89 protein-coding genes, 2 tRNA genes and 1 rRNA gene (1 of these 92 running past the window's edge) are annotated in these 115,343 nt (G+C 37.8%); 43 read left to right on the plus strand and 49 right to left on the minus strand.

What is annotated here, in order from left to right:
* Positions 1-9 precede the first annotated feature (9 nt).
* Together rrf and H4J75_RS03970 are read left to right on the plus strand one after the other, a co-directional pair.
* Positions 10-124 (plus strand): 5S ribosomal RNA (gene rrf / locus H4J75_RS03965).
* 91 nt (positions 125-215) lie between these two features.
* Positions 216-300: transfer RNA gene (locus tag H4J75_RS03970), tRNA-Tyr, on the plus strand.
* Between the two features lie 43 nt (positions 301-343).
* On the opposite strand, the gene H4J75_RS03975 is transcribed toward H4J75_RS03970, so the two are convergent.
* Complete coding sequence (locus tag H4J75_RS03975; protein WP_182221409.1) at positions 344-1,975, minus strand: tetratricopeptide repeat-containing response regulator; 1,632 nt, start codon at positions 1,973-1,975, stop codon at positions 344-346.
* 213 nt (positions 1,976-2,188) lie between these two features.
* Between H4J75_RS03975 and H4J75_RS03980 the strand changes: the two genes are divergently transcribed.
* On the plus strand, positions 2,189-3,565 hold the full coding sequence (locus tag H4J75_RS03980; protein ID WP_070375253.1) for a DEAD/DEAH box helicase: 1,377 nt from the start codon (positions 2,189-2,191) through the stop codon (positions 3,563-3,565).
* A 23-nt stretch (positions 3,566-3,588) separates the two neighbouring features.
* On the opposite strand, the gene H4J75_RS03985 is transcribed toward H4J75_RS03980, so the two are convergent.
* On the minus strand, positions 3,589-4,044 hold the full coding sequence (locus tag H4J75_RS03985) for a YaiI/YqxD family protein (RefSeq protein WP_070375252.1): 456 nt from the start codon (positions 4,042-4,044) through the stop codon (positions 3,589-3,591).
* Between the two features lie 166 nt (positions 4,045-4,210).
* On the opposite strand from H4J75_RS03985, the gene H4J75_RS03990 reads away from it, so the two are divergent.
* From H4J75_RS03990 to H4J75_RS04000, 3 genes are read left to right on the plus strand one after another with little or no spacing between them, the layout of a single operon-like run.
* Positions 4,211-4,687 (plus strand): acyl-CoA thioesterase, encoded by a 477-nt coding sequence (locus tag H4J75_RS03990; RefSeq protein WP_070375251.1) that lies wholly within the window; start codon positions 4,211-4,213, stop codon positions 4,685-4,687.
* A 35-nt stretch (positions 4,688-4,722) separates the two neighbouring features.
* Positions 4,723-5,130, plus strand: a complete 408-nt coding sequence (locus H4J75_RS03995) for a DUF2750 domain-containing protein (protein WP_070375250.1) — start codon at positions 4,723-4,725, stop codon at positions 5,128-5,130.
* A 4-nt stretch (positions 5,131-5,134) separates the two neighbouring features.
* Positions 5,135-6,388, plus strand: a complete 1,254-nt coding sequence (locus H4J75_RS04000) for a DEAD/DEAH box helicase (protein WP_182221410.1) — start codon at positions 5,135-5,137, stop codon at positions 6,386-6,388.
* A gap of 91 nt (positions 6,389-6,479) precedes the next feature.
* On the opposite strand, the gene H4J75_RS04005 is transcribed toward H4J75_RS04000, so the two are convergent.
* Positions 6,480-7,130 (minus strand): thiol:disulfide interchange protein DsbA/DsbL, encoded by a 651-nt coding sequence (locus H4J75_RS04005; protein ID WP_182215277.1) that lies wholly within the window; start codon positions 7,128-7,130, stop codon positions 6,480-6,482.
* A gap of 118 nt (positions 7,131-7,248) precedes the next feature.
* A complete protein-coding gene (locus H4J75_RS04010) occupies positions 7,249-7,413 on the minus strand; it encodes a hypothetical protein (protein ID WP_182221411.1) in 165 nt (54 codons plus the stop codon).
* 110 nt (positions 7,414-7,523) lie between these two features.
* Between H4J75_RS04010 and H4J75_RS04015 the strand changes: the two genes are divergently transcribed.
* The 4 genes from H4J75_RS04015 (at position 7,524) to H4J75_RS04030 (ending at position 11,817) form a co-directional block, all read left to right on the plus strand.
* The gene (locus H4J75_RS04015; protein ID WP_182215281.1) at positions 7,524-8,450 is read left to right on the plus strand and encodes a LysR substrate-binding domain-containing protein; all 927 of its coding nucleotides are present in this window, start codon (positions 7,524-7,526) and stop codon (positions 8,448-8,450) included.
* 38 nt (positions 8,451-8,488) lie between these two features.
* Complete coding sequence (locus H4J75_RS04020) at positions 8,489-9,889, plus strand: sigma-54 dependent transcriptional regulator (protein ID WP_182221412.1); 1,401 nt, start codon at positions 8,489-8,491, stop codon at positions 9,887-9,889.
* A complete protein-coding gene (locus H4J75_RS04025) occupies positions 9,870-11,171 on the plus strand; it encodes a PAS domain-containing sensor histidine kinase (protein ID WP_182221413.1) in 1,302 nt (433 codons plus the stop codon). The genes H4J75_RS04020 and H4J75_RS04025 overlap by 20 nt, the downstream gene beginning before the upstream one ends.
* Positions 11,172-11,346: 175 nt before the next feature.
* Positions 11,347-11,817, plus strand: a complete 471-nt coding sequence (locus tag H4J75_RS04030; RefSeq protein ID WP_182221414.1) for a cytochrome c — start codon at positions 11,347-11,349, stop codon at positions 11,815-11,817.
* A 136-nt stretch (positions 11,818-11,953) separates the two neighbouring features.
* Here H4J75_RS04030 and H4J75_RS04035 read toward each other — a convergent pair whose 3' ends face one another.
* Complete coding sequence (locus tag H4J75_RS04035) at positions 11,954-12,646, minus strand: cytochrome b/b6 domain-containing protein (RefSeq protein WP_220465231.1); 693 nt, start codon at positions 12,644-12,646, stop codon at positions 11,954-11,956.
* 239 nt (positions 12,647-12,885) lie between these two features.
* Between H4J75_RS04035 and H4J75_RS04040 the strand changes: the two genes are divergently transcribed.
* The 5 genes from H4J75_RS04040 (at position 12,886) to H4J75_RS04060 (ending at position 20,699) form a co-directional block, all read left to right on the plus strand.
* The gene (locus H4J75_RS04040) at positions 12,886-14,133 is read left to right on the plus strand and encodes an HlyD family efflux transporter periplasmic adaptor subunit (protein ID WP_182221415.1); all 1,248 of its coding nucleotides are present in this window, start codon (positions 12,886-12,888) and stop codon (positions 14,131-14,133) included.
* Between the two features lie 31 nt (positions 14,134-14,164).
* Positions 14,165-14,869, plus strand: coding sequence for an ABC transporter ATP-binding protein (locus H4J75_RS04045; RefSeq protein WP_182221416.1), 705 nt, complete (start codon positions 14,165-14,167; stop codon positions 14,867-14,869).
* Between the two features lie 196 nt (positions 14,870-15,065).
* A complete protein-coding gene (locus H4J75_RS04050; protein ID WP_182221417.1) occupies positions 15,066-17,474 on the plus strand; it encodes an ABC transporter permease in 2,409 nt (802 codons plus the stop codon).
* A complete protein-coding gene (locus H4J75_RS04055) occupies positions 17,474-19,927 on the plus strand; it encodes an ABC transporter permease (protein ID WP_182221418.1) in 2,454 nt (817 codons plus the stop codon). Before H4J75_RS04050 ends, H4J75_RS04055 begins: the two co-directional genes overlap by 1 nt.
* 118 nt (positions 19,928-20,045) lie before the next feature.
* Entirely contained in the window at positions 20,046-20,699 is a 654-nt protein-coding gene (locus tag H4J75_RS04060) for a hypothetical protein (RefSeq protein WP_182221419.1), read from the plus strand.
* Positions 20,700-21,157: 458 nt separating this feature from the next.
* Here the strand turns inward: H4J75_RS04060 and H4J75_RS04065 are convergent, their stop codons facing one another.
* The 5 genes from H4J75_RS04065 to H4J75_RS04085 all read right to left on the minus strand — a co-directional run bounded on the left by H4J75_RS04065 (position 21,158) and on the right by H4J75_RS04085 (position 25,979).
* A complete protein-coding gene (locus tag H4J75_RS04065) occupies positions 21,158-21,589 on the minus strand; it encodes a hypothetical protein (protein WP_182221420.1) in 432 nt (143 codons plus the stop codon).
* Positions 21,590-21,834: 245 nt separating this feature from the next.
* Positions 21,835-23,691: a M61 family metallopeptidase gene (locus H4J75_RS04070; protein WP_182221421.1), complete on the minus strand. Its 1,857-nt coding sequence runs from the start codon at positions 23,689-23,691 to the stop codon at positions 21,835-21,837.
* 138 nt (positions 23,692-23,829) lie between these two features.
* Positions 23,830-24,774, minus strand: a complete 945-nt coding sequence (gene pip, locus H4J75_RS04075) for a prolyl aminopeptidase (protein ID WP_182221422.1) — start codon at positions 24,772-24,774, stop codon at positions 23,830-23,832.
* A gap of 65 nt (positions 24,775-24,839) precedes the next feature.
* Positions 24,840-25,625: a CPBP family intramembrane glutamic endopeptidase gene (locus H4J75_RS04080; RefSeq protein ID WP_182221423.1), complete on the minus strand. Its 786-nt coding sequence runs from the start codon at positions 25,623-25,625 to the stop codon at positions 24,840-24,842.
* Between the two features lie 138 nt (positions 25,626-25,763).
* Positions 25,764-25,979 carry a cysteine-rich CWC family protein gene (locus H4J75_RS04085; RefSeq protein WP_182221424.1) on the minus strand — a complete coding sequence of 72 codons (216 nt, stop codon included), beginning with the start codon at positions 25,977-25,979 and terminating at the stop codon, positions 25,764-25,766.
* Between the two features lie 189 nt (positions 25,980-26,168).
* On the opposite strand from H4J75_RS04085, the gene H4J75_RS04090 reads away from it, so the two are divergent.
* Both H4J75_RS04090 and H4J75_RS04095 read left to right on the plus strand, forming a co-directional pair.
* Positions 26,169-29,165, plus strand: a complete 2,997-nt coding sequence (locus H4J75_RS04090; protein WP_182221425.1) for a DUF3857 domain-containing protein — start codon at positions 26,169-26,171, stop codon at positions 29,163-29,165.
* A 26-nt stretch (positions 29,166-29,191) separates the two neighbouring features.
* Positions 29,192-30,100: a sensor domain-containing diguanylate cyclase gene (locus H4J75_RS04095; RefSeq protein ID WP_182221426.1), complete on the plus strand. Its 909-nt coding sequence runs from the start codon at positions 29,192-29,194 to the stop codon at positions 30,098-30,100.
* Positions 30,101-30,217: 117 nt separating this feature from the next.
* Here H4J75_RS04095 and H4J75_RS04100 read toward each other — a convergent pair whose 3' ends face one another.
* Positions 30,218-31,402 carry an NAD(P)/FAD-dependent oxidoreductase gene (locus H4J75_RS04100; RefSeq protein ID WP_259366356.1) on the minus strand — a complete coding sequence of 395 codons (1,185 nt, stop codon included), beginning with the start codon at positions 31,400-31,402 and terminating at the stop codon, positions 30,218-30,220.
* 245 nt (positions 31,403-31,647) lie between these two features.
* Here H4J75_RS04100 and H4J75_RS04105 point away from each other — a divergent pair, with 245 nt between their 5' ends.
* Both H4J75_RS04105 and H4J75_RS04110 read left to right on the plus strand, forming a co-directional pair.
* Complete coding sequence (locus H4J75_RS04105) at positions 31,648-33,153, plus strand: hypothetical protein (RefSeq protein ID WP_182221427.1); 1,506 nt, start codon at positions 31,648-31,650, stop codon at positions 33,151-33,153.
* On the plus strand, positions 33,153-33,455 hold the full coding sequence (locus H4J75_RS04110) for a winged helix-turn-helix domain-containing protein (protein ID WP_182221428.1): 303 nt from the start codon (positions 33,153-33,155) through the stop codon (positions 33,453-33,455). The genes H4J75_RS04105 and H4J75_RS04110 overlap by 1 nt, the downstream gene beginning before the upstream one ends.
* 74 nt (positions 33,456-33,529) lie before the next feature.
* On the opposite strand, the gene ftnA is transcribed toward H4J75_RS04110, so the two are convergent.
* From ftnA to prlC, 7 genes are all read right to left on the minus strand, one after another.
* Positions 33,530-34,057 (minus strand): non-heme ferritin, encoded by a 528-nt coding sequence (gene ftnA / locus H4J75_RS04115; protein ID WP_182215314.1) that lies wholly within the window; start codon positions 34,055-34,057, stop codon positions 33,530-33,532.
* A 149-nt stretch (positions 34,058-34,206) separates the two neighbouring features.
* Positions 34,207-34,680: a peroxiredoxin gene (locus H4J75_RS04120; RefSeq protein ID WP_182215316.1), complete on the minus strand. Its 474-nt coding sequence runs from the start codon at positions 34,678-34,680 to the stop codon at positions 34,207-34,209.
* Between the two features lie 20 nt (positions 34,681-34,700).
* The gene (locus H4J75_RS04125) at positions 34,701-34,874 is read right to left on the minus strand and encodes a hypothetical protein (protein WP_182215318.1); all 174 of its coding nucleotides are present in this window, start codon (positions 34,872-34,874) and stop codon (positions 34,701-34,703) included.
* Between the two features lie 111 nt (positions 34,875-34,985).
* Positions 34,986-36,932 (minus strand): methyl-accepting chemotaxis protein, encoded by a 1,947-nt coding sequence (locus H4J75_RS04130; RefSeq protein WP_182221429.1) that lies wholly within the window; start codon positions 36,930-36,932, stop codon positions 34,986-34,988.
* 239 nt (positions 36,933-37,171) lie between these two features.
* Positions 37,172-37,960 (minus strand): class I SAM-dependent methyltransferase, encoded by a 789-nt coding sequence (locus tag H4J75_RS04135; protein WP_182215390.1) that lies wholly within the window; start codon positions 37,958-37,960, stop codon positions 37,172-37,174.
* Positions 37,961-37,965: 5 nt separating this feature from the next.
* A complete protein-coding gene (locus tag H4J75_RS04140) occupies positions 37,966-38,673 on the minus strand; it encodes a DNA-3-methyladenine glycosylase I (protein ID WP_182215325.1) in 708 nt (235 codons plus the stop codon).
* 16 nt (positions 38,674-38,689) lie between these two features.
* Positions 38,690-40,735: an oligopeptidase A gene (prlC, locus tag H4J75_RS04145; RefSeq protein WP_182221430.1), complete on the minus strand. Its 2,046-nt coding sequence runs from the start codon at positions 40,733-40,735 to the stop codon at positions 38,690-38,692.
* Between the two features lie 322 nt (positions 40,736-41,057).
* On the opposite strand from prlC, the gene H4J75_RS04150 reads away from it, so the two are divergent.
* Together H4J75_RS04150 and gorA are read left to right on the plus strand one after the other, a co-directional pair.
* Entirely contained in the window at positions 41,058-45,584 is a 4,527-nt protein-coding gene (locus H4J75_RS04150; RefSeq protein WP_182221431.1) for an EAL domain-containing protein, read from the plus strand.
* A gap of 67 nt (positions 45,585-45,651) precedes the next feature.
* Positions 45,652-47,007: a glutathione-disulfide reductase gene (gene gorA, locus H4J75_RS04155; protein WP_182215330.1), complete on the plus strand. Its 1,356-nt coding sequence runs from the start codon at positions 45,652-45,654 to the stop codon at positions 47,005-47,007.
* Between the two features lie 100 nt (positions 47,008-47,107).
* Here gorA and H4J75_RS04160 read toward each other — a convergent pair whose 3' ends face one another.
* Positions 47,108-49,135: a methyl-accepting chemotaxis protein gene (locus tag H4J75_RS04160; RefSeq protein ID WP_182221432.1), complete on the minus strand. Its 2,028-nt coding sequence runs from the start codon at positions 49,133-49,135 to the stop codon at positions 47,108-47,110.
* Between the two features lie 825 nt (positions 49,136-49,960).
* Between H4J75_RS04160 and polA the strand changes: the two genes are divergently transcribed.
* A complete protein-coding gene (polA, locus tag H4J75_RS04165) occupies positions 49,961-52,720 on the plus strand; it encodes a DNA polymerase I (protein ID WP_182221433.1) in 2,760 nt (919 codons plus the stop codon).
* Between the two features lie 302 nt (positions 52,721-53,022).
* Here polA and H4J75_RS04170 read toward each other — a convergent pair whose 3' ends face one another.
* Positions 53,023-53,205: a hypothetical protein gene (locus tag H4J75_RS04170; protein ID WP_220465239.1), complete on the minus strand. Its 183-nt coding sequence runs from the start codon at positions 53,203-53,205 to the stop codon at positions 53,023-53,025.
* 23 nt (positions 53,206-53,228) lie between these two features.
* Positions 53,229-54,095 carry an SPFH domain-containing protein gene (locus tag H4J75_RS04175; protein WP_070375218.1) on the minus strand — a complete coding sequence of 289 codons (867 nt, stop codon included), beginning with the start codon at positions 54,093-54,095 and terminating at the stop codon, positions 53,229-53,231.
* Between the two features lie 539 nt (positions 54,096-54,634).
* Between H4J75_RS04175 and H4J75_RS04180 the strand changes: the two genes are divergently transcribed.
* The 3 genes from H4J75_RS04180 (at position 54,635) to H4J75_RS04190 (ending at position 60,003) form a co-directional block, all read left to right on the plus strand.
* Positions 54,635-57,484: a pitrilysin family protein gene (locus tag H4J75_RS04180; protein WP_259366357.1), complete on the plus strand. Its 2,850-nt coding sequence runs from the start codon at positions 54,635-54,637 to the stop codon at positions 57,482-57,484.
* 307 nt (positions 57,485-57,791) lie between these two features.
* On the plus strand, positions 57,792-58,265 hold the full coding sequence (gene greB, locus H4J75_RS04185) for a transcription elongation factor GreB (protein ID WP_182172396.1): 474 nt from the start codon (positions 57,792-57,794) through the stop codon (positions 58,263-58,265).
* A gap of 202 nt (positions 58,266-58,467) precedes the next feature.
* The gene (locus tag H4J75_RS04190; protein ID WP_182215337.1) at positions 58,468-60,003 is read left to right on the plus strand and encodes a PAS domain-containing methyl-accepting chemotaxis protein; all 1,536 of its coding nucleotides are present in this window, start codon (positions 58,468-58,470) and stop codon (positions 60,001-60,003) included.
* Between the two features lie 223 nt (positions 60,004-60,226).
* Here H4J75_RS04190 and H4J75_RS04195 read toward each other — a convergent pair whose 3' ends face one another.
* Positions 60,227-62,503 (minus strand): EAL domain-containing protein, encoded by a 2,277-nt coding sequence (locus tag H4J75_RS04195; RefSeq protein ID WP_182221434.1) that lies wholly within the window; start codon positions 62,501-62,503, stop codon positions 60,227-60,229.
* An 88-nt stretch (positions 62,504-62,591) separates the two neighbouring features.
* Positions 62,592-63,449 carry a peptidylprolyl isomerase gene (locus tag H4J75_RS04200; RefSeq protein ID WP_182221435.1) on the minus strand — a complete coding sequence of 286 codons (858 nt, stop codon included), beginning with the start codon at positions 63,447-63,449 and terminating at the stop codon, positions 62,592-62,594.
* Positions 63,450-63,564: 115 nt separating this feature from the next.
* Here H4J75_RS04200 and H4J75_RS04205 point away from each other — a divergent pair, with 115 nt between their 5' ends.
* Positions 63,565-64,275, plus strand: a complete 711-nt coding sequence (locus H4J75_RS04205; protein WP_182215342.1) for a DUF445 family protein — start codon at positions 63,565-63,567, stop codon at positions 64,273-64,275.
* A 256-nt stretch (positions 64,276-64,531) separates the two neighbouring features.
* Positions 64,532-65,719 carry an amino acid aminotransferase gene (locus H4J75_RS04210; RefSeq protein WP_182221436.1) on the plus strand — a complete coding sequence of 396 codons (1,188 nt, stop codon included), beginning with the start codon at positions 64,532-64,534 and terminating at the stop codon, positions 65,717-65,719.
* Positions 65,720-65,840: 121 nt separating this feature from the next.
* On the opposite strand, the gene H4J75_RS04215 is transcribed toward H4J75_RS04210, so the two are convergent.
* Positions 65,841-66,452: a DUF952 domain-containing protein gene (locus tag H4J75_RS04215; protein WP_182215344.1), complete on the minus strand. Its 612-nt coding sequence runs from the start codon at positions 66,450-66,452 to the stop codon at positions 65,841-65,843.
* A gap of 213 nt (positions 66,453-66,665) precedes the next feature.
* On the opposite strand from H4J75_RS04215, the gene glpE reads away from it, so the two are divergent.
* A complete protein-coding gene (gene glpE, locus H4J75_RS04220) occupies positions 66,666-66,995 on the plus strand; it encodes a thiosulfate sulfurtransferase GlpE (RefSeq protein ID WP_083277969.1) in 330 nt (109 codons plus the stop codon).
* A 13-nt stretch (positions 66,996-67,008) separates the two neighbouring features.
* Entirely contained in the window at positions 67,009-67,881 is an 873-nt protein-coding gene (gene glpG / locus H4J75_RS04225) for a rhomboid family intramembrane serine protease GlpG (protein WP_182221437.1), read from the plus strand.
* A gap of 61 nt (positions 67,882-67,942) precedes the next feature.
* Here glpG and H4J75_RS04230 read toward each other — a convergent pair whose 3' ends face one another.
* Positions 67,943-68,335: a flagellar basal body-associated protein FliL gene (locus H4J75_RS04230; RefSeq protein WP_182215347.1), complete on the minus strand. Its 393-nt coding sequence runs from the start codon at positions 68,333-68,335 to the stop codon at positions 67,943-67,945.
* 308 nt (positions 68,336-68,643) lie between these two features.
* Here H4J75_RS04230 and H4J75_RS04235 point away from each other — a divergent pair, with 308 nt between their 5' ends.
* Together H4J75_RS04235 and ubiA are read left to right on the plus strand one after the other, a co-directional pair.
* A complete protein-coding gene (locus H4J75_RS04235; protein ID WP_182215348.1) occupies positions 68,644-69,225 on the plus strand; it encodes a chorismate lyase in 582 nt (193 codons plus the stop codon).
* Between the two features lie 37 nt (positions 69,226-69,262).
* The gene (ubiA, locus tag H4J75_RS04240; protein WP_182215350.1) at positions 69,263-70,126 is read left to right on the plus strand and encodes a 4-hydroxybenzoate octaprenyltransferase; all 864 of its coding nucleotides are present in this window, start codon (positions 69,263-69,265) and stop codon (positions 70,124-70,126) included.
* A gap of 103 nt (positions 70,127-70,229) precedes the next feature.
* On the opposite strand, the gene plsB is transcribed toward ubiA, so the two are convergent.
* The gene (plsB, locus tag H4J75_RS04245) at positions 70,230-72,671 is read right to left on the minus strand and encodes a glycerol-3-phosphate 1-O-acyltransferase PlsB (protein ID WP_182221438.1); all 2,442 of its coding nucleotides are present in this window, start codon (positions 72,669-72,671) and stop codon (positions 70,230-70,232) included.
* Positions 72,672-72,809: 138 nt separating this feature from the next.
* Between plsB and H4J75_RS04250 the strand changes: the two genes are divergently transcribed.
* From H4J75_RS04250 to H4J75_RS04260, 3 genes are all read left to right on the plus strand, one after another.
* Positions 72,810-73,283 carry an NYN domain-containing protein gene (locus H4J75_RS04250; RefSeq protein WP_182221539.1) on the plus strand — a complete coding sequence of 158 codons (474 nt, stop codon included), beginning with the start codon at positions 72,810-72,812 and terminating at the stop codon, positions 73,281-73,283.
* Positions 73,284-73,457: 174 nt separating this feature from the next.
* Positions 73,458-74,456 carry a WD40 repeat domain-containing protein gene (locus H4J75_RS04255; protein ID WP_182221439.1) on the plus strand — a complete coding sequence of 333 codons (999 nt, stop codon included), beginning with the start codon at positions 73,458-73,460 and terminating at the stop codon, positions 74,454-74,456.
* A 31-nt stretch (positions 74,457-74,487) separates the two neighbouring features.
* Positions 74,488-74,871, plus strand: a complete 384-nt coding sequence (locus H4J75_RS04260; protein WP_182221440.1) for a PAS domain-containing protein — start codon at positions 74,488-74,490, stop codon at positions 74,869-74,871.
* A 42-nt stretch (positions 74,872-74,913) separates the two neighbouring features.
* Here the strand turns inward: H4J75_RS04260 and H4J75_RS20375 are convergent, their stop codons facing one another.
* Together H4J75_RS20375 and H4J75_RS04270 are read right to left on the minus strand one after the other, a co-directional pair.
* Entirely contained in the window at positions 74,914-75,444 is a 531-nt protein-coding gene (locus H4J75_RS20375; protein ID WP_182221441.1) for a type II secretion system protein, read from the minus strand.
* Between the two features lie 259 nt (positions 75,445-75,703).
* Positions 75,704-77,146, minus strand: a complete 1,443-nt coding sequence (locus tag H4J75_RS04270) for a response regulator (RefSeq protein ID WP_182221442.1) — start codon at positions 77,144-77,146, stop codon at positions 75,704-75,706.
* 286 nt (positions 77,147-77,432) lie between these two features.
* Between H4J75_RS04270 and H4J75_RS04275 the strand changes: the two genes are divergently transcribed.
* The 3 genes from H4J75_RS04275 to H4J75_RS04285 are packed head-to-tail and all read left to right on the plus strand — an operon-like array spanning position 77,433 to position 79,351.
* Positions 77,433-78,041, plus strand: a complete 609-nt coding sequence (locus tag H4J75_RS04275; protein ID WP_182215360.1) for an energy transducer TonB — start codon at positions 77,433-77,435, stop codon at positions 78,039-78,041.
* A gap of 9 nt (positions 78,042-78,050) precedes the next feature.
* The gene (locus tag H4J75_RS04280; protein ID WP_182221443.1) at positions 78,051-78,647 is read left to right on the plus strand and encodes a sigma-70 family RNA polymerase sigma factor; all 597 of its coding nucleotides are present in this window, start codon (positions 78,051-78,053) and stop codon (positions 78,645-78,647) included.
* Positions 78,644-79,351: an energy transducer TonB gene (locus H4J75_RS04285; protein WP_182221444.1), complete on the plus strand. Its 708-nt coding sequence runs from the start codon at positions 78,644-78,646 to the stop codon at positions 79,349-79,351. Before H4J75_RS04280 ends, H4J75_RS04285 begins: the two co-directional genes overlap by 4 nt.
* A 150-nt stretch (positions 79,352-79,501) precedes the next feature.
* Here H4J75_RS04285 and H4J75_RS04290 read toward each other — a convergent pair whose 3' ends face one another.
* Positions 79,502-81,835, minus strand: a complete 2,334-nt coding sequence (locus H4J75_RS04290) for a fatty acid cis/trans isomerase (RefSeq protein WP_182221445.1) — start codon at positions 81,833-81,835, stop codon at positions 79,502-79,504.
* 354 nt (positions 81,836-82,189) lie between these two features.
* Here H4J75_RS04290 and H4J75_RS04295 point away from each other — a divergent pair, with 354 nt between their 5' ends.
* A complete protein-coding gene (locus H4J75_RS04295; RefSeq protein ID WP_182215367.1) occupies positions 82,190-82,597 on the plus strand; it encodes a GFA family protein in 408 nt (135 codons plus the stop codon).
* 77 nt (positions 82,598-82,674) lie between these two features.
* Here H4J75_RS04295 and H4J75_RS04300 read toward each other — a convergent pair whose 3' ends face one another.
* From H4J75_RS04300 to H4J75_RS04325, 6 genes are all read right to left on the minus strand, one after another.
* On the minus strand, positions 82,675-83,733 hold the full coding sequence (locus H4J75_RS04300; RefSeq protein WP_182221446.1) for a WD40 repeat domain-containing protein: 1,059 nt from the start codon (positions 83,731-83,733) through the stop codon (positions 82,675-82,677).
* 13 nt (positions 83,734-83,746) lie between these two features.
* Complete coding sequence (locus H4J75_RS04305; protein ID WP_182215370.1) at positions 83,747-84,490, minus strand: S9 family peptidase; 744 nt, start codon at positions 84,488-84,490, stop codon at positions 83,747-83,749.
* A gap of 149 nt (positions 84,491-84,639) precedes the next feature.
* A complete protein-coding gene (locus tag H4J75_RS04310) occupies positions 84,640-85,284 on the minus strand; it encodes an NTP transferase domain-containing protein (protein WP_182215372.1) in 645 nt (214 codons plus the stop codon).
* A 24-nt stretch (positions 85,285-85,308) separates the two neighbouring features.
* Positions 85,309-86,331, minus strand: a complete 1,023-nt coding sequence (locus H4J75_RS04315; protein WP_182215373.1) for an XdhC family protein — start codon at positions 86,329-86,331, stop codon at positions 85,309-85,311.
* Between the two features lie 90 nt (positions 86,332-86,421).
* Positions 86,422-88,599, minus strand: a complete 2,178-nt coding sequence (locus tag H4J75_RS04320; RefSeq protein ID WP_182215375.1) for a xanthine dehydrogenase family protein molybdopterin-binding subunit — start codon at positions 88,597-88,599, stop codon at positions 86,422-86,424.
* 1 nt (position 88,600) lies between these two features.
* Positions 88,601-89,068 (minus strand): (2Fe-2S)-binding protein, encoded by a 468-nt coding sequence (locus tag H4J75_RS04325; protein ID WP_259364808.1) that lies wholly within the window; start codon positions 89,066-89,068, stop codon positions 88,601-88,603.
* Between the two features lie 211 nt (positions 89,069-89,279).
* Between H4J75_RS04325 and H4J75_RS04330 the strand changes: the two genes are divergently transcribed.
* Complete coding sequence (locus H4J75_RS04330; protein ID WP_182215377.1) at positions 89,280-90,263, plus strand: ABC transporter substrate-binding protein; 984 nt, start codon at positions 89,280-89,282, stop codon at positions 90,261-90,263.
* A 5-nt stretch (positions 90,264-90,268) separates the two neighbouring features.
* Positions 90,269-92,674 carry an ATP-binding protein gene (locus H4J75_RS04335; RefSeq protein WP_182221447.1) on the plus strand — a complete coding sequence of 802 codons (2,406 nt, stop codon included), beginning with the start codon at positions 90,269-90,271 and terminating at the stop codon, positions 92,672-92,674.
* 75 nt (positions 92,675-92,749) lie between these two features.
* On the opposite strand, the gene H4J75_RS04340 is transcribed toward H4J75_RS04335, so the two are convergent.
* The 3 genes from H4J75_RS04340 to H4J75_RS04350 form a co-directional block, all read right to left on the minus strand.
* On the minus strand, positions 92,750-93,787 hold the full coding sequence (locus H4J75_RS04340; protein ID WP_259366358.1) for a GGDEF domain-containing protein: 1,038 nt from the start codon (positions 93,785-93,787) through the stop codon (positions 92,750-92,752).
* A 117-nt stretch (positions 93,788-93,904) separates the two neighbouring features.
* Positions 93,905-95,914, minus strand: coding sequence for a tetratricopeptide repeat-containing sulfotransferase family protein (locus tag H4J75_RS04345; RefSeq protein WP_182221448.1), 2,010 nt, complete (start codon positions 95,912-95,914; stop codon positions 93,905-93,907).
* 130 nt (positions 95,915-96,044) lie between these two features.
* On the minus strand, positions 96,045-98,699 hold the full coding sequence (locus H4J75_RS04350; RefSeq protein WP_182215382.1) for a TonB-dependent receptor: 2,655 nt from the start codon (positions 98,697-98,699) through the stop codon (positions 96,045-96,047).
* 255 nt (positions 98,700-98,954) lie between these two features.
* Here H4J75_RS04350 and H4J75_RS04355 point away from each other — a divergent pair, with 255 nt between their 5' ends.
* Positions 98,955-100,910 carry a choline BCCT transporter BetT gene (locus H4J75_RS04355; RefSeq protein ID WP_182215383.1) on the plus strand — a complete coding sequence of 652 codons (1,956 nt, stop codon included), beginning with the start codon at positions 98,955-98,957 and terminating at the stop codon, positions 100,908-100,910.
* Positions 100,911-100,942: 32 nt separating this feature from the next.
* Here the strand turns inward: H4J75_RS04355 and H4J75_RS04360 are convergent, their stop codons facing one another.
* Entirely contained in the window at positions 100,943-101,446 is a 504-nt protein-coding gene (locus tag H4J75_RS04360; protein ID WP_182221449.1) for a MarR family winged helix-turn-helix transcriptional regulator, read from the minus strand.
* 920 nt (positions 101,447-102,366) lie between these two features.
* A tRNA-His gene (locus H4J75_RS04365) sits at positions 102,367-102,442 on the minus strand.
* A gap of 234 nt (positions 102,443-102,676) precedes the next feature.
* Here H4J75_RS04365 and H4J75_RS04370 point away from each other — a divergent pair.
* Positions 102,677-103,234, plus strand: a complete 558-nt coding sequence (locus H4J75_RS04370; RefSeq protein ID WP_182180442.1) for a DUF1285 domain-containing protein — start codon at positions 102,677-102,679, stop codon at positions 103,232-103,234.
* 49 nt (positions 103,235-103,283) lie between these two features.
* On the opposite strand, the gene hemN is transcribed toward H4J75_RS04370, so the two are convergent.
* The 7 genes from hemN to H4J75_RS04405 form a co-directional block, all read right to left on the minus strand.
* The gene (gene hemN, locus H4J75_RS04375) at positions 103,284-104,654 is read right to left on the minus strand and encodes an oxygen-independent coproporphyrinogen III oxidase (RefSeq protein ID WP_182221450.1); all 1,371 of its coding nucleotides are present in this window, start codon (positions 104,652-104,654) and stop codon (positions 103,284-103,286) included.
* A gap of 168 nt (positions 104,655-104,822) precedes the next feature.
* Positions 104,823-105,314: a DUF2489 domain-containing protein gene (locus H4J75_RS04380; RefSeq protein WP_182221451.1), complete on the minus strand. Its 492-nt coding sequence runs from the start codon at positions 105,312-105,314 to the stop codon at positions 104,823-104,825.
* Positions 105,315-105,323: 9 nt separating this feature from the next.
* Complete coding sequence (gene yihI / locus H4J75_RS04385; protein ID WP_182221452.1) at positions 105,324-105,911, minus strand: Der GTPase-activating protein YihI; 588 nt, start codon at positions 105,909-105,911, stop codon at positions 105,324-105,326.
* 773 nt (positions 105,912-106,684) lie between these two features.
* Positions 106,685-107,209, minus strand: coding sequence for a VOC family protein (locus H4J75_RS04390; protein WP_070375174.1), 525 nt, complete (start codon positions 107,207-107,209; stop codon positions 106,685-106,687).
* 126 nt (positions 107,210-107,335) lie between these two features.
* Complete coding sequence (locus tag H4J75_RS04395) at positions 107,336-109,153, minus strand: M61 family metallopeptidase (protein ID WP_182221453.1); 1,818 nt, start codon at positions 109,151-109,153, stop codon at positions 107,336-107,338.
* 124 nt (positions 109,154-109,277) lie between these two features.
* On the minus strand, positions 109,278-110,138 hold the full coding sequence (purU, locus tag H4J75_RS04400; RefSeq protein WP_083277966.1) for a formyltetrahydrofolate deformylase: 861 nt from the start codon (positions 110,136-110,138) through the stop codon (positions 109,278-109,280).
* Between the two features lie 113 nt (positions 110,139-110,251).
* Complete coding sequence (locus tag H4J75_RS04405; RefSeq protein ID WP_182221454.1) at positions 110,252-110,506, minus strand: VF530 family DNA-binding protein; 255 nt, start codon at positions 110,504-110,506, stop codon at positions 110,252-110,254.
* 162 nt (positions 110,507-110,668) lie between these two features.
* On the opposite strand from H4J75_RS04405, the gene H4J75_RS04410 reads away from it, so the two are divergent.
* Positions 110,669-112,549, plus strand: coding sequence for a methyl-accepting chemotaxis protein (locus H4J75_RS04410; RefSeq protein WP_182221455.1), 1,881 nt, complete (start codon positions 110,669-110,671; stop codon positions 112,547-112,549).
* 96 nt (positions 112,550-112,645) lie between these two features.
* Here the strand turns inward: H4J75_RS04410 and H4J75_RS04415 are convergent, their stop codons facing one another.
* Both H4J75_RS04415 and H4J75_RS04420 read right to left on the minus strand, forming a co-directional pair.
* Positions 112,646-113,374, minus strand: a complete 729-nt coding sequence (locus tag H4J75_RS04415) for a glutathione peroxidase (protein WP_182221456.1) — start codon at positions 113,372-113,374, stop codon at positions 112,646-112,648.
* 181 nt (positions 113,375-113,555) lie between these two features.
* Positions 113,556-115,343, minus strand: partial view of an ATP-binding protein gene (locus tag H4J75_RS04420; RefSeq protein ID WP_182221457.1) — the 3' portion only. 1,422 nt of this gene lie beyond the right edge of the window; 1,788 of the gene's 3,210 nt are visible here — the last part of the coding sequence; its start codon lies beyond the right edge, outside the window; its stop codon occupies positions 113,556-113,558.

Genomic DNA, 115,343 nt, shown 5'->3' on the forward strand with positions numbered 1-115,343 from the left:
ACCTTTTTGTCTAGCGACAATAGCACTGTGGCACCACCTGATCCCATTCCGAACTCAGAAGTGAAACGCAGTAGCGCCGATGGTAGTGTGGGAGTTCCCATGTGAGAGTAGGACATTGCTAGGCTCCTAATTAAGTTTAATAATAACCACTTAAATGGTATTGTTAAGCGGCTGTTTAAGATGATACAACTAACAAGTTGAATTATCGGCCCCGTGGAGGGGTTCCCGAGTGGCCAAAGGGACCAGATTGTAAATCTGATGGCTCAGCCTTCGGTGGTTCGAATCCACCTCCCTCCACCACTTTATTCAAACATAAATCCTTACTATTTAATAATATTAGCGCTTAGCTAATTTTTATCATATCTGAATACTTATCACTTAACTTTTTAAACCTAATATAAAACTCACTATTAGAATCGATCAAGGTTAATGCTTTAATTAATATCTCAGCCTGTGCTAGATCGCCAACCCTCTCATTATCTTTTTCAAACGAAACAAGTAACACTTGCAATAAATTCAACTTAATCCCAGTGTGATTAGGAAAATGAACCAGTGCATCATTGAGTTTATCAATCGCCAGACTGTATTTATGCTTCTTATATAGACTAACACCTAACTCTAATGCGCTTTGTGCCGCAATCCTTTCATGGTCAGAATAAGGCTTATCTGCAATAGTGTTTATTTGTGTCAGTATTGGGGAATTATCTTGATTTACATGAGCTAGCTCAGTTAGTAGGTTATCAGCATAAGACTTCTTTCCCATAGCCATGAGTGATTTGGCTATTGCAATTGTACCTACTGATGATATTTGATGTTTACAGTTTATTAGTAACAACTCAGCTTCTTTTAGTGCTTCTTTAGCAAGCCTTGGATCTTTAATTTTATCATACAACCTTGCTGCTAATAATTTACTATGAATCTTAATCTCTATGGTATTAAAGTCCCTGACCATATCAGTAAGTAATTTAAAAGCTTTGTTACTTAGTCTGCGTGATTTTTGAGGTTCTAGATCTGTCATGGACTCAAGTAGCGCTTCGACAAAATGTAAGGTGTTATCAGGTTTTCTATGAACAGAGTGAAAGGCAAGCGCTGCAGTTTTAGCAAAAGCTTGTGTTGCTTTATCGAAGTTCTGATTTGTTAAACATAAGTCTGCATATTTCTCTAGACGTGGTACAGAAAGAGGTGAAACAACCAAAGCATTTTCTAAAATTGCTTCTGCTAACAGAGGTTCTTTATTTAATTGGTAGGTATTGGCTAGCCAATCGTAAGCTGACAAATAAAGTGGATTATTTTCTATTACCGTATTAAAACAATCAGCGGCCAAGTTATAATCATGATCGAGTAATGCTATCTTTCCTAGGCCAATTGCCGCCCACTGACAATTAGGAGAACAAGCGTAAGTCTCGTAAATATCTCGGGCCCTATCAAATTGTTTTAACTCAAAGTATTGTCTAGATTGAATTCCTAAACATTCATTTTTATAAATTGAATTTATGGAGATAATATCTTGGCATAATGAAATAACTTGTTGGGAGTCGTTGTTATCCATAGCGTTATATATATCAAGCATAGCTGTTTTTTTAGCGAAACATCGCGCTAATCGAATGTTAAGATCGTTAAGTGTATATGGCTTAGCAAGGTATTCATCGGGTTTATGTTCGAGGGCAGCTAACACCATAGCTTGTGACACCTCAGCGGTTATCATAACGATAGCGCAATGACGTGAGATAAACTTTTTAGACCTTAATTCTTCAAGAATATGTTGACCATTTTTTTTATCTTCGCCCAGGTCATAACCTAATAATATAACGTCAAACTGAATTTTTTCACAAAGTATTAATACATCTGAGGCGCGGTTACTCGTATCAACACTAAGAGCACCAAGCGTGTAAGCGAATAATTTCAATGCATCACGTGATTGGCTGATACTTTCAACGATTAAAAAACGCATCTTGCTGTATGCAATCTTGTTCATAAACTCCCTTGAATATTCTTTTATCTGTAGAGACTTTTAGCGGAATTAAAACCACTTGTCTAGCTTTGCAACTGACAATAATTAAATATTAGGATATATAGCTTATTTGCTTGCAGATAACCCTTCTCGTAATTGCACTTATAATAGCTATACTGTATTCTGCAACGCCGCTGTACATTGGCTAACTTCCACTTTTTATAAAGAGATTTATCTATGGGTTTTACCTCGTTGGGCTTATCTGCCCCGATTCAAAAAGCGATTGCTGAAAAAGGTTATACCGAACCATCACCAATTCAAGCACAAGCAATTCCCGCCGTACTAAGTGGGAAAGATGTCATGGCAGCAGCACAGACGGGAACCGGTAAAACAGCAGGGTTTACACTACCAATATTAGAACGTTTATCAGGTGGCAACAAGCCACAGGCTAATCAAGTACGCACACTAATCTTAACGCCAACACGAGAGTTAGCGGCACAGATATATGAAAATGTTGAAATGTACGGTAAGTACTTACCTTTAACTGCGACAGTGGTCTTTGGTGGTGTGAAAATTAATCCACAAATGATGCGCCTTCGCCAAGGTGTCGATATATTGGTGGCAACACCAGGAAGATTGCTTGATTTATATAATCAAAAAGCAGTCAGCTTTAAGCAACTTGAAATACTAGTGTTAGATGAAGCGGACCGTATGTTAGATATGGGCTTTCTTCGCGATATTAAAAAGGTATTATCGGTCTTACCTAAGCAACGTCAGAATCTTTTATTCTCTGCAACCTTTTCAGAAGATATCCGTGATCTTGCGCGAGGGTTAGTAAATAATCCTGTTGAGATCTCTGTTAGCCCACGAAATACCACCGCTGAAAAAGTTGAACAGGTAATTTATCCTGTTGATAAAAAGAAAAAGCCAGCCTTGTTAACAGCACTCATTAAAGATAATGAATGGCCACAGGTCTTAGTGTTTATGAAAACTAAACATGGAGCAAATAAGTTAACCAAACAATTAGAGGCTGAAGGTATAAGAGCAGCGGCTATTCATGGTAATAAAAGTCAAGGAGCTAGAACTAAAGCATTAGCTAACTTTAAAGATGGTACAGTGAATGTTTTAGTTGCTACCGATATTGCAGCGCGCGGTATTGATATTGACCAGTTACCACAAGTTGTTAACTTTGAATTACCTAACGTTGCAGAAGATTATGTTCATAGAATCGGTAGAACTGGTCGAGCGGGTGCAAGTGGTAAAGCGGTTTCATTAGTCTGTTCAGAAGAAATTGATTTATTAAACGATGTAGAGCATTTAATTCAAACCCATATACCTCGTGAAATAGTGCCAGGATTTGAACCTTTTAATTTTTTATTAGAATCACGTCCTTTAAGACCTTTAAAAGCAAATAAGCCTAAAAAAGCAAAAACTGAACATCATGACGGACAACGTTCTGCCGATAATGCACGAGGTCATAAGCCGCAAAGTAAAAATCCTCGTCATAGAAATGACAGTAACGCGAATAAAGATTCGAATGCAGGTGGTCGTCGTAAAAACCCAGCAAGTACAGCACCAAAAAGTAATAGCGACCCATACTCTGCGTCACGCTAGTTTAGAAAATTAAATTAGGGCTCTTAATGAGCCTTATTTAATTTTGCTAATAGTTGATCTAAGTTATTTGCAAATGCCTGTCTGTCAGCTTGACTGATCGGGGGTGCACCGCCAGTTTGAATACCGCTAGAACGTAAAGTATCCATAAAGTCACGCATGTTGAGTCTTTGCCTGATGTTACTCTCGGTATAAAGTTCGCCACGAGGGTTTAGGGCTAAACAGCCTTTCTCTACAGCTTCTGCTGCTAAGGGAATATCTGCTGTGATCACTAAATCATGCTTTGCTGAACGCTTAACTATTTCATCATCGGCAACATCAAAACCAGCATTAACCTGTATAAAAGAAATAAATTTTGAGGGTGGCGTTTTAATGAAATGATTAGCGACTAAGATTGTTTCAATCTTTGCACGTTCAGCAGCACGAAATAATATTTCTTTAATAACAGTTGGACAAGCGTCGGCATCGACCCAAATTTTCATTATATTCCCTATTACATTTATTTTTTGCACTCGTTAGGTGCAAACTATTGCTATTTTAATCTGATGATTGCTGTTATACCTAATAGATTTCAGATAATAATATATATACCAAGCTGGAACGATACCTGCTTAGTACGATAAAAATATTTAACAAGAGAGTTAACCAATGAACAAACCACAAAGAGATATTACCCTAAGATTTCTAGCTGAACCACAAGATGTAAATTTTGGTGGTAAAGTTCACGGTGGTGCCGTAATGAAATGGATCGATTTAGCCGCTTATGCATGTTCAGCCGGTTGGAGTGGTCGTTATTGTGTAACTGCTTATGCAGGGGGGATACGTTTTATTGCCCCAATTCATGTTGGCAGCTTAGTTGAAGTAGAGGCTAAAGTCATTTATACCGGTAATTCATCAATGCATATCGCGTTAGAAGTAAATGCCTGTGATCCAAAGTTACTTAATCGCACATTAACAACCCATTGTATTGTTATTATGGTGGCTGTTGACGAAAACGGTAAGTCAGAAAAAATCCCTAAATGGATCCCTGAGTCGCCAGAAGATATTAAACAAAATGAGTCAGCGATAAAATTAATGGAAATGCGTAAACTCATCGGCGAAGAAATGCAAATCTTTGTAGAATAGTATGTAACCTAATACAAATCTGATAGGAATATTTTATAGTGCAAGCTCTAGACGAACAACAAATCAAACTTGTTTTAAATTACGATGATGCTCAACGAGCCAATTACTTTCTGAAAGAAGTTGTCGTAAATAATGAAATTTGGATATTAAAAGACGAGCACGGCTGTGTGATGCTTAATACCGAAGATGAAGATTGCGTACCTGTCTGGCCAAATAAAGAATTTGCCCAGGCTTGGGCCACAGATGAATGGCAAGAATGTCAGCCAGAAGCTATTTCATTAAGTAAATGGTTTAGTCACTGGTCGCATGGTTTGGCAGACGATGAATTAGCCTTAGTGGTGTTTCCTAGTCAAAATGAGCAAGGGTTAGTTTTTTACCCAGATGAGCTTGAACAAGAACTAAAAAACAAACAAAAAAATCAATCAGCCAAAGGTCAGCGTTAATTACATGAGTTTTACTTCTTTAGCATTAGATAAGAGCCTAACCAACGCTGTAAAAGCACTTGGTTATGATGAAGCCACCCCTATTCAGTTAAAAGCTATTCCTGCGATCTTAGCTGGAAAAGATATTATGGCTGGAGCGCAAACAGGAACAGGAAAAACAGCGGCCTTTGCTTTACCTATTTTACAAAAGTTAATGGCAACACTTCCTGAAAATCGTCCTGTTCGAGCTTTAGTGTTAACGCCTACACGTGAACTTGCTCAACAAGTCTATAAAAGCTTTGTTAGTTATGCAGAAAACACAGAACTCAATATTGCCGTTGCTTACGGTGGTGTCAGTATTAACCCACAAATCACGGCATTAAGCAAAGGTGTGGATGTATTAGTGGCAACCCCCGGACGATTGCTTGACCATATTATTAATTGCTCTTTAGCGTTAACGGAACTGGAATTTTTAGTCTTTGATGAAGCTGACCGTATGTTAGATATGGGCTTTAAAGATGAGATAGACCGTATCTTAAATCGGGTACCACTTAAGCGCCAAACCCTCTTGTTTTCAGCAACTTTCGACGATGCAATTTTTAAACTGAGTAAAAACTTATTAACCGATCCTGAGTTAATTGAAGTCAGTGAGCGAAATGCAGCGGCAGCAAAAGTAGAGCAAATTCTTTATACCGTTGATAGTGATCGAAAGCGTGAATTAACCTCATTTTTAATCGGTTCAAAGAATTGGAAACAAGTACTTATCTTCACCCGTACTAAGGTAACTGCCGACGCATTAGCGAAAGAAATGTGTAAAGACGGTATTAAAACGCAATCGATTCATGGCGATAAATCTCAAGGCGCAAGAGAAAAAGCCTTAGCAGAGTTTAAAGAAGGAAAAACCCGTGCCTTAGTGGCTACCGATGTTGCCTCTCGTGGTTTAGATATTGCAAACTTAAATTATGTTATTAACTACGAACTCCCTTATATTGCTGAAGATTATATTCATAGAATAGGAAGAACGGGTCGAGCAGGTAATGAAGGGGTAGCTGTTTCGTTGATGAGCCCTAGCGAAGAGTGGTTATTAGAAGCGGTTGAAAAGGTACTCGATACGCGCTTATTGCAGCAATGGTATCCTGGTTATGAACCTGACTTAACAAAAACAGAAAAGCCCGCCCGTAAAGGTGGCCAAAAACAGCGCGATAGAAAAAAAGCGTTAGGTGAGCATAGTGACGCTAAAAAACGCTCAGGACCGAAAAATAAATACACCAGAAGATAATTAGTGTATTAAACGCCATATCACTGCAATTGAGTTTCTAAACAATAGATTCTTAATTTGCAGTGAATATTTTCTAGGTCTTCTTTACATATTACAAGGTAAAGAGGTGCGCGACTAATGCGGTGTAGTCAGCGAAAAAGTTTTTATCATCAAGGGCTTTAGAATTTATCAAATATTTACCATTAACCACCATAGTCGGAACACCGGTTAATTGACGAGCCGCTGATAACTTATCCTGAGTCTGCTTATTACGCTTAGCTTCACTAATAATGCTAAAGTTTTTCATGCCTTTATCAAACTTAGCACCATCTCCGCCACTCAATACAAAAATGTTACGAATATCTTCTTCGCTATTTATCGTTGCACGCTCGGTCTGTAAATAGTTAAAAATGGCAGGAGAGAATTTTTTAGCAACAGCCGTCTTCTCGGCAATAATAAGGGCTTTACTTAGCATAAACTGAATTTCTGGCGCAGTTTGTTGCATAAAGTCCACGTGCGTTTTTTCCAGCTTCACCCCTTTGGGCAATACCTTTTCGAATTCATTTAAATAAGGCTCATAAGCGCGACACGCAGGACAGTAATAAGAGAAGTATTCACGCAGCTCAGGTTTGTTGGTAGTTTGTTCAGATATAACCGTATAGTGCTTACCTTCTTCAAATTTACTGTCTTGTGCTGCAACCGCTGTCGCAGCGAATAAGGTCAAGGCGATGAATCCGCCAAATAGTGTTTTAAGAGCTTTCATGGTTATCCTCAGAGAATCATTTATTAATTTTTATTGTTGCGAGTATAGACCAAAGTAAAAAGCGTCGGTTCATCGTAAAATGTAAAAGTTTATTACGAAAATTTTTTATCGAAAGTCATTATTTAAAATGAATTAAAAGACATAAGTTTAAATTATTTGAAATAATAGCTAAACGTCGTTGAATTGTAGCTGTTTTATTTTTTAGTATATTACTGTTGTTATCAATAAATGGTTTGTTAATTTCATTATTATCAGTGGTTAATGTTTTTGTTGGCTTTTCCATTATCTATCCTTATTTGTGGGTGTAAGACTATTCTGTCAAAACAAAAAATGACAAACCAACGATATAAACTTACACTTAATATAAGTAAAACTTATGGCAAATAAGTAAAGATGGATCAACGACTCAAGTATTTAAATGCAATGCGTACCTTTGAAAGTGCTGCTCGACATAAAAGCTATAGTCAAGCGGCAGAGGAGTTGTTTGTTTCTCAAGCGGCGGTTAGCCAACAAATGCGGCAATTGGAAAACGTTTTATCCGTAAAATTATTCGTTCGTACCGGCCGTAAAATGTTGTTAACGCCAAGCGGTGAGACTTTGTATGAGTCGACACATCAAGCGCTTAACACATTAATAAAAGGGCTTAACAGTATTCAACAAGAAGATATTGCTGGCGATTTAACGATTACGTCAACACAAGCATTTTGTTCTTTATGGTTAATGCCTCGTTTATATAAATTTTCTCAAGTACATCCGGATGTTAATGTACGCATATTAGGCTCAAATCAGAAAGAAGATTTACAACAAAAACATATAGATTTGGCGATACGCTTTGGTGTTAAAAAACAAGTGTCCAACGCTGACAATCTCGTCATGGAAGATTTTGGTGAAGACGTTGTTTATCCCGTTTGCTCCCCCAAGTTATTACAGCACATGTGGCTTCAAAGCCCCAAAGACCTCCTAGACTGCACCTTAGTTAGCTTAGCTAATGAGCAGGTAGTTACTTGGGATAAATGGTTTGAGCATGCAGGCGTCAAAGGCTTTGAAAACATGACTAAGAAAACAGAAGTTACCTCGAGCGACATGGCCTTAAATGCGGTATTAAGTGGTCATGGCGTTACACTTGCTGCCAGTGCAATGTTTTCACAATACATTCAGACTAAGCAATTAGTTGTGCCTTTTAAAATTAAGCATCCAGTGATTTGGAAACGCTATTTGGCCTACGATCCCAATTCAGCCAAGCGCAAACGTATTCAGGTTTTTATTGACTGGGTGCGCGCCGAAATGGCAAGCTCAGCACCGAAAGTATTATTAAGATAATTTTGCTTTCGTTACATTTATCTAAGGAATATCAGTAGATGCCCTGTATTTTAGTTATTGATGACCGTCCAGATATCCGTCTAAGTTTAGCGGTATTGTTAGAAGATCATCACTACACCGTTATTGAAGCCGACAACCCTCAAGTTGCACAAGTGAAATTAAAAAACCATGCTATATCCTTGATATTGCTTGATATGAACTATCAATTAGACACAACGTCTGGTGAAGAAGGTTTAGCTTTTCTTACCTGGTTACAAAACTCTTCATTTGGACATACACCAACAATAGCAATGACCGCTTGGTCGAACACCGACCTAGTCGTAAAAGCAATGAACTTAGGTGCCAACGACTTTATTGAAAAGCCTTGGCGTAATAAACACTTATTACACACCGTGGCGCAGCAGCTCAATCTTTTAAACCTTTCAAGTCAAAATAAAAAATTAAAACAACAACTTATCAATGAAAATTGTGACGACTATGTCTGGCAATCACCCGTTATGACGCAATTATTGAAAAAAGTAAAAGCGGTGGCACATACCGATGTCAGTATTTTATTAACCGGTGATAATGGCACAGGTAAAAGCGAACTTGCTCGTTTTATTCATCAAGAATCACCGCGTAATAACGAAGCTTTTATTGCCGTAAATATGGGCGCTATCAGCGAGTCACTGTTTGAAAGCGAGATGTTTGGCCATAAAAAAGGCGCTTTTACTGATGCCAAACAAAACCGTATTGGGCGTTTTGAACTCGCTGAAAATGGTACTTTATTTTTGGATGAAATCGCCAATATTCCACTTTCCCAACAAGCTAAACTACTACGTGTATTAGAAAATGGAGAATACGAAACCCTTGGGTCAAGCCGGACACAAAAAACAAATACTCGTATAATATCAGCGACTAATGGTAACTTTACTCAGTTACTAAGTACTGAGCTATTTAGAGAAGATTTATATTACCGTCTTAATACTATTGAATTTAGAGTACCGTCGTTAAAAGAACGCACGGAAGATATTTTATTGTTAGCGCAATTCTTTGTTGATAAATTCACTAAAAAATATCAACGGTCTGTTCGCTCTATATCGCACGGTGCACAGCAAGCTATGCTTGATTACCATTGGCCAGGAAATGTGAGGGAAATGAGCCATTTAGTTGAACGAGCGGTATTGTTAGCTGAACATGAACAGTTATTGGCAGAAGATTTGCACATTAGAAATGTCAGTCCTATGGGTGCAGTCGAAAACTTAGCCAATAATGCGCTTGAAAATAATGAGCCGAGCAATCAATTACCATTAATGACATTGGCTGAAGCGGAAGTTGCTATGGTTAAATTAGCGCTCAAACAAAGCGCAGGAAATGTACCTCAAGCGGCGTTATTACTGGGTTTGACAAAAGCGTCGATGTATCGACGTGTGGAGAAATATGGCCTTGCTAAAAACTAATTCTCTAGAAAGCTTTATACAAAAAAAACTTGCTATACTCTGTACTGTTATTTTGTTGTTAAGTGGTTATATTTTATGGCTTTTAACGATAAAGTGGCAGTGGATCGTTATTGTTGAATTAGTGCTTTTTACGATTTGTTTTGGCTTTACTTTGTCAATAAAGCAGCGTGTGATGCGATCTTTTACTCGTGCTTCTTTACATATAGATGCCATTACTCAGGAAGATTATAACCAATTTGGAAAATCAACTTTCCCAAAGGGTAAAGTTAGCGAATTTCATCAGCAATTGAAACAACTGAGTGAAAAGTTACAAACACAAAAGTCTCATTATGATCAGCAGGCTTTTCTGGTTTATCAATTGATCTCACAGTTAGATACACCAGTTTTGATATTTAATGAAAAACAACAGCTTACACTTGGTAACGAAGCGTTTTATTATCTGTTTAAGCAACCATGGCAAATGTTTCGTCACGCCACTGCCGATTTATTGGGTTTACATTACAATGACGGACACTGGAAGTTCATAGAACAAGCGAAACAAAACCGCTGGCAAATACGTCACAGTGAATTTATAGATGATGGTGAAAATCATCAACTGCTACTTTTTATTGATATTGAACCCGCATTGCGAGAAAGCCAATTAAATGCCTGGCAGCAAATCATTCGCGTACTCGGCCATGAGATCCGTAATTCATTAACACCAGTATCTTCGATGGCAGAGACACTAGCAGACAAAGCAAGCAACGAAAGAGACAAAATGGTGCTTGGTGTTATTACCGAGCGTTGTTTGCATTTACAATCTTTTGTGAACCGTTACTCGTCGTTATCACAAAAGTTACAAATAAATTGCCAGTGGTTGTCTGTAGAGCACGTTATTAAGTCTGTTTCGGGTTTGTTCTCCGATATAAATATTACCCTCAACGCGCGTGTTAATGAATTTTGGGCAGATGGCGAATTTATAGAACAAATTTTTATTAACTTATTTAAAAATGCTAAAGAGGCCGGCGCCACTGAAATAGCGGTTAGCCTTGCTTTAGAAGATCAATATTACATTATTGAAATTACCGACGATGGCCATGGTTTCTCTAACATGAACAACTTATTTGTTCCGCTCTATTCAACTAAACCACAAGGGCAAGGAATAGGGTTAAGCTTTTGTCGTAATATCATTGAACAGCATCATGGGGTAATGGAACTGCATAATAATAACGAGAGTGGTCAACTGCAATCAGGCGTTACCGTAATGATGATTCTACCTAAGCCCAACATTAACAGGGGTTAGCAACGAGTTCAATTATGAACTAGGTAAAAGTTCGAAAATGAACTTTTGTTTATCTGAGTAAGCTTAATCAATGAAACTGGTTTAACAATATGTTGATTTGTAAATAATAATTATTGTCATTTAATAGTGAAGTTTTGCTATAGTGATAAAAATTACCATAAGGACAATAAATAAAATGAAATTATTTACAAAAATAGTAGCCGCGAGTATTTTTACTGTATTAGCTACAGGTGCAATCGCTAACTCAGCAAGCTCTTTAAAACATGCAGAAAAAGCGACTGATTTACGCCAATCAATATTTAGTTTGTTGGGCAGCAACATGGGTCCTTTAGGCGGTATGGCTAAAGGAAAAATTGAATTTGACGCGGAAAAAGTATCAACGCATGCTTTACGCATTAATCAATTATCACTGATGATTGCCGACTATACCCGTACGAACACTTCGGCACATAAAGTGAAGACTGAAGCACTCGACAAAATTTGGGAACAACCTGATGCATTTTCAAAACGTATTGATGACTTAACACAAGCATCGGCTAATTTGCAAAAAGCAGCTTTAAGCGGAGATGAAAGTCTTATTAAAAAAGCGATTGGTGGTGTAGGTAAAACCTGCGGCGGCTGCCATGATGATTTTAAAGCAGAATAGTGCTTAACCCGTCACCATTTAAACGACTTTAGTACTTTGAAGTCTGATGGTTTAGGGGTTTATTAACACAAATTAATAAGTGATTTCAGCGGTGTAAAACATCCTGTAATCACCTATCGTTAAAATAACAAATGTATTAGTAGTAATATTCTTCTATAACCGGTGCATTCAGCACCACCAGCCAATAAACAAAAACCACAGCCACTATCACCACTAAAAGCGCAATCCATAACTTAGAGTGTTTGATCACATTTGTTTTATCTACTTTAGCGGCAAGCTTTTTTCCTGTGATCATTGGGAGTATTATCGATTGCTTTTTCACTCGCTCATAATAGGCGATTGCCAATAGGTGCATAGCAATGGCTGCAATCATAAAATCAAAGACATTGTGATGTAAAAACATCATCACTTGTTCGACTTCTTTGCTAACACTATCGTAGTAAGGTCCAGAAGAAAATACATCGTCATTGATAAACAAACCACTTATTGCCTGTAAACTGATGAGAAAAATCATCAAAAAAACCATCAAACTGCCTAATGGATTATGACCACTACTATTTTTAACTTGATTGTTTTTTAGATCACCAATGTAGTTAATAAGGCGCTTAGGTGTTGGAAAAAAAGATCTAAACTGCGAGTGTTTAGTACCGAAGAATCCCCACAAAGTTCTGAAAACAAGTAAGCCTAAAGCGAAATAGCCAAGTTTCATATGAATATCAATCAGGTCATTGTCTTGATCAGAAGTGTACCAAGAGGCAATAACAGTAAAGGCAAATAGCCAATGAAAAAGTCGTAAAGGTAAATCCCAAATAAGAACATGTTTCAGCAAGAGTCTATCCCAAATAGAAATAAAGTATTAATTGTAATGGCTACAAATTATGAAGTAAAAAGGAATCACCGAATTACTTCACATCAATAACGAAATATTTTGAGTTCATTATCGAACTAGTACGAAAATAAGGTTGTCGATTTAATGTTTTACATTGATTTATATAGGAAATATTATTGGCACGAAATTAGCTATATCAATATATAGAAAGACGGTTAAGCAACAACCAAGAGAATAATGTGGATATTTTAAAACAGAAGCCTAAAAAAACATTGCTCAATAACAAAGGACTAATAGTAACGATCGCCGTTGTTATTGTCATTGTATTGGTAAGTTATGCAAAAGCGTCACTTAATAGTGTCAGCCTAGCAAGAAAAGATTTATTGCTTGCAACGGTAAAGCAAGGAAATATAGACGTTACCGTAGAAGGATACGGCAAGTTAACCTCAGATAAATTGCAATTAATTACTACCCTCACCAAAGCAACGGTTGAAGAAATCGTATTGAAACCTGGCGCTACTGTTACCAAAGAAAGCGTAATCGTAAGATTAGCAAACCCAGAACTGCAGCAACAAGTGCAAAGTGCTGAATATTCAGTAGCTGAGTCAAGAGCCAATTTACGCCAACTAAAATTAAACCAAAGACGTGAAACACTCACCGAAAAGTCAAATTATTTAGAACTTGTATCACAGCATAAAGGGGCTCGTTTAACGTTAACGGCACAAAATAAATTGGTAAAAAGCGGTATTGTCAAACAAATAGACTATCAAGAAAGCATATTGCGTGAAGATCAGTTAAAAGAACGAATTGAAATTTTTAAAGAACGTAATGAACAGCTTAAAGAAGTACATAAAGAGGCGATAAATATACAACTAGAACGAATTAAGCAAGTTGAACAAAGACTAACAATCGCTAAAGACCGGAAAAATAAATTAGTGGTAAAGGCCGGTTTTGACGGTGTGCTACAACGTTTATCTGTAAATTTAGGGCAAAGCTTGTCTCCGGGGCAAGAAGTTGCCTTAATTGGTAGTGTTACTGAATTAATTGCGTTGATCCGCGTGCCACAAAACCAAGTGCAATTAGTTAAAATTGGTCAGAACGTTATCGTTGATACCCGACAAGAACTCATTGAGGGGAAAGTTAAGCGTATTGACCCTATTGTTGACCAAAACACCGTCGAGGTTGAAATATCATTCCCTGGGAAACTACCTAAAAGTGCAAGGCCCGAACAAAACATTGATGCGGTGATCACGGCTAAAGTACTCAAAAACATTTACTACATCGACCGACCTGCCAATGTGCAAGCGCAGAGTGACACTTCGCTGTACCGGCTTAATAAAGAAATGTCTGAAGCTATAAGAGTCAATATAAGTTTTGGGGAAAAAACGGGACGATTTATTGAAATAAGTGCGGGAGCCAACTTGGGCGACCAATTTATTATTTCAGATTTAAGTAACTATAAAACAGCCAAAATTTCGATTTTATAATTGAGTCATAAAATTACAAAAGGATAGGTACATGAGCACAGCCATTTTATTATTAAAAAATATCGGTAAAATTTTTGAAACCGAAGAACTTGAAACACATGCTTTGAAATCAATTAACTTAACCGTTAATAAAGGAGACTATGTTTCAATATCTGGTCCTTCTGGCTGTGGTAAATCAACACTTTTATCAATTATGGGCTTACTGGATGTAAGTAGCAGTGGAGAGTATTTCATTGAAGGTGTCAATGTTACTGACCTATCCCTAGATCAAGCTGCAGAAGTTAGAAATGCAAAGATTGGTTTTATATTTCAATCGTTTAATTTAATAGACGAGCTTTCAGTTTTCGACAACGTGGCTTTGCCACTGCGCTACCATGCCGACAAGCCTAATAACGCGACAATCAAAAAACGTGTTATAGAATGTTTAGAAAAAGTAGGCCTGTCACACCGTATTAGTCACAAACCAAACCAACTTTCTGGCGGTCAACAACAACGTGTTGCCATTGCTCGTGCGTTAGTTGCTAATCCTGCAGTGCTATTAGTGGATGAACCAACGGGTAACCTTGATTCAAAAAGTGCTGACCAAGTTATGGATGTACTCGACCAATTAAATAAAGCGGGTACAACCATTTGTATGGTAACGCATGATCCGCGCTATGCAGATATGGCACGTACTAAAGTACAGCTTCTTGATGGCGCTATTTTACACTCGCCGGGTGTAAAACTAGTCGGTTAAGTCGGCTAACTCAATAAGTACTTTTTACCGTCATACTGAATTTATTTCAGTATCTAAAGTTGTTGAAAAGTTTAAAAACCAGATTCTGAAACAAGTTCAGGATGACGCTATTTTAGACCCGCTGGGTGTAAAACTAGCGAGATAACTCACCCTGAACCTTATTCAGGGTGATGGTCAGAAGATAGGGTCATGAAAAATGAACAGTTATTTAATCAAACAAGCGTACTTAAGCTTAAAGCAAAAACCGATTTTTGTGCTTAGTGTGGTTTCTACCATGGGCGTAACCTTAGGTGCATTATTATGTGTGCTGACCTTAGCGTATGTCATGTTAATAAAACCCTTACCGTATCCTGACCAAGAGCGTTTATATAATGTTGAACATCAATTGATCAGTAATGAAAATGCTATTGATGGCCGCGCATTTACCTACCCTAATCTAATGCATTTATATAACCAGCAATCGTTATTTGAGCAAAGTGTTTTAATGTATGTTGATGGCGGGGTCATTACTTCTTTGCCAAGCGAACCCATGGTGGCAATATCATTTATAACGCCGCAATGGTTTTCATTGTTCTCTGCAAAAATGGAGTTAGGGAAGGGATTTGCAGAAAGTGAAAAAGTTAACAGTTATAACCCCGTTGCCGTTTTAACTTATGAAACATGGCAAAATAAGTTTAATGGCGACATTAATGTGCTTGAAAAAAGCCTGACGTTAAGCGGAAATAACTACCGAATTATTGGTGTACTCGCAGAAAATAACATTGAAGCGCCACTCGCCGGCGCTGGTTTTAAAACCGAGTTATATCTTCCATGGGATTATAATTCGGTAAGTGAAAGAGAACGAAAACGTTGGGGAAATGATGATAGCGGTTTGATATATGTTGGTAAGCTGAATAAGCAATATGCGGAATATTCCAAGCCACAAATTGATCAAATACTAACAAAGGTCGTCAATGAGAATTGGCAAAGTAAGGTATCGGGTCATGACTTTTTTAAAAATTGGTCGATCGTACTTGAAACACAAACATTAAAATCTTTTATTGTTAGCGATGGTGAACGTAGTGTTTACTTATTATTGATTGGATCATTAGGTTTACTATTTATTGCTTGCGCTAACATCGCCAATTTATTTGTTTCACGAACAGTAGAACGTCAACAACAACTTGCTATTTCTGCAGCTGTTGGGGCTTCAAAAACACAATTGTTTCGCAATATTTTAGCTGAAACAGGGCTGTTAATGTTTGCCGCTATTATACTCGCGCAGGTTGTTATTTTTGTTGGTTTTAGTGTTTTACAATATTACCTTGGTGATTTTCTACCACGCATTGATGAACTTGAACTCAATGCATTTTCATTTTCAGCTTCTATTTTACTCTTAGTCTTGTTAACACTTACCTTCTCACATTTATGTTTGAAAATGATCAACTATCATGCACTTAACGCTACGTTGCAATCAGGTGGCAAAGGCAGTGGTATTCAAGTGTCAAAGCGTGTGCGAAACTTCTTAATTAGCAGTCAAATAGCGACAGCAACCGCCTTAGTCTTTATTAATGTCGTTTTGTATAAAGACGCCAATGAATTAGTAAACCAACCTTTGGGTTATCAAACAAATAACATTACTTCGGTCGTATTGGCATTACCCAATGTTGAAAGCGAGATAAAAGCACAAAAACTTACTGCCCTTAAAGCTGAGTTATTAGCCCATCCGAAAATAAAAAAGGTAAGCCAAGCGATGCGACCCACAGGCTTTGGTACTTTGGCATTAACAGCTATGGAAACAGACAATCGTTATACTGTGCTAGGGAAAGATATTGACGATCAATACTTTAGCATGCTCAAACAAGCGATTATTGAAGGTGACAACTTTAGTGCTGCAGATATTAAAGACGACAGAAAAGTGATGATTGTTAATGATGTTTTTGCACAAAGATTAGCGCCAAATGGCAGTGCGATTGGCTTTAAATTTAAAAATGGTGTTGAAGTTATTGGTGTTGTAAAAAGTATTAATATGCCTGGCATACAGAGAGTAGAGTCTCGTTTTTATTACCCCGCAAGTTTGGCAAGAAATATGTTGCTAATAGAACAGCATCAAGGGCAAATATTTAATCGTGATGAAATGATTAGTGCGATGAAAAGCGTTGATAAAAAATTAAGTTTATTCACCTTCACATCACTCAATGAATATAAAGACCGTCGATTATTTTCTTCAGTAACTACAGCCGTTACGACACTAGTATTGGCTATTTTAACGTTATTACTATCAGGTTTAGGTTTGTACGGTATTCTTAACTATTCTAGCCAAATGCGTCGTTTTGAAATTGGTACTCGTATGGCTATTGGTGCAAAGGGTAAAGATATTGTTAGCTTAGTCTTTAAAGATAATGCTGGCGCATTAGGCATTGGTTTAGCGGTAAGTTTTGTTGTATTACTTGTTTTGTATCTTGGTTTTAGTGACAGTTTAAATACTTATATTAGTTTAGAACTTTTGCCGTTATTTATTCTCACAGTGGGAGCAATATCACTGCTTTCATCACTTGCCTGTTATGTGCCGTTACGCCCGTTTATTAAAAACCCTGTTATTCATGCCTTAAAGGGGAGTGAATAATGAATTTATTTATCTATCAGTTAAAACAAGCCTTCTTAAGCCTTAAGAAAAAACCAGGCTTTGTTTTTAGTGTTGTTTCAACCATGGGCGTTACGTTAGGCGCGTTGTTATGTGTGTTAACACTAGCCTATTTATTGTTGATTGAGCCATTGCCATACCCTGAGCAAGATCGACTTTTTGTTGCTGAGCATAAGGTTCTTGGCGATAAAAAAGAGACCAAAACAGTTGCTTATAGTTATGCTGGCTTGGTGCATTTATACCAGAGTAAAGCCGCATTTGAACAAGCGGCCATCATGTATTATGACCAAGATGTGATCCTCTCTCACCTTAACCAACCACTCGTCAATACCACTTATACCACGCCGAAGTTACATCAACTGTTAGCGTCGACTATGGCAACAGGTCGAATGTTTACGGCTAGCGAAGCTCTGGATACCAATAATCCAGTAGCTATGCTCAGTTATAATACTTGGCAGCAAAAATATGATGGCAGTGCAGATATTCTTGAACAAAAAATCAATATCAGGGGTGTTAGTTATCGCATTGTTGGTGTATTGGCAGAAGGTTTTGTTGAACCTGAATTAGCTGAAATTGGGCGTGAAACGCAAGTTTGGCTGCCATGGGATTATAATCAGACTGACCAAGTAAGCAGAAAAAGTTTTTTGAGCATAAAAGGTAACTTTAAATTTATTGGTCAATTGAAAAAAGGGCTTAGCAAAAACCAAGCACAACAACTTTTAACCCCTTTAGTGAGTAAACGCTGGCAAGAAGGTGTTGCTGATATGGAATTCTTCAAGGATTGGTCAATCGAAATGCGAGTCCGCTCAGTGAAGGACGTTATGCTCGGGGATAGTGAGTCTATTGCGGTAATGCTGTTAGCGGGTGTGATTGGTTTAGTATTGATTGCCTGCGCAAATATCTCTAATTTGTTTATCGCACGTACTGCAGAAAAGCAACGTCAAATGGCGATTCAAGCAGCGATTGGTGCCACTAAGAAACATTTATTTAAAGCGATGTTGGCTGAAACAAGTTTACTGATGTTGATGTCGATCATACTCGCCTTGATAGTTGCTAAGGGCGGGTTTTATATTATGCAGCAATATTTGGCCTCGGTATTACCGCGAGTTGACGAGCTATCTCTTAATCCGATAACGCTTAGCTGTGCGGCGCTAACAACCATTATTTTTGCATTATTTTTTGCTAAATTAAGTACTCGTATTATCAATTATCGTGCACTCAATGCTAGCTTACAAAGTAGTGGTAAGGGCAGTGGTTTACAGGTATCAACAAAGACACGCCAAGTCTTAATCGCCAGCCAAGTGGCATTAGCGACGCTATTAGTATTTGCCAACTTGAGCTTACTTAAAGATGCCGTTAAAACCATTAATGCACCGATAGGTTTTAGCACCAATAATATCTCGATTTTAACGCTAAACTTTTCTTCAACCCAATCATCTAGCCAGGAAGAGGTCATCGCCATTATGGCTGAGATCATAGAAAAGCTTAAAGCCTTACCACAGGTGAAAGCCATTGCGCATGCGAGTTCACCTTTAGATGGCTTTGGTATTAAATTGCTAACCAAACTTGATGATAATGAAGGGCATTCACCGTATTTAAAAAGAATTGATCATAGATATTTTAAACTAATTGAACAACCGCTATTACAAGGTGAAAATTTTACCAAGCTAGATAGCCGAGATAACAACTATTCGATGATTGTTAACCAAGCGTTTGCTAAGCAGTTAACACCTGACGGTGATGTCATAGGTATGCGGCTAGTATCGATAAATGAGCCTGAATTTAAAATAATAGGTATTGTTAAAGATATTGCCATTCCTGGCGATACTCCGTTTGGCAGCGAAGATGTAGCTGCGCCTATACCAAGAGCCTATGTGCCTGATAATCTAAACGACAACAAATTTATACTTAAAATAAAGGCTGACCAGTCTATTAGTCGTCAACAGTTGGGAAAATTATTAGCCGAAGTTGACGCTAGATATTCTGTATTTAGCTTCAAATCAGCAGATAAAATGCTTACTCAAAGCCTGTTTACTCAAATTACTACCGCGGTGACAACGACAGTTTTAACGTTAATCACTTTTTTCCTCGCGGGTATTGGTCTCTATGGCATTTTAAGTTACAGCACCCAAATGCGCCGTTTTGAGATTGGAACACGTATGGCCATTGGTGCTAAACGTGGTGACTTAATATTACTGATTATTAAAGACAATGCCAGTGCAATATTATTGGGCGTACTGCTGAGTGTTGGCGTGTTGTCTCTATTAACCATTGGTTTTAGTGAACAAGTCAGCCACTACATCACCTTAGAATTACTGCCGGTGTTTATAGTGACCTTAGCGATGATCAGCATGCTGTCGTTATTTGCCTGCTACTTTCCTTTGCGTCAATACATTAACAAACCTGTGATCCATGCATTAAAGGGTAGTGAATAATGACGTTCACTATCACGACTTTATTTCTATATGCGTCTACTAATCTTTTCGTAATTAATGCTTGTATGATTTTTGTACCAATGGTATAAAAAATAATGGAATAAAAAAAGAGTATAAAATGGAATACAGTGAATCAATGATTGAAGGTAGTATAATCAATGAGTTAACTTGTCCTGATTGTGGTTGTAAGCATCATCAGGTGAAAGGCGTGATTAAATATGCCTTCTTTTTTATTGAGTCTATTCCATTTTACCCGGTTAAAAAAAGTACTATTATTGAATGTCAGCAATGCTGGGTTCAAACCGATGCAGCGACTTTACCAAAACAGCGTGTCAAAGAATTGTCAAAAAATCTATTTCCCGCTTGGCGATTGTTCAGTAAATTTTTAGGGTCGCTTTTAACGTTAATGTTCCTAGGTTACTTAGTACAAGGTGAAATCAAGCAACATCAATTGTCTGATCAGTTTATCGAAAACCCTGCTGTTAATGACTTCTACCATGTTGATTTTCGGTATCTTTCTAGTGAGTTACGACCCAATGAAAAATACCGTGTTGGGAAGGTTACTGATATTACCGGTGATGTAGCAACCGTGGTCTATAGCCGATTATTTTATCGTATGCAGCATGGTGCAGATGAAAGCATTAGAGTCGGGCATGTAACCCACTTTAGTTTTTTTCAAGAAAAGAATATCATTACAGTTTTGCTGAATTACATAAAATTCGCACGCAAGGTGCTATTTATCGGGTTGAAAGACCGATTAAAAATGAATTAAGGGGTAAGCCCGTTGTAACCGCGAAAAAGCGTTTTTTAAGTAGTACTTACTTCCCTGGCGCAAGACAGAACAATTCAGGTTTAGCTTTTTTAGAAGCGAGCTATATAGATAACCATATCGAATTAGCCTTTGAAAAATTCAACCTCTCAGCTGAAAGAGGCTATAAGCTTGGGCAAGTTAATTTAGCTGAACTTTACATCACAGGTAAGCATGGTGAGCAAGACTTAAACCAAGCACTATTTTGGCTACAAGAAGCGGCCTTACAAGACCACCAACCCGCCATAGATAAATACCTTATTGTTTGCCAGCAAGTTGCACAGTGCAGTAAAAGTGACTTCATCAAGGTATTATCAGAGCAAGGTGTTAATTTTCATATAGACAAATAGAACCTAAATAGATCGGGTGGGTATAGATTTAAAAGTAAGAGACTGCAATATCGGATTTATTGTCGATGTTCATTAAGAAAACATATTCTTTATGCGGCTAAGGAACTTTCCATCACTTTGCGCAGACTCATCGTATTCGTAAGGTGAATCTAATACGGCTAAACGCAATGAATACGTGCCTCCGTGTCCCCAAGGCCACCATAACGCTATAATCGCTGGTGTTGAATCTGTGGCAGGTCGAGCTAAAATAAGTTGATCTTTGTTAAGTTTAATTAAGGGACCTAAGTATTCTTTAATTTCTTGTGGTGCTTTTTTTGCCGTTTTTTTATTCCATTCATGTTGAAATTGTTGGCGAAGTGCGTCTAGCGTTTTATCTTTTTTATCACGAGAGAATTCAGACAGCATAGCGGAAAATCTGTCTTCCCAGCGCCATGTTAATTGCTCGCCTAATAAATGAATTATGGGATGAGTAAACTCTTCGATTTTTTCTTGGCAATATGACACAAACAAGTCCTATAAAATACGCTAAAAAGAAACTAGCTCTTAGCATAACAACAAATTATAGCCGATATATTACAACTGAATCACCATAAAAATAAAGCCTTTATTGGTAATAATTATCATTTGTAATAAATGTAATATAAAAGTGATAAAAATGTAAACTTACAATAAGCAATTGAAAGAAGTAAAGTTAATGGTTAGGTTAACTTTACTTCTCGCATAACTTTTACAGGTTAGGAGTCAGGACTCTATTTATTTTTATCGCTATTTTCTTCTGGTTTATCTGCGCCAAGCCATGCCAATAAAAATGCTTTTTGTGATTCACTTATCTCTTCATCATCTAGGGCTATTACTTTCACTTCTGGATTTTCAATAAAGGTAATCGTGGTTGATAGTTTTTCGCCACGTTGAATGTATTCAATCGTTGTACTTTCACCCGGTTTAAATTGCTCTAATGCACTTGTCCATTGACTGTCGTTACCTATAGTTCTTCGACCTACTTTAACTATTTGGTCAGTACGTTCAAGACCTGCTTGATAAAGAGGAGAGCCAATTTTTATTGGTTTCTCAATAATGGCAGCTTCGCCACTAAAATTAAATTTAACCTGACCTAAAAAAGCATCACCTGGGTGAGCACTAACTATTTTTAAGCCAGCATGAGTTAATAGTGATGCGTAATCAGGTTTTACTTGTCCATAAATATATTGCTCAAAGAACTGCTTAGCAAAGGTATCATTATTTAATAAAGTCCCTAAGGTGTGGCGCAAATCTTCACGGGTGTAAGGAATTTCTGGTTTACCAAAATCTGTCCACATTTTTCTCATAAAATCATCAAGTGATTTTCCTGGAAATTGCTGGCGAATAGATAAATCTAGTGCTAATGCCATGGCACTGCCATAGCTGTAATAGCTGAAAAAGGTATTACTAAAATTAGTTTTATCAATAGCAGTACCCGCATCAGTAAACGTTGCCAGCATACTCGCACCTTCAGGGGTGAAAAATTTTCGACCAGGTACTTGCTCAACCTGATTAACCGTCTTGGTAACAGCTTTTAAGTATTCATCAACCGTAGACTCTTGCGCTCTGCGGATCATTAATTTGTCATAGTAAGAAGTAAAACCTTCGGCGAACCATAAGTTTGTTGTCATGTTATGAGCACTGAAGTTAAAAGGTTCTAATGCTTTAGGTCTTATGCGTTCAACATTCCAAGCATGAAAGAACTCATGTGATAAGGTGCCTAATTGTGAAAAATTCCCTTCATCTAATGATTGAGTATTAGTGAGAATTGTTGAGTTTCTATGCTCCATGCCATCGCGATTGACGTGGGGTAAATAACAGGCAATAAAAGTGTATTCTCCGTAATCAAAAGCAGGTAATTCGCCATAAACTTTAATTTGTTCAGCAACTACAGCTTTAGCTTGACGGGTAAATTCAACTAAATCTTCCTCTAGACCATTGTGATGCACAGCTAAGTTAATTTGGTAATCTTTGCCACTTGAGTGAACAGTCCAGCTTTTTACTTGGTGGTCACTAAGCTCTGTTGGGCTGTCCATAAAATAGGCTAAGTTGGGGGCAGTGAAGGTATATTTATCTTGGGTTTTTTGTAGCTGAGTGGCCACTTTCCATGTTGAACTAAAAGGTTCAAATGTTACTTTTATAGGACGCTTCTCATGGTTTGATGCCCACATAAACGTAGCAGGAATATTCAAGTGAGCATGTGTTCTGTCTATTTGAGCATAAGTACCATCAGCGCGGTCACCAAATAAGGTGTACGTTACGGTTACCTCACCATCGTGATTGTCGATTGCCCACTGATAAGGGTTAGGTCGCGTAATTTCTAAGGACTCGCCCATACTGTTTACAGCAGTCACGTTATAAACGTTTTTAGCAAATTCATGTAAAGCATAGCGCCCTGGAGAGGTGCGGCTCATTTGAACGGTCAAAACTTGGCTTTCAATGTCTGGAAAGGTTACCGAAATTCGCGCTTCATGATGAACCGCGTTTTCGAAAGTCACTTTATAATGTATAACGTTGTCTTTAACAGGTAATGAGTGACTTGAAAAAGCCACTATTAATGCTAAAAGAACTGTGGGGGCAATTCTCATTTTTTAACCCTAAGCGTTTTATATTGTATAATTATTGGCTTAGTGTAGAGAATTATTACTATTTTTTACAGTAGTACTTTTAACAATAATGAAAGTAAGCAACCCATATCATTAAAAAAAAGCTCATAATAAACAATATTATAGCGTTAGCATTTTATTGGTGGCATTAATTAACTGATCTCTTGTTTCCGGTTCAATTGAAGCATGGCCAGCAATTGTACTGAACAATGTAGAATTTGGCAGTTGTTGATGTAAGAGCCAAGCATTGTCAAAAGGGCAGACAATATCGTAACGGCCATGAACAATAACCATAGGAATATTTTCAATCTTATGACAATTTTTTAGTATCTGATTTTCCGATAAAAAGCAGCCATGCACCATATAATGAGCCTCATGACGAGAGAGAGTCCAAGAAGAATCATCGCCGGTGAGTGCAGCAACAAACTCTTCGTTAGGCTTTAGCGTGCAACAACGGATCTCCCATTTAGCCCATGCTTGTGCAACTCGCTCTGCGGCTATTCTATCGTCACCTGTCATAATGTCGTAGGCTGTTTTAACACCGGTCTGAATTTCACCATTAGGCAGAGCATCAAGATACTCTTGCCAATAATCAGGAAAAATTCGAGTACCACCTCCTCCTTCAAATGCCCATCGAGTATCCTCGGCACGGCCTAAAAAAATACCGCGTAATACCAAGCTGATCACTGATTCAGGGTGAGTTTGTGCATAGACTAAAGCCAGTGTTGATCCCCAAGAACCACCAAAAGCATGCCATTTTTTAATCTTTAGCTTTAGACGAATTTTCTCAATATCGGCAACTAATAACTGAGTATTATTATTATCTAAACTACCAAAAGGCAACGAACGACCACAGCCACGTTGGTCAAATAATATAATGAGATATTTCTCAGGATCAAAGAAACGTCGGTCATTGGCTGAACATCCAGCTCCTGGTCCACCATGAATAAAAACAACGGCTTGTCCTTTTGGATTACCACATTGTTCTACATAGAGTTTATGTTGGTCACCAACGGGTAATAAAAAATGATCAAAAGGTGTGATTTCTGGATAAAGTTCGTTCATTGCTACGCTCATCGTTAATAATGAAATGAATTAATCTCACTAGGGTTAATGTTATCGCTATCTAGCTAGTTCATGAATAAATACATAGTTACACTGGAGTATAAATTATTTATAAAGTGCAGGTAAATCGGAAGGTAAATACCACCGCTACTATAGCGTGATACACCTAAAATAATGGCTAAAGGCAATAATACCACGAGTATGTTTATATCGTACTGGCCCGCATGAATTAAAGTAAATAACACACTGGTTATAATAATCGTAACAATAACACCTAAAGGCGAGCTTGCTAATCCTTTAAAGATAAAGCCCCTAAAAAGAAGTTCTTCAAAAAATGGGGCGGCTATCACGACGGCAATAAAGAGCAATAATAGATAATCAGTAGTGTTATAAATATTTATCATACTTTGTGGCGTTTTTATACCTAAGGCATCTGAGGCAAAGTAAGAAAAGATAAAATAACCTATTAGGGCAACATTATAATTAATGAAGTTGGCTTTATTTGGCCATTTGTCAAAACCTAAATAGGCCGCAGCTGTTGTTAGCTTTCTTCTTGCTGCGCAATAAAAGATCAAGGGGGTTAAACATAAAGCCGTGATCAGATAGTTAATCGCATTAAAGTCACCATCGAGTGCTAACCTTTGACTTATTTTTACCCCAGCGGTTAGGACGCGATCTATACTCATTGCTGGTGCGGCGACTTCTATGCCTGCGGCTATAGCAAGAACAGTAATCGAAATAATAAAGTAGAGGATGAAAAACAGTAAGGTTAACCCTAACGTTGCTGTAGCGCTCCACGGGCGACGAGTTTCAGTTAATGTTACCGCTATTTTTTGTGCATCAGCTAACATTGCTTTTCCTTGGTATTAGGACATAAAGAGAAAACATTCAGTAGTATCATTTACAGTAAATAGGCAAAGTGTTTTTTCTCTGCTGATTAAGTGCTTGCAGTGCTAAATATTTAAAAGATTAGCGAGTTGAGAATTTCGTTAAAGTGCGGTGAAGTTATCTTTTTCAGTTAAATTAAATTTTCTAATACACGCTTGGCAGATACAACTTTTACCCTTGGCTTTATCAGGAACTTGTTGAATTAAGGCTCTGGGCACTTCTTCTAAAGTGCACCAACATTGCTCAGGTGAATCGACATCACAACGGTTTTTTTGTTGGCAAAGAGGGCAGTTGCTGGTCTCTATATTTATAGTCATAGATTATTTACGCTTGAATTGTAGGGCGACAGTGTAGCTCGACAAGCATAGCAAGAAAAACCTAAGCTGACTTTACTTTTATGGGTAGTGTAGTTTTTTGATTCGCATGGCTAATGTTGTTAAAAATGTTGCTTTATTGACCTCATTAAAGGCAAACTAGCTAGATAATAAAAACAAAAAGGATTTTTTTTGCGTATTTTCAATTCTTTACCCCCAATAAAAATATTTATCGTTAGTGCCTTATTACTCTTACTGAGCGGCTTAACGCACGGCGAAAAATATGATGACATTTATATTGAAGCAGCCCCTACTTGGGTTGAGTCTCGTGATATCACACTAGCAAAAGACATTCCCGTAGACGAAATAACCGATGGTGTATTTTATCAATTACTGGATTCACAAAGGAAATTATCTGAAAAACAACAAAGTGCTTGGTATTCTCGCTATGTTCAAACAGTTGTAAACCAAGCTGGTGTTGATTATATCTCGCAAATAAATCTCGATTTTGACCCTACTTACCGAAAGCTGGTACTCAATACCTTGTTCGTTATTCGAGATGGGCAACGTATTGACAAATTGTCGAGTGCAAAGATTTCATTATTAAACCGAGAAACCGAATTAGAAAATCAAATTTACAATGGCTCCTTAACACTCAATATCCTTATTGACGATATTCAAGAGGGTGACACCATTGATTATAGTTTTACGCGTTATGGCGACAACCCGGTTTATAAAGGTATTTTCGCTTATAGCCGAACACTGAGTTGGAGTGTACCAATACGAGATCAATTTGTTCGAGTGCTTTGGGGGAAAAGTAAGCCTTTATTTTCCAGCACGCGCAATGTGTCAGTGCCAATTACAGAAAAAAAACTGGGTGAGTACACCGAATACCAAGTGCATATGCATAACGCTGAAACACTGTCATCAGCAAGCGAAGTGCCGGGTTGGTATGAACCTTATGGCTTAGTATCATTTAGTGAAAGTAAAAACTGGGGCGATGTTGCTGTCTGGGCTGAAACCTTATATCAACCGAGTGAACAACATAAAACGATTATTGAAATTGCTAATGAGCTTCAGCAAAAAAATAAAAGCCAAGCAGAGCAAATTGCAGCAGCATTAAAATATACGCAAGACAATATACGCTATGTTGGCTTAGAAATGGGGGTTAATTCCCATTTACCGACACCGGCCCATGAAACCTTAGCGTTGAAATATGGCGACTGTAAAGACAAAGCCTTATTGTTTATTACGCTGTTAAAGGCATTGGGCATTGATGCATATCCCGCCTTAGTTAATACCGAAGAAACTAAATTTCTTGTTGAACAACTCCCTGCGGTTAATTTGTTTAATCACGTTATTGTTACCTTAGAATTTAATGGTAAACGTATTTGGTTAGATCCGACGTTAAGTTATCAAGAAGGGCGTTTAGCCTACCTTTTCCAACCCGATTATGGATTTGCGTTGGTAGTTAAATCGGGAGAAACAGCTTTAACATCAATGGCTAATAGTCAGTCAAATTCTTATACTCATGTTGAAGACCGTTATGTTATTGGCGAAAATGTAGAGCAAGCAGTACCCTATTATATTGTCAGTGAATATTTAGGTGATACCGCGCAAACTAAGCACAGTCAAATTGAACAAGCGGGTAAAAAGAAACTTTCCACAGACTATGAAACCTTTTATCAAAGTACCTATCCTAAATTAACAGCCACTTCCGCCGTTGATATTACAACAGATTATTCAACAGGCGTGTTGAAATTGGCCGAAAGCTACACGATTAAGGAATTTTGGAAAAAAGGAGAGGTTGATTATGAAAGAAGCTTCTATCCTACGGATATCAGAAATGCTGTTTATAAGCCCAAGCAAGTCGCAAGAGTAGCGCCGCTTTGGTTCGCTTACCCAAATAATATCATTAATAAAATCACCTTAGAATTCGAAGAACAAAACTGGGAATTTGATGATGAAAGCTTCGTTGAAGACAACGACTTTTTCTTTTTTAAACGCGATGTTTCCTTTACCGATAATATCTTAAACTTAACTTTTGAATACCGCTCTAAGACTGATCATATTCCGGCAAATGAAGTGGAAAGTTATCTTGCTGCAAGAAAAACGTTAAGAAGTAAAGCTTACTATGGCATTACTAAATATGCGAAACAGACAACCAGTATGGTTGACGTTGACGATGAAGAAAGCCCTTTAGCGAGTTGGATGCTTATCGCAATGTGGACTTATGCTATCGGCTTGGTTGCACTTCTTGTTAGCTGGCGAATCGAGTCTAATAAACGACCGGTATTTGCTAATAGTCATTTTTTTCCAGTAGCATTAGTTAAATTTATTACCCTGTCATTTTTTACCTTTGGACTTTATAGTGCCTATTGGATGTATCGAAATTGGCAGGTTATTAAGCAAAAACAGCAAAGCGATATCATGCCAATCGTACGAGGTTTCTTTTCTATCATTTGGTTCTATCCACTATTTTTAGCATTAAAAAATGACAGTATTGAACGTTTTGATAAAAACAAAGTGATGCTGCCTTTTATAGCGGTAATTTTTGCATTGGTGTATTTAATACTCTCATTAGTGGGTAACTATACAGAGCAAAAGGTTTTGAATGTATTGATAATGCTATTACCTTTACTCTTCATTCCTTTTGTAAAATACATTAATAGTATTAACGATCGAAACAGTGAGGCCATTCAGTACAATTCAAGATGGAATATACACAGCATTGTTGCGATTATATTATGTTTACCACTGCTGAGTTTAACCGTCGCCCAAGAAACGCCTTTTTTGCCAAGTGATTCGGTTATTTCGCAAAATGAAATTATGCAACACGACATGAAATATCTTTATCGACAGAATGTTGTTGCTGCCGATGAAACGATCCATTATTTTTATAGTGATGCTTTTCTAACTATTCGTGATGACGGAAATGGCTTTACCGATAAAGAAGTTTTCTCTTATTGGCAAGATGACAATGATGGTTTCCAGCTTGAAAAAGTCCAATTTCATGAGATTAAAGACATCAGTGTTACTTATGGCAAAGCAACAGATGAAAATACCATAGTGACGGTTACTCGTCTTGATGACACTAATTTTAAACTGTTTGTTGCTTCGACAAATGCAGGCGATAAATTATTTGTCGATAAGTTAACGGCACTTTGGGAGTTAGCTAAGATACGTTAGCGGTATCTTTGTCATGGGATAAGTAAATGATGGACATTTCAATTGAGAAGATAATCATTGAGTCTTTAGCATTAACTAAAGATGGAGTAGGAATTTTCAATAGAGATGATCGTCTCATTTATTGTAATGATGCTATTGGTCGATTATTTGGTATGTCTGCTAAAGAGGCGCTTAACAAAAGCTTTTCTGAACTAAGTGCAGACTGCTTCAATAATTCAAAAGGGATTAATATTGAATTTACAACTTTAGAAGCTTGGTTATCTCATGCCTCAGCGAAGAGAAGAAGTTGTCCTTATCGAGCATTTGAAGTCGATACCCAAGATGGTAAGTGGTTTCTCGTTACCGAACAGATTGTTCACAATGATTACCTTTATATGTACATCACAGATATTACAGAAAAAAAGGCAAACGCGAGAGCGTTACAGCTAATGTCTGAACAATTTCAAAAGCTTGCTACTACCGACTCTCTTACCGGTATTTATAATCGCCGTTATTTCTATGAAAAAGCTGAGGCCGAGTTCAATCGAAGTAGCAGGAAAAACAAACTATTTTCAATAATGTTTTTGGACTTAGATAAGTTCAAGCATATTAATGATAAATTTGGTCATGCTGCCGGTGATGCATTTTTAAAGGGTTTTGCAGACAATGTTCAGACGCACCTCAGAAGCTATGATACTTTTGCTAGGGTGGGTGGGGAAGAATTTGCCATATTATTACCTAATACCGACAAAAATAATGCCAGTATCATTGCCGAACGAATAAGAGCATCAATAGAAACCCTTATTATTCCTTTTGAAAATCAATCATTAAAGATCACAGTATCAGTGGGTGTGGTAGAAAATTCAAATGAGATCAAATCGATTGACCAAATAATGAATAATGCAGATAAACGCTTATACCAAGCGAAATGTAATGGTCGTAACCAGATTTGTTAAAAAGGGGTTTAACAAAAATCTGCATAACTACTGATGAGTAGTGGTTTTATAGGTCGTAGTTCTTAGTAGACGTTAGAATCACAACCCGAATAGCGCAGACTAAGATACTATTATTTATCACACTACCGCCAAGCCGGTCGCCACTCCTTGAGCCCAGCACGCTTGAAAATTATAACCACCCAACCAACCCGTAACGTCAATCACTTCACCAATAAAATACAAATCATCGCTCTTTTTGGCGGCAAAAGATTTTGAAGATAATTCGTCGGTATCAACACCGCCAAGTGTAACTTCCGCTGTTCGATAACCTTCAGTACCATTAGGCTTGATTTGCCATTGGTGAATAAAAGCATGAATGGCTTGAATTTCTGCATGGTTGAGTTGGTTAACCGCTTTGTCAGGAATGTCTTTGCTTTCAATTAAGCACTCAATGAACCTTTTTGGTAGTAAGGTCGCGAGCAAATTTTTAAGCGATTTTTGCGCTTGATGCTGGCGCCATTCAGCGATGATGTCATTTAAGCTGTGATCGGGTAACAAATTAATGGTTACTGCTTGACCTGCTTGCCAAAAAGAGGATATTTGCAAAATGGCGGGGCCAGACAAACCTCGATGGGTAAATAAAATATTTTCTTTAAAGGTTTCGCCGCTGTCACTAGTGACTTCGGTAAATATACTTATACCAGATAAACCATCAAAGCGGGTTTTATCGTGATCATGTAAAGTAAAAGGCACTAATGCCGCTGTTGTTGGTAATACATTCAAGCCAAACTGTTCTGCTATTTTATAGCCAATAGGACTTGCGCCAAGCTTCGGCATTGTTAAGCCACCAGAGGCGACCACTAATGATTTACAGCTATAACTCGCTTCTGTTGTTTGGACTTGGTAACCACTGTCAGTTTTAGTGACTGAAAGTACTTCATTACGCATTTTAACTTCAACGCCTGCCCAATCACATTCGGTCATCAAAACGTCAACAATATCTTTTGCACTGTCATCACAAAATAACTGCCCTAATGTTTTATGATGATAATTTACGCCATGGCGTTCAACAAGTTCAATGAAGTCTTGTGCTGAATAACGACTTAATGCTGATTTTATGAAGTGAGGATTTTGGCAAATATAGTGTTCAGCACCGGCATTTTCATTAGTGAAATTACAGCGTCCGCCACCACTGATCAGTATTTTACGGCCTGGTTTTTTGCCCATATCGACGACAACGACTTTCTTACCTCGATAACCCGCTGTTGCGGCACACATCAATCCTGCAGCACCTGCACCAATAACTAACACGTCAATTTGCAAAGCATTTTCCTATGATTTTAAGTTTACTTTATTTCTTATAAATCATTATATCTTGAATAGTCGTGTTATTACACGAGATGTTGCCTAAACAAAAAGCCGCCAAGATAAAGAAATGCAAAGATTGTGTAAAGGTCAGAACTAATCAGCAGCACGTGACTCTATTGCCATTGAAGCTGCCAAAATTTCATTGGCAATATTTAAACGGCTAATAAAGCGCAGACAACAATAAAGAGTTAGGTGAGTCAATGAATACTAAAAAGTACATACTTTGCATTAAAAGAATAAAGTTTTTAATGGTAACAACGGTAATATTAAGTCTTTCAGCCTGTGGTGGGTCTGATAGTGACTCTAATGCAGAAGGTTATGTGAAGCTCTACAACACCACGAAGAATTCTCCTGCGATCTATTTAACGATAGATGAAGATTTTTCGACCAGTGACGATGACATTGAGTTTACTTATAACGGTGTCCCTTATGGCAGTGCATCAAACGCAAACATTGTAGACAATGGTTCTTACTTCTATGAACTGGCGTGGCAAGATGGCGATAGCACAGACAGTAGCGACTTAACGGTCGTTTATACCGATAGTATAAAAATTAACAATGATGCGATTCAATTGATTGTCATCGGAGAAGATATTTTAGCGCCTTCAGTGACCACTTACGATATAGATATTATTGATGATGAAGATGATGATACCTACGATCGCTTCAATTTTAGAGTGCTGAACATGCATGACGATAGCGAAGGAATCGATGTCTATTTATCTAAAGCCGATGAAACCTTCAATGAAGCTAACTTTATTGGTAGCTACAGTTATCAAGAATTATCGGTTAATCAAAAATTTGACCAAGATGATTATATTTTTTATATCACGACACCAGGAAGCACTGAAGTTTTGTTTCATTCGAATGATATAAGCTTTTCATACAGTAGCCAATATATCATCGCAATACGTGAAAATGATGGTGTGGGAAGCTCACCATATATGCTTGATAAAATGTCTAATTCACTCATAGAATCATTTATTGATTCTGACTCAGAAGCAAAACTTAATGCGTACAATGCGATTGGTAAGCATGACTTGCTACCTGATTATCAAGGTGAATTTTCCTTATATTTAAATGGTATAGACGACTCTCCAGAAATTGAAGCCTTATCGTTAGGTGTGTTAAGTCAGCCTATTGAACTTGCTAAAGGAGACTACAGTGTCGATTTGGTTGTCGGTGATGGAAATGAGGTATTGTTGAAAAACCATTTACTTTCTTTAGGAGAAAATAGCCATAAAACCGCTTTCTTTTATATTGATGAAGTGGCCGTCGATGACGATGGAGATGGTGATGTTGATGAAGACGGTGATGGTAATATTGATGAGATACAGCTAGATGTGCATTCGTTAGTTGTTAGTAATAGTAGTAGAACAAGTATTTATGATCATGAAATTAAAATGGTTAATCTTGTCGACAGTACTGAATTTGGTGCGTTTACTATTTATTTTGTCCGAAGTGATGAAACCATTGAGAGTGCTTTTTATAAAACAGCCGTTAGCTTTGCCAACAGCGAGCTCGTGTATTTAAAAAATAATACCTACCAAGTTTATGTGGTTGCTCAAGACAACAGCAGTGAGATCATCTTAAATGCTTTTGAACTTATCCTAGATGAAGAATCTAAAGAGCAATTTATGGTTGTTGAAGTTGATGATACTGCTCCTACTGGTTATAAAGTGAGTTTGTTTGATCAAACAATATAATGTTGATATCTGATAAAATTATAATCGCCGATGTAGAGATTTTTCTGGGTAGTCGAGAAGTTTATTGCTGCAACCAGTTGGTTACACTGACCGGATTAGAATTTAATTTATTGTGGTTGCTGATGAGTGATTTTCCACAACTAGTTACTCGTGAAAATATCGCTGAGCATATATTTAAGCGTAGCCTGGTCGAGTCTAATCGAAGTATTAATATGCATATTTCAACCATCAGAAAAAAATTACTGGTGAACACTGACAAATCACGAATTAAAACTTTTCGTGGTGAAGGGTATGTTTTTTAACGAATAATGATAGGTTATTATTTAAAAAGGCTTCATATTGAAGCCTTTTTTATACAGTGTATTATTGATTGTGACTAAACGGGTGCGCCCGTCATGATACTTGTAGTACCTACTTTAGCCATTTCAGCTAAATCTTTATCAACAAAAAATAAAGCATGGCCGTCTTGACCTACTAAGTTAATTTTATCTAAGACACTTTTAAACAAAGTCTCCTCTTCATGTTGCTCAGCTACATACCATTGCAAGAAATTAAACGTTGAATAGTCTTGGTTAGTAAAGGCTTGATGCGCTAAAGAATTGATACGTTCGGTAATTGAACATTCATGTTCATAAGTTTTTTCGAAAACGTCAGCTAATGACTTATATTCGTGTGGCGGCGCATCTATGGTACCTATAATAGGTAATGCCCCTGTTTCACTGACATAAGTAAATAAGCGTGTCATGTGGTCCATTTCTTCTGCCGCATGTTTACGCATAAATATTGCTGCACCTTCAAAGCCTTTTTCTTCACACCAGGCACTCATTTGTAAGTACAAGTTGGAAGAGTAAAACTCTAAGTTGATCTGTTTATTTAGTTGTTTGACCATTTCAGGTTTTAACATGTTGGTACCTCATTAAAAAATATCAGTAAATTTTGCCTGTTCTATGGCTGGGACACAAGCTATAAAGTGTAACATTTTTGATTTGTAAGATTTAAAAGTCATAAAAAACAATATGATAAATAACACAAATCATTATCATTACATCTCATCTATAGTGTTTTTAGAATAGATTCAGCGGTACTTACTTCAAATTCTTTAGGCTTTTCAATATGTAAATTTGTTACTGTACCGTTTTCAATGACCATAGCATAACGCTGAGAACGTAAACCACCAAATCCTGCGGTCTCCATACTTAAACCAAGTGCTTTAGTGTAACTGCCGTCGCCATCAGCAAGCATCATAATATTTTCAGCATTTTGTGCTTCGCCCCACGCATTCATTACAAAAGCATCATTTACCGATAAACAGATAATGGCATCGACACCTTTAGCTTTTAATTCATCCGCTGATACCACATAGCCGGGTAAATGAGCGGCTGAACAAGTTGGGGTGAAAGCACCGGGAACGGCAAATAGCACCACTTTTTTGTTGGCAAAAAGCTCATCGGTATTATGGGTAATCATGTTGCCGTCTTTTAACTGTGACAATTCGCCTGAAGGCATGGGTTTATTTTCTTCAATCATAAAATTCTTCTCATTTAACGTTAACTATGTTGATGGGGTAAAGGCAGTATTATCGCTTTACATAAAAAATCTTTGCTGTTTGCAGAACGAGCACAGTCTTTACAAATAAAACATGGTTTATCAACAATACGAGCAAGTTCGTGAAGACTTTTTTCTATGTCTTTTTTTTTCCACTTACAAAGCGCCTTTGCCATAAACTATCCTAAAATGAATATCATTACTTGTTTCATTTTAGGATATAGCGCACCGACATGCATCTATTTATCGTTAAAAACGGTTAAATTAATTAGCAGCATGATTAAGTGTTATGCGCTTTTATCGAGCGTTAAGCCAATATCGCTAACATGGTTATTCACATCAATTGAAATGATATTAGCAAGCTTTTGAGAGTTGCTCACTTCTTCATCAACATTACTCATCGCTTGCTCAAAAGCGATAAAATGTTGGCGTTGCAGCGTTATTTGCGTCAGAGAGTCTTGTGCGACCGTGGCGGATATTTTAGCCTGTCCGGTCACTTCTAACGCAGTTTCTTGTAATTGGTCAGCAATTGTTTTTTGATTGAGGGATGCTGTTTCTATATCAATAATTGTTTTTTCAATTGAATTACTGGCACTTTGCAGTTGGTCTAAGCGTTGTGATATCTGTTTAAGTGAATCTTGAGTTTTACCGGCTAGTTGCCTGACTTCATCGGCAACGACAGAAAAACCTCTGCCGTGTTCACCCGCTCTTGCGGCTTCAATTGCCGCGTTTAAAGCCAGTAGGTTAGTTTGGTCGGCAATGGCACTAATAACGTCAACAATAGAGGTAACACTATCAACAGATTGAAAGAGTGAGGTTATTGCGCTTTTACTTTGTTGTGCCGCGATGCTGGTTGAGTCGCTTGCGGCGAGCACTTGTGCAACTCGGCTTTGACTTGTTTCCATTGCCTGTTGAGTCGCTTGTGCGTTGTTTACAACCTGCTCGGACAACGTGTTTACCGTTTCAGTCGCTTGGCCTAATGCATTCATAATTTCACGAGCACCTTGCACATGCGTGCTGGTACTATTTGACGATTGATAAATGTTTTTAACTTGGCTTTCCATGGTTGTTAATGCTTTGGCGACCAAATCAAGCTGTTGTGCTTTTGCTTTATCATCTTGTGCAAGTTTGTTGACCATTTTATTAAAACTGGACGATATTTCTCCAAGCTCAGTTTCCGCCGAAATATCAGTAATGTTATCAACCTTTCCTTGTTCAACAAGTTGAACAAAGCCATTTCGTAATTTACGTAACGGATTTAAAATAACACTGCGTTGCAACCAGTAATTGGCGACTAAGAAACAGATTAAAAAGGATAGCAAACCAATAACTATTCGATAAAGTTGCTGATTCAACACTTGTTGTTTTTTTAGTATTTCTGTTTCAGCGATAAGAATAATATCTTCTAATGCAGTAACATTTTTCTTGAGTAGTGCTAAGCCAGCGGTGCGCTGATTCTGTGAGTTTAGGGTGTTTTCAAACTCACTTTGATAACGATTAATGAGTGAATTGAGTTCATCAATCGCTTCTTCACTGATGTCTTCTTTGTCATCGTCATTGGAAAAAAAGTCATCTTCATCAGTATTACCGTCGCTTTCAAGGAAAATAGCCAATAAAGGATAATTTGTTAATTGTTGATGCCGTTGTGCTAATTCTTGTAAAGCATTTTTAAAGCCGGTATCGCTAATGTTTTGGCTAAGGAACAACTTTTCACGCGTGTTGATTAAATGGTTTAATGCGCGAGCAATATTGCTCACTGTTACTAAATAATTTATGCGCTGCTGTTCGTCTAGCGCCTCACTTTCAGAGGCATATTTTATCAGCGAGTGAGTAATAGCTACCATATTCTGTTCGCTGTTACGAAGCAAAGCGAGTGGGTTACCACTTAACTTACCCATGGCACGATACTTTGTTTCAATATTTTTATTAAGTTTGCCCGCTTCTTCAGTAATGTTATGGCTTAAGTTACCAATATCCAAGCTTGTTGATCGTGTAATTATTTCGTTGAGTTGCTCTTGTGCGGCATTAAGCATGCTGGCATCACCAGTTTGTAGATAGGTTGCAATGGTGCGATAAAACTTAACGGTGGTTAACGTTTTTAATGCATGATATTCAGCGTACTGGCCCCGACTTGATGTAAGAGAAGTTCCAACATGATACATAGTTGCAACGAATATAACGGCAAAAATACTAATGGCAATAACAGACAGTCGTGAAAAACTTGATACTCGCATAGTCAATCCTTGAAGGGTATTCACAGATAAATTAATGCCGATTCTTACTGATCTTTGTTGCGGTTTTATGACAAATGTTTACTGAACAAGTATGAAGTGTGTTGTGGTTAGATTTTATTAATTTTAACTCAAGAGGCTAAAATGTACCGCAAGCCCAGTGAAAGTCGTTTCGAGGGCTTGCGTAAATACAGCGTAGTCCGTTATTCATCTTAACGACTGTTTAAACGAGGGATACAAGGTTAATTGTTTTTAGGAATTGCCTGATTCACATAAACATCAAAACGATTTTTTTTCATTTTTATACTGGTTGAAGGCGATTTGTTATTTAATGGTGGCGCATAGCTTGGACGTTTAACCACAACACGGTACTTTGCTAATTTCAATGCCGGTTCAAGCAAATCATCCGCATCTAAGTCTTCACCGACGAGTGATTGGAATACGCGCATTTCTTTTTTCACTGCGGCCGATTTTTCACGATGTGGATACATAGGGTCGAGATAAATAACATCAGGTTGTTGAGTGAATGACAACTCTTCAATCGTTGCCGCATGAACTAGTGACATACGACTGGCAATATCACTGACCTCACTGTTCAATTTAGCGCGCTCTAAGCCATTTTCTAGCAGTGCTGCGACAATAGGCATACGTTCTTTCATGGTTACTGTACAACCTAAGGTAGCCAATACAAAAGAGTCTCGTCCTAAGCCTGCGGTAGCGTCTAGTACATGTGGAGTAAAACCATGTTTTAGTCCAATCGCTTTAGCTATATCTTGGCCGCGTCCACCACCAAATTTTCGTCGGTGGGCAACCGCGCCATCAACAAAGTCTACTTTAATACCACCGAGTTTAGGCTCATCAAGCTTGATAAGTTCTAATTCTTGAAAGTTGACTTGTAATAAAAACAGTAAGTTTGGATGCTTAGTAACTGAAGCGCTGTCACCGATATAGGCTAATTGCCATTTTTTAGCAATTTTTTTAGCTAAATCAACATCGGTTTTATCAAGGTACCCAACCGCTATTCTAGACATATCCATTAATCAAACTCTACTTGAACATTGTTATCGCCGGTTGCATAGGCAACTAAGCGGCTGAGTTGACTCAGTGATAAGTCACTTTCACTTTGCCATTGATTAAAAGCATTTTGAATGGCAACTAAGCTTTTTTTACTTTGCAGTCCGCCGTCAATAATTTTATTGGCACGGAAATAGGCTTCAATGTCACGGGTAAGTAAAAAGGTATCTTTACCGATAGCACGTAAAGCGTAGGGGCCAGTATTGCCCCCTAAACGTTGACCTTTTTTCTTTAAGTAATCCCATAAACCTATCATGTCATTGCTTGGCCATGCCGCAATAAATTTAGCAAAACTATCGTGCTGGCTATTATCGCTATGTATTTCATCAAACATCATATGGGCATTAGCTTGAATAGTTTTTACTTTATTAAAGTTGCGAATAATTCGCGCATCTGCCGCTTTACGTTCTTGCATTTCCTCAGGCATCATTAAGACTTTAGCGAGATCAAAATTAAAAAACATTTCTTCAAAGTTTGGCCATTTATTTTCTACTACACGCCAGACAAAACCACTTTGAAAGATCTTTTTGCTAAAGGCCGATAAAATTCTATCGTCTCCTAACTTGGCAACTAAATGATCTTGTTGGTTATCACCTAATAAGAGGTTGAGTATAGCCGCACCACCTTTACGTTCGGCGGCGCGTTGATAAAGTGAGTCAAATTTTTCCATTATTTAGGGCCACTCATTATCCTTCAATACCACAATGTCTGAGTAAAGCATCAATCTCAGGCTCACGGCCACGAAAGGCTTTAAATAAGACACTGGGTTCTTGAGACCCGCCTTTTTCTAATATATTAGTTAAGAAATCATTACCCACTTTCGGGTTAAAAATGCCTTCTTCCTCAAAACGACTAAAGGCATCTGCAGATAATACTTCTGCCCATTTGTAACTATAGTAACCGGCTGAATAACCGCCACCAAAAATATGACCAAAACCATGTTGAAAGCGATTAAAGTCGGCGGCTTTCAATACTGAATATTCTTCACGCACTTGATTTAATGTTTGCTGAATATACCCAGAGTTATCTTGTGCAGGTTGGTAATCTTTATGCATTTTAAAATCAAAAATACTGAATTCTAATTGACGTAACATTTGCATCGCAGATTGGTAATTCTTTGCCGCTAACATTTTATCAAGCATAGCTTGCGGTAGTGGTTCACCCGTTTGGTAGTGTCCTGAGATAAAGGCTAATGCCTCTGGCTGCCAACACCAATTTTCTAAAAATTGGCTAGGCAACTCTACTGCATCCCACGGCACACCATCGATACCTGAAACGCCACTGGTGTTGATTTGTGTCAGCATATGGTGAATACCATGGCCAAATTCGTGAAATAAAGTAACCACTTCGTCATGGGTAAATAGCGCAGGCTTATCACCAATAGGCTTATTAAAATTACAGGTTAGGTAGGCAACAGGGTATTGAATATCACCATTGGCTAATTCACGACGACTTTTACAATCGTCCATCCATGCGCCACCACGTTTGTGGGCGCGGGCGTATAAATCTAAATAAAAGCGGCCACGCAAATTATTATCGCGATCGTATACTTGATAAAACTTCACATCTTTGTGCCAAGTGTCGATGTTAGCTACTTGGTTGATTGTCATGCCAAATAAACGATGAACAACTTCAAATAAGCCAGCTACAACTTTTTCTTCTGGAAAATAAGGGCGACATTCTTCGTCTGAAATAGCATAACGGCTTTGCTTTAATTTTTCACTATAGTAGGGCAGATCCCAAGCTTGTAAGTCTGTTTGGTTAAATTCTTTTTCAGCGAAAGCTTTAACTTCATCTAAGTCTTGTTGACCTTGAACCTTCGATTTTACCGCTAGGTTTTCTAGAAAGTCTAAAACCTCAGTGGTTGATGATGCCATTTTGGTAGCAATTGATTTCTCAGCAAAGTTATTAAAGCCCAATAGCTGTGCTAATTCATGACGTAGTAGTAATAGCTCGTTCATGATGTCGCTGTTATCGAATTTTCCGGCATTGGGACCTTGGTCTGAAGCGCGAGTAACAAAGCCACGATAGAGCTGTTCACGTAATGTCGCATTGCTGCAGTAAGTCATTACGGGTAAATAACTAGGGATGTCTAAGGTAAATAGCCAGCCTTGTTTTTCTTGTTCTTTTGCTAGTTCTGCTGCGGCTTCTATAGCGCTGTCAGGTAAGCCAGTAAGTTCACTTTTATCGGTAATATTAACGCTATAAGCGTGCGTAGCATCGAGTACATTATTGCCAAAGGTTGAGCTTAACTCCGATAAACGAGTAACGATTTCACCGTATCGTTTTTTATCATTATCGTTTAATGCGATGCCCGACAATTTAAAATCCCGTAAGGCATTCTCAATGACTTTCTTTTGAGGAATATTTAATTGTGAATATTCATCACTGTTGGCAAATTGTTGGTAGGCTTGATATAACCCTTGATGCTGGCCCACAAAAGTACTGTATTCAGATAACAGTGGTAAACATGACTCGTATGCGTCACGTAATTTGTCACTATTAACCACCGAATTCATGTGGGATACCGGCGACCACAGCTTACTTAACGTATCGTCAGCTTCGTCCGTAGGCATAACTAAGTTTGCCCAGGTAAATGTTTTTTCTTCAAGCACTGCTGCAATCACTTTTTTGCATTCTGCTATCGCATGCTCAACAGCAGGCTTGATATGTTCAGGCTTTATTTGAGAAAACTGGGGTAAATCTGAAACTGTTAATAATGGATTGCTCATAATGCGGTATTCTTTATTAAATGATGATGTAGATGTAAGACCATAATGGGAAAGATTCAAGGTGTAGCCCTTTTTGTTTTCAATCTATTTTACTTAAAATTGATCACCTTAAAAAAATAAATGCTACTGTCTATGTTAATACGGTGTTTGTTATTGTTAATTAGGCTCTTTATTTACCCTTTTAGTTCGGATAAATATTTATTTTTATTGTATTTTACTTATACTAAAAATATATGATTTGTCTTCGTCATGAGTTTCTCGAGGTGTTATGTTTCGTTTTTTTGCTGTGAATTCCTTATATTCACTTTTTTTACTGTGCGCTATGCTTTTTACAAATACAGCACAAGCAGAGGTGAATAATTTATATTTAGAAAACTTGTCAGTTGAACATGGCTTGTCTCAAGGTTCGGTTAAAGCTATTTTTCAAGATGATGAAGGCTTTATCTGGGTTGGCACTGAAAGTGGCTTGAATATGTATGACGGTTATAATTTTCGCAGTTTACCTGGGCCCGATAATGATTTTGAGAATTATGAAACGTACCGGATTATTCAAGATAAGGACAAACTACTTTGGTTCAACATCGTTGATAAAGGGCTAATTACTTACAACAAAAAAACAGATACCTACCAAAAGATTCTACAAACAGATCCGATCAATAAAGATTATTATATAGCTGATATGGTCGAGGGCAACAATAATGACTTTTTTATTGCCAGTGCAAAAACTATCATCGTGTATAACAAAATATCTCAAAAAAGTACGCGTCTATTAGATTTATCAAATGAGCTTGCTGCGGTTAATAATATTTTCGAATTATTGTTACATCAAAACATCTTATACATTGCGACACGTGTTGGTGTTTTTGCGCTGAATACTGAAACTAAAGCATGGAAAAAGTTACCTGCGGTTACGTCGACTGAAATTAGTTCGGACAGCTTTAGTGCTGTCGGTGCAAATAAAGTGTACAACCTGAATATTAGTGCAACCAATGATCTTTATTTAGGGACAGATCATGGTGTTTATAGTCTAGCCGTTAATAAAGTGAATAATTATTTAGCCGGCGATTTTCAATTGCCTGCTTATAAAGTGATCACTGATGCCGTGTCAAGTTGGCAGCTTTATGCTGATGGCGATCATTTATACCAAGGCAGTCACTTAGGGTTGTCAGTCATTAATACCACCACCGACACCACCGAATTTCTTTTCTCATTTAATGAATTTTTTGACCATATTAAAAGCAATGATGTTGTTTCTATTATGAAAGACAAACGAGGTTCATTTTGGTTAGGTTCAACGGCAACGGGCCTGTATAAGTGGGATCCTAAGCGGAGCTTAATCAGTAATTATGGTTACAAAAAAGACAATGCAAATAGTCTAACAGACAATGTTATTTGGTTTATTACCGCACTACGTAGCGATCCTGAACAGCTATGGGTGGGTACAAGAAATGGGCTTAATTTACTTAATACGCGTGACAAAAAAATATTACACTATTTAACAACAAGCAACCCCAAAAGCACTTTTAATATTAGCCATATACGAGGTATCTATGAAGATTTACAGCAACGTATATGGCTTTCTACTGCAAAAGGCGTGGTGTTATTTGATATAGAAAGTAAAAAACTTATTGATATTCCGTACGACGATAAAGTCAAAGAACTCCTTGCGTTAGAGCAGTATTCTTTCTTTTATGATCGATATAATACGTTGTGGAGTATTACTGAAAAAGGTGTCAATCGTATTTCACTGACAACGGGGATTATTGACCCACTTGATGAGATGAGCGAAAAAATAGCAGAAGATAAAATTTCTAGTATTCTAGGCTATTTACCTAATAGTGACAAAATGCTTTTTGCTACCAATAATTCCCTTTGGTTTTTTGACCTGAAAACTCGCACAAATACATTTATATATCAAGAATTTAACATTAAAGAAACCGAGTGGACCTTTATAGAAAGCTTAGCCTTTGATAAAAAAGGCATGCTTTGGTTTAGTTTTTCAGGCAAAGGGCTTGTTGGTTTAGACAGTAAAACCTACGAACAAAAATATTTCTACCACAAAGGTAATTCTATTATCGGCAATAATATCTATGGCTTATTGGTAGACCCTGAAGGTGACCTTTGGTATGCCAGTCATAATGGCATTTATATGATAGATATTAAAACACACCATATTCGTAACTTTGGTATAAGTGACGGATTAATTGGCAGAGAGTTTAATGGTGGCGCTTTCTATGAAATGGATAATCACAATTTTGCTTACGGTGCGATGAATGGCGTAAGTATTTTTAACCCTCTCAGCTTAAAGAAGAAAAATTATGAAGATCAGCTTAGTGTTCATGCCACCAATATTGATGTGTTATCACGTGATTTAGCTTTGCCTTTTGTGCTGAGTAATGGTGATACCGTTCAGTTAAATTATGATGATGTCGGTATTCGTATTGACTTCTCGCCATTATCTTACAACAACACGAATAATTTCCTGTTTGAATATAAGTTACAAGGTTCTGATAACATAAGTTATCCATTAACCACTGAAAATCACATTACTTTTCCGAGCTTACCTTCAGGGGAGCATTCGCTGGTAGTGCGTATCCAATCAGCTGAAACTAAAAAATATTCTGAAGCTTTTGTTATTAACTTCGTGGTGAAATATGCTCTTTGGTCTTCGCCTTTAGCTTACTTAGTTTATATTGTGCTCCTATTGACTTTATTTATGCTGTGGTATGCAAAACGCCAACAAAATACGCGTTTATTACTTGCCGCACATGAAGAGGTAAAATACCGAGAAAATAGATTGCAGCTAGCCTTAACCGGTAGTAATAGTGAAGTGTGGGATTGGCAAAGCGATAATAACTTAATGTTCGCTAAACGAGCCTCTGAAGAGTTAGGTTATAGCGACCTTAAATATTCTTATAGCTTTAATGAGCATTTGTCGTTAATTCACAAAGATGAACGTGAATTGTTTCATTCACGATGGTTACAATTTTTGGCTGCGGCTGATGTTAAGGTAAGCTTCTCGTGTAGTTACCGAATGAAAAAATCCAATGGTCATTGGTTGTGGTTTAAAGACCTTGGAAAAATTGTGGCAACTGACACTAAAGGCAAGCCAACCAGAATTACCGGCGCGTATACAAATATTACCCAGTCGTTAGCCGACGCCGAACGTGCTCACTTCTATGGTGAAGCTTTTAAGAAAACCAAAGATTGGGTCTTAATTATTAGTGACAACTTTAGTCGGGTCATCGCGAATGAGTCCTTGCGTGAGGTTTTTGCTTGGCAAGATGAAGAGTTCGCTTTCGATGCGAAATTATTTGGATTAACAAACGATCGCTTTGAGTTTTATAAGACCTTATTTTCTCATTTAAAGGCTGGGGATGATTGGCGAGGTGAAGAGCTAATAACAACAAAGGCTGGTGAAGAATTCCATGTTATTTTAACGGTCAGTGCCAGCCTTAATGAGTCAACGAATAGTATTTATTTTGTTTGTATTTTTACCGATATAACCGCGCAAAAGCATGCAGAAAAAGAGCTGCGTTATTTAGCCAATTATGACCATTTAACGGATTTACCTAATCGTTCATTATTGCTCGACAGAATAAAACATGCAATGGACTATTCTGCCCGCATGTCACAATCAATTGCTTTGTTTTTTATTGACCTAGACAAGTTTAAACAAGTTAATGATTCATTGGGTCATGACTGTGGCGATTTGCTCTTACAAGAAGTCACCAGGCGTTTAAAAGCAGTTCTGAGGGTTGATGATACCGTTGCTCGCATTGGCGGTGATGAATTCGTTGTTCTGCTAGAGTCTTTTCGCGGCCATGGTCAGCTGGGTCGAGTTGCACAGAAGGTGATTACTGCCGTTGGCGAGCCGGTGCTATTAAACGGCAATACCATCAGTGTTGGTGCTAGTATAGGTATTGCACTTTTCCCCGAAGATGCCAAAGATAGTGATGAGTTGCTTCGTCACGCCGATGTCGCTATGTATCATTCTAAGCAACTTGGCCGTAATACCTTTCAATTTTATACACCCCGTATGAATGTTGAAGCAAGTGAGCGGTTACTTGCTGAATCAACGCTTAAGTTGGCTTTTGAAAACAGCGAATTTATTAATTATTATCAGCCTATTGTTGACTCATATAAAGGTAAGGCCGTTGGCGCCGAATTATTATTACGCTGGCAAAGTGGTGACAAGTTAATTCCACCCGATAATTTTATTCCACTTTCAGAAGATCTTGGTTTGATTATACCTATGACTGAAGCGGCTATTTTACGTGGTGTGATAGATTTGAAAAAATGGCGGGCAATTCGCCCGGATATCTATTTATCAATTAATTTGTCTGTTCAGCACTTTCTTGAAGACAATTTAATTCATTATTTAAAAAATATTTTACAAGAACATGATTTACCTCCAGAAGCGCTTAAGTTTGAAGTCACTGAAAGCATGCTTATTTCTGATCCTGATAAAGCTATTGCAACTATGACCGCGCTTGATAAATTAGGTGTGGTACTTGCTTTAGATGATTTTGGTACCGGTTACTCATCCTTGTCTTATTTAAAGAAGCTACCTTTAAAAATATTAAAAATTGACCGGAGCTTTATTTCTGGCATTGGCATTAACTCTGCTGATGAAGCGATTGTTGCTGCGACGTTAGTCTTGGCAAAAAACTTGAAAATGATTTGTATTGCCGAAGGTGTAGAAAATGAAATACAACTGAAATTTTTAGGCGAAAAACACTGTCACCTTATCCAAGGCTACCTTTATAGTAAGCCAGTTGGAGCTGCTAAAATTGAACAATTTTTGCATGATGACATTATCGCGATAAAAGTGAATAAGCCAGAATAGCTAATTGGCTTGAATAACGCTTGTTTAGCCACATATATAACTCATACATTTTTTTAGGAATAATAACATGACTCAACATTTTGACTTTCTTGCCATTGGCGCAGGAAGTGGCGGTATTGCTTCTGCAAATCGCGCAGCAAAGCTCGGTAAAAAAGCAGCAGTAATAGAAGCTAAGCAAATTGGTGGCACGTGTGTCAATGTGGGTTGTGTGCCGAAAAAAGCCATGTGGTATGCCGGGCAAATTGCCGATGCGTTACACTACTCTGCTGATTACGGTTTTAATGCGCCGTTACAAGGTTTTAATTGGAGCACGTTAGTTAAAAACAGGGAAGCTTATATAGAGCGCATTCATGCAGCCTATGCTCGTGGCTTTGCCAGTAACGGTGTTACTGTCATTGATGGTTTTGCCAAATTTATCAATAAAAATACTGTCGAAGTTAATGGCGAACAAATTACCGCTGACCATATTGTTATTGCTACCGGTGGTCGTCCGAGCATTCCAAGTATTGAAGGTGCAGAGCATGGTATCGATTCTGACGGCTTTTTCGCATTAACAGAACAACCGAAAAGTGTTGCGGTTGTTGGGGCAGGTTATATTGCCGTAGAACTTGCTGGCGTATTTCATGCTTTAGGCACCACCTCACATTTATTAGTGCGTAAAGAAAAGCCACTACGTGGTTTTGACGATATGCTCAGTGACACGTTAGTCGAACAAATGGCAAAACATGGTCCAACACTGCATACCCACAGTACACCCAGTCATGTTGAAAAACACGATAATGGTCAACTGACCATCCATTTGGAAAATGGTAAGTCTGTTGGGCCTGTTGACTCTTTAATTTGGGCAATAGGGCGAGAGCCAGCAACAGATAAAATTAATCTTGAGTTGGCTGGCGTCGCAATGAACGAACAAGGCTTTATTTCAACAGACAAATACCAAAATACCAATGTTAAAGGTATCTATGCAGTGGGTGATAATACCGGTCGTGCACAATTAACACCGGTCGCTGTTGCCGCAGGTCGTCGCTTATGTGAACGTTTATTTAATAATAAACCTGACGAGCATTTAGACTATTCAAATATTGCCACGGTTGTGTTTAGTCACCCAGTTATTGGTACGGTTGGTTTATCAGAAAAAGAAGCGCTTGACGAATACGGCGTAGAAGAGGTTAAGGTTTACAATTCACAGTTCACTGCTTTGTATCAGGCGATGACTGAAGATTATCGTGATCCTACGCGTATGAAACTTATTTGTGTTGGTAAAGAAGAAAAAATTGTTGGCATTCACAGTATTGGTTTTGGTAGTGATGAATTGTTGCAAGGGTTTGCGGTTGCCATGAAAATGGGCGCAACTAAAGCCGACTTTGATAACACTATTGCGATACACCCAACAAGTGCAGAAGAGTTTGTTACCATGAATTAAGTGGCGTTAACCACACCATACAAAGTTGTGTTGGCGTCATCTTCTGGCTATTAATGATGACGCTCGACACTACTTTAACTAGCGCTAATAAATCCGCCGCTTAAAGTGTAAAACGCTCTACTGAGCTGGTTAGAGAATGCGCTAAAGTACTGACATCTTCACTTCTTTTGTGCATATTACTCGCTTCCATAGCATTCTTATTTGCCGCATCAGCCGTTTCATTCATTGTTTGTTCAATTTGCTCACTATAAACCAACTGCTCTTGTGCTGCAGTAGTAATACTTTTGCTCATCGAGTCAATTGCTTTTAAGGTGTCCTCAATTTGGTTAATGGCATGGCTTAATTGCTGACTTTGAGCCACACATTCACTGGCTTGTGTTTGGCCTTCAGAAATCGCCTTGACCGCAATAGTAGTATCTTTTTGTAAATTATTAATCATCACTTGTATTTCAGCGGTGGACGCCTGAGTGCGAGAAGCTAATGATCTTACCTCATCAGCAACCACTGAAAAGCCACGACCTTGCTCTCCGGCTCTTGCTGCTTCAATAGCCGCGTTTAAAGCGAGTAAGTTAGTCTGCTCAGCAATACCACCAATGGTATCTAAAATACTACCTATGCTGCGACTATGCTGGCTAAGTAATTCCATGACTTCCACTGATTCACCCAGTCGAGTTGATAATTGCTTAATACGCTGGCTGTTATCGTTAGCAATATTATTAATGTCTTGGCTGCGTTGTGATGCTTCAGTGACATGGGAAGCGGTAGTCACTGCTTCATCTTTTACCATACTTGAACTAGCAAACATTTGTTCAGCAAGTTGTTTGGCATTATCAATACGGGTAATTTGTTGACTGGCGGATTCTGATATAAACAAACTTTGTTGATTGGTTAACGCCGCAGATTCATCAAGCGAATGGGCGTCTTTATTAATGGCGTTAAGTAATTGAGTTAGATCATCAGATAACTTATTAATATTAGTAATCAGCCCGCCAAACTCATCATCACTGCGTTTTTCCATGCGCTTTGACAAGTTACCACTAGCGATTAATGCCAAGGCTTTGTTTACTGCCCGTAATGGACCAATCATGGCTTTAGTTGTGACATAAGTAATAAAGCTCGCCATAACAATAAATATTAACGCTAAAACGATGGCTAAAGTTTTTCCTCTTTCAATTTCTTCTTGGGCATTGTTTTGAAAATGAGCAAAACGTTTATTCGCTAATAAAACTAATTCATCTAGCTTGGCATAGCTTAAATTATAAGATTGGGTTGCAGAAAGATAAGCTTCTTTTGCTTGATATTGTAGATTAATTGTTTGTAGTTGTAGTTGGTATAAACGACCTGGTTGTTGAATTGATTCTTGCATCAGCGTCAAGTTCTGCTTAAAGTCATTTAACAGTTCATTAGCATTAAGTGGCTCAGCTTGCTGGACTAAATAAGCAAAATTAGTTTCAATATTATTGATTAAAAAAATGATATCATCTTGGTGTTTAGTCACTAAGTCTGTTGATTCTATTCGGTCAAGCCCTGACATAGTGTTTTTTAAGCTAAAAAGTGAGTCATCAATGCGCGTACCTGTACCAATAACTTCATCAAGTAACTTCTCCTGACCCGTCGCTTCAATAATTTCTAAATCAAGCATATAGGTGCTTGCTTGATAACGAGCATTTTCAAAAGTTTTATAGTCAGCTTGGAAGTCTCTTGTTGCTTGCTGATGCCCTATTTTAGCTGAGAACATTGCTTGAATATCGGTTGAGTATTGTTGATATTGGACTTGTGCTTCTTCAAGAGCCGATTGCATTTTTGCTTGCTTAGTCACTTTCAGGCGTAATAGCTGAACAGTTGCTTGGTAATCTTTTTGTAGATGATTAAACTGCTCTAAACTTTCCTGTAACTCATTAGCATCGGATTGTGTATAAGCGACAGCCGCTTGCTTCATCATTTTCAGCAATTGAACTTGTAACGTGCCACTTTGTTTTTGCACAGGAACGGCTAATGTTTCAACATTATTATTGGCGTCAGAAATTTTACTTAATGAATAGTAAAAAAAGCTACTTGCCGTTAATAATAATAATCCAATCGTAGTAAAACCAAAGATGATTTTTTGTTTTATGGTGAGATTCAGCATTAATTAAGCCTTGTGTTACGTTGCTCATCCTTTAATTGTAATCCGATATTTACTTAATGTGATAAAGGTGTGCATTTATTATTAAAATGTCTTAGATAAAAGCGTTTTACCTAACAATTAAACCAAATTAAATTAAAGGGTGACCTACTGGCCTAAAAGACATCCATATCTTAAGTTTAATTACAGTATCACGGTAATCTTCTCTACTCAATAAAGGTATGACCAGATGGCTTAGCTAAAAAGCTCCCGTAACAACATTAAAAATTAAATATTAATTATAAAAATAAAGCAAGAATAATAAAGTAATATTTTTGATGATTTGTTTTTTGGTTATTTGAGCTTTTATTCAAATTAAAGATAAATTAATTCAGCTTTTTTTATCTTTAAAATCGCGCTAAGTCTTACTGTTATTCGCTTATGTTTTTTAGTTATTTAAAGCCGAAATATACCACTAAAAATAATTTAATAATTGTCTGGTATTGAGAGAAAATTCTGGTACTCTCTTACCTCGTTTATTTGAGCAGCACAAAAAACACACAATTAATAAGATGCTGAAAACGTACAGGATAAATTTTTATCCACATAAATAAAAATAATAATAAATATGTGAAAAAGGAATTTCAAACTACCTTTTCTCAATAAAAATAAGATGTTACCTACAAATTTACCGTAATAGCCATTTGGTTGTTATGGTTTTCTACGTTGTTTTCAACATACTTATCCACAATTTCTACGATCTTTTGCGACTAATTTTATAGATTAAGTGGAGAGAATGTACTGAGTATGGCATCCTTAGCCAAATTTCACTTCTAGTCACATATCATCATGACAAATTCTGCTTTATCGCCACTCATTTTAGTAGATGGTTCTTCGTACTTATTCCGTGCTTATCATGTTCCATATTTACAAGCATTATCGACAAAAGATGGTCAACCTACCGGTGCGATTACTGGCGTGTTAAACATGCTAAAAAGTCTGAAAAAAAATTATCCAAATGGCAATGTTATTGTGATATTTGATGCGAAAGGAAAGACCTTTCGTAATGACATGTATCCTGAATATAAAGCGAATCGTCCACCAATGCCCGACGATCTTCGTACTCAAATTGCACCAATCCATGAAATTGTTGCCGCTATGGGTTTACCGCTATTGGTGATTGATGGCGTCGAAGCCGATGACGTTATTGGTACTTTGGCAGAACAAGCGAGTAAAGCGGGTATCGATACCGTTATATCAACTGGCGATAAAGACATGGCGCAACTCGTTGATAAGCATGTCACGCTTATTAATACCATGACCGATGTAAAAATGGATGTTGATGGTGTTATTGAAAAGTTTGGTGTCCGCCCAGATCAAATTATTGATTACCTCGCGTTAATGGGTGATAAAGTCGATAATATTCCAGGGGTTAATAAGTGTGGTCCCAAAACCGCAGTAAAATGGTTGCTTGAGCACGAAAATTTAGAAAATGTGATGGCTAATGCCGGAAACGTAAAAGGTAAGATTGGTGAGTATTTACGTGAAGCACTTGAGTTTTTACCCCTCTCTTATGAATTAGCAACCATTAAACTTGATGTGCCGCTTGAGCAAACCGCTGATCAATTACAGCCAGGCGTTGCCGATGTTGAAAAATTAACTGAGCTATACACTCGATTTGAATTGCGCCGGTTATTAGCAGACTTACAAAATGGTGAATCTGCTATTGCGGGTTCACCCGGACAGCAAACCTCAAGTGTTGACTCGATTGTAGAAGAAACACCTGCAGCAGATGATATTGAAACTGACTATCAAATTATTTTTAGCGAAGCTGAGTTTACTTCATGGCTGACTAAATTAAAAAATGCGGATCTCTTTGCCTTTGATACCGAAACAACCAGTGTCGATTATATGAAAGCAGAGTTAGTGGGCTTATCGTTTTCTATCGAAGCTGGAACTGCCGCTTATGTGCCGCTTATGCATGATTATCCTGATGCACCCAAACAGCTCGACCGTGACTGGGTCTTGGCGCAATTAAAACCACTTCTCGAAGATAAAAATCAAGCAAAAGTTGGTCAGAACTTAAAGTATGATGTTAACGTGCTTTCACGTTACGATATTGAAATGCAAGGTATTACTTTTGATACCATGATCGAGTCTTATTGTTTAAACAGTGTTGCGACTCGCCACAATATGGACGCATTAGCGACTAAATATTTAGGCTACAAGACGATCAGTTTTGAAGAAGTTGCTGGTAAGGGCGCTAAAAAATTAACTTTCAACCAAATTGAAATTGAAAAAGCGGGATATTATGCCGCCGAAGATGCCGATATTACCTTGCGCTTGCACCAAGCCATTTATGCTAAGTTAGAAAAAAATAAAGATCAATTATCAGTATTTACCGACATTGAAATGCCTTTGTTACCTATTTTAGCGCGTATGGAGCAACACGGTGTGCTAATCGATTCTGATTTGTTGAATGAACAAAGCCATGCACTTGGTATGCGCTTACAAGAATTAGAAATTCAAGCACACGATATTGCCGGACAAACGTTTAACTTATCATCACCCAAGCAACTACAAAAAATATTGTTTGAAGAGTTAAAAATTCCGGTTATTAAGAAAACGCCCAAAGGTGCACCTTCAACCGCAGAAGAAGTGTTACAAGAGCTGGCGTTAGATTACCCTTTACCGAAAGTTATTTTAGAAAACCGAGGATTGAGTAAGTTAAAATCGACTTACACTGACAAGCTTCCTTTGTTAGTGTGCAAGTTAGGTCGAGTACATACCTCTTATCAACAAGCCGTTGCGGCAACAGGGCGTTTATCTTCGACCGATCCAAATCTTCAAAATATCCCAATTCGTAGTGAAGAGGGTCGAAAAATTCGCTTAGCTTTTATTGCGCCCAAAGATCATAAAATTGTCGCGATAGATTATTCTCAAATAGAACTGCGTATTATGGCGCATTTATCTGATGATCCAGGATTAGTCTCTGCCTTTTCAGAAGGGCGAGATGTGCATAAAGCAACAGCGGCTGAAATATTTGGTGTCGATTTGGCCGAGGTAACGGTTGATCAACGCCGTAGCGCTAAAGCAGTAAACTTTGGTTTGATTTACGGAATGTCAGCGTTTGGTTTAGCAAAACAACTTGATGTGCCTCGCCATCGCGCGCAAGAGTATATGGATAAGTATTTTGAACGTTACCCTAACGTTATGGCTTACATGGAGGACACGCGTCAGCAAGCTGCAGAGCAAGGTTTTGTGGAAACATGCTTTGGTCGTCGTTTATATTTACCTGATATTAAAGCTAAAAATGCGATGCGTAGAAAAGGCGCTGAACGTGCCGCTATTAATGCACCTATGCAAGGCACTGCCGCTGATATTATTAAAAAAGCGATGTTAGCTGTAGATGAATGGATACAAATCCAGCAAGACCCACGTATTCAAATGACAATGCAAGTACACGATGAGTTGATATTTGAAATTCATCAAGACATCGTTGATGAAACAACGGCGAAGCTTGTTGAAATTATGAATGATGCGGTGAAGTTAAAAGTCCCCCTCATTGCTGAGGCAGGTATTGGTGATAACTGGGAGCAGGCGCATTAACTATGCAATATTATTTTTTTGGTGGTTTTAAAACTAAAGTGTAATTTAATTACATAAAGCGCTTTACAAAAGTAGAATGATTACTCTATAATGTAGTTGTTCTTTTGTGAACGCTTGTTGTAATAATTTGTATATTCAAGCTCTCCTCATAGCTTATAAGCCGATGGCATTGTCATCGGTATTTTTTTGTCTAAAATTTGATAACTATATCTTATGTAATTATATTTCAGTATATGAATGATCGACACCACTTAATAACGTATCACTGTCGATCATCCGTTTACGGGTATTTAAAAACAAGATTAACTTTTAGGATCAATAATAGCCTCTATCGGTTTAGGCTTAGTTCGGCCAGACTTTCTTAAGGCATCACGCAGCACGTACTCTATTTGCGCGTTTAAACTGCGTAATTCATCATCAGACCAGCGTTGCATGGCAGAAAGAATTTCTTCATTAATGCGAAGAGGATATGCTTTTTTTGCCACAATATTTCTCACTCAATTGACGATTAGTATAAGCTGCCGGTATTTACTACAGGTTGTGCCGCTTCGTCGCTACATAGAACAACTAATAAGTTACTCACCATAGCGGCTTTTCTTTCTGCATCAAGTTCTACAATTTGACGCTCTTCTAATTTTGTTAATGCCATTTCTACCATACCGACAGCACCTTCGACTATGGTTCTACGTGCAGCAATAATTGCCATGGCTTGCTGGCGTCTTAGCATAGCGTTGGCAATTTCTGGCGCGTAAGCTAAATGACTAATACGAGATTCAATCACAGTGACGCCAGCTTTTTCTAACCGGTCTTGCACTTCAATTTTTAATGCTGCTGAAATTTGAGTCGGATCGCTGCGTAAAGAAATATCGTCATCTTCGTGATGATCGTACGCATAACTTGTGGCTAAATTACGTAATGCAGATTCACTTTGAATTGAGACAAAATCCTCATAATCATCAACCTGGAAAACGGCCTCAGCGGTATCTGTTACTTCCCAGACAATAACCGCAGCAATCTCAATGGGGTTACCATTTTTGTCATTAACTTTTAGTTTACTACTTTCGAAATTTCTAACCCGCAAAGAGACGCGCATTTTTGTATAAAAAGGGTTAGCCCAGCGTAGGCCTGAATCATGAACGGTACCCGCGTACTTACCGAACAATTGCATAACTCTAGCTTCTTTGGGATTGACCATAAAAAAACCAAACCAGCAAATAAAAATAGCAAGGGTGACCAGTAAACTAATAATGGCAAGTGTGACATTGTTATTTATTATGTTATTAATTAACAAGGTGAAAGTACCAATCTGTAATGCCAATAAAACAAAAATAAACATAATGCCATTAGGCGCTTTGATTTCTTTTTCCGTAATCATATTATTCTCAGTAAGATTTTAACAAGTGATATCATTATGATATCACTTGTTGTTTAATGCAAGTATTTAGCAGAGCAACATTCATTAAATAAGATATTTATAAAAGCTTAGGTGTCAGTAAAAGAATGAAGTTATTAGACGTTTGATGATTTTGATCAATTTTGGCGAGTTGAGGCTTAGCTATAATCTTACCAACATTATTCAACAGGAAAATACAATGGGATGTTGCGGAGGCTGTGGCGGCGAAGGTCATGAACCAGTGAAAACTGAAACAAAAGAACAGCAAGAACAAGATAAAAAACAAGATAAGAAACCAGAAGAGTAGTTAATATTCTTCCTGACAATCATTGAGACAACAGCCGTTGTCTTTTTTTTGTTCTAAATTTAAAAGTTAACAAATAAGTAACAAAGTATTGCAAAACAGAAATATCATTGGCAAAGCAAGTGAGCAAATCATATATTAGAGCTAGATACTGGCGCAGAAGTTGAGCGCGAGAAAATATATTTATATAAATAATAAAGCCACCAAGGAGCATAAATTGAAAAAATGGAGCATCCCATTGCTATTAACTTGTTTAGCAGCATGTGAACAAACCGCGCCAACCACCACCATGGCTGAAGTAACATTACCAGCAGGTGTGAGTTTTGTTGAGCAAGTAACGGCAGAAGCGGGTAAAACTGTTATTCCTTATCAAAAATATACCTTAAGTAATGGTTTGACGGTTATTCTTCATAAAGATGCTTCTGATCCCTTAGTTCATGTTGACATGACCTATCACGTTGGCTCTGCTCGCGAAGAGTTAGGTAAGTCAGGTTTTGCTCATTTTTTCGAACATATGATGTTTCAAGGTTCTGAAAACGTAGCCGACGAACAGCATTTTAAATTAATAACTGAAGCTGGTGGTACCTTAAATGGGACAACTAACGGTGATCGAACTAATTATTTTCAAACGGTTCCAGCTAACCAACTAGAAAAAATGTTGTGGTTAGAATCAGACCGTATGGGCTTTTTGGTTGATGCGGTAACGCAAGAAAAATTTGAAGTACAACGTGAAACGGTAAAAAATGAAAGAGGACAAAGTTATGATAATCGTCCTTACGGTTTATTAGGAGAGAGAGTTGCTGAAGCGTTATATCCGGCAGGGCATCCTTACTCATGGCAAACCATTGGTTACTTAGAGGATCTAGATCGTGTAAATGTTAACGACCTAAAAGCATTTTTCTTAAAATGGTATGGTCCAAATAACGCAACCTTAACCATAGGTGGCGATATTGACGCAAAAGAAACGTTAGCCTTAGTGGAACAGTATTTCGGGTCTATCCCACGCGGACCTGAAATCGCTATGCCTGAAAAACCTACATTCACCATAAACGAAGATCGTTATATTTCCATGGAAGATAATGTTCATTTACCTTTAGTGTATATGTCTTATCCAACCGTTTCTGTTCGCCATGCAGATGAAGCCCCACTTGACGTTTTATCAAGTATTTTAGGTGGCGGCAAAACATCTTTGCTTTATAAAAACTTAGTGAAAAATCAATTAGCGGTTCAAGCTTCAGTGGGGCATCCCTGTGCCGAACTAGCTTGTACCTTTACTTTGTTAGCGTTACCACACCCGGCTTCAGGAAAAACATTAGCAGATATAGAAAAAGTGATTCGCGAGAGCTTAGTTGAATTTGAAGAGCGTGGCGTACAAGACGACGATCTAGCGAAAGTTAAAGCGAGTATGGAAGCAAGCTTCATCTTCGGTTTACAAAGTGTTTCAGGCAAAGTGAGTACACTTGCGGCTAATCAAACATTTAAGGGCGATCCAAATTACATCGAAAAAGATATCGCACGTTATGCCAATGTTACTAAGGCTGATGTTATGCGGGTCTTTAAAAAGTATATTAAAGACCAACATGCGGTGATCATGAGCATAGTGCCTAAAGGCAAACTTGATCTAATTGCAGCACAAGATAATTTTATTCCTGCACCGCGTAGTAAAGGTCAGACATCTGAAACCTCAGCAGAGAGTTTAGTGGTACGCAAAGCGAAAGATAATTTTGATCGCAGTAAAATGCCAATATCAGCTGCCAATAAATCAGTAGCTGTACCACAGATGTGGAACAAAACGTTAGCCAATGGTATTAAAGTGCTGGGTACGCAAAGCATTGAAACTCCAACGACATCATTATTGTTAAAGATTCCTGCAGGTCATTATTATTCTGACAAAGACAAAGCAGGCGTTGTTTCGTTACTTGCTAGTGCATTAAATGAATCGACCACCAAACGTAGCGCCGAAGAAATGAGCAATGAATTACAAAAATTAGGTAGTTCAATCGCTATCTATGCAGGTAATCAATACTTGAATGTTAATGTCAGTACACTAACTAAAAATCTTGATGCGACAATGGCACTGGTTAATGAAAAATTAATGCACCCAGCATTCATTGAAGTGGAATTTTCACGCAACAAAAGTAATGCTATTCAGGGCGCAATTAATAGTAAGAAAGATGCAGGTTATTTAGCCTCAACAGCTTATCGTCAATTATTGCAAGCTGACAACATTGCAGCAACTTCAAGCCAAGGCACCGAGCAAAGTCTCAATAATATTACCTTAGCAGATGTTAAAGCCTTCTACGAACAGCAAGTAAAACCAAGTGATAGTCAGTTAATCGTCGTATCAGACTTGAAAGAAAAAGCGCTAATTAAATCACTTAACGTCTTTTCTAGCTGGCAAGGTAAAGGATCAAGCTTAGTGCTAACACTGGCTAAACCTGAGACAAAAGCGGGTGTTATTTATTTAGTGAATAAAGAGGGTGCCGCGCAATCCGCGATTCGCATTGGTAAACGCTCAATGACTCAAGATATTACCGGCGAGTATTACAAGTCTTATTTAATGAACTTCACCTTAGGTGGTGCATTTAATAGTCGTATAAACCTAAACCTTCGTGAAGATAAAGGTTATACCTACGGCGCACGTTCTGGTTTTAGTGCTGACAAATTCTCTGGTACATTTACCGCCTCTGCTGAAGTTCGTGCTGATGTTACCGATAAATCAATTATTGAGTTTGTTAACGAAATAAAAGGCTACAACGAACAAGGTATCACCGCGGAAGAATTAAGCTTTATGCGTAATTCAATTAATCAAAGAGATGCGTTGAAATATGAAACACCACGGGCAAAATTAGGTTTCTTAGCGCAAATCTTAGAATACGATTTAAAGCCAAGTTTTGTGCAAGAGCGAGCAGAGATTGTTGAAACAATCAGTGCAGAAGAAATAAATACGCTAGCAAAGAAACACTTAAACTTAGCGGAAATGTTAATGGTTGTTGTTGGTGATGCTAAAACATTGAAACCCCAACTAAAAGCATTAGGTTATGAAGTGATTGATTACGAAATCTAATCTGACTCATTGCTCTTTGAGTGATTGATATAAAGCCTTAACGAGAAACGTTAAGGCTTTTTTATGTTCAGGATGAACGTTCATAACAGCTCTTAGGCATCCACACCTTCGCTGCATTAGTGCTTATTGCACGTCATTTATTCTAGACAAATCATAGTCCTAGATCCATGTAGACAATGTCGAGTCGCTACGGATTACAAAGAGCGATGATGCTTATTTTAAACCTGCTATCTTTTTATTGCTGAGTATGGCCAGATCAGCTTAATCCTGTCACAATAAATATTCTGCTTATCCGTGTTTAAAAAATATGAAACGAAGTAACTATATTACCCGCGCAGGCTGGGATCGCTTAGATAAAGAACTGAAATATTTATGGAAGGAAGAGCGTCCTCTTATCACTAAATCTGTCTCAGAAGCGGCTGCTCAGGGCGATCGAAGTGAAAATGCAGAATACATTTATGGTAAAAGGCGTTTGCGTGAAATTGACCGACGCGTAAGATTTTTAGTTAAGCGAACCGAGGACTTAACGATTGTCTATTATGATGCTAAGCAAGAAGGTAAAGTCTATTTTGGTGCTTGGGTCTCGCTAATTAATGAAGACGACAAAGAACTCACCTATCGAGTGGTGGGGCCTGATGAATGGGACGTTAAAAAAGGTGAAATAAGTCTTGATTCACCAATGGCAAGGGCATTAATAGGTAAGTGTGTTGATGACGAGGTCGTAGTACAGACACCCGAAGGTGAGCGTGTTTTTGATATTTTAAAAATTTGGTATAAATAACCAGCAGACAATAGTACTAAGGTTTATCGTGCACTAACTATCGATTGCTTTATTTCCCTTTATTAAAACGCCAAGGTGGCTCAATTTCCCATTTTTTTATGTAATATCCCTTCAAAATCAGTATATTTTGTTGATATTGTTGATCTTATCATTTTATTAACTAAAATATAAAAACAACAAATTCATACAAAAGGATTTATCTATGACAAGACAAAAGCAATCGATTATTAATGAAGAAGTTAATTTTGAAAACGGTGTAGAACTAATTTCAACAACAAATAAAAAGGGTGTCATTACTTACGCGAACCCAGACTTTTGTAAAATTGCCGGCTACTCCCTTGATGAACTCGTTGGACAAAATCATAGCATTGTAAGGCATCCAGACATGCCTAAGGCTGCCTTTAAAGATTTATGGACTAATTTAGAATCGGGCTTACCTTGGCGAGGTGTTGTTAAGAATCGCTGCAAAGATGGCCGTTATTACTGGGTTGATGCTTTTATTACCCCTATTTTTGAGTCAGGTCAACTAGTTGGTTTTCAATCAGTAAGAACGCGCTTAGACGAGAAAACTAAAAGTAATGCCATATTATCTTATCAAGCACTACAAGCGGGCAAGTCTTTAAATAAGTGGTACGAAAATGCCAGTATTAAAAATGCAGCCTACTTTGGCGCAAGTATAACAACATTGTTCAGTGCTCTTTATTATCCATACATGATGTTTTTATTACCTTTACTACCCTTTATAATTTATAAAAATGAAATTATCGATACGCCTAAATATTTCAAAAAACTCAGCAGAGACTATGACAGTCTTTCACGGTTAATTTATTGTGGAAGCAAACCTCAAGGTATTGCCGATTTTCATTTGAAAATGGCTGAAGGTAAAATTAAAACAATTTTAGGCCGTATTACCGACAGTAGTGATTTACTCAGTGCAGGCGCGAGTACGCTTGAGCAAGCGGCGAGAATAGCTAAAGAAGGTGTTGAACAAGAAACGGCTGAATTACACCAAGTCGCGACAGCTGTTGAAGAAATGGTTGCAACAATAGATGAGGTTGCCCAGAACACCACCTTCACTTCACAAAAAGTTAATCAAGCACATTCAGATTGTGAAATTGCCACAAAAGCCATGCACACCACCATGGAAACAGTCAATATATTGGCTGAAGAAGTCGCAAATTCAGCGTCTTCGGCAACAGAGCTCGCCAGTGAGGTTGAAAAAGTTGGCAGCATAATGCATGAAATACAAGGCATTGCCGATCAAACTAATTTATTAGCACTTAATGCGGCAATCGAAGCGGCACGCGCAGGAGAACATGGTCGAGGATTTTCCGTGGTGGCCGATGAAGTTAGGGCGTTATCAAGTAGAACCCATGCGGCAACAGAGCAAATACAAAGCTCAATATCAGAAATGCAAAATACACTTTTATCATGGGTGCAAACTATGACAAAAGGCAAAGAGTCTGCGGACAGTTGTGTGGAAAAAGCAACAGAAGCTCATGATGTTGTTGATAAGGTATATTCATTGATCACTGATATTTCTGATTTAGCCATACAAATATCGACAGCATCAGAAGAGCAAAGTATGGTTTCTCAGGAAATTAGCCGCAATATTATTAACATCAGTGATGCTTCTCAAAATAATCTTCAACAAACAAATACGGTTGAACGTGAGACAGTAAACATTAAAAAAAGAGCCAATGCGCTTAGCGCTTTAGGGCAAGCGTTTAACGGCTAAGGTAATGTTTAATCGTTATTAAATTAAAATAAGATAGCGCCACTTTTATTGTTAAAAAGGGCTGGTAACGAGCTTTTATAACCTAGTCTATTATTAAAGGCTGGTAATTTTTATAGTTTACATTAGCAGCCTAGATACCAGGATTATTGCCTGTATTGTAAAAATGCCGCTGAAAAAATTAATTTTTAGCGGCATTATTTTAAGTAGAATCAACAGATATAAATCAGTGGGTGTTATTAACAAACGGCTGGTGATGGTCAATATTAGTTTTATGCCACGCTAGATAATCACCTTTAGTCATCGGCTTAGCAATTAGATAACCTTGAATTGAATCAATATGTAGCGTTTTGAGTAACTCGTGCTGCTCTAACACTTCCACACCCTCAGCAACCACTGTTATGTTAAGGCTTTTAGCCAAGGTTATTATTGTATTAACGATACTAAAGCCGGTGCCATTATCTAAGATTTTATCGATAAAGCTTTTATCAATTTTAAGTTCATTGACCGGGAAAGCACTTAAGTGTGTTAAACAAGAGTAGCCAGTACCAAAATCATCTATGGAGAAGGTAAAGCCTTTTGCTTTAATTTCTTGCATTTGTTGAATGGTATTATCAATATCTCCAGCCAACATCGACTCAGTAATCTCTAACTTAATCTGTGATGGTCGTATATCGAAGTCAGCCATGGCATTAAGTAACTCAGTTTTTAGAGTAGATGAGTTAAATTGGCAATGACTTATATTGATTGAAACACTGAACAACTCGTCAATCATATTATCGGTACGCAGTTGCGTAATTAACATACAAATATCACGTAAAACAATGTTTTGTAACTTTTGAATAAGCCCATATTGTTCGGCAATAGGTATAAATTCATTGGGTGCGATCAGTCCTTTACTGGGATGATTCCATCGAATAAGTGCCTCTGCTCCAATGACTTTACCTGAGGTGTTTACTTGCGGCTGAAAATAGGCACAAAATTCATCATTAGCTATTGCTCTAACAAGGTCAGTTTCGAGTTCAGCCTGCTTTTCTAGTAAGGTTTGTAATTTGGGATCATAGAAATTATAACTATTACCTTTTTTCATTTTTGCGCGATACATAGCGGTATCTGCAAACTTCAAAATGTTATCTACTAATGAGTTACCATTGTTAACTAGGCTAATACCTATGCTGCAACTGACCTGAAATGCTAATTCACCTAACTCAAATTTTTCATCAAATACGCTGTGTAATTTTTGAGCGACCTTTTCAGATTCTATAATGGCCTGCTCATTATTTTCACCAACATATTCCAATAAAAGAATAAATTCATCGCCACCCACTCTGGCTAAAGTATCCGATGCCCTTATAGTGGCGCTAAGTCTTGTCGATAATTCGATTAAAATTTGATCTCCAGCGCTATGTCCCAGTGAGTCATTAATTCTTTTAAAGTTATCCAGATCCAAAAATAATAAAGCGCCGGTTTTGCCAGAACGTTTTATTCTTTCAATGCACATCGTTAATCTTTCGTTGAGCATTCGTCTATTAGGAAGGTTGGTTAATGAGTCAAAGAAAGCCAGTTTTTCAATCGCCTTTTCTGCCTCCTTACGCACCGTTATATCTCTAGCTATCCAGACGATATGTCTTTTATTAGGAAAGTTTGGCTGATAATGGTCAAGGGGGGCTGTTCTCCCTTCGAAAGTCATATTACCTTTTAGAACGTCAAGCTGATATTCAAAAATTTGCACTTCATTGGTGGCTAAGGTCTTTTCAATGACCGACATGATTGGCTGTGCATCTTTTTTAGGTAAGGCGTCATTTACATTTTTATTAATGAGTTTGTTAACTGAACCATATAACAATTCATCAGCTGAGCCATAAATATCAGTATATACGCCATCTTCACTCAATATTAAGGTTAAATCAGGCATAACCTGAGTAAAAGCTTGGAATTTTTGATTACTTTTTTGTAGATCCGCAATCAGTCGTTTGGCGTTAAGTGATTCAACATTTTTTTCTAAGGCGATGCTTGAAAAATGCACGAAGTAGTCGATTAACTCTAAATCTTTATCCGTTGGAGATTTAGAAGAGCTATGATAAATGGCAAGTGAACCAAGAGTTTTGGACTGTGTTGAAATAATGGCGGTTGACCAACACGATTTAAGATCAAAGCTCAATGCGAGTGCTTTAAAGTCTTGCCATAACGGGGATATTGCGATGTCTTCAACAATGACTCGAGACTTTCTAAATGCTGCAGTCCCACAAGAGCCTACCTTTGGACCAATGCGTACGCCATTAATAGCCTGACAATACTTATCATCAATGTTTGGCGCAGCGCAGTGAAAAAGTTGTTCGTCTTTTAACGATAATATTGAGCACCTCGCTGACTTGTCATCGAGAAGCTCTTCTATAGATAAACAAATATCATTTAGCACATCATTTAAAGGCCGACCTAAGGCAATTTTAGATAAGATATCTTGTTGATGAGATAATAGTTTTTTTAATCTAGCTATGTCCATATTTCACCAAGATTATTTATTACATTACGGGTTAATTTATAGCAAAACATTTTCAAGGTCAAAGCGAACTCCTCCTTTTAGGCAAGGTTTAATTAATTATCCGGCTTTTCACTGGCGTTTGGCAAATATCTAAAACGGGTGGTGGTTTTTTGTAGAAAAATGCATTTTCTCGTTTTTTCTGTTTTTCGATCATTTGACTAAAAGCGGGGTGCTCGGTATTTTTTACGGCTAATAAAATTTGTTGCTCTTTGGGCACATCACTCATCATTTTCATGCTTGTCATGGTGGTATAATCTTTTTCAGCAACAGGCTTATCACCTTCAATAACTGATGTTCTAGTAATGGCTTGTACGTGATTCATGCCATAAACCACACGACCAAAGATAGTCATGATTCGATCTAAATAGCGAGTGGCTTGACCATTAACAATATAAAAATGACTGGTGCCAGAGTCGGCGTCATTACCCCTAGCCATTGCAATGACACCAGGGCAGTGCGTTAACCAAGCTTTTTTTTCACTCGGGTTATGAGCTAATGAAAATCCGTCTTTAAAACCTGTTTGTTCAGCAAATAAATCATTGTTTTGAATTTTAGTGAACTGCCAGTTTTCATCGGTAGTAAAGTCACCTTCCATGATTAATGTTGGTACTAACTTATCTTGACGACTGCCGTCTTCAGGACCTCCTTGCGCCACAAAACCGTCGATCACTCGATAGAACTTATTACCATCATAATGACCTGATTGGGTCAGTTTTATAAACTGTTCGACATGCTTAGGCGAAAACTGTGGTGCCAGTTCAATGACAACTTTTCCGTGTGGTAGTGTCAGTAATACGGTTCTTGCAACATCTAAAGCTCGCCATTCATCAGCTACTTTTGATGTTTGTGCAGCAGCGCTAAAAATAGTCAGTAATGTACTCATGGCTAAAATAAGTTTGATTTTCATGACGTTTCCTTAATCTTTATTGTTTACCGGCTACTATACAGTAAAAGAGTTGGCGCAAAACCATGCAATTGTTAATATAGCGCAATAGAAACCAACACTAATTTTGAGGTACTCAGTGAATAAAAGCTTTATGACTAATATTATCGCCTTGCTTGCTACTTTAGCGGGTTATTTTTTCGAGCAGTCTTTACTCTTTACCATAGGCTTATTTGCCTTGTCGGGGGCATTTACTAATTGGATTGCTATACATATGCTTTTTGAAAAAGTACCCTTTTTATATGGCTCTGGTGTTATTCCTGCGCGCTTTGAAGATTTTAAAAAAGCCATAAAAGAGCTGATGATGGAACAGTTTTTCACTGAAGAAAATATTGACCGATTTTTGTCGGGTGGTTCAGGTGGTTTAGTGTCTTTAGACTTAACACCCGTCATTGAAAAAATAGACTTGAATCCTGCTTTTGATGACTTAGTTGATGTTATTGAAAAGTCATCGTTTGGTGGCATGTTAGCGATGGTTGGTGGCAGCGAAGCATTACAGCCGTTACGAGAGCCGTTTATTGAAAAAATGAAAATCACCGTCGGTAAAATTTCACAAAGTGAAGAATTTAACAATATCCTCAAGGATGAGTTAGAGCAACCGAGTGTTATGGCGGATATGCGTGATAAAGTCAGTGAAATTATTGATCAAAGGTTAAATGAACTAACACCACAACTGGTCAAGGAAATTATCCAAGCGATGATCCGCAAACACTTAGGTTGGTTGGTTGTTTGGGGAGGTGTATTTGGTGGTATTATTGGCTTTATCGCCGCAGTTACTAATAATTTCTAAGATTTTATCAGCGATTATTTCGCAACAAACGCTGGATATAATTTGTTGCGAAACTTGTCATTACAGACAACAAGGTTATCCTTGTTATTCCTTAGTCCCTTTTGTGCTATTAGTTCCTGCAATTTTTTAGTTTAAACGCTTTAAATTTCACCTTATTGGGGCTATGCTTGCGCTTTAAACACAGGGATTTATTTCTCTTGTTGAGCGAAATCGCCCAATTAAGAACATCCCGTCATTGAATAAGGTAACCGGAGACATGTTTGGTAGCTTAAAGGCTTTGCCAGCCGATCCTATTTTAGGCTTGTTGGCTAAATATCGTGAAGATTCAAACCCACATAAAATTGATTTGGGTGTGGGCGTTTATAAAAATGAAGCAGGTCATACAGCGATTTTAGACTGTGTGAAAGCGGCGGAAAAATATCGTAACGATCACGAAGATACCAAAGTTTATATTGGTCCTACCGGCTCACCTGTATTCAATGAAGAGATGAGTAAATTAATTTTCGGTCACCATAAAGTGATGCTTGAAAATAGAGCTCGCACGGTTTCTACTCCCGGTGGAACTGGGGCATTACGTGTTGCGGCTGAATTTATTAAGTCTTGTAAAGCTGGTGCCACTATTTGGGTGAGTAACCCAACATGGGCAAATCATACCGGTTTGTTTGAAGCCGCTGGTTTAACCGTTAAAACCTATCCGTATTACGACCACGAAAACAAAACGCTTGATTTTGATGGCATGTTAGCGGCATTAAAAGAAGTCAGCAGCGATGATGCTGTGTTGTTACATGCGTGTTGTCATAATCCCAGTGGTATGGATTTAAACAATGAGCAGTGGCAACAAGTTGTTGAAGTGGCTAAAGACATTGGTTTTTTACCCCTTATCGATATGGCATACCAAGGTTTTGGTGTTGGTTTAGACGAAGATGCCTATGGTTTGCGTTTAATGGCCGAACACGCGAAAGAAATGATTGTTTGTAGTTCATGTTCGAAAAACTTTGGTTTATACCGCGAACGTATTGGCGCTTGTACTATTATTGGCGAAACATCTGCCGCAGTTGATGTTGCACAGTCCGTATTACTTTATGTGATCCGTGTTATTTATTCTATGCCTCCAGCACATGGTGCCGCATTGGTTGAAACAATCTTAAGTTCTGATGAACTACGTACCCAGTGGCATGTAGAATTAAAAGAAATGCGAGACCGTATTAATGGTAACCGTCAACTATTGGTTGATAAGTTAGTCGAAAACGGTGTGACTCGTGACTTCAGCTTTATTACCCGTCAAATGGGGATGTTTTCATTCTTAGGTATAACCCCTGAGCAAGTGCAACAGTTACAAGATGAATATAGTATTTATATGGTCGGTTCAAGCCGTATGAGTATTGCGGGTATTGCGAATAGTAATGTTGATTACTTAGCAAAATCTATCGCGAAAGTTCTATAGGCGCTAAGATTCGTTAACAGCTTTAGAGCTTAAGAAAGAGTTAAAGCCAAAACATCTCGGTGTTTTGGCTTTATTGTTTTTGGTTAACTAGCCAATTGATAATGTGAGTAAGCGGCTATCTTTAGAGGTAAAAATTTCCATCCTCATTAAGTGATATTTTTTCAACCCGAGTGACCGCATTGATGTTTAATGGACCATATATATGAGGATATAAGCCACCGCTTGCAGGTTCCCATTTTATTTCTGGTATAACTAACTCTTTATCAACAATCAAAATAAGTGGCTGCTCTTTGTCTTTATAATATTTATTGGCAAGACGGTTTAACTGACTTTTTGGCGTCGCATGAATAAAACCTTCGCTGGTTAGCGAATCACGCGTTAGCTTACCTGCACTTAGTGCTTGTTGATATTCAGCATTTGATGAGAGTAAATAGATAGACGGATCATTTAGCCCTGCATACATGCGAATAAAAGTATTCGTTAGTATTTGTTGCTCATCTTTCTGGTAAAGGTAGTCAACACGAAATATCCCTTTAATATTGTTATTTTCAATAGCCTGACTTACAACGCTTATTTCTGCTCGAGCAGTCCAGTCAGTACCTGTTAACCATAGAGGAACATTGTCAGCAAGATGCTGATGGCCCTTTCTCTCAAAGGGATAGGTTTTTCCACGTACTAACTCTGCGTAATTATCTGAACGGAGAATTGAATTATTTGCTATTTTAAAGCCCATGGGTTTTCCTGTATTAAATTGTTGTTAGCGATAAAGCTATTAATTGTCTATGTTACCGATAAGTGCACATGCTTTAAATGGTAAACAACAAAGAATATATTTGTTGTCTTATCGCTATTACCAATCAATATGTATTTTGCTGAGTTTTGAATGGTAACGTCTAGATGTAAAATTATGCTACATTAACGGCGTAAATTTTTAGGGAAATAAAAAATGACTGAACAAACCAATTTCAAACATATGCAACTGGCCACCTTACACGAGAGTTTAACTGATAAAACTCATGTCATTGTTGATATTCGTGACGCGGCTTCTTTTCAAGCAAATCATATTCCTGGTGCTATTCATTTGAGTAATGAAAACTTTGCCGACTTCATTCGTGAAGCCGACTTAGATGCCCCCGTTGTTGTTTGCTGTTATCACGGTATTTCTAGCCAACAAGCTGCACAGTTTCTTATTAGCCAAGACTTCAGTGATGTTTATTCACTCGATGGCGGCTTTACTGATTGGCAATTACGTTTTCCACAAGATATAGAACACTAAATAGTTGAGCATAATGTCGGAATATAATTCAGCAAATGAGCTAAGTCCCTTAGTACAAGTTAAACAACATAACATTGCCTTGTTGTTTGCGAATTATTTAACCAGTTTAGATATCGATGCTAAAGTGCAAAAGGATGACAGCGACTATGTTATTTATTGTGCAAGCCATAAAATAGCTCAAGCAAAAGAAATTTTTGCTGAATTTATTGCCGACCCTTACCAAGAAAAATATCAACAAGCTGCATGGCAAAGTGGACAAGTTTCACAAGTTCAAGACAACTCTCCGTCATTAATAACAAGCTTTAAACAGCAGTTTTTGGCTCATGCCGGTGTGGTAACCTTAACTGTTTTTGCTTTGTGCTGGTTAGTTTTTATCGCGAGCTTGTTGGGTTTCGCTCGACCTACTTTTGAATTATTACATTTCTATCCTAAGTTAACGATGGAGGCCTTTTTTGATTCTCCATTACGTCTTTTAGGGCCCACCCTGTTTCATTTTTCATGGTTACATATTGTCTTTAATACTATGTGGTGGTGGCAATTAGGTGGCAGTGTTGAACGTACTTTAGGGAAGGGGGCGTTAATTAATTTATTTTTGATCACCGCACTGCTCTCTAATCTCGGGCAGTTTATGGTTTCAGGTCCTAACTTTGGCGGCCTGTCTGGTGTGGTTTATGGCTTAGTGGGTTATGTTTGGTGGTATGGCTGGCTAGCACCTGAAAAAGGTTTAATGATCTCTAAGCCCATTATTGGCTTTTTACTGTTTTGGCTTTTACTGGGCTATGCCGATGTTTTACCGGTTAATATGGCAAATACAGCGCACTTATTAGGATTAGTAAGTGGCTGTTTGTTAGCAGCAGTCAACGTGTTATTGATGAAAAGGCATTAGGTCTTTATTAAAAAACCGTAGGTTGAGTTTTACCGACCTACGGGGATCTTTTAATATACTGTTAGTTGTCTAGCCACTGGGTAAATAATAATTTTTTAATTAGCGGCTGACCTGTTTCTTGTGTCAAAAGACTCTTCACTTTTTCTTCACATAAACGCTGGATTTCGTGGCGACCATTAATCGATTTTACTTTTGCTTCAGGTTGCTGACCAATAATAGCAATAATAGCATCGCGCAATAACGGTGCATGATGCTCAACCGTTTCATAATTTGCCGAATCTTCAATCATCAATTCAACGGTGAGACGAACATAGCCTAGTTTCTTTTTTACCGCTACATAGTTAGTGATAATAGCGGGTTCAAAACCAAAGTAAGCATAGTCCGCCGCTTTTACTGAAGATAAAGGAAAAGAGAACGACAATAATGTCGCTAATATTAATAAGGTATTTTTCATTTTGCCGCTCTATTTAACTGGAGAATTGAAAAGACTATCGACTATATTACAATGAATCATTAGCTTTTATTAGCAAATTTGTTCGCTTTATTTATTTTTATAACGCTAAGCGCTAAAACCCCCTCAAGGATAACCCGTTTGATAGGCTAACTTATTTCGTGTGGCCTATTGATGCGAGCTCGTCTACCTTTGAAATCACCACTTGAATTTGGTCGGCAAGGTGTACCAAATTACCAGCGGCATAAATTAAACAATACTGATATGATATGCAGGTTATTGTCTAATAAAATAGTTATTAATTAGTTGTTATGACCCAGTCGCATCCATTATTTCCCATTACTATCGATACAGCATGGCAGTCTCCTTTAGGAGTATCGCTTAATGAAACGCTATTAAGTTGGTTACTCGACCCAAGCTCGTTGACTGCTCGATTAAGTCAATGTTGCCAACATTTTCGTGTTGAAGTATTAGGGCAAAAAATTCAGCCTTGCACAAGAGAAGAAGCAACGGCAGACATTAATGTAGGTGAACAAGTGTTAGTGCGTGAGGTGATATTATATTGCGACAATGTGCCACAAGTCTTTGCCCGCAGCTTACTGCCTTTAAAAAGCTTAACCGGTGAAGAGCAGCAGTTAGCACACTTAGGTAACCAATCGTTAGGACAGGTGCTGTTTAGCAAAAAAGAGTTAACCCGTAAATGCATTGAAATCTCGTCTTTTTCTCCAATCTCTACCGTATCAGCATTAGCACAACATCTTAAATTACCAGTTAAAACCGAGCTCTGGGGACGCCGTTCAACGTTTATGCTGCATGATAAACCTTTATTAGTTGCTGAAATATTTTTACCGAATGCCTTCGCTTATCAAACTAATCAAACTGATCAATTATGATAAATAAAAAAGAAATAAAAAATCTTCAGGAAAATACATGACAAATTCTTTTGCAGATAAGTGGCAAGGCATTGTAAAAATTACTCGCGCCGACAAGCCGATCGGTACCTACTTACTATTATGGCCAACATATTGGGCATTATGGATAGCCGGCGATGGTTTTCCACCCTTACATTGGCTAGCTGTATTTACCTTAGGTGTTTTTGTTATGCGCAGCGCAGGTTGTGTTATTAATGACTGGGCAGATCGTAAAGTAGACGGACAAGTAAAACGTACCCAGCATAGGCCATTAGTTACTGGCATATTAACGCCAAACGATGCGTTATCGTTATTTGGTTTGTTGATTGGCATCGCGCTCGGCTTAGTTTTAACCTTAAGTTGGTTCACCATTCAATTGTCAGTGGTTGCGGTGTTACTGGCAGCAAGTTACCCTTTTATGAAACGTTATACCCAGTTACCCCAAGTGGTATTAGGTGCAGCGTTTAGCTGGGGGATGATTATGGCGTTTGCCGAAGGTATGGGTGAAATCCCCACAGTTGCTTGGCTACTTTTTAGCGCTAACTTATTATGGACGGTAGCTTACGATACTATGTATGCGATGGTTGACCGCGACGACGATTTAAAAATTGGCATAAAATCAACGGCCATTCTATTTGGTCGCCATGACAAACGTATTATTCTATTTCTTCAACTGGCTACACTAGCTTTGTTAATGAGCGTGGGTGAAATGCTCGCATTTGGTTGGCCTTATCAACTGAGTCTTGTTATTGCGGCCGGATTTTTTTGTTATCAACAAATTTTAATTGTCGATAGAGAGCGTGATAAATGCTTTCAAGCTTTTTTGAATAATCATTTTGTAGGTTTAGTGATTTTTATTGGCATATCAATAGAGTACCTCTAGTTACTACGGGTCCGATAATCATGAGATCCAACATTATGCTTGTGGTGCGTCATCCTGATAATCGTTCAGGATGACGATGTAGCCCGTTTTATTCGTGCAAGAGTTAACGAATAATACTCTGTAAAACTTCAATATCTATCAGTTGAGTGACCGATGACTTCAACAACCCTAAAGTACTGCTGTCAACGAGCTGGTCGTTTTCATCTTTATTAATATAGCCTTGCTCAATCATGGCTTTAATTAAAATTCCCTGGGCTTTCTTATCAATAAACTCAGGAGCATTAATATCATTTAATACCGATAAGCGCTTAGCAATAGCAACAACTTTGTCTTCAAGGTCATTTTTACTAATGGGTGATAAACGATGTGTTAATGAACAGATAATGGTAAAACGTTGTACGGTTTCATTAATACATTCGCCGATTAAACGAATATTACTGGTCAGTTCAACGTCATTTACCACGCTTAAAAAGCCACTTTTACTTTTTTGAATAAGACCTTCGGCCATTAAAAATTTTATTATTTGCTCTGTTTGTTCCACAACATCACTTTCGCTTTGCCATAAAAATAAATCAATTTTCACTAAACTGATGATCCGTTGCACCTGTTCTAATAAAGTGTCGATATCTATTTTGCTATGGCGTTCCAATATCCGGCAAATGAGCGCAGGTAATATATAGCTATGTAAAATATTATTACGGTAATAACGCATTTCTAAAATGGCTGTTTCAGATAATGAAATAATGTCGCCGTAACTGTCTTGATTTACGGTGACTTTATTAAGAGAGATAACCTCTTCAAGCAGTTGCTGGCCATCTTCACAGGGGATGGTCAACTGCTGACTATAAGGCGCATTGCGCTGTAAGTTTAAAAATAAATCAAGCTGGCTTATTAATTCTGTTTTAGCGAGTGCTTTATTATTACAAGCATGCAGAATAAGTGCGACTAAAGCCGTACCATTAATGGCGGCGCTTTTATTGATATGCGTCATTACTTGATCAGCCAGAATATTAACACTTGGTGTCAACCATGTTGGCTTTTGTGGATCAATAGGGTCGATATCGTCTTTCCAGCTAGGGACCTGTTTATTTAAGAACTGGTTAATATTGATAGGTTCACCAAAATTAACGTAACCTTTTCCATAATTTCGTAAATTTTTAATCGCTTTAATAACACCAAAGATAGATTCATTTTTCTTCTGGCTACCACTTAATTCTTTATGATAGGTGCCGACTTCCATAACATGCTCGTAACCTAAATAAACTGGCACTAAGGTTAATGGACGATCAATGCCACGAAGCAAGCTTTGTATCGTCATGGCAAGCATACCCGTTTTAGGGGGTAGTAAACGGCCAGTTCTACTGCGCCCGCCTTCAGAATAATATTTTACTGAGTAGCCACGTTCAAATAATAAGCCTAAATACTCGCGAAAAATGGTGGAATATAAGCGATTGCCTTTAAAGCTACGACGAATAAAAAACGCACCGGCTTTGCGGAAGATAGGGCCTGCTGGCCAAAAATTTAAATTAATACCAGCGGCTATTCTAGGAGTCACTAAGCCTTCTTGGAAAATGACATAGGTAAGTAGTAAATAGTCCATGTGGCTTCGGTGACAAGGCACATAAATAATTTCATGGCCTTCTTGAGCGAGATCTCGCAGCACTTTTGCATTATTGATGTTTATACCGCTGTATAAGCGACTCCACAGCCAAGTTAAAATACGTGCGCCTAAGCGAACCATAGAGTCACGGTAATCACCGGCAATTTCATCCATGATGGCGAGGGCTTGTTTTTTCACTTGCTCTTCACTAATCGCTTTGCTTTTGGCTTCGTCGCTGATTAAGCGTTTTATCGATGGATTAGCAAGCAGTGTCGCAAACATTTGTTGACGGTGCATTAACCTTGGGCCCGTTACTGCAATCGTTTGGCGGTAAAAGTGAAAACGAGCAATACGCATTAATTTTTGTGCACTTGCTTGCGTAGTACCATGCCTGTCTGCCATAAGACGAAAAGAAATCGCTTCACTAAATCGGACAATAGAATTACGCCCTAAAAATAATACAATGAAAAACTTACGTAACCACGAAGGTGATTCTTGATCCGCTAAAACAGTACCTATATTGGCATTATTATGTTCTTTGGTTGGTGTTCTGCCCCAAATAACATGAGCAGGTATGAGCTGAGCATCTAATTTTTCGTCGATGCTGTGCTGCTTTAATAATTCGAAGCCTTGGGTAATCGCTTCGGTATGACCTGCTTTTCGCCAACGAAAAAGCGGTGTAGGTTTTTCTAAGCACAATAAACGTGAAAAACTTTGCCCATTAACAGTTACCAGGCTTAGTGGATCGGGTAATTTTAAATTTTTACAGGCCTTTCGTAGGGCAAGTAGATCACTGGCAGATTGATGACGAATAACATAAAACTGTGGCTGTTCAAGTTTTACTTCTTCTGACTCTAAATAGTTGTCAGGAACAATTTTACTGCGAACAAGCAATTTTATCGGGAAACGTAATAAGAAATAGAATAATGAACGTATGGCTGACATCGAATTTTCTCTGAATTATTATACTTTTAGACATGTTTTTAATAGTAGCTTTATTGTAGCATGTTGCCTATGGTTTTTGGTAATGGTGGCCATCACCAACACCCTTCCTTTATCATCGAGTAATAAATGACAAGCCAACTGAACAAAATAGCTATATTTGTAGATGTACAAAATATTTACTATACCACCCGTGATAGCTTTCAAAGGCAGTTTAACTACCGAAAGTTTTGGCAACAAATTAGTGAGCAGGGCGATATTGTTATCGCCAATGCCTATGCCATTCAACGCAGTGACGATGCTCAACATAAATTTCAAAAAGCGTTAAAACATATTGGATTTGAGGTAAAGCTTAAGCCGTTTATTCAACGTCGAGATGGCTCTGCCAAAGGTGACTGGGACGTCGGTATTACCATTGATGTCATGGAAAGTGCCGGCGATGTTGATACCGTTATATTACTATCTGGCGATGGCGACTTTGATTTACTACTTCGCAAAGTTAAAGAGCGTTATGGAGTAACTACACATGTTTATGGTGTATCAGCTTTAACCGCTAACTCATTAATTAACGCGGCGGATGATTATTTTCCGATTGATGACTGGTTACTAATGTAACTTTGCTTGTCGAAATAACAGTCAGCCTGTGGTCGCCAATGATTAATGGCCATATCTTAATGATTGCTAATGTTGCCATATACCCTTGATCGCCAGTGAACAAAAATCATCCGCTTTTTATTAAATATGTGCGATAGTAGCAGTATCATACAGATGAAATAAAATGATTAGGCAATGAAAATTCTGATATTACTGATGCTTTCTTTACTTGCATCAGCCTGTAGTCAACAAGACGTCTATAATTCTGCAGCGGTTAGCAAAAGCAGTTACAGTAAATCAGCGATAGCAACCACAGCACTTTCAGATGATGGTAAGTTAACGGCGATTATTAATGGTAATGGAGTCTGTCTTTGGCAAAACAGTCAGCAATCAATATTACCTAAATGCCTTCCCGCGGATCATGCACAACATATTGAAATCGCTTATATCAGTAATAACAATCAGTTCTTATATCTTTCTAATCGTGTGTCTGTAAAGCAATATACTCTTGATAATCTTGAAATAGTCGGTGAGTGGCAAGTCGCAGATAATATAATTAATGATATGTCAGTATCTAAAAATGGTCAGTTACTGTTATTAGGATTTCGTAGCGGTAAAGCCAGTATTATTGATACCAAAGCGAATAAGGTCACTACTTTTCAAAAACATCGTTTAGATATAAACGCGGTGAGTCTGTCTGAAAACGGTCAAATTGCTTTTACCGGCTCAAGCGATAAAGTGGCCCAGTTATGGAATACTTCAACGGGTAAAACCCTGTTTGAATTTAGTCATGCCAGTCGAGTTAATCATGTTGATATCAGTAGCGACGGTTTGGTTGGCTTTAGCATTGACGCGGTTAAAGATCGCAAGTTTTGGAACCTACAAACAGGCCAGCTCATTGCTGAATTAGATACTTATTTAAAATTTATGGAAGTGAATGACTCTGTTTTTTCTGCCGACAAACAACTATTTTTAACTGGCTCACCCAGGCAAGTATTACAGTTATGGCGAGTGGCTGATGGCGCATTACTTGCCCAGTGGCAATCAGTCATGGAAAATGGCCGAGCATCGGTATTAAGTGTCGCAATGAATGATGGGGATAGCGAAACCATCAAAGATGCCAAAACGATCAAGTTTATTAATGCCAGTAATAGTGATGGCGTTTTAGAGCTGTGGCATTTTCCTGTTTATTAATTTTATAACCTTTTAGGTTAGAGGTACTACTTTGTTTAAGCCAATTCCAACAACATCTTTTGATCTGTTACCACTGCCTATTATGGTTGTTGAGCTTAATAAAGAAGCGCTAAATCATACTATTGTTTATTTGAACCAAAGCTTTACTAACATCATTGGTTGGGATTTAACCGATATACCGGATAAAAATCACTGGTGGCAAAAAGCCTATCCAGATCCCCATTATCAGAAGGTCGTTGAAAGCTTATGGGAACTGAGTATGGAATCAATAGATGCTGAAAAAGATAGCTTTGTTACGGTGACAGTGAATATTCAGACCAAGGCCCATGGCGTTAAGCGATTTAAAGTTTATACCGAATTGAAAAGCGCGCTAATGGACGGTTATTATGTGGTCGCATTTGAAGAAATTAATTAATCAAATGCATAAGTGAATTATTGAGTCTACTGATTGCCTAAATTAGCAACCGTCAGCAATAATATCGTACGCCGGACCTATTGCTGCAGATTGCGCTTGGGTATATCTAAAATAGCAATTATCGTCACTGACTTTATTGTTGCCATTGACATCGTAACCAATAAAGACGAAGTTTGCGCCTTGCTCTTCGAAAACCTTGCCCCCCGAGAGCTTAAACTCCTCAGAAACATCAATCTGCTTGTAAATTTCATGATTATCAATGTAAGAGTGCAACAGCCTTAAATCAACGCCATTAAGATCAATAACGCCATTACGGTCTATATCTATATCAATTAAATCCGCGCGGCTAGGAACTGGAAATGTAGAATAGCTTGGCATCTTCGATTTTAAAAAGATTAAATTATTAGCGGCTTTTACGCTGACACTAAACTGGGTTAAAACGGCTATTTTTGCGTCTTTTGATATGCTGATAAATTTAGGTAATGCGGTGGCAGATAATATGCCCAATATCACGATGACAACGACCAGTTCAATTAAAGTAAAACCTTTATTACGATTACGACTACGACTCATCGACTGCACACACATAAATTATATTTTGTTGTTTAACGTTACTTGTATAAACGTTAAGTGGTATTAAAGAGTTTGCACTTTAACAATATAGCAACATAAAATAAACTATTTTAGCTATTTGTTATAAATGTTGTCATCAAAATATGGTGATACCGTTATAGTAAAATCAGAGTGGGTTGTCGTTGTTCGTTGATAATAAATAGTAAAATAATCAATTTATTACTTTACTAGCAAGAAGATTAACGAATAAAGCCATAAGCTAATGATATATTTCACCTAAATAAAATGTCTTTTTGGGAATTTTAAAAAAATGTACGTCGCCACTATTTTCATGATGAACCCCTATAGAACCATCGTATTCATTGATAATTTTTTGGCAAAGTAATTGATTTAAAATAGGTGTTTGTATTAGACCTTCAGGGGACTTTTCTATTCCTACAGATGACAGCGGATTGGCTTTATCTAAAGGTGAGGCGTCTTCTACTTCAAAAACAATATCCTCATTTTTTGTATAAAGTCGAATTTTAAGTTCACCACCGTTTTGTGACCGCATCACGGCATCATGAGTCAATTGATTGATAACTTGACCAATTTTTTCAGGAACACATAAGTTTTTAATGTCGTCATCAAATGATTTTTTGACAATAATATTACGCAATTTATCTCTGCTTGATTCAAGGTATAGTTGTGTTGCTATCATTGATTGCAACGAAGATGACTTTAAAGCAGAGCTTTGCATATAGTTAGAAATGGCAAAATAATTTAAAAAACTGTCAAAAGTACGGGTTAATTTTTCTTTGGATAACTGGCTAAGTTCTTTAAAATTTTGGTATTGTGCCTTACTGACTTTTCCCTCTAATAAACAATCGTTCACCGTTGTTAACACGTAAATAGGGTCAGAAATTTCTTTAGTCATATTATTAATGATTTTTTTATAGTCGTTGAGAGTACATTGATCTTTATTCATTTTATGCGCATTAAAGATCAGTCTTCTAAGCGTTAAGATAAAGAGTTCATTATCGATTGGCTTAATAAAAACATTATCAGCACCATTGGCTAAAAATTTAATCGCACCATTTCTATTACCGGTTAAGCCAATAAAAATAAAAGATCGATCTACAAAAGTTTCCTTTATTTCTTGCATTAATTCACAGCCATTTTTAGAGGGCATTTCATAATCAAGAATCAGAATATTAATTGTGGGTGTTAATCTTAAACGCTCTATTACTTGCTCGCTATTAAGCTCAGTGTCGTTATGAATAAACTCACTACTCAAAATATTGGCAACAATACGGCTATCAACTCTTGAGTCATCCACAACCAGTGCGTGTTGAAAACGATAAATATCGTGTTGTCTAATAAAACCGTAAATAAGAGAGCTTAATTCGCTATCATTTTCATTGACCACCATATCAATGTAATGTTCTTTAGCGGTTCTTTCCATTTCAAAATTAAGAAAACGGGTTATCAATAAAGTGGGTACATTTTGTTTTAATTTAAGTCTGCTAATACTTTCTTCATCAATTTTTTCAATATAAAGAATGAGATAATCAGTGTGTGTTATAGCAACTTTTAGAGGTTGGGTTAGGTCATCAGCTATGAATGATTCAACATGTCCTAAATTTTCGCCCTGTAATACGGGAAGCAAACTTTTAGAGACCTGATCGGGTAGGTTTACTAGGAAAATATTTGAATTCATCATAACTGCTCCTTGTCTTAAATAAAGCGCTTTGGTAGATAAAAGAACAATAAGCGCTCATTAACTATACTCTTTATTTCTATTTTGAACAGTAGCTAATGTAATTTTTATGGAACCAACCAACCTCATTTTACAATATAGTTAATGATGAGTAATCACCAGGTTATTTATAAATATCCCTTTAGTTAAAAATAATTTAACCCCTTTTACTTTTTCCAAACGTTTTACCTGTATAAGTCGCAATTTAGCGCTTATATCTGTTTTTTGTTTGTTAAATAAAGGAATTACTATGGCTAAATTATTATCTTATATCAGCTTGGCAGTTATTATTACTTTTAGTTTATTTGCTTTTATGGCGTATTTAATCAGTAGCGACAGTGTAAATATTACCAAGCCATTAACCGATGTTATTGTTGAAGTGGCACAATTACCTGAAGATTCAAAAGTTATTGAAATCGATAAGGTAAAGCTTGAACCACCAGCACCACCAGAGCCTATGCCAAGAAATGTTGTGACGATTGATGTTGCAAGTGACACGCACAATTTATCCTACCAATCAGCTCCAATCTCAATGACGGGAGGTAGTACTGGCTTTAAGCAATACCAAGGTATGAATAATAATGAGGCTCGCCCCATCGTGCGTGTTAATCCTAAATACCCAATAGAAGCCATGAGAAAAGGAACTGAAGGCTGGGTGCAATTAGCTTTTGATATTAATGAAGTCGGTAAAGTTGTTAATATCTCAGTGATTGACGCTCAGCCAAAACGTATTTTTGATAAAGCGGCTAGACATGCTTTAAGAAAATGGAAATATCAGGCAAAATCGGTTGATGGAGCAGCGGTCTATCAAAAAGGTCGTACCGTACAATTAGATTTTTCTATGGACCAACAAAGTTAGGATGCGCCTTTGAAGTTACCTTCTATGGTTAAGGGTTGGTTTAATCCAACTATCAGCCCTGAAATATTAATAACGCGTTATATTGCCACCAGCAAAGATAAATATTTTACTTTGCTGGTTAAGCAATTTAATCAGCCAATTTATCATTATCTATTGAGCCAATCTGATAAAGAAACCGCTGAAGATATTATTCAGTCGATGTGGTTAAAGGTGATGAACATTAAGGCGAGCCATCCAGTACACAGCAATGTTAAAAGCTGGTTGTTTACCATTGCTAGAAATACCTTAATTGATGAATTAAGAAGGCAAAACCGTTGGCAAACACAATCCCTTGATGAGCAGGGTGCGGCCACAGATATACAACTATTGTCGCAGACCAATAATCACTCACTGGAGCAACAATTTGAGTATATTGATAGATTAGCCCTTTTTAATCGAGCAATTACCTTATTGCCTTTTTACCAGCGAGAAGCTTTTATTTTTCAACAAGAAGGTTTTTCACTTGAACAAATTGCCGAATTAACCGGTGAAAGCTTTGAAACGATTAAAAGCCGTTTGCGTTATGCCAGAACTTATATTAAAAATTTATTGGAAGATAAATCATGAAACACCCATCCTGTGACGAAGAGATCGCCTCACTTTATCAACAAAGAAAGCAACAAGTCATTGCACCAGAAATTCATTTGTCAGCTTTGCAAAAAAGTAAAAAATCGCGATATACGCTGATGCAGTTATTGAGCCTATTATTTTTAGGAGCTGTGGCTTCATTTAGTATTTTAGCCGTGATAAGTCATTTTTCTAAGCAAGCGAACCTCCAAACAGCGCCAAAATCGCCAATAGAGCTGAGTGTCGTTGAATATCAAGAAATAACCCCAGAAGATGAATTTATTGCGGTTGTTATACCGCCATTAGCACCGAAACAACCTTATGTTGTTCCTGCTCAGTCTGAGAATGAAATTGCTCTGGGAGCTAATAATCGACCGGAGACGTTAATTGTTTCACTGCCTATTGATGTTGTCACTGTTTCAGTGACCGCCGATATTAAACCACCCACGTTATCTTTGGTGCCACTCTATCAAGAGCAACCAAAATATTCGGTTGACGCAATTAGAGCCCAACAATCAGGTACCGTAAAGCTGGCTTATAGTATTTCGCCACAAGGTGAAGTTTTAAATATTAGCACTGTCGAGTCGAGTGTTAATCGCGAGCTTAATATCTCTGCTAGAAAAGCGTTATCAAAATGGCGTTATCGTCGAGGAATATACAGTGAAGAGGGCTATGAAATTATTTTTGATTTCACGCTGAAATAAATAAATAAATAATTTATTTAAATTAATTTGAACTTATCAGGCAATAGGGGCTCTTATTATACGAGAGTTTATTTCCCTTAGTGTTTATGTTTTTATAAAGCGTTTCTTGGTTTCAAGAAACGCCTTTTTTTTGCCTTTTTTTCAGTGCTATTACTTATTTTCCAAACGATTGTAATCTAATAAACCAAACTCAATACCTTGATCATTGTTTAGTTGCTGATGTAGTTTGTCGGAAAACGTCCAAAAGTCTGTATTGGTACGTCTGACCGCATAACGACTTTTCAAATTAAAGTAATCATCTTTTGTTTTCATATTTTCTATTGCAACAATAAATTCAGCCACTTCTTGCTGACTAATATTAAAAAACGCTTTCGGGTAAGTCCCTATGGCGCCTCTGGCTACGGTGAGCGTATCTTCTGCTTGTAGCCGACGCTTTTTCTCTGCAAACAAATGCGCTACATTACTATGGGCAGAATTTCTTAACAGGGTAAATACCTGACTTGTGTTGCTATCATTTACGACAACAAAGCTGACTTCTGGTAGTAAAGAAACACTTTCACCAGTTAAATTTTCCAGGCGTTTGAATTTATAGTCATTAATTGACGACGTTAATTGATGACTATTATTGTGTGTTGTTGCGGTATGCTCTTTGAGTAGTTGGTATAACTCTGCTTGGGGTTGGTCAGTTTGGTATTCAATCCCCGAATCGGGCAAATCAGCGAAGTTAGCTAAAAAATTATAGTCATTAACATCCGAACTTGTCTCGCGATACCATAGGTCGTGGGTCTCTTTTCGAACTTTCTGGGGCAATAACATTAAAAAAGCTGATTCACCCTCCATACGTAAAAAGTCCATATATAAACGGGTTTTTAATTGATGAGCAACATCGCCATAAACATCAAATCCAGCAACTAATAAGTAATGAATGCGCTCAAGTAGTGGGTAACCAATCACCCAGGCAGACTTGGGTGGCTTGCCAACAAAACCTTTAACCACTGAAGCACTGTCAAAATGCCGGAAAATAGTCAGTGCAGCGTTAGGATTATTTTCACCACTCCAAATTAAATCAAGGTCAATATTGCCAGCTCGCAGATCAAGGCTTTCAATAAAGGCTTTTTTCGCTGCGACATATTCTTTTTGTCGACTGGCATATTCGCGCCAATCTAGAATCGATAATACGCTGCTGCTGGTTGCTGCTGGAAATTGTAAGAGTTTGCTGTGTTCAACTAAAAACTTGTTAATACCAAACATATCAATATTCTCTGGGTTCTCAAAAGCCACCCAGAATTGATCTTCAATAACATTCAGGGCAATTTGACCTCGGCAAACCGGTCCTTTAATGAAATTCATAATTGAAAATTGCGCTTCATCAAGCAAAAAACGATAACGAGATTCAAGAGGCAATGCCTGAAAGGTAATAAAAGGGTTTGATGCATATTTTAGTTTATAGCCAGGGAGTTTCTCTACCGTGTAATCGGGGCTAAAAAACAGCGCTTTATAGCGAGTAAGTTTCGCTAAATCAAAACGGTAAGGCATATGACGTTTTGCTAAAACGGTGGCTTGTTTTTTCTGTAAACGGTAATAAACGCGCTCAACGTTAGGGTCTTCAAATGGGCGACGAGTGGTAATAATTTGCACCGCTTGTGTGGGTGGTGTTTTTGAACGAACGATATTAAAAAAGCTTTGCTGGCTAGCGTCAAAATATAAATTGGCTAAATATAAGTGTTCGTAAAGATATCGGCCAACGAGCTGTTCTTTTTTAGAGTCGCCATTTAAAAAAGTCTCCCATTTTTCAACCATAACAAGCTCAGTCGCACTTGGTGCAGTAGGCGCAGGCATTTTTGCACCTTCAGCTAACCATAGCGTTAACTGTTGGTATTCATCATCAGGTAAATTAGGTAAAGCGTAAGGCATGCCACCTAAAGGGTTATTTTCTTGATAATGTTTGAATTCATCTATGGTGGGGCATTCTTGCTGGCGGTTTAGACTAACATCAAATGCTTTCGATAAAATCACCTCGTCAGGTAAGGGATTATTACGCTTTAGCTGTAGCATTTGATACATCAAGCTGCTGGCTAAGTTGGCTTGTGGTGATTGCTGGCGTTCATTTAAAACAGGATAAAACTCTTCATTACGCCATTGGTCAATTGTTTTAGGATTACCTTGGATATTAGTTACCGGGATCGCTTGTAAACGGGCACCATCATAAACAACAGTTTTATTGGCGCCTCGTTCAATACCGGCAATAGATTCCATTTTTAATTGGCAAGGTGCATCGTAACAGCCATGACAAACAATACAGCGATTTTCTAAAATTGGTCGCACTTGATTATGAAACAGCTCGCTTTGTTGTGGCGTTATAGCCGTAACATTGCTGCGATGAATTGGGTTTGAAAAGCCGTAACGGTCATCAAGCTCAACATAAGTGATCGTTGCACAACCTGAAATAAAGATGAAAAGTAGTAATAATTTAAAAAAACGCATTAAAATCCTAAAGCATAAAACGTGCAGGCAATCGCTGCTTAAGCTAACAATTTTAATATAAATAGCCGATAAGGTTAAGTGCTTTTTTATTAGGGCATTTTTATGCATTAACAAAGCACGATGAATAATGCGCTATTTGTAGCCGTGTTATTTATGAGGAGGTGAACCCTATCTGTGGTTTATATCGGTAATAATAATCAGATAATTACTGGGTTTGGGATAAAGCGGCCCATTTATCTATATTGCTTGTTTTTTAGATGATAATAATCACAACTTATTGATAGAATCTATAACGATTGCCAAGACTCAAGGCGAATGTAGTGTCTTATAAAAACAAACCAAAGGGTGGATTATATGTATTTAGGTCAGTGCTTGTGTGGCACGATAAACCTTAAAATTAGTGGGGCAATAAGTGATATCATTCACTGTCATTGTTCATTATGTCGAAAGAATAGCGGGACGGCTTTTGCTACCAACGGTTTTATTAATACCGCTGATTTTGAGATCACTTCAGGTGAAGCGTTTTTAACAACCTTTGCCTTCAAGCCTGGTAGAAACCGTCACTTTTGCTCAAAATGTGGTTCGCCTGTTTTTAGTTCAAATGAGCAAGACCCAACAAGGCTGAGACTTCGTTTAGGTATAGTTGATTCTGATATTTCAGAAAGACCTATTTCGCATAACTTTGCTACCTCAAAAGCAAACTGGGAAGATCTTGATGAAAACCTTCCAAGATACGATGCTTTTGAACCTAGCCGAAAATAATCTCTATTTTGAAGGTTAAGTCCATCGCTAAATCATAATTGTGCAGTGTGATAAAATTTTCATATCACACTGCCTTCTCAATAATAACGTTTTAGCAATGATGTTGTATCCCAAATCACAACTTTTCCATCCGCGCCTGAACTGATCAACACTTTACTGTCAGACGATAGATTTACATTACTAACATCGTTTTTATGGCCATTAAGTCTTTGTATTACATTCCCTGTTTTAACATCCCAAATTCGAACGGTAATGTCATTTTCATCAGTCTCGTATGCCCATTGATATTGAAGAAATTCACTGAACATGCCTTTGTCGCGACCACCGCTTACTAAAAAGGAGTCATCATGACTAAATGTTAAGTCGTAGATAGAATATGAATCGTCTTCTAATGTATTGAGTACTTGCCAATTAGTGGTATCCCATATTTTTATCGTATAGTCATCGCCGCCGGAAGCTAGAAGCTTACCGTTGTGACTAAAGGCTAAATCTAAAACCGCTTGGTTATGTTCTTTTAATGCTCTTACATGCTCACCAGTGAACGCATTCCACACATTAATAATGTTATCTTCGCCACCGGTTAACAGAGATTTACTATCAGGAGTGAAGGCCACGCCCCATACATCGCCTTCGTGTGCAGATAAGGTTTTTGATTCACCAGACGTTAAGTTCCAAAGACGGGCGGTATCGTCAGCGCTTACACTGGCTAAGCTTTTTCCATCGGGGCTGAAGGCTAATTTAACGACCATGCCCTGATGACCAGAAAATGTATTAAGTAACGCTCCGCTGGAAACTTGCCAAATTCTTACGTTATTATCATAGCTGCCAGTAGCGAGGATTTTGCCGTCATGACTAAATTTAACGCTAGGCACTCCTTCTGGGTGTTTAAGCGATTGTAATACTTTGCCGGTATATCTATGCCAAATTTCAACGTTAGGTCCTGAACTTCCTGTGGCAATAAGTTCGTTATTTGGGTGTAAATCAGTTTTACAAATACTGTTTTTATGAACAACGCACTTGGTGTATTCTTTAACGCTTTGACTCGTTAAATCTTTAGCTGTGGTGTTGTTACTGCATCCAACTATCAGTGTTATTCCAACGATAAATATCGTTATTTTTTTTAAAGTTGTTGTCATAATTATTCTTAAGCTATTTCACTAAATTACTATCTAACCAACTCACCATATAACTGGCTAGTTGCGTATCACTGTCAAGTAAAGGGTAACCATGTGCAGACCCTTTATAAGCAATAAATTTACTATTCATGCTTTCAGACGCCGTAAATAATTTTTGCGCACTAAGGTAAGTGCCGGTATCCATTTCTGAAGCGATGATCAGAGTAGGTTTGTCCGCTAGCATCTTTTTATAGCGCGTAATGTTTTCATCAGGCTGACCTGATGAGAAAAAACCAATGAGATTTACAGGATTATTTTCTGCTAAAATAATGGCTTGAGAGCCACCACAACTTGCGCCAACTACACCGACTATACCTTTGTCTGACATTTTACTTTTCAAATGGTCATAAGCGAGTTGAACATCACTAGGCCAATGTTTAGACACCTTTTGCCAAGCGGCACTTCGTGATTCTCTTGGTAATGCTTGAACCTTTTGAACACTAAATTCATCGTTAGCACTGTCACCAAAGCCTCTGAAATCTAAACTCAAGGCATGAATGCCCTTGTCTGATAATTGCTGGCCGATGTCGTTATACATGGTTCTATTGTAATTACATTGGTGCAATAACAATACCGCGCGATCACTGGTTTTATTACTCGGGTAATAACTCGCTTTTAATTCAAAGCCTTGGTCGGTGGTTAACGTAAGGTCAGTTGCCTGACTTGATGCGGTAACTGCAAATAACGCGGCAGACATTATTTTTATAAAAGTGTTCATAAATTTTCCTGTTGTTTTGGCTGGCCCGTTAATTAATCGGTTTACTCTAAACTAACCAATAGATGAGTTTATTAAAACAGCAAAGCGTTAAATTGTCGAAAAATTAGGCTTATATAATGTAATAGGTTGTGTTTTAAATATTAGAACGTTTATGTATTGCTATACCAATCAGCCAAATCTTGCTGGGTATCGATATCTTTTTCGGTATGAGGAAGGTTTACTGTTTGAAGGTTTTCTTTATTAGTATATAAAACGGACTTAGCGCCTTTATCACCCTTTAAGAGCATTAAGTCGGTAAAATAAACTGAGGGGAAAATAGCTGGTGGCATGAATTCTTGCCCTGCTTTTGCACAAACTAACGTGTTTGGTAACGCTAAAGACTGTTTTATTAATGCGATATAGTCATCTGCAGTTAAAGCAACTTGATCAGCCAATGCTATCAAAATATGGCTGATGCTACTTTCATCATCCTGTGCATCATTTAGCATGTGTTCAACAGACTGTGCAATGGTATGACCTAAGCCTAAATGTGCCGCTTCGCAATAATATAAGAGGTCGGGGTCGTCTAATAATTCGCTTATTTGTTGATGATAACGCCCTGTCGCGACACCAATATTTTTGTTACTGATATTCAGTGTCTTAAGTGCTAAAAACAGTTGTTGTAAAGCATGTTCGAGTAAAGTTATTGACGTTTCTTGTCGCTGTACTTTTGCGAGTACCTTAATACCGTTAAAGCGTTCACTTTTACCTGCCGCCAGTAGCACTATTTTCAAGTTATAATCGGGGCGTTTCATGGTGTTATTGTTCGATGGCGACGACTAAAGTACATGGCTAATCGACTGAGCACTTTTGTTAAATAAGCTGGCATGGCACTCGGCAAGTATCGATAAGGCTATGCTCTCAGGCAAGGTTCCACCGATTTCAAGACCCGCAGGGCCGGCGAATGTAAACGATAAAGATTGCTCGACAACTTCAGCCTGAGTAATAACTTGCTGTTTTCTATTGTTTGGACCAAGCAAAGCTAAATATTGAATATTGGTGTTAGCTAAAGCTTTTAGAGCCTGTGCATCAATCGAGACATTATGGCTCATCAATATGGCGGCGTTAACATCTTTTTCTGCAGCAAAGGTGGTCAGTACTTCGGCTTCGCCTTTTATAATATGGCTAACATTTGAAAAATATTCTTTTCGAGCATTGGCGGGACGTGGATCCCACAACGATACTTTCCAACCTAACTGTTCAGCCATATTGACCAGCGGACGTGCGTCAATACCTCCGCCAACAACAAGCAGATGAGGTTCGGGTACAATCGGGGTTGCTAACCAGTTTGTTTTGTCATCGTTATTTAAGGGGGAGGGAATTAATGTCGCTGTTGCCGCTATATTCGTGACTTTTTTCGCTTCGAAATAAGCTTGCGCATCATTGCCTTGCTCGACAATACTTTGATAAAGGTAGCCAGAAATACGATGCTTAAGTGCGTCGTAAACTTGCGCCAATGATAAATAGTCATTAGCGGCATGGACTTGCTGCAACATTATATAAATCGTGCCGCCACAACCAATACCCAGATGAAAAGATAAATCATCTTCGTCAGTTCCATCATAGCAAACCAACATTGACTTGTTTGTTTGCATAACTTTTCTGGCATTAACACCGATATCTGACTCTAAACAGCCACCACTTAGCATACCTAATTGATCACCTTGGCTACTAAATAACATCATAGCTCCGGGTTTTCTGTAACACGGGCCTTCGGTCTGGTAAATAGTAGCAAGTACCCAATCAGCGTTATCTCGATGCGGGTACCATTGCGCTAATAAGTGCGATAAATGATTGCTCATAGGAAAAAGTCCTTGCTGAGCAATACGTGTTGTTGCTCGAAATTGCTACAACAATATAAAAAAATTAACAATAAAACGTTCATTTAATCCTTACACTGACATCGGTTTAAAAGGTAAATCTCTATAGCGCTTACCTGAAGCGGCAAAGACAGCATTGCTTAATGCGGGTGCAAAAGGAGCAACACCGGGTTCGCCTAATCCTGTTGGGCTTTCATCTGAATCAGGAATATGAACCCTAACATTTGGCATATCGGTAATACGCATAACGGGGTAATCATGAAAATTTGAATTAACCACGGCACCTTCTCTAAAGGTTATCTCGGTGCTTAATGCTAATGACATGCCCATAACAACGGCGCCTTCCATTTGCGCTGTTGCGCCATCAAGGTTAAGTACTTGGCCACAATCTATCGCACAGTCTACATTTAATACTTTAATATCATCACCGTTGACTTCAACATGTACTGCCATGGCAACAAAGCTTTGAAAACTATAGTGCACCGCTAAACCAATAGCTTGGCCTTTTGGTAGTGATTTACGGTTCTCCCAGCCTGATTTCTCAGCAGCAATGGCGAGAATATCTTTAGCTCGTTTGACGTTTGCTTGCTGTTCTTTATTTTTATTGTTATCAAAAAGTTGATTAACAAAAGACAAAGGATCTTTATTTGCTTTGTACGCTAATTCGTCGGCAAAGGTACTAAAAGCAAAACCATAGAAAATAGCATAAACTGCCCGGTACCAACCAATACGCGTATGAGCTTTGGCATCGCCTGATTCGACACGACAATTCTCAATACCAAATAAATGATTAGTAATATCTTCTAAACTATTCGCCGGTGTTCTAACTAACGAAGGGTCAAATAAGGTTGATATTGAAGGAAAGGCGGCGCGATGTAACCAACCGGTCACGTTTCCTTGGTCGTCCATAGATGCTTCAATGTGTTGGGCATTTATCGAGTGATAATAGCCCGTACGCATATCTTCTTCGCGGGTCCACGTTAGCTGAATTGGCACACCAGTCTTTTCTGAAATAACAGCGGCTTCATGAACGTAGTCACACTTAAATTTACGACCAAAAGCACCACCGGCCATTGCTACATGCACCACGATATCTTTTGGCTCGCGTGTTAAGTATTGCCCTAATACTTTTTGAATATCGGCAGGGCTTTGTGTTGACGCCCATACTTCACAGGAGTCTTTTTGCACCCATACGACACTCGCATTAGGCTCCATCGGTGCATGTGAAAGATGTCCTCCGGTATAAGTGGCTGACATTTTATGTTTTGCTGCGCCAAACGCTTTTTCAATATCACCACGTTCAGCGGCTAACGTTGCTGGTTTTTCAACATTTTTAACCAGTTGCTGTTTATATTCTTTGGTGTCGTAAATAGCATTTTCGCCTAAATCCCAAGTTATTTTTAACTTTTTCACCGCTTGTTGTGCCGTCCAGCTATTGTCAGCCACTACGGCAACACCGCCAATAGAACCAAACGGGATGTTAAAACGTGGAATTTCGATAACGTCAATAACACCTTTCATTTTCAAAGCCTCGGTTTTATCAAGGCTTTTTAAGGCGCCGCCTAAAACAGGACAATGGATCATGGCCGCATATTTTAAGCCGGGTAGTTTAGTATCGACACCATAAATACGTTTACCGACCACCACTGCTGCCTGATCATGACGAGGTAATTCTTTACCTATGTAATTAAAATCACTTTTCTTTTTAAGCACAGGTTTTTCAGGTATCGGCATATTGGCAGCAATACTTGCTAATTCACCATAAGCGAGTTTTTGTTGATTAGTTTTATTAATAACAAAATGTGCTTGAGCAAAGCAGTTTTCAGGAGAGGTTTTCCACACTTTTGCTGCTGCGGCAATTAACATCGCTTTTGCTGTCGCTCCAGCTTCACGCATAGGCTGGTACATTACGCGGATACTCGCTGAGCCACCTGTTGCTTGCGGACCATATTTTTCGTCGGCGTCACCTTGCTTTACCGTAACACGCTGCCAATCAGCTTCCATTTCATCAGCGACAGCAGAAGGCAGGGCAGTACTAATACCTTGGCCCATTTCGCAGCGGCCACAATAGATAATAGTATCGCCATTTTCAGCCAGGTGAATAAAAGCGTTAAGTCCATCACCACTGTCTTTGATAATGCCCTTTTCTGCTAAGGCATTCATCGGTAAAGCAACACTTATCATTAAACCACCGGTGGCTAGACCGGCTGTTTTTAAAAAATTACGACGGCTTACGTTTGAAATGGTCATACTAAACCTCCTTACTTAACGTGTCAGCAGCTTCAACGATGGCTTTTTTAATGCGTTGGTAGGTACCGCAACGACAAATATTACCTTGCATTGCCGTATCAATTTCAGCTTCAGTGGGGGAAGCATTAACCGCTAACAAGCTCGCCGCATTCATAATTTGTCCGGCCTGACAATATCCACATTGGGGAACATTATTATTTAACCAAGCTTTTTGTAACGGGTGGTCACCCTTTTCGGATAGTCCTTCAATGGTGGTGATTTTTTTATCAACCAAGGTACTTACTGGAGTAATACATGAACGTATGGCTTGGCCATCAACGTGAACGGTACAAGCACCACACAAACCACTACCACAGCCGAATTTGGTGCCAGTGAACTCCAAGTTGTCTCGAAGAAACCATAAAAGTGGCATATCACCATCTACCGTAATTTCATGGGCTTTTCCGTTGATTATCATCGACTGTTTCATAAGTACTATCCTATTTTTGTGTGATCCTAGATTAGCTTGATATGGCCCATTACACAAAAGTAAAATCGGCAAACAATCAAATATCTACGACCAAAGACAGATTGTGCTGTTATCAGCGCTAAAAGTCAGGTTTTCACATAATTATTGTCTATAATTTATTGAAAACCTGTCTATAGTTAGTGCAATATTAAAACAAAACTCTAAGGCTCACATGTGTAGCAAGAAAAAACTAATACTGTTGTTATTCATTATTTTTAACCTACTGACGTTTACTTCCTCACAAGCGCAGACCCTTCGTAATGACGAACCGATAAAAATTGTCTTAAACGATTGGACAAGTCAGTTGGTTTTATCTCATATTACAGCCGAATTATTCGAGGGCATGGGCTACTCTGTTATTTTTTCAAAAAAAACCACAGGTGCTCAATGGGGGGCACTGCAACGTGGCTTAGCACATGTACAAATGGAAGTGTGGCAAGGCACCATGGAGAAAATGTATACCCGCATGATAGATGAAGGTGGCATTATCGATGCAGGTTCTCATGATGCGAAAACGCGTGAAGAATGGTGGTTCCCTGACTATGTGCTAGACCTCTGTCCGGGCTTACCCTCTTGGCGAGCGTTAAATAGTTGTGCGCACTTATTTGAAACTAAAGAAACCTCACCGAGGGGACGCTATCTTGGAGGACCTTGGGAGAAACCCGATGGGGCGAAAATAAGAGCACTAGACCTTAAATTTAAAGTAGTTACTGCTAACAATAGTGATGAGCTTTGGGAAATACTCGATAAAGCGATACGTAATAAGCAACCCATAGTGTTATTTAATTGGACACCTAATTGGATTGAAGCAAAATATAAAGGTCAATTTGTTGAGTTTCCACGCTACCACTCTGACTGTGAAACAAAACCTGAATGGGGCGAAAATAAGAATTTTTTGCACGATTGCGGAAATCCTACCGATGGTTGGTTAAAAAAAGTCGCTTGGCATGAAATGCCAATAAAATGGCCGTGCGCATTCGAAACACTCACTAAAATTAACTTTAGTAACGCAATGTTAGCTAAGTTGGCGTACGAAGTAGATGTAAACAAATTGACCTATCAAGAAGCCGCAACACAATGGCTGGCAGACAATCAACAGCTTTGGCAGTCTTGGATTTCACCATCGTGCCAAATAACAAATAAAATAACAGGTTAATTCGAGTGAAAAAAAATAAAATTTCAATTAATCATTCCATTGGTTTTACTCTACTACGTGGTGTTTTTTCTATTTATATTATTGTCGCGATTGTTGTCACTTTGACACATATGACAATAGAATATTTCAATGTAAAACAAATGATTAAAAATGATCTCGTGCTTTATCAATCCACTTACGAGCAGCCTTTATCTGATGCTCTGTGGGATCTTGACGAAGACCGCATAAACACCATCATCGATGGCGTTATTAAACTGCCTTCGATAACATCGGTGCAGATATTTGATACAAACAATAATATTATTGCTCAACGAACAAGTGACGTTCATCTTGCTTCTAACGAAATCATTGCGGTTGATTTTTTAATCGATCATTATTTTGATATTGAATATCGTCGTGAAGACGAAAATTCATTGGTGGGTGTTGGCGTATTCTATTCAGATAGAGATGTCATACTGAGCAAGTTAAGTACTGGCTTTACGCTAATCATTATTAACTCAATTATCAAAACGCTGGCGCTTTGGGGGATATTTCTTTGGTTAGTAAGACCCATGTTAATTAAACCCCTTGAAGAATTTAGCCATGCTGTAGAAAAATTAAATGTTGATGATTTAGACGACTTTAAGTTGAAAATAGACTCTCCTAAACGAAATGAATTACATGTACTTGCCGATAGTTTTAATCAAATGGCTTTTCGCCTTAACGGTTCACTTCAAGAGATAAAAGCAAGTGCCTTTGCACTTAATCATGCAAATAATTACCTAGAACAATTACTGTTAAGTGCCCAAGAAATGATGCAGGTAAATGACAAAGAAGCGTTATTTAAGCAGTATGTACAGTTTTTACACAAAGGTGTCGACACCTTGCAATCTAGTCAGTTAACGATTACTTATTTGAATCGGATCACTAAAAGTGCCAATGAATTTACTCATGTAAATTATCAATTAAGCGCTGAAGTGATAAAAGGCCATTCATTACTTCATTTTATTAAATGTAGTGAAGAGACCACTGATCAACTGCCTGTAAAATATCAAGCGTTAGCAGCAAAGGCCTTTATGGTGAGAAATGAGATGTCGTCTGAGCTTGTTGTTCCCTTAATGTCAAAAAACCAGCTATTGGGTGTCGTCACACTAGGCTTATTAAAAGAAACCCCACTATCTTTGGCTGATCACTCATATATAGAAACCTTGACTCAACTTTTGGTGCTAATTTTTACTCAGCTTGATAATCAACAATATTTGGAATTTCAAGTAAAAAAACGTACCTTGGAACTTGAACGTTCATATCAAGAAATTGAACAAAAAGCGTCAGAATTAGAAAGGGTAAGTAATTATAAATCACAGTTTCTAGCAAACATGAGTCACGAAATACGTACTCCAATGAATGGTATCTTTGGCTCGCTGCAGATTTTACAAAACTCTGTCGACAATGAAGAATCACATGAGATTATTTTAACCGGATTGTCATCTTGTAAAAGCTTGTTAACCATTTTGAATGATATTTTGGATTTTTCTAAAATTGAGGCAGGCAAAGTAGAGTTTGAGGCCAATTCTTTTGACTTAAAGGAACTGCTCAACAATCTTTATAATGAATTTAAACCGATAGCGGTCGAAAACTCAATCACATTAGCATTGAATTTTGATGATCATTTTCATCAATATTGGCTAGGTGATGTAACGAGAGTAAAGCAGGTCTTGATTAATATTATCTCTAATGCACTTAAGTTTACTCATCAAGGTAGCGTAAATATTAATATTAGTGGCTCACAAGAAGTCGTTATTAAGGTGATCGACACGGGCATAGGCATGTCTGAATATGCATTGAACAGTATTTTTGACCGTTTTGAACAAGCGGATAAGTCGACGACCAGAAAATACGGTGGCACCGGTTTAGGTGTTAATATCGCTTTGAATTTAGCTAAAATGATGGGGGGTAATATAGAGGTACAAAGCAAGCTAGGTGAAGGGAGTTGTTTCGTTATTTCTTTACCTTTGACTCGAACAAATAAACAGAAAATATTGAAAGAAAAAGCACTTTTGGCGACACCGCAATTAAAAAACATCACTATTTTACTTGCTGAGGATACTGCTATTAATCGCACCATATTTAATAAGTTAATGGCGCCAACCAGTGCCAATATATTAATGGCGAAAAACGGCGCTGAATGTATCGAGCTGTTTAAAACTCATCATCCTAAGGTTATCTTTATGGATATTCAAATGCCGGTAATGGATGGTGTTGAAGCCTGTAAAATTATTAGAGCAAGCTCTAATATTCCGATCGTTGCGATAACGGCAAATGTTATGAGTGAAGATGTTGAGTTATACAAAGAGATAGGCTTTGATCGCGTGCTAAGTAAACCTGTACAGCTACAAGAGCTTTACGAGGCTTGTACTAAATACATTGTATGATGGGCATATTTCGATTTTAAGTTATGTTGAGCAGGCGCGATAATCCTTTGATTATCTTGTGATAAAACAGCAAATTTAAAACTTTGGAAAAATTTGATTTCTGCCAGCATTTTTCGCTTGGTAAAGCTGCTTATCTGCACAGTTGATCATTTCATCAATGGTTTGGTTGTCTTTGAATTGCTCAATGCCCATACTCATCCTGACATTAATATCATGGCCTTCATAATGAACAATATGGTGTTGGAGTTTTTCTTGGATTTTTTCTGCTAAAACATGGGCACTTTTGGCTTGGGTTTGCGGTAAAATAAATAAAAACTCTTCTCCACCCCAACGAGCAATACAGTCTTGCTCCCTCATACCATTGGTAAATATTTTTGCCAACTCAATTAATACTGCATCACCCGCATTATGACCGTACTTATCATTAATTTTTTTAAAGTGGTCAATGTCACATAAAATAATAGATAAAGATTCTTTACTTCGAATGACACGTGCTTGTTCTCGTTTTAACAGAGTAAGCGCAGCACGGCGATTAGATAATTGGGTTAGGGGATCTAAATGCGCCAAGCGTTGATATTTTTCACTTAGTTTTAAGGTGTGCTGATAAGATTGATCTCTTGAATATTCATATAGAGCAGAAAGAAAAGTCACGGTTAAAAAAGAGTATAATAAGCGTAATTTAAATTCAGTACTGTAGGCAGTATGAGGAATGATTTCCGTAGGTATACTCATGATTGCAATAGATATTATTACAAAGAACATAATCTCTATCAGACCACGTTTTAGGCCATGAACAAATACTGAGACAGGAGCAACAATAAATATCCATAGTGGACCTGTATTCTCAACGCCACCAGTATATATAAGGTAAAACATTAATATATATAAAGAATACAGAATAATTGCAGAACTTAATTTAATGTTGTTAAATTTTTTGTGGGCATAATAACCGATGAAATAAATCAAGCTGGCGATGAATAATGATATCGCTAAAACAAAGTTTTTGTTAAAAAGACCAACAATTCCCATAACAGCCGTTATCGACATACCTACTAATGCAAATAATGAAATGACATGAGGTTGATGAAATTTTTCGTTATCAAAGTGGTTCATTTTAGCTTATTCTCACAAAATCCTTTTTAGCGAAGGTGTTATTTCGCTGTTTATTTGTTCACTATAACAGTTTGTATAATGGTTTTAAATATTTACTAATCTCTTAATAACAACCGTTTATTCGATGTTTAATACTTTTTTTAATGGTGCTAAGTAAGGTTCAAAGTGACGCCATTGCTCGGTAGCACTTTTATAAATCGGCTGACGGACTTGCTCAGAGCTTGGCGTTTTAATGGTGCGTTTGGTTTTATGAAAATCAACACAAGATTGTTCAAAGCTTAAGCCACAAAAATCAAGTATTCTTCTGACCTGCTTTTCTAAGTCATCAACAACATCTTCGTGATTAACCGTTAAAACAAATCCCGGCAGTACTTGCTGCCAATGAGACATTAATTTCAGATAAGCCTGGTAGTAACGGCCAATGTCTTCAAGGCGGTAACTAAAATCTTGTCCTTCGGCAAATAATTGCTTAAAACCACTAAAGCAACAAGCCATTGGTTGGCGTCTTGCGTCAATAATTTTAGCGTTTGGCAGTATTAATTTAATCAAACCTATGTGTAAAAAATTGTTAGGCATTTTATCAATAAAAAGAGGGGCCTGTTCACGATAGACTCGTGTTTCATCAATAAACTGTTGACCGAAGCGTTTAAAATATGTCGGATTAATTTCAGCTAAATTTTTGGGGTATTGGCTTTCTTTATGGCTTTCCTGCTCATTTTTATTATTCTCGCGCCCGCGTAACCTCGACGCTAAGCCTAAAATGTTGTGCAGTTCCATCGTGCCATCAACTTGACTGTGTGAAGCCAGTATTTGTTCAAGCAGGGTTGAACCTGCACGGGGTAAACCAACAATAAAAATAGGATCCGGTGAGTTAAGGCCTAAATTGCGACGAACTTCAAATAACTCGTGGGTACAGTATTTTATTTGTTCAGCGACTTGTTGTTCTATTTTATTAATGTCAAAGCCATTGCTAGCATGCTGTAATTCATTACCTTGCTGATAAGCTTCAAAGGCTTGCTGATAGTCTTCTCTGTCTTCAAAGGCTTTACCGGTAGCAAAATGTAATTGCACTTTGTCGGTTATCGCCAAATTCTCATCCGTACGCTGGTGTTGCATTTTGGTAATTTCTTCATCACTAAAGCGGTAGGTTTTCGTATTGGCTAAACTCCAAAATGCATCACCGTAGCTGGGGTTTAATTGATAAGCTTTTTGGTAAGCAGCAACCGCTTTTTTGATATCGCCTTGAGCTTTTAGCGCATGACCAAGTTGTAAATAGAAACCGGGGATCTTGTTATCTTGTTTGATGGCTTGCTCAAACAAAGTTATAGCTTGTTCTATTTTACCTAAGCCTGTCAACGTATTGGCTTTGGCGATTTTATAGCTAAGATTGTCTGGTTGTGTCAGTAGTAATATTTCAACCTGCTGCTCTGCGGCTTTATATTTACCTAAACGGATAAGAAGGTTTAGATATTGAGAGCGTGCATGAATATGATCAGGAGCTAATTCAAGGGCGCTAGCCAGTAAAAATTCAGCATCGTCATAAACTTTTAGCTCCATACCTATTTCAGCAAGTAGGCACATGCCATCGACATGACGCTTGTTGTTCTGTAAAAAATGTCGACAAATTTGCTCAGCCTTTAATAATTTCCCTTCATACATTAATTCGGTAACCGCCAGTAATGCCGGCGGTAATTTTTTCAATTTTTCGAGATGGTTAGCTGCCTTTTGCACTTGTTCTTGTTGGCTGTCTTGTCGATAAATTTGAATTAGCTCATGCCAACTACCCACTAAACTTGGATTAAGTTGTACGGCCTTTTCAAAGGATAATTTAGCTTGCTTAACTTTGTTTAAGGCTAAATACGTATAACCTTGTTCTTGATTTGCTCGGCTGTGCAGGGCATCAAGTTTAAGTAACGCGTTAATACTGGTGAGTGCTTGGGTAAATTCTTTGCTATATCGCTGGGCAATAGCCATTAAATACCATAATTCAATGTGGTCTTGCTGTTCGGTGACTTGTTGTTGCAGTGCTTTACTTTGTGCAATCGCTTCGCTAAATTTTGCCGTTTGGATTAAGGTTTGAATCGACTTTAAGTGTGTTTCAATCGGGGGGACAGTTGTGTTGTTCAACGATTTTGCTCCAAGGCAGTTTAACAAGTGGTCTTGCTCTGATGAGATACTCTATCAATAAAAAGCCGCTTGATACAAAGTTCAAGCGGCTTTATTTAGTTTTTAGTTAAAAGTTAATTAACATTAACGCTTAATAAAAATCATACGAGAATCTAAAACCTACAGTACGAGGTCTGTTAGAAACAACTTTTGGCGTATATTGTTGTGTATCTACGTATAGAATGGCACTTTTATCAGTTAAGTTATCGATAAAAAATTCTGCTTTCCATTCGTCGTTAGTCACACCAAAGCTTAAGTTGGCCAAAACGTAACTATCTTGAATGTAACGACCACCGGCAAAGGTTTCTCCGTTACTACTTTGATAGTTAACACCTTTATAGACATCAGCTTCTTTTTGAATACTTAAACCTGAACCTGTGCCATAAACTAAATTAGTCGCATCTTCGACCATGTAAGCATCCATCGCCATACCCGCAAGTCTTTCGCCGGTATAACTGATTGAACCGTTAATATAACCGGTTAAATCGCCAGAGATATTATAGTAATATTCTGCTTGTAGGTTGCCTGAAAATTTAGCTGAATAAGGTAATCTACTACCAACACTTGGTGCAATGCCATCAAGTACGTCATTAACTGATGTTAATTCAGTATCAATTAAGCTGAACGCGCCCGAGATAACTAAGTTGTCAGTCACTACCCAGCTAAAATCACCATCAATACCTTTGATCTCTGCATCACCTACGTTATCAGTAAATACTAAGAAACTGATATTGGTTGGGTCATAGCGTGAGGTCTGTAGATCAGATATTTTTGAATAATAAGCTGTGGCATTAAAGCGTAGTGATTGGTCAAACAAGGTTGATTTAAAACCAACTTCAATGTTATCTAAGCTATCGGTAGTTGAGTATACGGGTATACGGAAGCCTTCAAAAGCGCCTTCTTGGTTTGCAGCAGAACCACCACCTACACGGTTAGTAACCGGCGGTCTAAAACCTTCTGAATATGAGGCAAAGACCATCACATCGTCCGTTACTTTCCAATCAACGGAGGCTTTGATAATCGTATCATCTACGGTTAATTTACCACTATTATCAAGTAAACTTGTGTCTAACTGACCGCTAGCAATAGCCTCTTTAATGGCCGTTGCTTCTTCTTCACCAAAAAATTCGTTTAAGGCAGCGTCACTTCCGTCACCAAAGGCACGTAATCGACCACTAACATCAGCGGTTGTTGTCGACCCTTTATAAATGTCATCAATTTGATACCAACGGGCACCAAAACTTGCGGTAACTGTGTCGGTTATGTCATAAGCAAACTGACCAAATACCGCGACTTGATCTATCGTGTGGGTAACATCATTAACAAAGCTGACTTCAGCAGGGAAAGGCCCACCATTACTGTTAATACCTTCACTACCAACAAGAGTTCTTTGTAAATCAGGAAAAAGTTCAGTATTGGCTATTTTAAATTGACCCACTGATGATACTTCTTGCGTGTCATAAAAAACACCAGCCGTAACACGCCAGTCTTTATCAGCAGGCGTATTGAAACGTAGCTCATGAGTCATACGAGAGGTACTAGTTTCTTCTTTGTAATACTTAGTTGGGTCAAGACACTCTTGTGCTTCAGGTGCACTTGCGTAGTTACAAACATAATAAGCTGAAAATTGACCACCATTGGTATAACCGGTGTAATCAATCGTTGAATTAATATCTCTGTCTAAGTAACCACCAGTATAAACGATATCAAGTTGCTCAAGGCGACCTTCTAGTGTCCAGGTGGTTAAACCAAAATCATCATTGTTATTTTCTGGTACAAAACGGTTTGTTGATGTTTGACCTTCAAGATTTGGATCATAAGAAAACACACCTTCAGTATCGAGAGACTGTTGAGTGTGTTGAACTAAAAGGTTCCATTCGTCATTGATCAAGTATGAGGCACCAAAACGTGCACCAGCATAATTAGCAGTGTTAAAGTCGTCTTCTACTAAAGCATCGTTTTGTGGTGCGGTAGTTGGAGTATTTTCTGGATCAGCTAATTTAGCAAAATTAGCTGAAATTCTATCAATAACTACTGCACTACCGTTGTAACCACCTTGACCAGGGACATTGCGAATATTATCTATCCAACCGCCTTGGTGATCATTGTAAGTAGCAACACGAACAGCAAGTGAATCTGTTAAAGACATATTGAAATAAGCTTCAACAGAATTACTTAAGTCCCCACCTTTTGTGGTACTTGTGCTGGTATCAAAACCGGCAGAAAAACCATCATGGTTTGGTTTTTTGGTAATCAAGCGAACTGTGCCCGATTGCGAGCTAGCACCAAAAAGTGTGCCTTGTGGCCCAGGTAAAACTTCTATACGTTCAACATCAGTCGCGTAAACATCTAAGTTACGTCCTTGCATAGAAACGGGTTGTTCGTCTAAGTAAAAAGCAACTGACGGTTGCAATGCCTGTACTGACGAGACAGATATGTTTGTTTGTGCGGTAGCTGCACCACGGATATATATTTCATTTTGTCCAGGGCCAGTGCCCTGAAAAACAACATTAGGTAAAAATTCTACATATTCGTCAAAATTTGACACCCCAAGTTTTTCTAAACTAGCACCCGTTAAGGCGGTAACGGTAACAGGAACATCTTGAATAGACTCTGTGCGTTTAGTTGCAGTAACTTCAATAACTTCTATCGTTGCTTTTTGTTGCTTTGTGACTTCTTCAGCAGAGAGAGCGCTCGATGCAGCTAGTGCTGTAAGCACAGCATAATGCAACTTAGTGAATTTCATATTAAGTATCCCTTGGTGTTTAATTATGTTTTGAGTTGATATTATTAGAGTTCTAACTATATTTATTCGCGTATAGCTTAACAAAAAATAGGACTTATAGATAATTTTTACAAATCTTTATATATTAGTTGGTGTATTTGTGTTTCTAATAGAGCATTTGTTCCTCTTTAAATTTTCTTGTGTTGTATACAGAATTGTTTACAGCATGACTTAAGTCGATATAATATCAATACTAATTAAAATCAGGGGAAGAATTTGCCTACAACCGTTAAGAGTCAATTAAACAAGAAGGTATTTGGCAGTGCCTCCGCTATTATTATTGCCTTGTTAGTTTATACCGCTGCACTACCTCAACAGGCGCAAAGTTTATTCACACTTATTCAAACGAGTATTATTGAAAATGGTAGTTGGTTCTATGTACTGACTGTTGCCTTCATCTTCTTTTTTGTTATCTTTTTAGGCGTTTCTCGTTATGGCGATATTCGCTTAGGTCCAGATCATTCAACACCTGACTACACCTTAGTCTCTTGGCTGTCGATGCTCTTTGCTGCTGGAATGGGCATTGGCTTAATGTTTTTTGGTGTCGCAGAACCCTTAATGCACTATTTGTCACCACCAACAGCAGAAACAGGTACGGTTGAAGCCGTGCAAGAAGCAATGAAAATGACATTTTTTCATTGGGGACTTCATGCCTGGGCTATCTATGCCATTGTTGCCTTAGTATTAGCCTATTTTAGTTATCGTCATAATTTACCATTAACGTTACGCTCTGCGCTATATCCTTTGATTGGAGACAGAATATATAAATGGCCAGGACATTTAGTCGACATTTTTGCTGTGGTGAGTACGGTCTTTGGTGTTGCTACTTCGCTGGGCTTAGGTGCCTCACAGGTTAATGCGGGTTTTGGTTATTTATTCGGTATTGAAGTCTCAGTCACTAATCAAATAATTATTATGTTTGGTATCACGTCACTTGCAGTTATATCAGTTGCCACAGGGCTAGATAAGGGTATTAAAATACTTTCTGAAACCAACATGGTTTTAGCGGTGATCTTGTTGTTTTTGATTTTTGTGCTCGGTCCAACAGTCTTTTTATTACAAGCCTATTTACAAAATATTGGTGATTATTTAGCGGATATTGTTCATAACACCTTTAATTTATTTGCCTACAAGAAGACTGACTGGATAGGTGGCTGGACAATTTTCTATTGGGGCTGGTGGTTGGCGTGGGCACCTTTTGTGGGTTTGTTTATTGCCAGAATTTCACGTGGCCGTACTATCAGAGAATTCATTATCGGCGTTATGCTAATACCCACGGTCTTCACTTTATTTTGGATGACTATTTTTGGTAATAGTGCGATTGATTTGGTTTATAATCAAGGCATTGTCGAATTAGGAGAGATGGTCAGCAAAGACTCATCCGTTGCCTTGTTTGTCTTTCTTGAAAACTTCCCATTATCTTCGGTGTTATCATTCTTTAGTGTCTTAATGATTGTGATATTTTTTGTCACCTCCTGTGATTCAGGCGCTATGGTCGTTGATATGCTTTGCTCGCATGGCAAAAATGATACGCCGCTATGGCAACGTGTTTATTGGGCGGTAGGTATTGGTATCGTTGCGGCAATATTATTATTGGCTGGAGGTCTTAATGCCCTCCAAACCATGACTATTGCCAGTGCTCTACCTTTTACTATCGTATTATTACTGGCCATTGCAGGCTTGATTAAATCGTTAAGAGTTGAAGCTTTTAAGCAGGATAGTCAGCTAATCACAGCAATACCTCACTCAGGTAATGAGAATAGTGATAGTTGGCAAATGCGCTTAAAGAATGTTGTTGATTTCCCCAACAAAGCTAATGTCAGTAAGTTTGTTACGCAGACAGTAGTTCCAGCATTTGATTCCGTCGCTAAAGAGCTACAAGCCAATCAAATCAATGTTGAAATCTCACATGACGATGGGTTGACGCTAATTGTTGACCATGGAGAAGCACAAGAGTTTGTTTATCGGGTGTTAGCTCGTAAGTACTCTCAACCTGACTATGTTATTGAAGCCAATGAAGCGGAAGATGAGCAAAGTTATTATCGTGCGGAAGTTCACTTGGGCGAAGGTGGTCAAGACTATGACATTATGGGCTGGTCGAAAACGGCAGTAATCAATAATATTATTGATCAATACCACAAGCATTTGCATTTCTTACATTTACTACGCTAATAGACAACAGCTCGGGTTAAACCGAGCTGTATTTACTTATTAGATGCGTCAGCTTTACTATTGCTGCTGGCGCTCATCGCATCAAGCTCTAATAACGGAGCCGCATCTATTTCATTTGCATCCATCATTCCAGCCAATCGTTCCATCGATGAAAGCAACTGTGATTGCTCCCATTGCGCTAAATTCGAAAATTTATCAATAAAATGCTCTTGCAAAGCTTGGGGAGCATTGAGTAAAAGTGCTTGACCATCCTCGGTTAAATATAAGCTCACTCTGCGTTTATCTTGGGTACTACGTACTCTTGAAACTAGGCCTTTATTCTCTAGCCTATCCAAAATATTGGTCACGGTAGCAGCACTTAAATTAACATTTTTGGCTACTTGGCTTGAATTTATACCAGAAACTTTATCTATTTCTAGCATAATTAATAATTGTGGACTGGTTAAACCCGAAGTTTTATTAAGGTGTTTTGAATGTAAATCAATTGCCCTGATGACTTTCCTTAAGGCAATTAATAATTGTTGATGTTTTTCCATTACAGTGTGCTTCTTACTTTAATTACTATTAGTTTAATCAAAAAAATCAGCAACACCTAGATAAATTACCTAAATAGGCGTTATTAGATGGTTTTAAAGAGAAATTTAGACAAGCCCTATAACTAAAGGGACTTGAACCCACAGTAAGCGAAAATGGCATCACTGATGGATGTGTGTTCTATTTGAGATAAACTTATAAAGAATGGGGTGGCTAAAGGGACTTGAACCCACGGTAAGCGAAAATGGAATCACTGATGGTTTTATTTAATATGTTATAGGTGTGTTTATACAGAAATGGGGTGGTTAAAGGGACTTGAATCCACGGTAAACGAAAATGGAATCACTGATGGTTTTATTTAATATGTTATAGGTGTGCTTATACAGAAATGGGGTGGCTAAAGGGACTTGAATCCACGGTAAGCGAAAATGGGATCACTGATGGATGTGTGTTCTATTTGAGATAAACTAATAAAGAATGGGATGTCTAAAGGGACTTGAATCCACGGTAAGCGAAAATGGAATCACTGATGGATGTGTGTTTTCTTTGAGATAAACTTATAAAGAATGGGGTGGCTAAAGGGACTTGAACCCACGGTAAGTGAAAATGGCATCATTGATGGATGTGTGTTCTATTTGAGATAAACTAATAAAGAATGGGATGTCTAAAGGGACTTGAATCCACGGTAAGCGAAAATGGCATCACTGATGGATGTGTGTTTTCTTTGAGATAAACTTATAAAGAATGGGGTGGCTAAAGGGACTTAAATCCACTGTAAGCGAAAATGGAATCACTGATGGTTTTATTTAATATGTTATAGGTGTGCTTATACAGAAATGGGGTGGCTAAAGGGACTTGAACCCACGGTAAGCGAAAGTGGAACCACTGATGGATGTTCTATTTGAGATAAACTTATAAAGAATGGGGTGGCTAAAGGGACTTGAACCCTCGACAACCGGAATCACAATCCGGGGCTCTACCAACTGAGCTATAGCCACCACTGATATTACTTGAAGCGCCCAGTGATAAGGCGCGGAGAGTATATTGTATTTTTAAGCAGATTGACAAGGAAAATTTTTGCTTTTAAGCGTTTTATGGGCAACATTCAGCTTAACTGTACTTTTTGCTGATTATTAACTTAATTTTAGATGCTGTTTTACTAATGTCTCCTCATACTGTATTTTTACCTTAGGTCTTAAAATTACTATCCAGCGGATAATTTGGCGGTATAAATGTCACTAGACAAAATTTCTGAACAATTAAATAAGCTAACACCAGGTAACACTAAAAAATTACCACCGATAGAATCATGGAACCCACCGTATTGTGGCGAAATTGATCTACAGGTCAAAGGTAATGGCGACTGGTTTTATGGCGGCACAATATTTAAACGGTTATCGTTAGTTAAACTTTTTGCTTCGGTTTTATTAAGAGAAGTCGCTGGTGATCGCGACGAGTACTTTTTAGTGACACCCGCTGAAAAAGTTAAGATTATCGTTGAAGACGCCCCTTTTGTATTAACGCAATGGGCTTGGCAAGATGATAACAAATCAATAATGACGGTTAGTACCAATGTAGATGACGAGTTCGTGCTTGATGAAACTCATCCGTTAACGATGAATGCTAACGGCGAATTATATGTATTAGTGCGTCGTAATTTATTGGCAAAAGTTCACCGTAATGTTTATTACCAATGGGCCGATTTAGCACAAGAAGAGGTTACAGAAAAAGGCGTTGAATTAATTTTTTCAAGTGCTGACCACAAATTTAGTTTAGGAAAAATTGATTAAATTTCTCACCTTTATAGTTATTTATTATTTATAAAGGTGAGAGTTCCGCTTAAATTACCCGCGAGAAGCGCTGTTGGTTAACGTGTTGTTTCATGTAAGCATCAAAACTCATACAAATATTACGAATCAACAAGCGCGCTTTCTGATCTACTTTAATAAAATCAGCCGTATTTTCAACCAAACCATCACTGATAAAAGTTTTCAGTAGCGGTAAATCTTCAGCAAAATATTCTGCAAAATCGATATCGTACTTTTTACTGATCTGATGTTTATCAATATATAAATTACACATTAATTCACGAATAACTTCGCCACGGATCACGTCATCTGTTGATAAGCTAACCCCTTTCACTTGTGCATTTTTTCTAGTATCTATCGCTTTATAATAGGCTTGCAATTCTTTAATATTTTGACTGAAAGAAGTACCGATATTACTAATAGAAGAAACACCTAATCCTAACAAGTCACAACCACCCTTTGTAGTATATCCTTGGAAATTACGGTGCAGGGAACCCTCTTTTTGTGCAATAGAAAGTTCGTCATTAGGTTTAGCAAAGTGATCCATACCAATGAAATCGTAGCCAAATCCACAAAGCTTTTCGATGGCAAGTTTCATTAAGGCAAATTTTTCTTGCACGCTGGGTAACCATTCGTCACGTAATTTACGTTGGGCAGCAAATCGGTTTGGAATATGTGCATAGCTAAACAATGAAATACGGTCGACATCCATCTCATGAGCTTTGTTAAGCGTTTTTGTAAAGGTTTCTATAGTTTGGTGAGGCAAACCATAGATCAAGTCGATATTAATTGATTTGAAGCCCACTGCCTTTGCATGGGCAATAAAATCGCTAATAAATTCGGTTGATTGCACACGATTAATTGTTTCTTGTACTTTTTTGTCAATGTCTTGTACGCCAATACTTAGACGATTAAAACCTAAATCAAAGAGGTGTTCGGCAAGGTTCATTTCAATTTCACGCGGATCAATTTCTATACTCATTTCTACATGTTCAGCAAAAGTGAATTTTTCTTTTAATAAAGAGACTAATTTTGTGATTTGGATATGGGTTAAAAAGCTGGGTGTGCCGCCACCCCAATGGAGTTGTTTAACGGTGTATTCAGTAAAAAATTCAGCTCGTGAACTAATTTCTTCCGCTAAAAACTCTAAGTAGGTATCGGCCTTGTCACGGTGGCGGGTAATAACTTTATTACAGCCACAGTAGTAGCAAAGGCTATGGCAAAAGGGAATATGTACATACAAGGACAATTCACGGTTGGGTGAATCTTTCACTGCTTGGATGAAATCTTGTTCAGAAAATTCATCATGAAATTCTAATGCCGTTGGATAAGAGGTATATCTAGGTCCACTGGTATTATATTTAGACAGTAATTTAGGGTCAAAAAATTGATTTGCTTGCATGGTTGGTTACCGAGTTAGCCATTACTTATATACGCGTTATCAATCAAAATATAGATTGAATGGTAACGGGTATATGCTAAGCAACAGTTTAACAATGCAAACATTAACAATATTGATCGAGCGCAACAAAGCGTTATTAACTTAGTAAAAAGTTAACTTAGTAAAAAGTTAACTTGCTAGTGCACTCATACGTTCTTGAGCATATTGATGCAAAGAGATAACGTCAATATTTATCTGTGCGGATAAATCGCTCTCTGCTTTCATACGTTCAAAATCAAGTTTCATACGCTCATTTTTGGCAAGTTTCTTTCTTGCATCAAGAATAGGCATATGTTTAATTTTATCATAAAGTTCAAATACTGCAGGAAACTCTGCTGATAAACCACTGCTCAACTTTAAAGAATCGAGCAATACACTCAATCGCCAACAACCCTCAGCGATATCACATTGCTCTTCTTTCATTGCGTGGGCAATAATCACGACACTACTAAGGATCTTACTATCGTGCTTTGCTAAGGCAATTTTTTTATCTTGCTCTGCCTGTTTTATTTTAGCTGTTTGCGCTTTTAGCTGGCTTAATAAATTCACCGCATAAAAAGCAAGCGCAGCAATAATAATTACTCCGCCAACTACTATATAAATCCAAGGAGTTGAAAACATGATAAAGCCTTATTCGAATTTTGACAGGTCGCTGTTGTCAAATTTATCCCAAAGATCATCACCAGATTTTGCTTTGCTAGCTGTTTCAGGTGATTCGTCGTCGTCATCTTCATCTTCTATGCCGAGTATCTCACGTAGTTGTTGATGACGTTCCATTTTTTCATTGAAATAATCAACATCTTCGTTACTTAGCGAAATATCTTCATCTTGCTGGGCAAGGATACTTTGCAAGCGGCTATCTTCTTCAATAGCGAAGAGCTCTTGCTGCAATGAGGTATCAGCTTCAACAACACGAATAGCAGCAATTGGAGAGTTATCTGCTTTTACTTTGTTTTTGGCTTTAAAAGGTTGCACCGCCGCTGTTACCGGTCCGCCAAGATCTATTGGTTTTTTACTACCAATGCGCGGATCTTTCTTTTCTGTAGGTAAGTGAGATTCTTTACCTGCATCAAAAGCTTCTTTTTGTCGGTTGCCGGCTTGCTTTCCTGTTTTCTTCTTTGGTTTTCTATCAACAGGAACTAGGGCTTTTTTCTTATCATCTTTTACTGCGCCGATAGGACCATTGCCTTGTTTTCTAGATTTTTTGGTACGAGACATAAAATAATTTCGTTTTTAAATTCAATGGTTCTATTTTACGTTATATTGTAGGAAACAGCGATAGTGTTTTTCATGATTAATTTTCAGACATAAAAAAACGATGAACAAGTCATCGTTTTCATCAAACTTTAAGTGGTTATCCTAACCTATTAGCAATTCCGTTTATAAGCTTTAACGTATTATTATTTTTTATGTTGCGTTAAATACTCGGTTCATTTTTTATCGGTCATCCTGACACTTTATTGGGTTGTCCTTATCGGTCTATTGACCTAAATATTAACAATCATCCTGATATTAACTTAATCATCCGTATTCTTTAAAAGTAACCTCTCATAAGAGAAGGTTAAGGCTTTCCGTGCAATTCAATCCATTTTGTTATTTGGCTACAAAGTAGCTGGACAATACTTTACCTTAGTTTATAAATGTCGCAAGTTATAAATATACATTTATTTACAATTCATTGAGTATGAAAGGTTAACTTATTGTTTTTAAAGTCTATTGATTTATTTAAAAGTTAATGAATGGTAAAAATATGTTTTCTCTATGGTTAATGTCTTACATAAATAATCACAAATAGAGTACATTATTACGCTCGCTTTATATACGAAACCCTTCGTTTTATGTACTGATGTCCTATTTCGTTCAGTTAATGATAGAAATTTGTTGTGATTTTTAGGTTATACCATGTGCGCAATAAACTAAGCTAAATAGAAATAATAGCTTAGTTTTATTTATTGGATATTGTTTGACCATTAACGAGGGGCAAAATAGTTTTATTCGTGTAACCAAGCCGCGTGTTTTGGTGCAACTTTAGTAACAGCCCACTCTTCAATCATTAAAGGAGCAACCCTTTTTAATTCTTTCATTTGTTCAACTGTACCGGTATTCGCTGCTAATTCTAAGCGATGACCACTCGGGTCAAAGAAATAAATTGATTTAAATACACCATGATGAACTGGGCCTAATACATCAACACCTTTACTTTGTAACTCTTCTTTTGCGGCGACAAGTGCATCAACATCTTCAACTTCTAATGCGATGTGCTGTACCCATGTTGGTGTGTTTTCATCTCGGCCCATGGTTGGAGAATTAGGAATTTCAAAAAAGGCTAAAACATTACCCATGCCCGCATCTAGAAATATGTGCATATAAGGGTCTGGTGCCTTAGTCGACGGTACCTCATTTTCAGCAATGGCTACCGTTAGCTCCATGTTCAAATGTTCTTTGTACCAATCAACAGTAACTTTTGCATCAGTACAACGATAAGCGACGTGGTGAATTCGTTTCATTTTGATCATTTTAAACCCTTAATATTCTAGTTTTGAAAGCAATAAGGTTATTTTTGCACAAAGTAACTTTTGTTACTAGTTTGTGGGTTTTTAATTACACTAGCGTTTTACTTTTTTGTGGCAAAAAATTTACAGTTAATTTTTACAGCGCCATTTTTTGCTAAGCGTGCTGTCCACTTCTGTAATAGCGATGGCCGCCAGTGGTGAATCAATAAAAATAATGTGACCGGTCATTAACTGATCATCACGAAAATAGTGGCAGGTTAGCTCAGTATTTTCTGGTAAATGATCAGCCAGTTGCTGCAACGATTTTTCAGTCACTTTGATATTATTTACGGCAAGTAAAATATCGTTAACTGCCAAGCCGGCTTCAGCTGCAGGAGAGTTTTCAATAACCTGAGTAATTTTCACGCCTAGAGGTAACGCGCTATATTGTGCACCGATATAAGGAGAATAAGCGTTATTGTCAGTAGTCTCTAAGCTATTAAACTTCTTGAACTTTTGAGCAGTAAAGGCAATACCTACTTGCTTAAGTAACGGTGCTAATTCAATACGTTGAGCATTGTTAAGTAAGGCTTGAAAAGCCACTGTAATATCGTCATTACAGAGAATATTGGCAATGTTTATAAAGTCTTCCTCACAGGTACCAATATTTGTTCTACCAAAATGTATCCATAATTCACGCATTAATGTGTCTAAGCTGTAGACACCTGCTGACTTTTCTCTAATCGTTAAATCTAGCCAGAGTGCAATTAAAGCGCCCTTAGTATAATAACTAACAATATTATTTACGCCATCTGGTCCTTGTTGATAAAACTTGGTCCAAGTATCAAAGCTGGAGTCGCTGACACTTTGTTTTAGTTCCCCTTTACCCCGGTATACTCGGGTAGCTGTCTTAGATAATTGCAGTAAATAGTCTTCAAAACTGATCAATCCACTGCGAAACAATGAAAAATCATCATAATAAGACGTGATGCCTTCATAGGCCCACAATTGTCTCGTGTGAACTTCGTGCTGTAAGTTGTAGGGAATAAATTCTTTCGGTTTAATGCGGCATACATTCCAAGCGTGAAAGTATTCATGTGAACATAAGCTGAGAAAAGTTTGATAATTTTCAGACGTTTCATCAGGTCTCTTAGGGTTGGGTAAATCAAAGCGACTGGCTTGTAAAATTGTCGAGTTTTTATGTTCAAGCCCACCAAAACCGCTGCCTAACAAATGGGTAATAAACCAGTACTCTTTAAAAGGGACCTCACCAAATAAGTTAATATGATGCTGGCAAAGCTTAGCTACATCTCGTTTTAGGCGCTCCCGATCACCAAAATGTTGGCTAGTAAAGACTAAGTGATGGGTAATACCTTCGACAACAAATTCAAAAGCATCGAAGTGACCAATGGCAACAGGACAATCGATAAGTTCTTGATAGTTTTTAGCAATATAATCACCTAATTGATATTTATCAGTGCCTTTAGCGCGTGTTAAGCCCGTGGCAACTCGCCAACTATTTAACTGTGGCGACAATTTAGTCGTTAATTCTTGTGGTAATGCAATAGTTAACTGACAGCGTTCATCTGGCAATTCTTGCACTTGTAAAAAAGTTGAACTGCCATTAAAAAAGCCACGTTCACTGTCTAAGTAAGCGGTGCGTACCGATAAATCAAAAGCGAATACTTGATAACATATTGAAGTGTTGACACTTGTTGCGGTAAATTGCCAAGTTTGTTTGTCGGTTTTATTCAGCGCAATTGCCGCAGTATTTTGAGCTGCTTTTTGATCGCTGTTATAAGCGCTAATTTCCGTAATATTTTTTGCGAAGTCACGGATCATATAGCTACCCGGTAACCAAGCGGGTAGCGATAAATGGTAAGTCTTATCAACTTGTGTGGTAAAAGAAAGCGTAACCAAAAATAAATGACTGTTTAGATTTTGAGGCGTTATTTGGTAGTGGATCATCGGAAAAGACAACTAATTAAGACAAAAGGTTATGGCTTAATGTAGCAGAAATAGTGAATGAAAACAGTAAAGCACCCAGCGTATTGGGTGCTTTACTCGTTACGTTTACCTTATAAATTAACCGCTAAAGTAAAATAACTGTTTTGCCCTGATTCAAACAGACACGCTGCTCGGCATGCATTCTAACCGCATGAGACAATGCTGTTGCTTCAATGTCGTGACCACTATGAACCATCTGCTCTATCGTCAGGCTATGGTTAATGGCTTTTACTTCTTGCACAATAATAGGTCCTTCATCTAAGTCACTAGTAATATAGTGGGCGGTTGCGCCAATCACTTTCACACCACGTTGGTGGGCTTGATGGTAAGGTTTTGCGCCTTTAAAGCTCGGTAAAAAAGAATGATGAATATTAATCGCTCGACCTTGCCATTGTTGACAAAAATCATCAGACAAAATTTGCATATAACGCGCAAGTACTAATAAGTCTGTTTTGTAATTTATTAATAAGGCTTGTAGTTCACTTTCTTGTTGCGCTTTTGTCGAAGAAGAAATAGGTAAGTGATGAAAAGGAATTTTATGCCAATCAACTAAAGCTTGGCAGTCCTGATGGTTTGAAACCACAGCAGCAACATTAATAGGTAAAACACCGGCTTTAACTTTGGTTAATAACGACACCAAGCAATGGTCATCTTTAGATACCGCGATAACGACATTTGGAAAATCATCACGTTCTCTTAATTGAAAGTTCATCGCAAGCGGTTGGGCTAATTCGGCTATGGCTTGACGGAATTGTGCAATTGAAACGGTTAAATTTCTGTCATCAAATGCGATACGCGAGAAAAAAATCGAGGTGTACGGGTCGCTGTACTGTGAGGTTTCAGTAATAAAAGCGCCGTGTTGATAAAGGCTCTGAGAAACTTTTGCTAATACTCCTGAAGTATCAGGGCATTGCCAAGTTAAAATATAGTGATTAATGGGTTTCATACCTGACTCCAAAAAATAATGAATATGGAGTCAGTGTGACAGGTTTTTAATCAAGCAATTAGTTTATTGCGCTATAAGCTAAAATCTTTATTGAGTATGAGTAACTTGTGAGATTATTGACCGCTATTTTTTTCATCATTTGCTTGATGCACTTTATGATAATTTTTGATAAAAAGTGCTTCAACTTTTTCACGTGCCCAAGGTGTTTTACGTAAAAACTTTAAGGTTGAATTGATACTAGGATCTTCAGTGAAGCATTTGATTTTTATTTGTTGACTAAGCGCAGGGTAACCAAAATATTCAACAAGTTCGGTAACAAGTGCTTTTAAGGTAATGCCGTGTAATGGGTTGAAAGGTTGATTGTCCATAAGAGTAATTAGCGATACTATCAATAAAAATATAGCGTTATTTTATCAGATTAATTTTGAAGTTGCTTTCAAAAGATTAAATGCAACGGGAAGTTGGATCTAGATATTTCCAGTGCTATGGTAATGCCATGAAGTTAGCTAATAAAGTAAGAGAGATCATCAGTGATTAAATTAAAATTTTCCCATAAAATTATTATGGTGACTACGGTATTATTACTAATAGCCTTGTCGGTATCTACATCAATTAATTATATATTCTTAAAAGATCACACCCAAAAAAATCTTAACAATGCCATCGATGAAATAGGCCGTTCGGTTTCTGGAAATATTGCTAACTGGTTAACGAATCGTCTACAAATAATCGATGCAGTGGCGCTTAATATTACTGACATTAATAGTCATGAAGAAATTTTTCATGCGGTTCAGCAAGCAGTAAAAGCCGGGAAGATGAAAAATACCTTTGTTGGACTAGCCAGTACCGGCGAATTTATTCTTGATGATTTAACGATACAACTCCCAGAAGGTTTTGATATTCGTCAGCGCCCTTGGTATTTGCTTGCAAAAGAAGGACGTAAGTCTTCTTTTACTGAAACTTATATAGATGCCACGACGGATCAAAAAGTATTGACTGCTGTAGCGCCTATTTTGAAAAATGGACAATTTGTTGGTGCAGCAGGAGGTGATATTTTTCTAGATGAGATTTCATCGATTCTGAATGAAATTGATTTTCTTGATTTAGGCTATGCCTATTTAATGACTTCAAAAGGGAAGATTCTCAGTCATCCTGATGTGAAATATGTCGATAAAGATGTGAGTGAATTATTAGGTCAAACACCGCCATTTTCGAGTGACTTAAATGAGATTAATAATAACACCATAGTTTCATTTATCCCCATTAAAGGCATTGACTCGGTTAATTGGTATGTAGGTGTCGTACTTGACAGCGAAAAAGCTTACCAACCCATGGTGAACTCGAGAAACATTGCCATTATTGTGGTTATAGCTAGCTTACTTGCAACAATTATTCTTATGCATTTATTGTTTAGCTATTTAATGAAACCTATTCATACCTTAAACCTTGCCATAAAAGGTATTTCTCGTGGCGACGGTGATTTAACCCAACGTTTATCGGTTGAGAGCCACGATGAGTTTGGTGAACTATCAGAAAACTTTAATGATTTTATAGAAACTATGCATCATTCGATGCGACGAGTTAAAGAGTCAGCGGCAAATTTACAACAGCAGATTGGCCAAGTTCGACAAAGCTCACAAGTCGGTATTGATATGGCGGATCAACAGCTTAATCGTGGTGAAAGTGTATCGACAGCGGTAACCGAGTTAAATAACTCTTCACAAGAAATTTCGACTAACGCACTAACGGCTTCTAACTTAACATCGGGCATGCAAGCGCAGTCAAATGAAGGGCTGGTGGCACTCAATGAAAATATTCAGTCAATTGAACATTTGTCGAAAATAATGACACAGTCAAGCGGCGAAATCGAAAAATTAAGCAGTGAAACTAAAAATATAGTCAGCATTTTAGATGTTATTAAAGGGGTTAGTTCACAAACTAATTTACTCGCGTTAAATGCCGCTATTGAAGCAGCACGAGCAGGGGAGCAGGGTCGAGGTTTTGCTGTGGTAGCTGATGAAGTTAGACAGTTAGCACAACGCACTCAAGAAGCGGCACTTGAAATCGAAACCATGATTGATAACTTAGAAACAGGCACCGACGCGGTGGTTATTTCTATGGACGAAAGTCAAAAAAATAGTACCAGTAGTGTACAAAAAGCCAAAGTAGCCGACGAAAAAATGCAATTAATTATTCATATGCTACAACAGGTTGATAATGAAAATCATGCAGTAACTGAAGCTACTCAACAACAAGTTAATGTGATCAGATCAATTGATGAAGATATATTAAATTTGATGGATTTAAATCAGCAAGGCGTACAAAATTTACAGCAAACGCAGCAAGCTTGTGACAGTTTACAACAAGAATTCACCGGCTTAAATGATATAGTGGGTAAGTTTAAAGTCTAACGAGCAAGTGTAAAAAAAAGCTAGATAAGGTGAGTTATCTAGCTTTTTTTATTGTATCGCCAACAATAAGTGTTGAGTGCTGGCTAATAATAAAGTTTAACCAAAGTAAGCGGCTAAATCTTCACTACCACCAATGTTTTTACCATCAATAAATACTTGTGGTACGGTATCTGAGTTAGTAATAGCACGGAACATTGAAGTATTTACGTCGCTACCAACGATCAATTCTTCAAACTTTAAACCTTGGCTTGTTAATAATGCTTTAGCCTTTTTACAAAATGGACAATCGGGCTTACTAAAAATTGTAATTTCTTGAGACTGTACAGCTTCAGGATTAATGTAATTGAGCATGGTATCGGCGTCAGATACTTCAAATGGGTCGCCAGGTAAATCAGGTTCAATGAACATTTTTTCTATAACGCCATTTTTTACTAGCATCGAATAGCGCCAGCTACGCTTACCAAAACCAATTTCTTTTTTATCAACTAATAAACCCATCGCTTGAGTAAAGTCACCATTGCCATCAGGAATGAAACTAATGTTGGCTGCGTCTTTGTCTTGTGCCCAAGCATTCATTACAAAGGTATCGTTAACAGAAATACAAACAATTTCATCAACACCATTAGCGTTAAATTTTTTCGCTAGTTCATTGTATCTTGGTAAATGTGAAGATGAACAAGTCGGTGTAAATGCGCCTGGTAATGAAAATACAATGACGGTTTTATTAGCAAAAATATCATCACTGTTTCGACTTGCCCAACCATCGGCAGTAATAATAGGAAAAGTAGTGTTTGGAACTTGCTGTGTTTCTTTATTGGTAAACATAGTCACTCGCTTTGATTGATTTGAATCGATTAAGTGGCACTAGTATGGGTGAATAACTTGATTTAATAAAGTGATAAAAACAATTCACAATGATTGATTAAAGCGATTGATTAAAGCGATTGATTAAAGCGATTGATAATAAAAAAATTAATCTAGATTGATGATGAAAGAATCACATGACTTATGACAATAGCCAACGTTTAATTTCTTCGGTCATTATATCTAGTTGTAAATAAAGGTGGCTAGCAGATGCTTTTATATCTTTACTATTTTCAGCCCTGGCTTGCTGGCTAACCTCATTGAGCGTTTTAGCTATTTCAGGGTGGGAAAAATACCGTGTACTGCCTTTTAGCTTGTGAGCAAGTGCTTGTATATATTTATGATCAAAATTCTCGGTGGCGCTTAGCCACTGCTTTTTTTCTTTTTGCCATGAAGCGATAAAAAGTCGACCAACATTTTTACTCAGTTCGATGTCGTGCTCATTATTTTTCAGCAGCATGTCTAAATCAAAAAGGCTGAAATTTTGTTTAGTTAAGTCGTTTTTCTGTTGTTTCTTTAATAACTGTCGATAAGCATTGTTGAGCTTGTTGGTTATTTCTTCCTGTGGGCAAGGTTTAGCCATATAGTCATTGAAACCTGCAGCAATACACCTTTCTGCCGCGCCACTCAAAGCATCTGCGGTTACAGCAATTAACCAAAGCGGTCGGCTTTGCTCGCTTGCTGTTAACGTTTGAGCGAGTTCAAAACCATCAACATTTGGCATATGACAATCAGATATAATAATGTCATAAGCCTGTTTTTCATGTAAATCTAAAGCTTCTTGGCCGTCGTAAGCAATATCGGCTTTAATATTTAGACGCGCAAGTTGCGCACAGAGCACTTTAACGTTTACTAGGTTATCTTCGGCAATAAGAATACGTAGATCTTGAAAACGGTTATCGTCAGCGGCATTAATTAAACGCGTATTACTGCGACGGTTATCGGTGGAACTTTCTAAAGTTGACTGTTTTAGCTTTAAGCTAAAATGGAAAGAACTCCCTTGGTCTAGCGTTGAATCAATCTTAATTTCGCTACCCATCGCTGATATTATTTCTTGGCAAATACTTAACCCTAAACCCGTACCACCATATTTTCGCGTAATGTCGTCATCGGCTTGAATGAAGGGAGTAAATAAGAACGTTTGTTTTTCCGCCGCTATGCCCATGCCGGTGTCTTTTACTTCAAAATAAAGTGTGTCGTAGGTATTTTTATTGATAACCTCACTGCTAGCCACCGTAACAATTAAATCGATTTGCCCTTTATCGGTGAACTTAATCGCGTTACTAAGCAAATTATTAAGCACTTGAGTGAAGCGTGTCGGGTCGGTTAAATAGCAGTGGCTAATTTTATTGTCTATGTGTAAGTTAATTTCTAATGGTTTGTGGTGTTCAATGTGATTGAAGCCACTAATAATATTTTTACAAAGTAAATTAAAATTCACTGGCACCGACTCTAAAGTCAGTTTGCCGGCGTCCATCTTTGAAAAGTCGAGCACATCATTGAGCAAAGCGAGTAAGTTGGTTGCCGAGCCTTGTAATGTTTCAAGTAAATCATTCTGCTCTTTATTTAAAGGTGTGAAAGCAAGGGCTTCTGCCATACCTAATACACCGTTCATCGGCGTTCTAATTTCATGACTCATCCGCGCAAGAAAAGTTATTTTCGCTTGAGCTGATTTTTCAGCTTCTATTTTTGCAGACTCAGCAATTGATAATGCATGTTCAATTTTTAGTTGGGCAAGCTTTCTGACCCTAAGCTGTCGATAATAAATCCAAAAAATAATTAGCCCAAAAAGCATAATAGCGACAAACAAATAACTGACATTTCGATAAGCATTAGCAATTTGTTTATCGGCATTATTTTCATGGAAAGCCGTTTGACTCCATTTTGCATAAAGTCTTTCGTAATCTGTGGCAGAAAGACTTTTAATGGT

Origin of the sequence: Colwellia sp. BRX10-1, assembly GCF_014077545.1 — a bacterium.
Lineage (GTDB): Bacteria > Pseudomonadota > Gammaproteobacteria > Enterobacterales > Alteromonadaceae > Colwellia_A.

Coding starts and splice junctions, on each gene's coding strand:
- plsB (WP_182221438.1), bottom strand. CDS start 72,671: ATGTCAGCCATACGTTCATTATTCTATTTCTTATTACGTTTCCCGATA.
- H4J75_RS04070 (WP_182221421.1), bottom strand. CDS start 23,691: ATGAGAATTGCCCCCACAGTTCTTTTAGCATTAATAGTGGCTTTTTCA.
- H4J75_RS04405 (WP_182221454.1), bottom strand. CDS start 110,506: ATGGACAATCAACCTTTCAACCCATTACACGGCATTACCTTAAAAGCA.
- H4J75_RS04195 (WP_182221434.1), bottom strand. CDS start 62,503: ATGGACATAGCTAGATTAAAAAAACTATTATCTCATCAACAAGATATC.
- glpG (WP_182221437.1), top strand. CDS start 67,009: ATGTCGGAATATAATTCAGCAAATGAGCTAAGTCCCTTAGTACAAGTT.
- H4J75_RS04125 (WP_182215318.1), bottom strand. CDS start 34,874: ATGGCAAAGGCGCTTTGTAAGTGGAAAAAAAAAGACATAGAAAAAAGT.
- H4J75_RS04045 (WP_182221416.1), top strand. CDS start 14,165: ATGAGCACAGCCATTTTATTATTAAAAAATATCGGTAAAATTTTTGAA.
- polA (WP_182221433.1), top strand. CDS start 49,961: ATGACAAATTCTGCTTTATCGCCACTCATTTTAGTAGATGGTTCTTCG.
- H4J75_RS04140 (WP_182215325.1), bottom strand. CDS start 38,673: ATGGAAAAATTTGACTCACTTTATCAACGCGCCGCCGAACGTAAAGGT.
- H4J75_RS04210 (WP_182221436.1), top strand. CDS start 64,532: ATGTTTGGTAGCTTAAAGGCTTTGCCAGCCGATCCTATTTTAGGCTTG.
- H4J75_RS04255 (WP_182221439.1), top strand. CDS start 73,458: ATGAAAATTCTGATATTACTGATGCTTTCTTTACTTGCATCAGCCTGT.
- H4J75_RS04310 (WP_182215372.1), bottom strand. CDS start 85,284: ATGAAACGCCCCGATTATAACTTGAAAATAGTGCTACTGGCGGCAGGT.
- H4J75_RS04370 (WP_182180442.1), top strand. CDS start 102,677: ATGTCACTAGACAAAATTTCTGAACAATTAAATAAGCTAACACCAGGT.
- H4J75_RS04010 (WP_182221411.1), bottom strand. CDS start 7,413: ATGGAAAAGCCAACAAAAACATTAACCACTGATAATAATGAAATTAAC.
- H4J75_RS04380 (WP_182221451.1), bottom strand. CDS start 105,314: ATGTTTTCAACTCCTTGGATTTATATAGTAGTTGGCGGAGTAATTATT.
- H4J75_RS04350 (WP_182215382.1), bottom strand. CDS start 98,699: ATGAAATTCACTAAGTTGCATTATGCTGTGCTTACAGCACTAGCTGCA.
- gorA (WP_182215330.1), top strand. CDS start 45,652: ATGACTCAACATTTTGACTTTCTTGCCATTGGCGCAGGAAGTGGCGGT.
- H4J75_RS04130 (WP_182221429.1), bottom strand. CDS start 36,932: ATGCGAGTATCAAGTTTTTCACGACTGTCTGTTATTGCCATTAGTATT.
- H4J75_RS03975 (WP_182221409.1), bottom strand. CDS start 1,975: ATGAACAAGATTGCATACAGCAAGATGCGTTTTTTAATCGTTGAAAGT.
- H4J75_RS20375 (WP_182221441.1), bottom strand. CDS start 75,444: ATGAGTCGTAGTCGTAATCGTAATAAAGGTTTTACTTTAATTGAACTG.
- H4J75_RS04055 (WP_182221418.1), top strand. CDS start 17,474: ATGAATTTATTTATCTATCAGTTAAAACAAGCCTTCTTAAGCCTTAAG.
- H4J75_RS04300 (WP_182221446.1), bottom strand. CDS start 83,733: ATGACAACAACTTTAAAAAAAATAACGATATTTATCGTTGGAATAACA.
- H4J75_RS04415 (WP_182221456.1), bottom strand. CDS start 113,374: ATGTTTACCAATAAAGAAACACAGCAAGTTCCAAACACTACTTTTCCT.
- H4J75_RS04030 (WP_182221414.1), top strand. CDS start 11,347: ATGAAATTATTTACAAAAATAGTAGCCGCGAGTATTTTTACTGTATTA.
- glpE (WP_083277969.1), top strand. CDS start 66,666: ATGACTGAACAAACCAATTTCAAACATATGCAACTGGCCACCTTACAC.
- ubiA (WP_182215350.1), top strand. CDS start 69,263: ATGACAAATTCTTTTGCAGATAAGTGGCAAGGCATTGTAAAAATTACT.
- H4J75_RS04160 (WP_182221432.1), bottom strand. CDS start 49,135: ATGCTGAATCTCACCATAAAACAAAAAATCATCTTTGGTTTTACTACG.
- hemN (WP_182221450.1), bottom strand. CDS start 104,654: ATGCAAGCAAATCAATTTTTTGACCCTAAATTACTGTCTAAATATAAT.
- H4J75_RS04015 (WP_182215281.1), top strand. CDS start 7,524: ATGGATCAACGACTCAAGTATTTAAATGCAATGCGTACCTTTGAAAGT.
- H4J75_RS04275 (WP_182215360.1), top strand. CDS start 77,433: ATGGCTAAATTATTATCTTATATCAGCTTGGCAGTTATTATTACTTTT.
- purU (WP_083277966.1), bottom strand. CDS start 110,138: ATGAAACCCATTAATCACTATATTTTAACTTGGCAATGCCCTGATACT.
- H4J75_RS04095 (WP_182221426.1), top strand. CDS start 29,192: ATGATGGACATTTCAATTGAGAAGATAATCATTGAGTCTTTAGCATTA.
- H4J75_RS04105 (WP_182221427.1), top strand. CDS start 31,648: ATGAATACTAAAAAGTACATACTTTGCATTAAAAGAATAAAGTTTTTA.
- H4J75_RS04200 (WP_182221435.1), bottom strand. CDS start 63,449: ATGAAAATCAAACTTATTTTAGCCATGAGTACATTACTGACTATTTTT.
- H4J75_RS04395 (WP_182221453.1), bottom strand. CDS start 109,153: ATGATCCACTACCAAATAACGCCTCAAAATCTAAACAGTCATTTATTT.
- H4J75_RS04000 (WP_182221410.1), top strand. CDS start 5,135: ATGAGTTTTACTTCTTTAGCATTAGATAAGAGCCTAACCAACGCTGTA.
- H4J75_RS04340 (WP_259366358.1), bottom strand. CDS start 93,787: ATGAACCACTTTGATAACGAAAAATTTCATCAACCTCATGTCATTTCA.
- H4J75_RS04150 (WP_182221431.1), top strand. CDS start 41,058: ATGCTTTTTACAAATACAGCACAAGCAGAGGTGAATAATTTATATTTA.
- H4J75_RS04315 (WP_182215373.1), bottom strand. CDS start 86,331: ATGAGCAATCATTTATCGCACTTATTAGCGCAATGGTACCCGCATCGA.
- H4J75_RS04110 (WP_182221428.1), top strand. CDS start 33,153: ATGTTGATATCTGATAAAATTATAATCGCCGATGTAGAGATTTTTCTG.
- H4J75_RS03990 (WP_070375251.1), top strand. CDS start 4,211: ATGAACAAACCACAAAGAGATATTACCCTAAGATTTCTAGCTGAACCA.
- H4J75_RS04085 (WP_182221424.1), bottom strand. CDS start 25,979: ATGACTATAAATATAGAGACCAGCAACTGCCCTCTTTGCCAACAAAAA.
- H4J75_RS04285 (WP_182221444.1), top strand. CDS start 78,644: ATGAAACACCCATCCTGTGACGAAGAGATCGCCTCACTTTATCAACAA.
- H4J75_RS03980 (WP_070375253.1), top strand. CDS start 2,189: ATGGGTTTTACCTCGTTGGGCTTATCTGCCCCGATTCAAAAAGCGATT.
- H4J75_RS04215 (WP_182215344.1), bottom strand. CDS start 66,452: ATGGGCTTTAAAATAGCAAATAATTCAATTCTCCGTTCAGATAATTAC.
- H4J75_RS04295 (WP_182215367.1), top strand. CDS start 82,190: ATGTATTTAGGTCAGTGCTTGTGTGGCACGATAAACCTTAAAATTAGT.
- H4J75_RS04360 (WP_182221449.1), bottom strand. CDS start 101,446: ATGGAAAAACATCAACAATTATTAATTGCCTTAAGGAAAGTCATCAGG.
- prlC (WP_182221430.1), bottom strand. CDS start 40,735: ATGAGCAATCCATTATTAACAGTTTCAGATTTACCCCAGTTTTCTCAA.
- H4J75_RS04080 (WP_182221423.1), bottom strand. CDS start 25,625: ATGTTAGCTGATGCACAAAAAATAGCGGTAACATTAACTGAAACTCGT.
- ftnA (WP_182215314.1), bottom strand. CDS start 34,057: ATGTTAAAACCTGAAATGGTCAAACAACTAAATAAACAGATCAACTTA.
- H4J75_RS04320 (WP_182215375.1), bottom strand. CDS start 88,599: ATGACCATTTCAAACGTAAGCCGTCGTAATTTTTTAAAAACAGCCGGT.
- yihI (WP_182221452.1), bottom strand. CDS start 105,911: ATGTCTCGTACCAAAAAATCTAGAAAACAAGGCAATGGTCCTATCGGC.
- H4J75_RS04390 (WP_070375174.1), bottom strand. CDS start 107,209: ATGATCAAAATGAAACGAATTCACCACGTCGCTTATCGTTGTACTGAT.
- H4J75_RS04290 (WP_182221445.1), bottom strand. CDS start 81,835: ATGCGTTTTTTTAAATTATTACTACTTTTCATCTTTATTTCAGGTTGT.
- H4J75_RS04270 (WP_182221442.1), bottom strand. CDS start 77,146: ATGATGAATTCAAATATTTTCCTAGTAAACCTACCCGATCAGGTCTCT.
- H4J75_RS04120 (WP_182215316.1), bottom strand. CDS start 34,680: ATGATTGAAGAAAATAAACCCATGCCTTCAGGCGAATTGTCACAGTTA.
- H4J75_RS04025 (WP_182221413.1), top strand. CDS start 9,870: ATGGCCTTGCTAAAAACTAATTCTCTAGAAAGCTTTATACAAAAAAAA.
- H4J75_RS04135 (WP_182215390.1), bottom strand. CDS start 37,960: ATGTCTAGAATAGCGGTTGGGTACCTTGATAAAACCGATGTTGATTTA.
- H4J75_RS03985 (WP_070375252.1), bottom strand. CDS start 4,044: ATGAAAATTTGGGTCGATGCCGACGCTTGTCCAACTGTTATTAAAGAA.
- greB (WP_182172396.1), top strand. CDS start 57,792: ATGAAACGAAGTAACTATATTACCCGCGCAGGCTGGGATCGCTTAGAT.
- pip (WP_182221422.1), bottom strand. CDS start 24,774: ATGAACGAACTTTATCCAGAAATCACACCTTTTGATCATTTTTTATTA.
- H4J75_RS04235 (WP_182215348.1), top strand. CDS start 68,644: ATGACCCAGTCGCATCCATTATTTCCCATTACTATCGATACAGCATGG.
- H4J75_RS04230 (WP_182215347.1), bottom strand. CDS start 68,335: ATGAAAAATACCTTATTAATATTAGCGACATTATTGTCGTTCTCTTTT.
- H4J75_RS04325 (WP_259364808.1), bottom strand. CDS start 89,068: ATGAAACAGTCGATGATAATCAACGGAAAAGCCCATGAAATTACGGTA.
- H4J75_RS04050 (WP_182221417.1), top strand. CDS start 15,066: ATGAACAGTTATTTAATCAAACAAGCGTACTTAAGCTTAAAGCAAAAA.
- H4J75_RS04190 (WP_182215337.1), top strand. CDS start 58,468: ATGACAAGACAAAAGCAATCGATTATTAATGAAGAAGTTAATTTTGAA.
- H4J75_RS04005 (WP_182215277.1), bottom strand. CDS start 7,130: ATGAAAGCTCTTAAAACACTATTTGGCGGATTCATCGCCTTGACCTTA.
- H4J75_RS04060 (WP_182221419.1), top strand. CDS start 20,046: ATGGAATACAGTGAATCAATGATTGAAGGTAGTATAATCAATGAGTTA.
- H4J75_RS04175 (WP_070375218.1), bottom strand. CDS start 54,095: ATGATTACGGAAAAAGAAATCAAAGCGCCTAATGGCATTATGTTTATT.
- H4J75_RS04305 (WP_182215370.1), bottom strand. CDS start 84,490: ATGAACACTTTTATAAAAATAATGTCTGCCGCGTTATTTGCAGTTACC.
- H4J75_RS04020 (WP_182221412.1), top strand. CDS start 8,489: ATGCCCTGTATTTTAGTTATTGATGACCGTCCAGATATCCGTCTAAGT.
- H4J75_RS04330 (WP_182215377.1), top strand. CDS start 89,280: ATGTGTAGCAAGAAAAAACTAATACTGTTGTTATTCATTATTTTTAAC.